Below are 115343 nucleotides of genomic sequence, written 5' to 3'. Positions count from 1 at the left end.
AATAACGAGGAGAGTAAAAGGACATCTCTTTATCACATTATTAGCTTATCACCACGTTCATACAATCAGGTTTAGACTTAAAGAAAATGGGATTCATACAAGTTGGTCCGATTTGAGAAAAGAATTAGACGGCCAAAATCGAACAACAGCAGTAATGAGAAGTAAAAATGGCGAGACAATACATGTTAGAAAAAGCACAAAAGCAGAGTCTCGTCAACTAAAAATTTATGATGCACTGGGTGTACCTCATAGTCCAGGAAAAGTGGTAAAATATGAGGTATAAAAAATAAGTAGTGCCATAAACGCCTTAGCGTATGACTCAACTATTAGAAATTACAGTAAATATTAAATTCAAGCGGAAAAGATGGGTTAGATGGCATGTTTTGACCTCAGAAACACCATTTTAAGATCCTGACTGGAAAATCCAAGGAAAAGTATTGCCCCAAGATATTTTAACCTCGGCTATCTTCTGCGGATTATCATCCTCATTTCCGTAGTTTTCTATGGCTTCTCGTAAAAGAGTTCGATCCAACGGTTGCGATCTTTGGCAAACTTTAAAAGGAAATCTCTCTTATGGCATCGGTGGGTGATATGCCAAATATATCCCGGTATAAAATGTCGATAAGCGCGTGCCATCGCTCATATTCGCTTAAAATAGGTTTTTTACCCCCAAAAGTGATCTCCTAAGACGTTTTCAGAGGTTATTTTTTCACCATTTATCTATTTATGTCAAATGGTTAATTTGGTGCGACCCCAGTACCTTGAGTACCTTGAGTGTTCCGCCCTTTAGGATTTGTCGAATCTGCTCCACTTGTTCCATCGGCAATTTGGAAATGTTGCCGAGGGTGCGCTTTCGGACTTTCTTGCCTTCCCGATAGGACTCACGGAGCAAGATGGCGGGCTTTGATCCACGGTTAGGAACGATCTCGATATGCATGGCTACCCTATACCACGAATACGACTGTCCACGCAAGGCCTAACTTGCACTATATGAATTATTACATGGCTACATTTTTACGCCCCAAATCAATGGGTGGTTGCTCCGCGTCCCCTGTTTTCGGGCTTTCCACTATTTGGGGGTCAGAATTCTGGCCGGAACTTCAGTTTAACCTCTTCATCGTCCAATATCCCCTCGCCATGTGTGGTGTGGATCGTATTCTAATTTTTCTTCGGGTTTCCGCTTGACGCAAGGAGCCAACGTGCGTATCATATAGAATATGACATCATGTTATTAAACGTGACGTCATATTTGTGTATTCTATACTGGACCAAGGAAACGGAGGTCAGGCAATGCAAGACAAGAAGCTCACACGTCGGGAAAGAGAAAAACTCAGGCATCGTCGTCAGATGCTTGTTGCTGCAATCGAGCTTTTCTCGGAGAAAGGATACCACAATGTATCCATGCACGAGATTGCAAAAAGAGCAGAGTTTGCCATCGGAACGCTTTACAAATTTTTTAAGAACAAGGAGGACCTCTACAAGGCCCTCATAATGGAAAAGGCGGCGGAATATCATCGTACCCTGATCAGGGCCCTTTCAAGAGAAGGTGACGTCCTGACTATTCTCAAAAACTACATTTCCGCCAAAGCCGGTGTCTTTGCCGATGACGTTGCCACGTTGCGGCTCTATTTTGCTGAAACACAGGGGGCGAGTTTCAACATCAAGGCTGGTCTCGATCAGGACATCCGCAAGCTTTATGACGAACTGGTAGAGCAACTGGCTTCGACACTGGAAAAAGGTATCCGTAAAAACGTGCTTCGCGATCTGAATCCCTACTATACGGCCGTAGCCCTGGAAGGAATCACCAACGCTTTTCTCTTCTGTTGGCTGGAAGATCCGGAACGGCATTCATACGAGGCGAATGCCCCGGTGATCAGGGATATATTTCTCAAAGGGGTGGTGGCCGAATGAAAAAAGCCTTAAGGACAACAGCTCGCGCCATGGTTATGCTTCTAGCGGGGGGTGGATTGCTGCTGCCAGCGGGTTGTGTGTCTATTAGCGCTGCCGCCGAGCCGTTGCACGGCCATTCCGATGCAATCGTCGAACAATCGCCGGAAATAGAAGGCAGCCGTCCTTCTGCTCCCGTTGAGGTGCTTCGCAAGCTCGAAAAGGATGGCAATATACACCTGTCGTTAAGCGATTGCCTGAAAATAGCGTTGCAACAGAATTACGATATCCGCCTTGCACGGGAAGCCCTGACTCAAGCCGATACAAAGATAACTCAGGCCAGATCGGCTATGCTCCCATTTTTGGGGGCGGATGCTTCCTATACCCGACTGGACGAGGAGTTGAGCTTTGCAATGGGGCCGCAATCGTTGACCTTCATGGATCGTGATCAATACAAGGCGGGGCTCGTCATCCGGCAGCCCATTTTCACGGGAGGGCGATTGAATGCGGCGCGCAAGGCGTCCCAGTATTCACGAGACGCTCAAGCTCAAGAGAACAGGGCCGTTGAAGAAGAAGTCGTTTTCCAGGTTGCACGCGCGTATCGGACCGCACAGTTGACCGAAGCGTTTCAAGGTGTTGCCGTGGAGGCCGTCGATCTTCTTGAGGTGCATGAACATGACGTGGCGATTCTGGTGGAGAAAGGGGCGAATCCGGAAATTGATCTCCTTCGCACCCGCACGGAGCTTGCCAATGCCCGCAAGGAGCTGAATGGCGCTGACAACGCCGTCGACCTGGCATGCTCTGCACTCAAGAATTTGCTGAGCATCCCCCTTGAAGAATCGGTCCTTTTGACGGAAGCCTTGGTGCGGTCGCCCGGGCCGGGGGCGGATCTTTCGTCTCTCACCGAATTGGCCCTTTCGCAACGTCCTGAACTTTCTGCAATGGATTCCAAAATGGCAACTGCGGAACAGGCGCTTAAAGCGGCCAGGGGAGAATACCTGCCTACCATAGCCCTGGAAGGACGTTACGAATATATGGAAGGCGATATTCGGGATCTGGAAGGCGGTGACCACTGGACGGTTGGGATAGGGGCACAGCTTCCCCTCTGGAATTGGGGGAAAACCGCTGCCAAGGTCAGAGAGGCAAGATCACAACTGGCGCAGGTAAGAATCCAGCGAGATAAAACGACGGATCACATTCGTCTTGAAGTGCGCCAAGCCTTCCTGGACCTTGGAAAAGCGGAAAAGAATATCGATGCGGCTGAGAGTGCACTGAAGACAGCCAAGGAGGCTTACCGCCAGGCGAGAGCCAGATACCGGGCAGGAGAAGGCACAAATACCGATGTGCTGGACGTCCGTACGGCCTTAAGTCGGGCTGAAGCGAATCACACGCAGGCTCTTTTTGATTACAACGTTGCCATTGCCGCCCTTCATCGAGCGGTGGGCGTAATGGTGATAGAGCCGCCTGATATCAAGGAAAAGGAGCCTGCCGAATGAAACGAAGAGGAGTCTATATATCCATTGCTATTGCGGCGGCTGCTATTGCGCTCTTGGTTGTCCATGTTTCGAAAAAACAATGGTACAAAGACGTGGACGTGGATACGGTCGACAAAGTGATACCTGTCACAATTGCAGCTGTTGTCTCACACGAATTCGCTGATGAAATCAGCGCCGTCGGCACCCTGAAAGCCCGAGAAATGAGTCCGCTAAGCCCCAAGGTGGCAGGAACAGTGAGCCGGGTTCTGGTTGATATCGGTGGGCGCGTCAATGCCGGCGACGTCATTATAAAACTGGACAGAACAAACTATGATCTAGGCGTCAAGCAGGCCCGGGCGGCGCTTGCCGCTGCGCAAGCAGCGGTCCCGCAGGCTGAAGCCCAGTTTGAACATGCCAGGAAAGAACACCGCCGCGCAATTGAACTGCTGCAAGAAAAGGTGATTCCGCAAAGTCGCTTTGATGCATCAGAGGCGGCCTTTAAAAGCGCCAGGGAAGCGGCGTCCTTTGCCAGAGCACAGAGGGACCAGGCAAGGGCCGCCTTGGAGACAGCGATGGAACATCTCAAGGATGCGGACATTCGGTCGCCTATCGGCGGCACTGTCGTGGAGAGAAATGTGGAAATCGGTCAGGCGGTTGCGCCCGGCAGCCGACTTCTGCGTATCGTGGACCAAACATCCCTGAACCTGGATGTCGATTTGCCGGAAGCAGACATTGGTCGGCTTGCCATTGGAACTGTAGCGCTGATTACGACAGACGCCTTCCCGGAGCATGAGTATTCAGGAAAAGTAACCGTTGTCAATCCGATGGTGGACCGAAAGACGCGTACTTTCCGCATGAGAATCGAGGTGCCGAATCCGTCCGGGAAGCTGGTGGACGGAATGTATGCCAGGGTGAAGCTTTCAGAAGAGAAAAAAAGCTCCCTTGCCGTTCCCCGTGACGCCTTGCAACGACTCCCCGGCAGCGGCACCTATTACGTTTTTGTGGTGGAAGAAAATAAGGCCCATAAGCGAACGGTCAAAATTGGTGCCATGGATGACCAATATGCCGAAGTGATGGACGGCCTGGTGGAGAGCAACAAAGTGGTTACCAGCGGAGCGGGGCGTTTGCAGTCAGGCATGGAGGTAAGCGTGCAAGATATTCCGAACAAGAATGAGAAGGATAACTCTGGGGGTCAAATTCTCAAGTAGATCGATGGTGAACATGTCGGACGATAACTCAGATTTTCCGAAAAATATCGGACTGGCGCTGGGCAGCGGCTCCGCACGGGGATGGTCTCATATTGGTGTAATACGGGCACTGGTTGAGGCAGGAATGGAAATCAGGTACATCGCCGGCACCAGCATTGGTTCGTTGGTAGGGGCCGCATGTGCCCTTGACAAAATGGATGTGCTGGAAGATTTTGCCCGTCAGCTCGACTGGAAACAGATTATTTCCTTCCTGGATGTAACTTTTCCGAGGTCGGGACTCATTGATGGAAAGAAGATCAGCGATTTCTTTCGTTCTCATGTTCGAGAAATGAACATTGAAGAATTACCTCTCCGCTATTGCGCGGTTGCCAGCGATTTGGCCACGGGTCGTGAGGTCGTGTTGAACAAAGGGGACATCATAGAGGCAATCCGCGCGAGCATCTCGGTTCCGGGCATTTTTACGCCGGTCAGGCAAAACGTCGGTTTTCTGGTGGATGGCGGGCTGGTCAACCCCGTGCCGGTGAGCGCTGTCAGGAAAATGGGAGCGGATTACGTCATCGCTGTTGATTTGAACCATGACATTATCGACAAAAGGAGTACCGCCGACATCGCTCCGGTTGATTCATCGGTGGCAGGTATGGTTGTTCAGCCCCAGCCCGCAAAATGGAAAATCGCGCAGGAACTGGGCAACAGATTCAACGAATTCAGTTCGCCCGCGTTATCGCAAGTGCGTCAGTGGCTGCACAAGGATCCTGTGCCGAACATTTTTGATGTGTTGACGACCGCAATCAACATCATGGAGGTACAGATAACTGCAACAAGATTGGCAACCGATCCGCCCGATCTGCTGATTCGGCCGAAGCTGGGGGATGTTCGTTTTCTCGAATTCCATCGGGCCGAGGAGACCATTGCCGAGGGGTACCGGGAAGCCATGAGGCAACTCAAAGAAAAATGGGGGTGTGCCGCCAAAAGAGATTTACCAGGAGATTTTTTACCGGGGAGAACGGAAGATGGGAATTAATATTTGTCAGTTACAAGAAAAACGCCTTGTTGATCGTCTGCGTTCTCTGAAGGTCAAAGGAGAAGTGATCGAGAAAAGAAGAATGAAATCATTCAGTGGACGGCCCGAAAGGAAGATTGTCGTTGTCAAATTCAAGGACAGGATAATTGAAACAAACCTTGATGACGCAGAATTCGAACGGACTGAGATCGGGGAACGGACTTGGTTTTCTCCTCCGGTCCCTGATCGTGATCCGTGCACTTGCCATCTATTCGTCTGGCTGATTTTTGGAATCGCATCTGGGGCACTGGCAATCTGGGCCATCACAAGCCATTTTCCCGGAAAAACCGCCCCTATCCTTTCTCTTGTCGCAGCAGGTTGGATCAGCGTTATTGCCTGGGCCAGGATATGTTCGCACGAGCAAAACAAATGCCTTCGGGACCTTAGGACGGAAGTCGATTTTTTTGAAGCTGACGGTGACGACAAGCAAGGGGAACAGAAATGAAATTACCGGAGATATCCGTCCGCAGGCCGGTCACGACCGTTATGGTTTTCGCTGCCATTACATTGCTGGGTTGCGTGGCTTTTTTCATGCTCAACCTCGACTTGCTACCGGATATTGAACCTCCGGCCGTGAGTGTCATCACACCCTATCCGGGGGCTTCCGCCACGGATGTTGAGTCGGAGGTGACCAAGTACCTGGAAGACCAGCTTTCAACCACACCGAATCTCGACCGGCTGGAGTCAAAGTCAAAAGACAACATCGCCATCGTCAATTGCATATTCAACTGGGGCACCGACCTGGATGTTGCGGTCAACGATATCCGGGAGAAGATCGATCTTGCCAAGCCGGACCTTGCCGATGGAGCGGAAGACCCCTTTATCTTCAAGTTCAGCAGCTCCATGGTGCCGGTGCTCATCATGACGGTGACGGCGGAAGAAAGCAGTCCCGATCTTTACAGAATTGTGGACAAGCAGATCGCCGATCCGTTGAAGCGTGTGCCCGGCGTGGGCGCTGTCGTCTATATCGGCGGCCAGGAAAGACAGATCAATGTGCATTTCGACCGCGAAGCAATAGATGCTTATCACATTTCCGTTCAGCAGAGCAGAAATGTTCTCGCCGCTGAAAACCTGAACCTTCCGGTGGGCACCGTCAAAATCGGGAGGAATGAACTCCAGATCAGAGTAGCGGGGCGCTATCGGGATGCAGCGGAAATCGCCAATACGGTGATCGGAAGCAACGGCGACGCGCTTGTGCGGCTTAGAGATGTGGCCACGGTCACCGATGCCTTTGAGGAGCCGCAGGAGTGGGCGCGTTCCGGCAAGCTTCCTGCGATTGCCTTGATTATTCAGAAGCAGTCCGGGGCCAACACCGTTAACGTGATCAAAGCCATAAAAGACCGCCTCAAGACACTGAAGACCGAAGTGCCGTCGGATATCAAAATCCACGGGATTCTGGATAACTCCGATCACATTTATGCGATGATCAATAGTTTGACCGAAGCCGCCGTCGTCGGAGGTCTTTTGGTCATTGTCGTCTGTTTCCTGTTTCTCCGGCGGTTTCGCACCAGCCTGGTCGTCTCAATGGCAATTCCTTTTTCGATTATCATCGCCTTTATCGGTCTTTTCGTCATGAATTATACCATCAACGTCATTTCCCTGATGAGTCTTGCCATTGCCGTGGGAATGGTGGTGGACGACGCCATCGTCGTACTTGAAAACATCGTACGGCATGTGGACGATGGCAAGTCTCCGCAATTGGCCGCCGTGGAGGGAACATCGGAAGTGGGCATGGCGGTGGCCGCGTCAACGTTGACCATTGTGGCTGTCTTCGCCCCTCTTCTCTTGGTGAAAGGGATCGCCGGTATCATCTTTGGTCAGTTGGCGTTCATAATCTTGATCACGATTCTGGCCTCGCTCTTCATTTCACTGACGTTGACGCCTATGGCTGCTTCCCGTTTGCTCCGTTCACGGGACCAAAAAAAGCTCAATCCGGTATTTGCATGGAGCGAGCGTTTGCTGAATGAAATCGAAGCCGGTTATTCTCACATCCTGGGATGGGGGCTAAGGCGCCGTAACGTTTTTCTTTCATTTATAGTTATTGTATTTATCGGCAGTCTGGCGCTGATTCCTTTGGTCGGTACGGAATTTTTTCCGGAAGTGGATTCCGGGGAAGTGGAGGTAGTCCTGGAGATGGCGCAGGGCACCCGAGTGGAGGTTACGGCCGGAACCACGGAAGAAATGCTCAACGCAGTGAACGCCATTCCGGAAATGGAAGCCTCCTATGCCCTGGCAGGTCAGACCAAAAAAGGTTTTTTAACAGCCCTCGGTTTTGAAGAGGGAACCGGCATCGGTCGCATCGGAGGGCGTCTCATTGATAAAAAAGAACGGAGTCGCCATGCCAAGGAGATCGCTTCGGAGCTTCGTGAGCAAGTCATAAAACTGCCGGGCGTTGAGAAATTTTCCGCCAGTGCTGTAAGCGCCATTCAAAAGGCGTTCCTGGGAGGCGGTCGGCCCATCAGCATTGAAATTCTGGGTCATGATATCGAGATAACAGACAAAGTCGCCGCGGAAATCCAGCGTATCGTGGAAACCACCCCCGGCGCGGTGGATGTCTCCGTCAGCAGAAAGAAACCACGGCCGGAAGTGCGGATTTGTCTTGACCGGGACAAGGCGGCATCCCTGGGATTGAATGTGGCGCTTGTCGCCGACGCATTGAGGACCAACTACTATGGATTCGATGATACGAAGTTCCGGGAGGCGGGTGACGACTTCGACATCGAGTTGCGACTGAAAAAAGACCAGCGGGAAACGATTCGTGAAATCGGGGAAACACCCATCACCACCCTGACCGGTCAGACCATTAAGCTCCGGAACATCGCGTCTGTTCGTGAAACCTTTGGGCCTGTTGAGATCGACCGGAAAAACAGGACCCGCGTCACCAAGGTTCAGGCGGGCGTCCAGGGCAGGGTTCTGGGGGATGTGGTGCAAGATATTAGAGAATCGATGGCTTCACTTGATTTGCCTCCCGGCGTTTCCATTGAATGGGGCGGAGAGGTGGAGGAACAGCGAAAAGCGTTCCGCGACCTGACCCTCCTTTTGATTCTGGGAATAGTCCTTGTCTACATGGTCATGGCAGGGGAGTTCGAGGATTTCGTTGATCCATTCATCATCATGTTTTCGGTTCCTTTCGCCTTCGCCGGAGTGATATGGGCCTTCGTTGCCACGGCCACTCCGCTCAATCTGATGAGCTTCATCGGGGTGATCATGCTCATGGGCATTGTTGTAAAGAACGCCATTGTGCTCGTGGACTATACCAAGCAACTGAGAGCAGGTGGGATGACGCTAAACGAAGCGGTGGTCACGGGAGGAAAAACACGCCTGAGGCCGGTGCTCATGACGAGTTTGACCACCATATTCGGCATGGTCCCGTTGGCCCTTTCCAGAGGGGAAGGCTCTGAAATATGGAATGCACTGGGCATCACGGTCATTGGGGGGCTGTCGATCAGCGGCCTTGTGACATTGATTCTGGTACCGCTGATGTATTCGCTGGTTCACCGAAACAAAGCGGAATGAGTCCCGAAAAGGACGAAGATGCAGTCCAAGAATTGGAGGCTTTTGAAGGAGAGTAAAGAGCAGAATGATGACTGATATTGTAAACATACTTTTTTCTTTTTCCTTTTTTTGCATCCTTGGTTGGGCGCTTGAGGTCTCCTATCGTTCCGTACGTGACAAACGGTTCGTCAACCCCGGCCTCCTGAGGGGACCGTATCTTCCGCTTTACGGTTGGGGTGCTCTTTTACTCATGGTGGCGGTTTCCCTGTTGCAGGTCTCTCATGTGTTGATTAAAGCACTCGCTTATTTTGCCGTCACCACCGGGCTTGAACTCGGCTTCGGGCTTATTGGCGAATGTTTTGCTCAGCCCCGGCTTTGGGACTATTCGGGCCAAAGATTTAATTATAGAGGGCACATCTGTCTAAAATTCTCCCTGTACTGGATACTGCTGGCCTTCGCTTTTGAATATGCCGTTTTGCCCCCCTATCAAAGCATGCTTGTCCTGCTTTCACCGGTCTTCAAGTGGATAGTTGCCGGAGCAACGATCTCAATCATGTCGATTGATTTCCTGGCGGTTGCAGCCGGGCGTTTCCTCCGCCTGACGCCGGAAGAGAAAACTCTGATGGAGACGGAATTCGTCAACACGGCAAGGCCGCTTCTCGATCTGCCGGATGTTGCAAAACTGGCGCAGTATAACCATCACAGGGGGAAAACCCGATTGGATCATGTGGAGGAGGTGGCCTGCCTGAGCTTTCGCTGGGGGAAAAGACTTTCGCTGGACACCCGGGCGATTATCCGGGGGGCGTTGCTGCACGATCTTTTCTATTATGACTGGTTGCATGACGGACCCAGGTTGCACGGTTTCCGGCACCATACTATCGCTCTTGAGAACGCCCGCAGCATCACCCGCCTTACCGAAAAAGAAGCGGATATTATCAAAAAACACATGTGGCCTCTTACTGTTATACCACCGCGCCATATGGAATCGCTGGTGGTTTCTCTGGTAGATACCTTTTGCTCTGCAAGGGACTATCTGAGCATAAAAAAACAAGACAAACCCGCAAAGGCAGCAGCCGTTTGCGTTAGTTCGGAATCAGGAAATAAAAAAAGATGACAAAACAGGCAGACAGTCTCTATTTTGCCGGGATCGATATCGGTTCAACTACAGCCAAGGCGGTCATCCTGGATAAAGAGGGCGGCATGGTATTTTCCCGCTACTGTCGTCATCAGGGAAAAACCGTTGAAACAACACGGCGTATTTTTAATGACGCCCTTGAGAAACTTGGCGACGTGGAGCTTGATTTGGCGGTTACCGGATCGGCGGGGATGGGTGCGGCCGAATTCTTCGGCCTGCCGTTCGTGCAGGAAGTGGTGGCCTCCGCGCACTTTATCGAAAAATTTTTCCCCGAAGCCAGGACGTTTATTGAAATCGGCGGCGAAGACTCCAAAATCATATTTTTCGACGACAATGGTCGTCCCGATATCCGGATGAACGGCAGTTGCGCCGGGGGGACCGGCGCCTTCATTGACCAAATGGCGGTTCTCCTGGATATTGATGTAGCTAAACTGAACGTTCTGGCCGGAAAAGCCACGAATATTTATCCGATTGCGTCCCGGTGCGGCGTTTTCGCCAAAACCGACATTCAGGCCCTGCTGAGCTGCCATGTATCCAGGGAAGATGTGGCGGCTTCCATATTTCATTCGGTCGCCCTTCAGGTGATAACCGCCTTGTCCCGCGGAAGGGATATGGAAAGAAAAATACTGGTCGGGGGCGGGCCGCTGACGTTTTATTCAAACCTGCGGAAAGCCTTTGCGAATCTGCTCAATATTGAGCATCCGGATGACCTGGTCATTCCGGATCATCCGGAACTGCTTCCCGCCATGGGAGCGGCCATGGTGCGCAATGGCAAACCATGTCGGGGCCGGATCGGCAATTTTTTATCCATGTCCGAGAGTGGCGTCAGCCGTGTAACCAACAGCGGCACCAAAAGGCTGCCCCCCCTGTTTGAAAGCAATTGCGAATTTGAAATGTGGCAAAAAAGGCATGAGCGAAATTTGGTTCCTAGGATTGACCTGCCTGCGGCAAAAGGAAAAGATCTTTTTTTAGGTGTGGATTCGGGGTCAACCACCACCAAGATCGTCCTTGTCGATGAGAAAGGCAAACTGGTTCTGGGCTATTACGGCTCCAACAACGGCGATCCCATCCAGGCGGTAAAAAAGGGACTGGCCGAATTCAGGGAAAAGTTTGTTTCCGCCGGATTTCACCCGCGGATCGTCAGAACGGCGGCCACCGGCTATGGTGAAAGTCTCATAAGAACCGCCTTCGGGCTGGACGACGGCCTGGTTGAGACCATGGCGCATTACCGGGCGGCGCGGCGCTTTGAGCCGGATGTATCCTTTATTCTGGATATCGGCGGGCAGGACATGAAGGCGATCTATATTCATGACAACGCCGTGGCTGAAATTCAGATCAATGAGGCCTGCTCATCGGGATGTGGTTCCTTTATTGAGACGTTTGCCCGTTCGCTGGGGTATAGTGTCCAGGAATTCGCAGAGATTGCATGCGATAGCGAATCACCTTTTGATCTGGGAACCCGCTGCACCATCTTCATGAACTCCAAAGTGAAGCAGGCCCTTCGGGAAGGGGCGACGGTCGGCGACATTTCGGCAGGTTTGGCGTATTCGGTTATCAAAAATGCTCTGTACAAAGTGCTGAAGCTGAAGGACGTCGATGTCCTGGGGAACAAAATCGTAGTTCAGGGCGGAACATTTCGAAATCCGGCCGTATTACGCACCTTGGAGGTGCTTCTGAACAAGGAGGTTATAAGACCGGATCTTTCCGAACTGATGGGAGCCTACGGTGCGGCCCTGACAGCCCTTTCAAATCATCGTGCGCATGTTGTGGCACCCGTTGCTCCGCAACAAGAAGCGCTGAAAGGTCCGGATCGGCCGGCACAGGAGACCGGCGACCTGTCTTTTGAGAAATTGGTGATGGAAAGTGGTTTTTCAAAAAAGGAAATCCGCTGCCGGGGATGTGAAAACCAGTGCAGGGTTTTGAAACTGACTTTCAGCAACGGTAACCATTTTTATACAGGGAACCGATGCGAGCGGCACTTCAGCAACAATCCGGATGTGCAATGCAAAGGAAGGAACCTGATTGATGATCAGATAAGGCTCCTGTTTGAGCGAAACACGGAACCCGAAGGCGAACCGATTCTCACCTACGGTATTCCCCGCTGCCTGAACATGTATGAAAACTTTCCCTTTTGGTGTGCCTTTTTGACCACATGCGGCTTCAGGGTGGTTCTCTCGTCCGAGTCCAATTTCCAATTATATGAAAAGGGGTCTTCCACTGTCATGTCGGAAAACATCTGTTTCCCCGCTAAACTTGCCCATGGGCATATTTTCGATCTTGCCGGGAAAAACATCGACAGGCTGTTCTATCCGAGCGTCGTCTATGAGGAAGAAGAATACGCAGATGCTTTAAACAGTTATAATTGCCCGGTGGTTACCGGATATCCCGATTTATTGAAGAGTGCTGTCAATCCAGAGAAAAAATTCCAAATCCCCCTGGACAATCCATCTGTCAGCTTTAAGGATTTCGGTTTACTGAAGGATCAGCTTTATCTGTTTTTCAGGCGGGTTGGAATCAATTACCGGACGATATCAGAAGGTGTTGAAAAGGGCGTCAAGGCGCAATCGAATTACAAAACGGAACTCAGGTCCATGGCGAAAACGCTGCTGGCCGGGTCGGAGGCCGAGGGACGGACAACCGTTGTCCTCTGCGGCCGACCCTACCATGCAGACCCGCTTGTCAACCACGGTGTTCCGGATGTATTGACGGAACTCGGCGTGGACGTCGTCAGTGAAACCGCGCTTCCCCTGAATGCAGATACCGTCTCTCTGGAAGATGTCAATGTCCTGACCCAATGGAGCTATACAAACAGACTGTACACAGCGGCATGGTGGGTAACGAACACGGCGAATACCCAAATGGTTCAGTTGACCTCTTTCGGCTGTGGGCCGGATGCGATTTCGGCTGATGAGGTCAAAGAAATTCTGCGCTATGGCGGGAAGATTCATACCTTGATTAAAATGGATGAAATCGCCAACCTGGGTGCCGTCAGGATCAGACTGCGCTCCATGCTGGAAGCGGTGAAGGAAAAGAACGGCAAAACGAGGGCCGCAGGGGGCGGCACAATGCAAACGGGCCGGGCGGTTGTGGGCAAGGCCGGAAAGAGAACCCTGATCGCCCCCTATTTTTCACCCTTCTATTCACCGCTGGTCCCGTCGGCTTTCAGGCCCTTCGGTCATCGGGTTGAAGTTCTTCCGCCCCAGGACAGGGGGTCGGTTGAATGGGGGCTTAAAACCGTCAACAATGATATGTGCTACCCCGCTGTCCTGGTAGCCGGCGACATTATCAAGGCATTTCAATCAGGCAAGTACGATCCTGAAAAAACCGCAGTCGTCATGACCCAGACCGGCGGTCAATGCCGGGCATCCTCCTACGTGTCGCTTATCAGAAAAGGACTGGCCGCCGCCAGCCTGGATGAGGTTCCGATAATCGCTATATCCAATGAGGAAATTAATGCACAACCGTGGTTTAAAATAGATAAAATGGGGCTGATAAAACGGATGGGCTTGGGAATTATTTTCGCCGATCCCCTGGCCAGGATGTATTTATCAACAATGGTCAGGGAAAAGGTGCCCGGGACATCCAAAAACCTGCATAAAAAATATCTCTTTGAAATGGAGACAGGCATCGAAAATGCAGATTATTATTATCTTCTCAATCTTCTGAAAAAGGCCGTGGCGGACTTCAACCGGGTTGAGATCAACGACAAGACTGTCCCAAGAGTCGGAGTCGTTGGAGAAATCTTCGTTAAATATAACTTCTTCTCCAACGGAAATATCATCGACTGGTTGTCCGGCCAGGGGGTGGAAGTGGTTCTTCCTCCTATACAGAATTTTTTCGCCCAGCGCTTTATCAATGAGACCTACGACCAAAAGGCCTTTTTTAAACGTTCTTTGGCGGATCGTATTAAATACAGACTGCTGGAGATATACTCAAATTACCATGTCGGCCAAATCGAGCGGATTATGCAGGGATTTCGTTTTTACAGAAAGGCTCATGACATAAGAAAACTGGCGGCGATAACCGGCGAGGTAGTCAGTTTGGCCAATCAGTTCGGCGAAGGATGGCTTCTTACGGCTGAAATGATCGCCATGCTCAATGAAGGGATCGGCAACATCGTCTGTCTCCAGCCCTTCGGCTGCATTGCCAACCACATCACCGGGCGGGGCATGGAAAACAAACTCAGGGATATGTTTCCTCATCTGAATCTACTTTCACTGGACATGGATGCAGGGGCAAGCGAGGTCAACGTGATGAACCGCCTCCATTTTATGGTGACAGCCGCACGGGAAGAGGTACCCTGCGAGGTGGGAACACAGCCGGCGCAGAGGACAGCTCGAAGATTTGCCATTCCCGATGCATGGCCGCGCGAACTGGATTCCTTCAACGCCTACACGTCTTTGGAGGTCGAAAAATGGAGGGCCTGGGCGTCCAACCTGGGACTGTGGGATAAGGCGCGGCAGATGAAGCGCTGGATCGGTATGTAACCTGCAGCATTACTGAATTTGACGGTCAGAAGGCAGAGGGCATAACCCTCCGCTCGTCAAACGAGACATGCGGATTCCTCCCTCCTGGCAGGACTCTTCTGTGAACTTCACCTGAAGGGGAAATATCTCAGATGAACGAATGGAGAACGGTTATGAAGAGGGTTGCACGCGGGGAGCCAAACAAAACAAGGGGTTACAGATTTTCGGTCTGCAACCCCTTTTTCATTACCCACCGCTATACCCACCACTGACAAAAGGGTTAAAAGGTTCCGTCACCGGAAACGAAACCAGCAGGTCCAGTGCTTTGGCGCCGGCTTTGGTTCGGGTTTATTTTTTATTTGGTCATTATGACCAGATAAATTCCTGTCTGATTCTTTTTGGCGGACACGCCCCCTTAACTGCTCACCACTCACCCGATCCCCATCCGCCGTACCTTCGTTAACCTTTTTCGACAATGCCCTGGTTACCGCGCGCGTGGGGAATGCGTCTGGTTCGGGTTTATTTTGTCCTGAGGACATTTTAAGACCAACCATATGGCGCCCCTCCCGCGCGCGTGGGGAATGCCAAGCTTTATCAGCATCTGAGGCTTAAAAAGCCGCCCCTCCCGCGCGCGCGTGGGGAATGCTGTTCGTCATAAACACCGAATAGACCGGTATACATGGCATCCGCGCGCGCGTGGGGAATGCCGGGCTTGTCATCAACGAATGATCGGCAAACCCGTTTGTGGATCATATTTGGCGGATTGTGAGCCACAAACAAAACGGCCCGGTCCCAGGGCGTCGCTTTTCGTTCCCGGTAACGAAAAGCGACCAATCAGGCGATGGGCTCAAGTCTTCCGGCTTCCGGCCGATACAACCCCCACTGGGGGACACTGTCCCCCATAGTCCAGACCCGCTTCCGCTGTACTGTTCTGCGCTTCCTATTGGGGCAAAGCCTTTTCCCTTGGTTTTGCCCATTTTTATTTCCAGCTTCCAGAAATAAAATGAATTCCATCCTGTTGTGATTGATAAAATCAACAGTCTGTTTTATGATCGCTTGCTTAATACACGATATGGATACAATAACGTTTCTTTTCAATTTCGTTCCCCAATAATAGCTCCATTTCCATTTTGATTGATAAGTATCAGAACTTGATTTGAATTTAGTTTTACACGAAATTCACTGACGGGAGGTGTGGGATGGCTGCAATCAAATGTGAAAATTGTGGTAAAATGATCAGCGATAAAGGAAAAACATGCCCGTATTGTAATATCCCTTTAGCTCTGCCTAAGAAAAAATCCGTTTTTCCAAAATGGGTTGTAGTCGTAATTTCATTGGTTTTGCTTGCGGCATCCATATCTTTTGTGGCCTACAGTCGCTATCAATATAAACAGAAACGAATCAATGAAAATTTTGATTTTTCGATGCGAATGATCAGCGGTGATCTGTTTCGAATGGCTCAAAAATCGGACCTAATTGTGGTTGAAATCAATAATGCTTGGCGAGAAGCGATTTTCTCGGAAACAAACAAACGGGACTTTAATGAAGCCATCGTTGATGTAAAAGAAAGCCGATCAGAGGATATAAAGGAATTGATTAAACTTTCAGCCAGCATAGAGAAAAGTCTAAAAGAAACTGTTATTCCAGAGGGAAAACAACTGCAATTTGACAAAATTAAGGAATTCTATCTACTCGAGTTTTCGAAAAATAGTGCGGGACATTATTCTCAATATGTGCGATAATATTTCTGGAGGTGTATAACGTGCTGAAATAGAAGGGATAATAAGGATGAAGATTCCGTGCGCTAAGCCGCTCGCATTCCTTGTCACCGGGCTGTCCTTTTTGAAACCAGGGCTAACCAACATTCAATTTGATAACATGATACTGGTCGCAACGGCCTTGGTATTGGGTTCTGGATCAATACCGTTCGGCATACATATTGCCGTAACATCTTGTTATTAAAATAAAAAATAGCGCTGGACAAAAAGATCGCTTTGTGTTTTAATCATGGTGGGTACAATTAATTAACCAGGAGGTCTCCATGAGCGAACACATCGACAAAAATGTTTTTCAAACAATTCTATCACCGGTGCTACCATTGATTGAGGTTACTCAAAATAGTCTCCATAATGATTTGGACACTTACAAGCTTTCATTATCATCGTTCACCACAAATTTGCTTTTTGGAATAATAACCAGAATTAAAAGCGTTGGACAAATCGTCACTGAGATCAAAACATCACCAACTGCTAAGGCATTAGGATTGGTCGTCGCATCGAAGTCTATGTATAATGAAGCGTTTAATCGTTATCCCCCAGAAATATTTAAAGATATATTCCATCAGTTGGTAAAAGAATTGGATTTGCATAAAATTCCGGAAATCAGTCATCTTGGAAAAATGCTAATTGTAGATGGTTCGCTTTTTCCGGCCATTTCCAATATGGCATGGGCTTGTTACAAGAAAACCGCTAATGCGATCAAAATGCATTTATCTTTTGAACTCAACCGAATGATTCCAACCGAATTTATCAGTACGGAAGGTAACTTTTCCGAAAAAGAATTTGTTAAGCAAATTCTTCGCGAAGGCATTACATATGTCTGTGATCGAGGCTATATCGCTTTCAATCTGTTCAAGCAGATATCCGACAGCAATGCATTTTTTATTATTCGCGGAAAGTCGAATATGACGTACACTGTAAAAGAGTGTCTCACTGCCACCGTACCGGATACATTCTTGAAATTTTTCAGTGACATCACAGATTCAAATATAATATTCAATAGCGATGAAAACAAAGCAAGTTATCGTATTGTTAGCTTTACGGCTATGGGCGAAAACTACATTTTGATCACAAACAGAAATGATTTGACAACTTACGAAATTATAATGCTTTACGCTTACAGGTGGCAAGTGGAACTTTTTTTTCGCTTCATAAAAAGAACCTTCAAGGGAATTCACTTAATGAGCCAATCTCCTCATGGCGTACAGATACAATTCTACTTGTATATGATTGCTTATCTATTGTTATTATCATTCAAACAAGATACGGAAATAATAAGCAGAGAAAATGAAAAAGATGAGCATGAATCTGAAGAAAATAATAAGAACGAAACCTTGCTAACTTCATCTTCATGCTCCAATTCAAATGCAAAAAGACCATATGTTTGCGGGTTAGTAACTCTTCTTGGAGAAAAATTAAAACAGTTTTATAAAATTGGTCTTCACTGGTTATTAGCAGTAAAAAATAATTTGTTAGAAATATTTGATGTGAATATCGCCAAAGTTATTGCTCAATACTCTTATCAATGACTGTGCCGAACAGTATTGGTTCTGGATTCAACCTGAGCCGCATTAGTCGAATGTGGTTGGAAGAAAAGGCGGTTAGCACGCTTTCTTATTTTTTATCCGATGCAAAATTTTACATCCCCGAGTTGCAATTGCTTTATGCCAAACGCATCCAGCAAATGTACACCCTTCAACCAGGTTATTTTCTGATCGACGACACAATGAAACACCATACCAAATTCTGCAAATGGATTCACGGTGTGTTTGTTTTATTCGATCATGCCTTTGGAACGAACATGAAGGCAACCTGCCTTGTTTTTGTGTATTACAGTGATGGAAACCTTATCAAATTTCCAATCAATTTCAGAATGTTTCACAAAGAAACGGGGACGATGCCTTGGCAAAGAGGGAAAGCCCATCCATACAAAACCAAGTATGCGCTTGCCGTCGAGATACTGGAGTGGGCATTGGAAGTCGGTTTCCCCCCTTCCATGGTGTTAGCGGATTCCTGGTTTTGCACAGGGCCGTTTATCAAAGAACTTAAACGCCTTGAGCTCAGTTATATTATCGAACTCAAACCCAATTACACGGTCAGGGTCCCATGCCAGCCCCCTAAGCTCACCCCCAAAGGGCGATTGTCAAAAAATCAATATTACACGCGGTCCCTGCCCGAGGTTTATAAATCCATTTCTTACGTTGAAAAATACGGCTTTACAGCAGACCCGGCAACTGGTAAAGCTCAAAAAGTTCTTTATCACACGAAGACTAAGACGCTTCGTTTAAATTCTATAACTGGCAAGCATTGTGTTGTTGAAAGTGTTGATCCCACCACTCAAACCACGAAATATTTACTTACCGATCAACTCACTTGGGAAGCCGGTAAAATTCTCATCACTTACAGCCATAGATGGGTAATTGAAGAGTTTTTCAGGAATGCGAAGCAGCTAACCGATATGGAGGGAGCCACTATCAGGAGTGAGCAAGGCGTATCAATAACGATATGCCTGGTGTCCTGGATTGACTCCCTCCTCCATTTTGAAAACTACAAGCAAAGCACTGCTGGAAAACTGTCAAAGGGATCATTAACGATCCCCTCAATTATACGTCAATCCCAATACGAAAATTTCAAGGCAGTATTTGAGAGACTGAAGGCGGACGAAGATTTTTATCGCAAGTGGTTAGAAGTGGAAGAGAAAAATATCTTCAGGTTCCGCAAACCGAGAAAAGAAGTGGAGTTGCTCGAACGGAACCAGAATCTCAATCCCCAAGAGGCTGCATAGCAATGAAAATGCCATAATCACAATTTGTCAAAGAACTATTTTTCGAAAACTCGAGAAAATAGTTAACCGGCAAAAGTTCAGCCTGCCGGGCAGACAACCAACGTTGCTTGGTGATGGTCTGGCATTTCGGGCAATGCCGGTTGCGGCACGAGTTGTAAAGGATGCGTTCGGCTGCGCATTGATCGCACATTTCAACGTGCCCGCCAAGATAAGCGGTCCGGCAATTTAAAATGTCGTATACGACCCTGTAATGCTCCGGCGGCATATTGTATTTTTTGAGATAGTCACCGATGTGGCAGCGCAAAATATCCGCCACCTCCACCTGTCGGTTTGCCGGTTGAGGATAATTATTGATTGGATTCATCGTCATCCTCCCACGGCGGCGCCTGTTGTTCCGGCTCTTCGATAAAATCCAGAGGGCTCTGGACCTTTGCCAGCCCGTTTCTGGAAACGTGGAGATAGACCATGGTGGTGGACAACGAGCGATGCCCCATGAGAAGCTGTATCTTGCGCACATCATAGCCGGCTTCCAGCAGATGCGTGGCAAAGCAATGGCGAAGGCAATGAATGCCCTTGCCCTTGGTGATGCCGGCATCGCGTTTGGTCCGGCTGTACATTCTCTGAATCGATGTGATGCTCATGGGGGTGTCGCGGCGTTTACCGTAAAACAGCCAATCTGTCGGGCGATAGACCTTCCAATAGGTCCGTAGTTCCTCCAGCAGCTTTTTTGAAAGCAGCGTATCGCGGTCTTTCATGCCTTTGCCTTGATAGACCCGGATCACCATCCGCGCACTGTCGATGCTTTTGACTTTCAGTGCTGCCACTTCACTGACCCGAAGCCCTCCAGAATAAGCCGTCATCAATATCAGCCGATGCTTGAGATCCGCCGGAGTGTCGATGATCATGCGAACCTGCTCTCTGCTTAGAACTTCAGGTAGGATTTTTGGTTTACGACGGCTTGGCATATTCAATGCGATTTCGCTGTTTACCAGTGTATGCTGGTAGAAAAACTTCACCCCGGAAATGATAACATTGCGTGTGCTTGCGCTCTTCCCTTCATCTTTAAGGTGAAGCACGTAGTCTTCGATTTCTGTTTGCGTTAGACGATCCGGTGACTTCCGATGAAATTTTGATAGGCCTTCAACTGCAGACAAATAGGATTGCTGAGTCCTCGGTGAAAAATCCTTAAGTTCCATTGCCCGGATCATCTTTTTACGCAGTTCTGACATGAGTTCCCTCCTTTGATTAATGAGATAAATATGAGATTTTCGGAGTTATACCGATGGAGGGAATTATAATAAAATCGGAGAAAAACCGGAAATAAGGAAAGAATTACAGAAATTCTGGTGGGTTAGCTGCCGCGTAGCGGCTTAGTCCAACGCTCAGCATAACCGGCTGGAAAAAGCTGCACAGCGAAGCGGCGCAGCTTTTTCAAGTCCGAGTTTATGCTGTTGTTGGGGTTATTTCCATTTATGTAAGGGCTTTCTCAACTGATACCACATATGAATAGGGATTTTCTCTTAATGCCTTCCTTTTGTCTTGGTTATACAAAATCCCCATACCTATTAGCGAAATCCCTGCACCTACAAGCAAAGCATTTGGAACTGCTAATCCCGCTCCGACGAGCGCAGAAGATGCACCAGCGGAAATGAATGAAACTTTCATCAAACTTTTTGTCATCCATCCGATACGATTATCAGTAAGTGCATCCTTTAAGTCGCATATTGCTGGTGCCACCTCGTTTGTATACTTATCATGAACATATTGACGCAAAGCGTCAGTAGAAAGATTCTCAGGAACATCGCTGGTGAGTTCTTCAATCTTTTTCCTGAATTTTCCAACTTCGTTTTTGTGGCCATTTTTAAAATTCAAGATTTTATCGGTTGGGGTTTTAGGATCAATTCCAATTTGTTCAATAATCAGATCAACCATCATACCTTCAGCCAACTGCCTTGGGGCATCTCTTCTCCGCCTTCTTGCTCGGAATTCATAATCGTAAACATTGCGATATACACTGGATAGTTCTGAATCCGCTTTAGCTTTAGCACTAAGGCGATGAGATGATGGAGAATCAGTCAATAACCCCAATCCGAAACGCTCAGAAAGCCGAGTAGCCAGTAAGGTCATGTAAAATGATGCAAATTCACTATCAACCTCCATCCAATTTCCACGCCTTCGGCTAAAGCCAATCTCTTCCATCATATATCTAATCTCGTGGTCCATTTTTTCTGGATGAAGATGTGCTATCCTCCTAATGCTATCCGGTAGCTTTTGTGGATGCAAATAGGCGGAACGACGATTTTCAGTAGATAACATTAAATTTGCTGCTTCATCACTCGACAAGTAGCGGATCACATCATCTGACAATGATTCTATTTCTTGCATATCTGAATCAACTCTTAGCGGAATAAGAATGCCGGCATCTTCAAATTCCTTTGCCGCTCTTTCTTCATATGGAGACTCTATAGAGGCTGGAACGATTGTCTGAATTTTTTCCCAAAATAATGCCGATGTCTTAAGCCAACCACTATTCTGAACGTCTATCCAAGGATAATAAAGTGCTTGTGTATGTGACATAATTTTGGCCTCCTCATTAGTACCCCAACGCTTGCTTCACCGGCCGGGCGACAAGCGAGGAAAGCGGTTCAAAAAGCTTTGAAATAAATGCAAGAACAGGCTTTCCAAAAAATGTCTGGACCCGCCCGGTCGAGTGTGTAAGCAGTGGTTAAGTGTGTTCAAATTTGTCCAATTTTTTATGAAAATTCTCCCTATGTTTTTTGCATACTTCCTGCAACCAATCGAACTGATCGATAATATGATCAAATTCAGGATCGAATTCAAATTGAATTTCGCAGTACCTTGCTTTACCTTCGAGATTTGTTAAAGGAGTGTTTTTAACAGCTTCAACTAATTCTTCATACTCCTTTTCAGTTATTTCAAAAGGTGTCCAAATTGCTCCCGGGCTCATACCGCCATCGCCTCCACCTTCAAGAAAAATTGTATTAACAATATGGATTGGAGGGAAGATACCGCAGGCTCCAAAATATGGAATATCATATACAAATGATAACAAATCATTTTCCACACTTTCATCACCTGCATGAAATTCAGTTCGATCGTATTTAATTTTTCTCATATTGCACTTAACGTGGCGGTCAGTAGCAGCCAGGAATTGCACTGACATTCATAGGAACTGCAGAGACGTGAAATAAGAATAAATTCACAGAGTGGCATCGTCCTGGATGTCTACTGCACTGCATGGTTGTGTGCAAATCTTTACGGCTATTGGCTCAGTTTGGAACTGGCAATACGGTTAAGACTCACGCCAGCTTCCGCAGCTTGAATGGCCAATTTTCGATGAACATCAGGTGGGACCCTGACCATAAATTTCCCACTGTAGCGCTTGCTGGCAAAGGGTTCAGGTATTGATTCACCATTTTCGCCCATGTCCAATACGACATCAGCCACCAGTTTGCGGATTCCCTTCAAAGCTTTTTCCGGTGTCTCAGCCAACCAACTGAGGCTCGGAAATTCAGCACACAGGCCTACATATTCATTATCATCATCAGACCAAGTTACCCGGTATGTATATTTGTCATCTTTTTGGCCCATCTCCGACCTCCAGCTTTTCAATAGCCAAAAGCACCTGCCTTACTTGGTATGCCTTGGCTTTTCCTTTATCGTTTTGGATATTTACCCTTGGATCACCTTGCCAAGGTGTTTTATAAATTCGATGGCTGCTTTTCTTCTGACGTGGTTCACCGAAAAAATGGTCGCATATCCTACACAATTCAGAGAATCGCACATCCTTCGGATTTCTTTGCATTTGAATAAGCAGGTCGCCGATTTTAGTCATGGCAACATAGTATCATTATTGGTACTAATGTCAAGGATCGATTTCAAACAACTAGGACAGGGGAGGGTAAAAGCGATATAGGCCACACACAACATAAACTAGACGACCCAATAGTCGTCGTATAATGCGACGTTAATATTTACGAAATCGTAATAGACGACTGATTTGCAGTCTAATAACCCAATTTAACCTGACTAGACGACTAATTCGTCAAATAAAAATTTGGCATTTCGTAAGACAATGGAACAAGATGAACAAACGTTCACCATGGATCTTTTCATAATATGGAGCTTTAGCGGTTGTGCTGATGGAACGATGGTGATTTTGATTATCTTCAATTCCTTATTATGTCAATAAGGTCTTTCAGCATTAACGATTTATGGCGGGACCGTTGGATGGGATATGGCTCACAGAACCGTTATATCTGGATGCCGGATCAAGTCCGGCATGACCAGTCAGGCATTTTTTGGGAAACGTTTCCGATGCGGGACCGTTTTCTAAGATTACATATTCCACCGCGGAGCGCAGGCAAGCTGCTTTTTCCGAATTCATCAAGCTTGGCACTTGCCTATCACCCGCTTTCCACATAAGACAAAAATGACGGAGTGGGAACCTATTCGCGGTTAAATGAAAGGCAATTGGTACTCCCACGCGGAGCATGGGAGCAAGACGAGGCGTTGAAGCAATTATTTTTCGCGGGCATGGCCCGCTCTTACAGCCGCCATCGGATTTGGCGTGTAGGAGCTGGCCACGCCTGCGACCCTGCCAAATGAATGGAGGTGGCCGATGAAACCAGACCCGGCGGTGGTCGAAACCTTTATCCAGAAGGCGGAAGCGGTATCCGCCAAGGTCGTGCGCGTGGCCTCACCGGAGGCCGCATTCGCCTATGCAGTGGATGTGTGCGCGACCAAGGAGGCCTGCCAGCTGCTGGTTTCCGGCTGCGAGGCACCGTTGTCGGCAACGGCCGAGGCGCTTTGCGAGACCAAGCAGGAGAAGATCATGGCCGCGCCCAATCTTCCCGAGACGGAATTCAAGGCCCTGGAAGAATTGTGCCGGGAGAAGTCGATCGGTCTAATCAAAGATGATCTGCGCAGCCATCTGGCCGGCATCGACATCGGCTTTACCCGGGCCGATTACGCCATTGCCGAGACCGGCACCCTGGTGATCAACTCCAAAAGTGAGGCCCTGCGCCTGGCCACCATGGTCAGCGAGATCCACATCGCATTGCTTCCCGTATCCCGCCTGCGGGCAACCGCATTCGACCTGACGGAAGAACTTAAGCAGTGGATGAGCGATCCGGCCGACTACACGGCGATGATCACCGGTGCCAGCCGCACGGCAGACATCGAACGCGTACTGGCCCTGGGGGTTCACGGCCCCCTCGAACTTCACATCCTGCTCTGGGAGGAGTGCTGATGCAAACCGTAACCAGCCTGAAAGCCTACAAAGCCAACGTTGACGAGGCCTTGAGAAACCGGTTTCAGCGCCAGGCCCTGGACAACTTTGCCGTCACCTATCCCACCGGCCGGGCCAATGCCTTTGCCGGCATGAACATCGCTGAACTGGTCGACAAGGTGGCCGATATCAAGGACCGCGCCCTGGGCCGGATGGACGAGCTGTATGCCCAGTTCAAGGCCAATGCCGAAAAAAAAGGCATCCATGTGCACCTGGCGGCAACCGCCCTTGATGCCAACGCCATTATCGCCGACATCGCCAAAACCGGCCGGGCCACCCGAATCGTCAAATCCAAATCCATGACCGCAGAGGAGACGCTGCTCAATCATTACCTGGAGAGCGAAGGGCTCGAGGTGACCGAAACCGACCTGGGCGAGTGGATTATCCAGCTGCGCCACGAGGGGCCCACCCACATGGTGATGCCGGCCATTCACCTGTCGCGTCATCAGGTGGCGGACCTGTTCAGCGAGGTCACCGGGAAGCGGCAGGAGACGGAGATCGAGCGCCTGGTCAAGGTGGCCCGCCGCGAGCTGCGCCAGAAGTATGTGGAGGCGGACATGGGCATCAGCGGCGCCAATTTCGCCCTGGCCGACACGGCCACCATCGGGCTGACCACCAACGAGGGCAATGCCCGGCTGGTGACGACCCTGCCGCGCATCCATGTGGCGCTGGTCGGATTGGACAAACTGCTGCCGTCCCTCGAAGACGCCCTGCACATCAACCGCGTCCTGCCGCGCAACGCCACGGGCCAGCAGATCACTTCCTATGTCACCTGGATTACCGGGCCGACCCCATGCGCGGTCGCCGATTCCGGCCGCAAGGAGATGCACATTGTCTTCCTGGACAACGGCCGCCGGGCGCTGGCCAAAGATCCGGTTTTCTCACAGGTGCTGCGCTGCGTGCGCTGCGGCGCCTGCGCCAATGTGTGCCCGGTCTACCGCATGGTCGGCGGTCACCAGTACGGGCACATCTACATCGGCGCCATCGGCCTGATCATCACCTACTTCTTTCACGGCCGCGACAAGGCCAAAAACCTCGTCCAGAATTGTATCAACTGCGGGGCCTGCAAGGCGGTGTGCGCCGCCGGCATCGACCTGCCGCGACTGATCAAGGAGATCCACGCGCGCATCCAGGATGAAACCGATCACCCGCTCTCCAGCATCCTGCTGGGCAAACTGCTCAGCCACCGCAAACTGTTCCACCAGCTGCTGCGCACGGCCCAAAAGGCCCAGGCACCGGTGGTGGGCGAGAACGGCTACCTGCGCCACCTGCCCCTGATCCTCTCCAAGGAGCACAACTTCAGGGCCCTGCCCCCCATCGCCAAAACACCCTTCCGCGAACGCTGGCCTGAAATCAAACCGTCGGTGGCCAACCCGACCCAGCGGGTGGCCCTTTTCGCCGGCTGCGTCCAGGATTTTGTCTATCCCGAGCAACTGGAGGCCGGCGTGGCCCTGATGGCCCGCTTTGGTGCGGCAGTGGAGTTTCCCATGCAGCAGTCCTGCTGCGGGCTGCCGGCCCTGATGATGGGCGAGAAAGCCGCCGCCCGGGATGTGGCCCGGCGCAATATCCTGGCCATGCGCGGCAGCGAGGTCGACCAAATCGTGACCTTGTGCGCCTCGTGTGCGTCGCACCTGAAGCACAACTATCCCCAGCTGCTCGCCGACGATCCTGCCATGCGGGAAGCAGCAGAGCGGTTCTCCGAAAAGGTCGTGGCCTTCAGCAGCTTCATGAACGACATCCTCGAGATCCCGGCGGATGCGTTCCGATCGTCCGGTACCCAGACCACGTACCACGCCCCCTGCCACCTGTGCCGGGGCATGGGCGTCAAACATGCACCCCATGAGCTGATCCGCAAGGCCGGACTCGCATTCGTTCCCGCCCGGGGAGCATTGGGGACGCTCCTCGGTTTTACGGATTATCAGATAACCTCATCTGAAAGTTTAAACCCTTGCTCTTCGACAATCCGCAGGCCCCTTGCCGCGGACTCGCTAGCCGTTGAGGCAGCGATGTTCAGTCGTTTTGATATCGCCACCGCGCTCATCCCAAGTTCCCGCGTCGCCCAATAGCACAACACGCTGCGCGCCGTTACCGTTTTGCGTTGTTTTCCACCAGTCAACAGCTCCTTTGACGTGAGGCCGAACAAGCCGGTCACCCGCTCTACCAACCATTGAAAATCGTATCCTCGAGCCAGGAGCATATATTTACGGTCCAAATTCTCCTGGGCGGCTTGCAATACGCTATCGACGAAATCTCCCTGGCCTAGGATGCGCTCATCTCCCTTTATCCGGCTTTCGCCTTTACGCATGGTTCTTAATGCGGCCCATCCTCCGGCGCTTCGCACCAATCCGCCTCCTGTTAAATCGGGTCGGCGGCCTTGCGAGATCCCCTTCTTTACGAATTCCAGATAGTGTCTTCTGGCCTGCTCAATCGTTTCGCCAAAAAGATTCAATACGTAATCGATATTATGAAATCCATGGATGACGTTGCCCATTATCACGCTATGACCACAGTAAGGGTAGATATTCAATGCTTTTATTTCATCGACAATGCCGGCCCGCAAAGGATTGAGGTGAATATAGCGCACCAGTTCCAATAGGTAGGGATCTTCCTCGCACAAAATCGACTTGTAGCGATTCTGAAACAAGTGTCCAGATCGCCGATGTCGCCGGTTAAAACTCACCGCGTAACCGGTCAACAGTCTGCGCATCACCGTGGCGATAGGAACGGTTCCAGTCCTCAATAACAGGTGGGTGTGATTTGTCATCAATGCCCACGCATAACATGGTGTTTTGCTATCGGCCAGGATACCTCCAAGCCGATCCAAAAAATCATCCCGGTCAAAATCGTCGAAGAAGATCTTTCTGCGATTGATCCCCCTTAAAATGATGTGCTGCAGCGCTCCGGGGGCGTCTATGCGGGATTTCCGTGGCATAGTAACCGTTTAGCAGGCAGATCTAAAATTGTAAACCGGAAATCCGACGAACGTCCCCGATATCCCCCGGAAATCCGACGAACGTCCCCGATATCCCCCCCGTTGACTCAGCATATCAGCGGCCCGTTGCTCAAATTTGTTCCCACTGCTATCGAGGATAGGGTCATCCGTGGGTCGCCCATTAAAGTGCGGGTCAAGTAAAAAAACACCTTCCCGTACGAAAAAAACAGGCTTTTTTCGCTTGGCCAATAAAATGCTGTTTAAACGACGTTTTCGCTGTTTCCCTTCTTCCGCGCCCGTAGCTTCAATTTGGTCGGTTAGATCGATTGTGGTCGATCCGCACCAGTCACCCATCGGGATCAAGATGGTCTATGCCATCCCTGGCTCAAAGAGCCCCAGAAGACCTTCGGTACCATGCCGATTCCAAATGATGTTTCACAGACCAGTGGCTTGAAGCCAACCCTACCTTGGTTCACGGCATGGGCGGACGAATCGAAAACAAGCAGGATACGGCAGTACCAATCAGACCATATGGATTGTACCAGACCCTATTCGTGGTTTGCTGCCGTAACCAAATCTTACCCAAACAACAACGATGGATCGTAAATTGTTTGATCTCTCATGATAAAATATGATGCTTTACTCAGCTTGTTGGCAAGGGCCTTGATAGCCACCGTGTAGTTTTTCTCAGCCGTTTTGCGTTCGATAAACTTTCGTGCCAGAGGGCAACTTCTCTTGTTGTGATTAGCGGCTTCCACATAAGCCCAGGACAGATAGCGATTGCCGTTCTTACGATTGTTATTGCTTTTCTTTTTGCCGTTTGACGTGCTTTGTGCCTTTACGCAACGGCAATACGATGAGTAGTTCCCGACTTTCTCAAAACGTCTTATATCTCCAACCTCAAGCATGATGGTCATCGCCAAAATCTTTCCAATACCGGGGATGGTGAGCAAACCTCTATAGGCGTTATCCAACTCAACCACGGTCTCCACCTCCGCTTCGATTTCTTTGATTTGTTTTTCCAGAAAACGGATGGTTCCAATCTGGTGCAAGGCCGTGGATACCAGATTAGGGCAGTCAAACATTTCCTCGTAGGATTCGTCATCAAGATGAACTATGACGCTGGCGCTATGCTCTATTCCCCGATTACGAGCAATCATACTTTGTAGGCTAAGAGTTTGAGCTGTCCGTTGTTTTACGAACAATGTCCTTCTCCGAAATAGATCTCTTACTGGCCGTAATGATTTGGGGTAGATGTAGCCTTGTGGGAGGATGCCAAGTCTGAGCAGGTGCGCAAGCCAAAACGCATCATATTTGTCATCCCGGTTTTTCAAACCCTTGTATTGCTGTATGGCTGTTGGGTTGGCCAAGTGGACCTTGTATTCTTGCTCCATCAATCCATCGACCAGCCAATACCAGTTATAAGTTGATTCGACGACAACTCCTTGAAGGCTTTTTTTATACTTTCTGAGCACCTTCAAAATCTCCTTGAGATTGTTGTAATGACGCCGACTGTGTAGCTTTTCGTCATTCTGGTTGATTACCCCGATGAAACTATTACTTGAATGAAGATCTATCCCAGCGTAGGTTTTCATATGGCACCTCCTATTTTTTTGACATGTTACTCTATTATTCCACAGCGATGGTAGCTATGGAAGGGAGGTGTCTTTCTTATTAGCGGTCAGCAGAGAGCCATCATGTATTGAGGTAAAAAGCCTGTAACAGTTCTTCGGTGTTGATTCCCGCAATAAATGGAACGAAATTTTCAGATTAAATTGAAGCGTTTTCCAGATTCTCTGATTGATTGGAAGAGTTATTCTCGCATTTCCCCAGTTGGTGGAAGTCCCGTAAATTGATGACTGAAGGATGCGCTACGCGCGTCGATTAGATTGGGTTTTTTAAGGCATGGGCAGGAAGGCTTGAATAATGAGGGGAACAGCAAGTGTGGTCTGCTGTTCCCCTCACGGCATTATTCAATGCCTCCTGCACCCGGCTATCCCTTGATAGGTTGCTCCCCAGCAGAGCCTATCTCCGTTTCACCGGGCAAACCGTATCCACACGGATTAAAATTTCATCTTCTTTTGCTGGCTTACCACAGACAATTCATCAGTTAAGCGGTTGAGCACATTTAAAATGGCGGCCAATACCAGGGCTTCCAGTTGTTGCCGGATATCTTCGGCGGTCGGATGGGATGGCATATTGACTCCTTTCTTAAAATATTTCGGATGCAGCGAGCCGGACATGTTCCGCGTTAACCGTTTTATCGTGACTCATTGCCGCGGCCACCAAGGCTCCTCGAGCCAGGTGATTGGCTTTTCTGAAGATGCCGCCCGACCCTTGATGGATGGCCGTAATGGCATCGTCTTCGAACAGCATCCGGTCGATCCCGGCAATGGTCAGATGGTGCCTGAGATAGGCTTGCATCTGCTCTTTTTTCGCACCGATAAAATGGCTTTTTGCCACTACTCGCGATGCCAGTGGCAAACACCCCGGATACCGCAGGTTGTCGATTAAATGGGTTTGCCCGGCCAGCACGATGGGAAGATAGGGCTTGGAGTCCATTTCGAACTGACAAAGGGTATGCAACTCCACGAACACTTCAAGCCGAAGCAACGAGGCTTCATCGATGACCAGGACCCCATGTTGTTTTTTGCCGTGGATCAATTCCAGGATTTCACGCTTGATTAGAGGGGCTTGGGGTCGGACCAAGCAGAATAACCTAATATCAAAGACTTATGTTTAGAGGGGCTTGGGGTCGGACCAAGCAGAATAACCTAATATCAAAGACTTATGTCAATAACAGGGTCAATTTCCGAGCTTATGCTAAGGCAAAAATAGTGTAACGGCCTACCCCGCCTATGCGGCAAAAGTGTAACGGTTGGTTCTACTATCCCGCAGCGAGACCCCGCCCCAAAAATCAATAAACCTACCACGCTACCCCGCCGCAATAGCTCCCGCCGGCAATCGTTTTTACCAAAAAGTTTTTGTAGGTTGTAAAGTGGGTATTGTCATGGTCCAAGAAAATGAGGAGAAAGCCCGGAACCATCACTTCCGGGCTTTCAGGGTGAACTCCGTATCAAGGCCGGATGTTCATTAAGTAAATTACTTTAAACTCCGGCCACTTTCAAGGCCGGATGGTAAAGCTGATCCAAATATCCTGTCGTTGGTGCAACACCGTTTTTTGTGTGTGCCGGTGCTGCTTTCGTGGGCATGCTTATTGTTGCGATGCATGCCGCATCGCCGGTCGTCTCCAGTCCCGTCGAAAAGCGCAGCGACGCTACCGTAAAACCGATAAAGGTAAAAAAGCCCACCGTCTTGCCGAAAACCGTCGTCGGCATCGTGAAATCGATCCACGTAGAAAAAACATGGATGATCATACTTCAACAAGCCCTTTTAAACGGGTTATGTTGCCACCACAGATCGAAATTTCGGTACCTTTTCGCCTCGGTTTTCGATGCCGCTGCCATTTTTGCGGTCGGCCGGGTGAAATTGTGAGCCATTTTCCACGCCGTGGTTATGGATGAAATCTTTTTCAGGATTTTTTACGCAGATAAGGAGGCCAATATCATGAGACGACGGTTTACAGGGGGAGAACTGTTTCAACTGCGCAATCGGATCCCGGTTGACTGGCTGATCAAAGAACAGCTTCATATCCCATCTAAAGTGATCGAAGGCATTTTTCGTTTTCTATGCCCGCTATGCAATGAATTTCAAACCGCGACCAACCCCAAGACCAATCTCGCCAGGTGCTTTCTTTGCGAGAAAAACTTCAACCCGATTGATTTGGTCATGACCGTGAAAGGCCTTGGATTCGTTGACAGTGTCAAATATTTGCAAACCCTTGTACCAAACAGACCGGATCCTTTAACGGACCAACGGTTGGAATTGAATCAACTGCTTGGCGATATCGGGAAACGGATGAGCATCGGGTGAACAGATGGCCAACAACCGACTCACCCAATTGGAGGAGATCATCGCTGCCAATCAACACCATTTTCACCAAACCGGTAAGGCATTAAAGCAGATTCGAGACGATCAATTGTTTCGAGATTTGCTGTTCGATTCGTTTGAAGGCTATGTCAAGGACCGGTGGGATATGGCCCGATCCCAGGCATATCGTCTGATTAAGGCCGCCAATGTCATCGACAATTTGTCTCCAATTGGCGACGGCATCCTTCCGGAGAATGAATACCAGGCCAGGATTCTAACGCGTTTTACAAAAGAGGATCAACGCAAGATCTGGCGTGCATTTATCGCATCCGGCATGGCGCTCACGGCTAAGAATATTAGAAAGTACGCCCATCAAACCCTAAAGGCCAAGCATGTCAAAAAAAAGAATGCGTCTGTGGTCGATATCATCAGCGCAGACTATAAAACGGCCGTGATGGCCATGCTGGAACAGATTCGGTCGGCGCAAAACGATGATTGGCAAACGACATCCAGACAAGCGGCCTTATTCTGGCTGAAAGTGATGAAAGAGAAAATCATTCGTCATGAAAGACAAAGACTTTGAACAACTGCCCATGGACGACCGTTTCCTGATCTTGCTGCACAAAAAGATCATGGACAAAACCGGCAGCGCCAAACGCAGGGCCAAAAAATATTACATGGATCAATACCGTAAGACCGGCGTCATTCCCAAACCGCTGCTGCTTGCCGGCCAAGGCATCATGGAAGGCAGAAAGTGCAGCGGCCGGCGCCGGGTCTTGACCGAAAAAATCCAAAACCGCTTCATCGAGATGGTCAAGGCTTCCAGCGATCCATCGGACGATCGTTTTGTATTTATCACCCGCCATGGACGAACCATCAAAAATTACCACGCCTGGCTCGAACAAGAGTTCGAACGTAGCATCTCACTTAGCGCTTTAAGGCGTTTTGCCAGGCAAGCCAACCTCAAGGTCTATTTGGAAAAACCAGACTTCGAGGAAAAGAACGATCCCAGCGTCTGCTTTAAGGACGAACCGGTCTTCGATTTGATTCAAATGGACGGATGCAGGTTTCGCTATTTCAAGATTCGATCGGACGACGGCGTTTGGGCCAAGCCCCAGGTGATCGAGTTTTTTGACACCGGATCGCGCAACATGCTTGTGCTTGACGCCTATTTTTCCGAAAGCAGTCTAAATTCGGTGGACCTGTTCGAGAAATTTTTGGTGAGCACCCCCTTTCCGCAAAAAAAGATACGGCTGAGACCGGACAATGCAAAGGGTTTTGTCAACCTGAAACGCCCCATCAACGAACTGAACATCAAATTTTCATTGCCAGGCGGATTTTATCTGCAACCAAACTTCTCACGCATCCATGCGCCCAAGGACAAAGCACATCTGGAATCATCCCATCGCAGCATCCATCATTTTGAAATGCGGATCATCAAGCACTTTGAAGACCGCATCGTTAAGACAGAACCGGGCTATATCTACAAAAAGGGCAAAAAAGGAAAAATTACCATCACCTATCTCGACATCGATCTTGCAACGCTGCGCCAGAGTGGTTTACTCGAAGCCTATCGCCGGCAGCACAATGAGCAAAAGCACTATTATTCTGTGAACGGTAAAACATCGGCCTGGGTGCCCAAGGAGAAGTTTGACGACGGTCTTGCCCAATACGAGTGGATAACGTTCAGTGCGGATGACGTACGCCATTTCGTCAAATACGGCTATGACAAGATCAACGCCACCGTGGGGGCGAAAGGCATCATTACTTTCAAAAAGCAGACCTACTATGTGGCCGTTGGCGCGCAACACTTCAGCCGCCACAAGAGCACCAAGGTGTATATCTCCGATCTTGGCGACAAGCTGTTTATCTTCGAGCATAAGGAAAACGGTATCCTGCTGGGTGAAGCGCTGCGCCGGGAACCTTACGAAAAGCCGGTCAAAAAGGCAGGCACCGAACCCAACGCGGTTGAATTGATCAGCGCTTTTCTGCAGGAGAAAAAGATGGCGGTGGACAGGCCACGACTGATTGACATCCATCTTCGGGGTTTGACCCTCGATGCCGCCCAAACAATCTATCGGCAACACCGGAAACGATATATCGCTTACGCGATCAAACTACGCCAGCCTGAAACCATCACCGGCAAGGCGCTTTTCAATGCGTTCATTTTGGATTGCGAAAGACAATTGTCAAACAACCCTTTGGCCCCGTATGCCTCATGCAGCGAAAACAAAGTTTTATAAACGATAAGCGCCGGGTCTCCTATCTATCCGCGGTATACAACCGGATCTACCGGGGACAGAGCGTATTGATCGAGGGCGAATATGGTGTCGGAAAAACTCGTTTCCTCGAACTGCTCAAACCCAAAAAACTTCAAGGCGTATGGGTGGAGTCGCTTTTCAATGTGCATGAAATGTTGGCCTCCATCCTTCAAGGGTTGAACTACGAGGCGGTGGCCACTTATCGGCGCACGCCCCATCATTTGAAGCTGATCCGCAATCTGACCGATTATTACATCATCATCGACGAGGCCAATGACATCGAAAAAAGGGTTTGGCCCTACCTGAAACGAATCATGGACGCGCACGTGCCCATCGTTTTGGCCGGACTGCCAAAGGTGAGGACATATTTGACCAGCCAGCATCCGGATATCCTCAGCCGATTGAAAACCTTGATTCTGTATCCCATCGTAGTCGAGGATTTCATCCTGGAATACAAGGATTTTGAATCTGAAGCCATCGAACAGATTTATGTGGCCACCAGGGGCGATATGAGAAAATTCAAGGAAATTTGCACGGATTGCCGCGACAAGGCCAAAGAACTGGGCCATAGCTTCGTCGATTTAAATCTGGCGGTCGACTTTCTCGCCAATCTTCATCCCATGTAGGCTCCAAAAAACAATCTCTTCCCTCACTCTGCGGCGAATCAGCTTTCTCCCAAGACCTGTTAATCTAAATCCCACATCGTAACTTTTTTTAACTCTCGTAAAGTCGATTGTTATTGCATCGTTTCTCTATTAACCGCTAACGCGCAGCGGCATAAGATGCTTCAAGGCCTGAAATACGATGAAAAAGTTACATTATTTTGCAACGTCCTAAAGGCAGCCAATGATCACTAACGCATTAATATATTTGGGATATTTTTTAAACGGGGCCTGAATAAACAGAACGGGAAGCGTTACACTATTTTTGCCTTAGCAAGCTTAAATCGATGTTTTTGGGGTCAAAAAGGACGGTATAGGGGCCAATGTCAGGAAATTTTCTGCGATCGCACCCTGAATTGGTTTCAAATCCACCGAAAATTGCATCGACAGTCAAATCAAAAAGTTGTGATAAACGCTCGCCACTTTTTTTAGTCTGAATGACCGACTGTAAAGATTTGAAAAGTTTATCGTAGGGAAATGATCGCCTTAAAAGCAACAGCTTATCGAAACTATCTTGTAGGATTTCGGCCGGCGAAAATCGACAGATACCAATACCATACCAATGTATCGGCATTATTGCAGATACATTAAAAAAGTTAGGGGCTTGGGGTCGGACCAAGCAGGATAACCTAATATCAAAGACTTATGTCAATAACAGGGTCAATTTCCGAGCTTAAATCGATGTTTTTGGGGTCAAAAAGGACGGTATAGGGGCCAATGTCAGGAAATTTTCTGCGATCGCACCCTGAATTGGTTTCAAATCCACCGAAAATTGCATCGACAGTCAAATCAAAAAGTTGTGATAAACGCTCGCCACTTTTTTTAGTCTGAATGACCGACTGTAAAGATTTGAAAAGTTTATCGTAGGGAAATGATCGCCTTAAAAGCAACAGCTTATCGAAACTATCTTGTAGGATTTCGGCCGGCGAAAATCGACAGATACCAATACCATACCAATGTATCGGCATTATTGCAGATACATTAAAAAAGCATAAACGAACATAATCGGGAATCCCCTAGGTTAGGTTGCCTTCAGCGGCACGACAGCCACACCACGCTTCGATGTCAAGCAACGCCGGCCCGATCTCTACCGAACCGACCCCATCGTATTTTCGTTTCACCCATGTGCCAATATCCCAGCGCAGACGGCCTTGCCACGGCGTGACACCCCGTGCATGTGGGCAGCCGGGCCGTAAGGCGGGGCCGCCATGGTCATGGTGGCGGCCACCGCCGTGTTCCCCGAGGGCCGCATTTCGCCGTGGGGCATCGGCAACGGCCATAATTCCGGCACCGAGAGGCAAATCGTCGTTATCGAATCCGAAAGGGTATCCCGTACCGTTGAGCCGCTTCTGATGTGGCGCTCCCCATCGACTGGCCGGGCGCAGCTCCTCGAAGGGCTCCAAGGTCTGATAGGTATAACGGAATGACCGTTGGTTTGCCGGTACGGCAGACCGCAGGCTGGGCCCTAATCAAATCCTAACCCCCTCCTAATTTAATACAAACCCTTGTTCTTTAAATAGATCCACCATAATCGATTCACCATGGGGATCACCATCATCCATGATTTCCATTTTCATTCGAACCCATCCGGAATCATTTGGTTGGTCGATTGCCGGACAAATACGATCTTACGATCATTAACAGAAAGGGAGTATTAACCATGTATTCCATTGGTGGCGGGCTGGGAATCAGTGCCCGGAAACGGAAAACGGCTCAGGATAAAGGCTGGCAGCCCAATAAAAACAATGAGAGGCAGCAGTTTAAAACCGGCAAGGCATTTGTGAGCTGCGTTTGCCCCAAGTGCGCCAGCCATCACAACGTATTTATGATGTGGACCGGACGGGGCACTCCGCGAAAGTACTGCCCCAACTGCAGACCGCTGGTCGCCGGATACGATGATGCGGCCATTTACGAAGCATGTATCGCCGCCCCTGGCCATTCCAAAAAGAAGGGCCGCCGCCTGGAAAGTGAATAGCCGTTAACCTGAGAAAAGGAGACAGAAGTGAGAAAACGCCCCATCAGCAAATTCATCTTCTTCGCATTGTTGACCGTCTGTCTGCTGACCATTTCCTTTACCGGATCTGCCATTGCCAAAACCGCACGATTCGCGGTCTTTTCCGACCCCCATTTTTACGACACGGATCTGGGCACCGAAGGCGCCGCCTTCGAGGCCTACCTGGCCCAGGACCGCAAGCTGATCCGGGAGAGCGAGGCCCTGGCGCAGGCCGTGGTGGAACAAATCATCGCCGCCAACGCCGAAACCCCTCTTGACTTCGTCATCGTCCCCGGTGACCTGACCAAGGACGGCGCCCTGAGCAGCCACGAGAAGTTCGCCGCCTATCTGGACGAAATCGAAGCGGCCGGCATCCCCGTATTTGTCTGCCCGGGCAACCACGACATCAACAACCCCCATGCCTATTCCTATGACGGCGATACGAAAACCGAGGTGGACAAGGTGTCTCCCGAGGCATTCGCATCCATTTATGCCGCCTTTGGCTATGACGAGGCGGCCGATCACGATGCGGGGTCCCTGAGCTATGCCGTCGAGCCGGTGCCGGGAATCGTTCTGCTCTCTTTGGATTCCTGCAAGTACCAGGACAATGTCGACTCTCCGGAAACCAGCGGCGCCTTTTCCGAGGAGACCCTCGATTGGGCCGTGGCCCAAATCGGGGCCGCCAAGATGGCCGGCAAACAGGTGATCGCCTTCCAGCATCACGGGCTGGTGGAACACTACACCGGTCAGAGCGATGCATTCTCCGAATATGTCATCGACGACTATGAAACCGTTTCCGCAGCCCTGGCCGATGCCGGCCTGAAGCTGGACTTCTCCGGGCATTACCACGCCAACGACATCACCATGACCACCGGCTCCAGCGACGATGCCGTCCTGGTCGATATCGAGACCGGATCCCTGGTGACCGCGCCGTGCCCCTACCGCATCGTCACCCTGCACGGCAGCAATGCCGCCCAGGTGGAGACCCGTTATATCACCGAAATCGACTACGACACCGGCGGGGTAGCCTTTCCCGAGTATGCCCAGGATTTTCTGTACGATGGACTGCTGAGCATCGCCCAATACTCCCTGATCTATGACTACGGACTGGATTCTGAAACGGCCGCTTATCTGGCGCCTTATGTGGCCGACGCCTTCGCCGCCCATTACGCCGGCGACGAACAGCCTGATGACGATACATTGACCCTGATCAATGGTTTTCTGGGCAGTGCGGATACCACCACCCAATATCTGGGACAAATGCTCTACTCGTTGTGGAACGACCTGGCCCCCACGGACAATCGCGCCTTGACCCCCCTCAATCCCAAGATCGCGCTGGGCAAGCTTGGCACCTATGCCAGCGGCGTGTTTGACGAAGGCGCCGCCGAGATCGTGGCCTTCGATCCCAAAACCCAGTGCCTGTTCGTCTCCAATGCCGACGCCAACACCGTGGATGCGCTTTCCATCGCCAGCCCGGCCGCACCGGTCAAGGTCTTCACCATCGACCTGTCGCCCTACGGAGGCGGCGTCAACAGCGTGGCCGTGAATGACGGCATCGTGGCCGTGGCCGTGGAAGCGGAGGTCAAGCAGGACCCCGGCACGGTTGCCTTTTTCGACACCGAGGGCAATTTCCTCAACCAGGTCACGGTCGGCTCCCTGCCCGACATGCTGACCTTCACTCCCGACGGCGGCAAGGTCCTGGTGGCCAACGAGGGCGAGCCCAACGATGACTATTCCGTAGATCCCGAAGGCTCGGTTTCCATCATCGACATCTCTCGCGGCGTTCGTCGGGCCAAGGTCAACACTGCCGGTTTCGAGAAATTCAATGACTGCAAGGACAAGCTGGTGGCCGACGGCGTGCGTATCTTCGGCCCCGGAGCCAGCGTGGCCCAGGACCTGGAGCCGGAGTACATCGCCGTGGCCGAGGATTCCTCCCTGGCCTGGGTGACCCTCCAGGAGAACAATGCCGTGGCCGTTTTGAATCTTAAAAGTAACCGCATCACGGAGGTGCTGCCCCTGGGCGTCAAGGACCACGGCATGACCGGCAACGGCCTCGACGCCTCCAACAAGGACGACGTTATCAACATCGCCAACTACGACAACCTGTTCGGCATGTTTCAGCCGGACGCCATCGCCGCCTACGGCGACAAGGGCGGGCCATATCTGGTGACGGCCAACGAGGGCGATGCCCGCGAGTATGACACCTTTGAGGAAGAAGCGGAAGTGGGCGACCTGGTTTTGAATCCCGAAGCATTTCCCGAGGCCGATTCAATTCAGGATAAAACCAGGCTGGGAAAATTGAAAGTCACCTCGACCCTCGGAGATCTGGACGGCGACGGAACGTATGAAGAACTGTACGCCTACGGCGCCCGTTCGTTCAGCATTTTCAAGCCCACCCAAAAAGGGCTGAAACTGGTCTTCGACAGCGGCGACCAGCTTGAACAGCTCACCGCCGCGGCCCTGCCCTTCGACTTCAACAGCACCAACGACGAAAACGACTCTTTCGACAACCGCAGCGACAACAAGGGCCCGGAACCCGAGGGGTTGACCCTGGGCGAAATCGACGGCCGGACCTACCTGTTCCTCGGTCTGGAGCGCATCGGCGGCATCATGGTTTACGACATCACCGATCCCCGAAGCCCCGAGTTCGTCCAGTACCTCAACAACCGGGATTTCAGCGCCGAGGATATCGAAGCCGCCGGTGACCTGGCCCCCGAGGGACTGACCTTTATTCCGGCCCGCAAAAGCCCCACCGGCGACAACCTGCTGGCCGTGGCCAACGAAGTCAGCGGCACCACGACGGTTTACCGGATCGATATGAAAAAACGCTGGCCCCATTGGGGTGGGCATCATCGCTACTATTTCTGGAAATAACCGTACCCCCCTACGTTCAACCAAAGGCAGGGCCCGGATGGGCCCTGCCTTTCTTATTCCATCGACCGGTCTCCGCCATGGCGCTCACCAACGACAAAACATAAACCTGACACAAATCTAACGTAAATCTCACAATAATCTGGGATATTAAAAATTTTGCTGTCGAAGCGACAGGCGTTTCGATGAACCCGTTTTACCCGGTTGTTCGTTTGCTTCAAGGTCCTTGAATATGGCCCACGGATTCGTGCGGGAAATGCTGGAGGCGGAACCGAATCACTTCCGCCTGACATTGGGGACCTGTCTTCTCGGTGGTCTGCTTCTGGGGGTATCGTATCTGGCCCGGTTGGTGTTCGACCAGGTTGAACTCTCGGCGATGGTATCCCTGGCGGCGGCAATACTTCTCGGCAGCCCGCTGGTCACTAACGCACTGAAGGATCTGTGGCGCAACCGCCTGGAAATGAACGAATTGGCCGCACTGAGCTTTGTCGTTTCCCTGGGAAGCACCCAGTATCAGACCGCCGCGCTCATCGCTTTTTTCCTGGTAAGCGCCCAACTGATCGAATATCGGTCCCAGCTAGGGGCCCGAAAGAATCTCGAGGCCCTGCTGCGGCTGGCCCCACAAAAAGCGTGGGTGAAACGGGAAAAAGGGTTCGAGGAGGTCGAAGCGACAGCCCTTAAAACCGGCGACGTGGTCCGGGTCCGGGCCGGAGACCAAATTCCGGGCGACGGCACGGTCATCGAAGGCATCAGCTCCGTCGACCAGGCCACGATCACCGGCGAATCCCTACCCATCGATAAAAAAACCGGCGACCGGGTTTTCGGAGGAACGATCAACCAAACCGGATTGCTCACCATCCGTATTACCGCGAAAACAAACGATACCACCCTTGCAAAAATCCAGACCCTGATCGCCCAGGCCGAAAACAACCGCACGCCCGCGGCACGGCTGGCCAACCGCTATGTCTCCTGGTACACACCGCTCGTTCTGATGTGCGCCGCCATCGTGCTGTTTTTCACCCACGATCTCAACCGGGCCATCGCCATGCTGATCGTGGCCTGCCCCTGCACGATCATCCTCTCCACGCCGACGGCCTTCGTGGCCGCCTTGAGTGCCGCCGCCCGGCTTGGTGTGATCGTCAAGAAACTTCACTTTCTCGAGGTGGCCAACCGCGTCGACACCCTGATTTTCGACAAGACCGGAACGCTGACCACGGGCCGGCTGAAAGTGGTTGCCGTCAACGTCAACAAAGCGGTGGAGGAAGACGAGCTGGTGGCTCTCGCCGCCGGCCTGGAACAATACTCGTCCCATCCGGTGGCCAAGGCGGTAATGGCCGAAGTCCGAAAGCGGCGGATCGATCCACGGACGGCGGTCGATGTGGAGGAAACCCCCGGTTTCGGCATCCAAGGGAAACTCAACGGCAGTCGCATTGCCATCGGACGCAGGCGCTGGATAGAAAAACAGTGTCCCGACCATACCCTAGAGGCCGTAGGACATGAAGGCACCACCGGTCTGCACGTCGCCCGGGACAACCGCTGGATCGGCAGCCTTCATTTGGCCGATACGGTCCGGCCGGACGCCAGGGCCGTTATCGAAAAGCTGCGCTCCCATGCGGTGCGTCAGGTGGTCATGCTGACCGGTGACCGGCGGTCAGCCGCGGAAAGAATCGCCGCGCAGTTATCCTGCGAGGTGGAAGCGGAGGTCATGCCCGGCCAGAAAATGGCCCGCGTGGAAGAGGCCCGCCAGCAGGGCTGTATGGTGGGCGTGGTGGGCGATGGCGTCAACGACGCACCGGCCTTGGCCGCCGGCGATGTTTCCATTGCCATGGGCGCCGCAGGCAGCGATGTGGCCATTCACTCCGCAGGAATCGTTTTGATGAACGACCAATTGGATCGAATTCCCTTCGTATTCACGTTGTCGCGCCGCGTGGTGGCCACCATTCGCCAGAATCTCGCTTTCAGCACGCTTTTCATCCTGGTGCTGTTCTGGCTCAGCGCCGCCGGATCCATTCCACCGGTACTGGCGGCGGTCCTGCACACCGCAAGCTCCTTGTTTGTCGTTTTCAACTCCGCGCGTTTGTTGCGCGTGGGAGAGGAGCTGTCATGAACGATGCTGGAAAACTGCTCGGTCGCGGCGCCATCCACAGCCTGACGGGATTGGCCGCCAGCCTGATCCTGACCGGCCTGCTGGTCTGGATCTCACGGATGGATCCAGGTACCACCGCCTGGCATGCCCTCTGGCCGTGCCTTACCGGTGTAATCGCCTGGACGTATTTACTGCTCTCCTACTGGCTGCTGGCCCATGAATCCCGCCATTCGGCCGCTCCCGGGGAAAATAGCCCGCTTGCACCGGGCAACGACCGCGCACGCAGGATTCATCGGATTTATTCCCGTTGGGCGGTTCCCGTCATGGAACTGGGCGCGGCGCTGCTGCTCGCCCAAAGCCTTCGCGCAAGCCTGGGTACGTCGCCATCCACGATGGCGACCGCCGATGCCGGCAACCTGCTGCCGGTTGCCGTTTATGCGGTCACGACCCTGCTGTTGATTGTGTTTTCGGTTTATATCACCCCCCTGATGCGGACCAACACCTGGCATTTGCTGAAAACCGGGCGCAATATCGTCAACCTGATGACCGTTTTATTTATCGGACTGCTGGCGGGAGCCTGCAGCGACCATTTCGGATATGGCCGGTTGACGGGTATCGTCCGTTGGGGGACGGTAGCGGTCAATACCCTGTTGGCTGCGGAGATCCTGCTTTCCATGGGGCTGCGCCTCTTCTCGCCGCGAAAAATCCATGCCCTGCCACGCCCGGCCTTCGATTTCTATCTGCTCGAAGGGCTGTCCCGGCCGGACCGGATCGGACAGACCTTCACGTCCATGCTGGAAGGTATCTTCGGCTTCGACATCGCGCGGACATCCTTTGGCAAGGTCGTTCAGTCCCTGGTCTTGCCGACGGTACTGATCACGGTCGGATCGCTTTGGGGCCTGTCGGCCATCGTGATCGTTCAACCCCATGAGCAGGCCGTTGTTCTATACTTGGGACGCCTCGCTCCGCAGCCGCTTGGCCCCGGCCTGCATGTCAAATATCCCTGGCCCCTTTCTTCCGTCCGGCGGTACAACGTCGGCGCCGTCCGCAGCGTCCATGTGGGTTCCCATAAACCGGGCCGCACGGGGGGGAGCGTCTACCGGAAAGGGGTCCCCATTTTATGGACCAACATGCACGGCATCAATATCGACGAACTCCTGATCTGTTCATCTCCCCTGGATAGAAATTGCGGGGCCGTGGATGCGCAGACACGTAAAAAGGACATCCTCAAGGTACCGTCCGTATCCTTGGCCGCCGCCGATGTTCACCTCCAGTATGTGATCGACAATCTGCTCGACTATGTACGCACTTCCGCAGTACCGGAAGTATTGCTACGGAAAATAGCGGAAACCGGTGCGACCCGACTGATCTACCGCTACGACATCGATGCCCTTTTTACCGAGGCGCGCCTGGATTTGGTCGACGATATCCAACATGCCGTCCAAAAGGCCTGCGACCGACGCCAATTGGGCATCAAAATCATTCATGTCGCCATCACTGCCGCCCACCCGCCGGTGGAGGTCGCCGGTGATTTCGAAGCCACGGTGGTCGCCATGCAGGAAAAGGAGACCCGGATCCAGCAGGCGCGTCAAACCGCCATTCGAACCCGGGTGGAGACCACCGGCGCGGTTAAAGCGTTTGACCGGCTGGCGGCCCTGGCCGACCAGGTCGATTTTCAGAAAAAAGCGGCGGTGAAGGACTACGACGCGCTTTTGCAAGACGCCGGGGGAGCCGTGTCGCAACGTCTTACGGAAGCCAGGTCCTATCGTTTCACCCGGGAAAACCGGGAACGGGGGACCACCGAGCGTTTTGCCCAGCAACTGCGCGCCTATGACGCCTCGCCCCGAAATTACCGCTACGACACCTATTTTTCAACGCTGGAGAAGGGCCTGGCGAAAAACAGGAAAGTCTTCCTGCTCGGCAATATTGACAAGACCATTGTTCGCATGGGTGTTGGGCAAGGATGGGTGGAATTGGACCCGATACCGGATGAAACCGGTATCGAGTAACGCCAAGCCTTCGGATGACAAAACCAACGGCGGGAAGAAAACGAGAACACGGAACCTATGAATCGAATCATGAAAATTTCCTTGGGCATGGTTTTGCTGGCGTTTTTTCTCGGTATGCTGTTCACCTACCAGGTGAATTTCGACGAGGTCGTGCTGGTGACCACCTTCGGCCGGGCCACCCAACAGTCGGTGATCAACCAAAACGGAGACCAGGCGGGTCTGCACCTGAAATGGCCTTGGCCCATCCAGACGGTCTACCGCATGGACAGACGCGATTTCGTGCTTGAAGACCGTCTGGAGCAGCAGGAAACCAAGGACCGCCAGGTCGTGATCGCCAAGGCGTTTGCCGTGTGGCGCATCGACGATCCCTTGCAGTTTCACCGCATGTTCCGCTCCAACGCGGAAGCCGAAGACTTTTTGAAAGAACGTCTGCGCGCCACCAAGGCCGAAATCAGCCGCTTCACCTTCGATGAACTGACCAACGCCGATCCCCAGAAACTCCGGCTCGACGAAGTCCAGCAAGCCCTGTTTGCGCGCATGCGATCGGATCTGGCCGAACACACCTGCGGCATCGAGGTGGTCAACATGGACATCAGCCGCATTCTTTTGCCCGAGCGGATCACGCGTTCCGTCTTTTCGCGCATGAAACAGACCCGCCAGCGGTTTGCCCAAAATGCCCGATCCGAGGGCAAGGCCATTGCCCAAAGCATCACCGCCGAAACCAACAGCGACAAACAGCGGATCATCGCATTCACGGACCGGGTCGCCCAGAACATCCGCGCCCAAGGGGATGCGGCAGCGGCACAGTATTATGCCGAGTATAACAAGGATCCGGAATTCGCCTTGTTTCTGCGAAAGCTGGAGGCGCTCGAAAAGAGCCTCAAAACCAATACCACCTTTGTTCTGGACACCGATTCGGAACCCTTTGATCTGCTAAAAAAATAACGGAAAGCGATCCGTGCCCGTGAACGATCCACAACCCAAAGATAGACCGGCGAACTCGTACTTGGACAATGTAACGGCATCCGGTGGCACCGAGGCGGTGAGTAGCCTCGATTCCCTGTCGCGCGCCCTGGGCGTCGGGTTTCGTATTTTACGGGTCCTCATGGTGGTACTGGCAATCATGTTCTGCTTCAGCAATATCTATTGGATTCCGGAAGGGATGGTTGCCGTTCAAACCCGCTTCGGCAGAATTGTCGGCGACAAGGATGCCGCCGTACGCCTGCCCGGCGGCCCTTATCTGGCAATCCCCTATCCGGTGGACAACATCGTCCGCATTCCCACCGGCATCCGGAAAGTGGCCGTCTTCAATGCTTTCTGGTCGGAAACGGATACCTTCGCATCGACCATCGACGACCGGCCCGAAACCGAGTCGCTGCGTCCCGGCGTCCACGGGTCGCTGTTGACGGCGGATAAGAACATCGTTCAGGGAATCTGGATCGTCCACTACAAATTGGACGGCGGCGGTGATGCCCGCTCTCGGGCGGCGGCGGTGGACTTCGTACGCCACGTGGGCTCCATGGAGCGGGCCGGAGAAATCATCCGCCGGGTGGCCCAGTCGGCCATAGTACGGGTGATTGCGCAAACCGAGGTGGCGGATTTCGTTGCCGGAAAAATCGACAACCCGGCCATCAAACATTTGATTACCACCCGGCTCGACCAACTCCATGCGGGGTTGACCGTTACCGGGGTGACGGCCAGCCAATACGCCGTTCCTAAAATCTTGATGGGGGATTTCCAGGCGGTCAATCAGGCCGAAAGCCAAAAGGCCCTGTCCATCGAAAAGGCTTCCCGCCGGCGGGTGTCCACCTTAAGCGAGCTTGCCGGAAGCGGCTGGCAGGACTTGTTGGAGGCGATCGAGGCCCATGAACAGGCCCTTGAGAAAGGCGACCGGGCCGCCGAGAAAGCCGCTTTCGGCGCGGCGAAGGACATTCTGCTGGCAGGCGATGTGGGCGGCACCGTCCGGCAGATGCGGGATGAAGCCAAAAGCGAAAAAACCGCCACCATTCAACGGGCGCGGGCTGCGGCGGCCCGGTTCACAAAATTGCTGCCGGAATATGATCAACATGGTGAAATCCTGAAGGCGCAACTGGTTCAGGATTCGATCCGGAAAATCTGGTCGGACATCACCGTTGACGCATTATACGTTCCGCCGGGACAGAAACTAGTTCTCGACCTGGGGCGCCCGGAACAAATCAAATAAGGCGATTGGCAAAAAAGGTAACGCATAGAATGGAGGAAATGTGAAAATCAAACTAACCGTCGTTGTTGTCATTGTCGCATCGCTGCTTTTTGCCTGCGGATCGAAAAAGGAATCCGAACCGCCCAAAAGCTGCCTGGAAAGCATACCTGAGGCGATCTCGGGGCTGAAGATATCCGGGGCGCGTCCGGAAAAGAATGTCATCGCCAACCTGTGGCCCACCATTTGCCGGGCCAGGGAGCTGTACGCGCAGCGGATGAAGGAGAACCCCAAGCTGGGCAAAGGAATGATCGAATTGAAATTTACCGTGGATTTCAACGGTGAAATCGAGGCCTATTCCATTGCCCGCAGCACGCTCGATGATCCGGTTTTCGACAAAAAGGTATTGCGGGTTTTCGAATTCATGGATTTCGATCCCTACGGCCCACACAATGCCGAGACCCAAATCCTTCTGCCGATCCGTTTCAAGCCGTAACCGGGCAATCCAGGCAGCGATCGAAAAACCGGAAAAAACAAAAAAGGGGGGCGCCCAATACTCAGGGCGTCCCCCTTTTTGTTTAACCAACGCGTGGCCGGCGGTTAAAAAACTACAGGCGGCGCAGCATATTTACTGCTTGCTTGGAAATGTACACCTTACCGGTCATCGGTGCGTATACCGTCAGCCCGGGCATCTGAATGGTCTTGCCGTTGTAGACCATGTAGTCTTTGCTGATGGGCATCTCGGCACCCTTCACGATGAGTACCGGATTTTCCGCATCGGTTTCGTCGAGTTCGTAATCGTCGAACACCGTGGACACTTCCACGTATAGATCTTGCGTTACTTGGTCCAGATCAGCGCCCATGGCATCGGCGGCAATCAAGGCCAGATCGGTGTTGTCGATGGTGCCCACCGGCGCGTCGTCACCGTAGACCCAAACCGGAACGGTTTCGCCGTTGTGGCCGTGGGTGGTCCAGCCGATGACGGTGTAATTCTTGGACAGCACGGCTGCCATGGAGTAGGACAAGCTTTGTCCCATATCATCCTGATAGGCCCGAATTTCATCGACGTCATCCTGGGTAATGGTCAATCCCCAGTTTTCAGATACCGAAGTGATCAGCTCCGCGTCAGTATCTTCAGCCATCATGGCCACCACACCATTGGCGCTCATTTTCATGCCCTTCAGCGGATCGACCAGGTCTTCAATGGTCGTTTCCGTGTAAGCCACGTCGGTGTAGTAATGGCCAATTTTCATACCGCCGGTGTTGTGGTCCGGGTAGGCCAGCACCAGGGTCTGACCGTCTTTTTCAGCAAAATCGCAGGCCACCTTGACCGCATCGTCAAAGGCGATGAAATCGGTAATCATGTAGATGGGGTCATTGTTGTGACCGGCCCAGTCCACCTGGGAACCCTCCACCATCAAGAAGAAGCCGTCTCTATCCTGGGAAAGCAGTTCGATGGCCTTGTCGACCATTTCGGACAGGGCAGGCTCATGTTCGGCAAAGTACTGCCGGTCGATGTCCGGCTGCATGTGGCTGTCGTCAAAAAGGCCCCAGACTTTCCCCGAGGTCAAGGTTTCCAGCCCTTCCTTGCTGTCCACGAACTGGTAACCGCGTTCGGTCAGCACATCCATCAGGTTCTCGCCATCGGTGCGTTTTCCGCCCCAGGAGTCACCGAAACTGGTCGTGTAGGTCTCATCCTCGGGAATCAAGTGACGGGCGCCGCCACCGAAGACCACATCGATATTTTCGTAGACAATATGCTCCATAATCTTGTTGGTCTCACCACGATCATCAATATGGCAGGCAAAAGCAGCCGGCGTGGCATGGGTGACACGGGATGTCGCGGCGATACCGGTGGCCATGCCCTTCATCTTGGCGGCTTCCAGGATGCTGGCCACCGGGGCATAGGGCTCGGCGGTGGGTTCGAAACCGGTGAGCAGGTCATCGGTGCGCGGTCCGATGCCCAGGAAACGGACGGTGGTTTTATGGCTGGTGGCAAACGCCGTGGCCGCCGCCGCCGAACCGGTGATCACCGAATTGGCCATGTGAATTTTCACGGCCGCGTTCTGCATCTTGTCCACTTGCAGATCTTCCCCTTTATACCAGCGCGCCGCGGTCTGGACGGCTTCGTCACATCCATCGGGAATCATGACGATGACGTTCTTGTAGCCCATTTCACGGGCTTTTTTAAGCAAACCGTAGCCGTGGCCATTTGGATTGAGCGCAAAACAGCCCGTTGCGCTGATCGTCGTTACACAGGCGGTCACGACGCCTATTTTCATCATATTTTTGAACAAATTCATCTTTGCCTTCCTCTGCATCATTGAATGTTAACCAGTAGGACTATCAACCCCGAATTGAATTATTAATTATTAAATAGCAAAAAACAGAACTCACCCTCCAAAATGCCTTTCTATCGCATCACCTCCTTTTCTTTTTTCTCCCTCCTGCTGCCTTCAGGCGTGTTTGCGCAGCCATCGTTCAGGAAATAGTAGTCCTGTTAAAAGAGATGATCCGCGCGGTCCTTCGTGGAATTGACCGGGGTGAGCGGGCATGAAGGAAAGCGCGGTTCATCTTGAGGTGGGATGAGTATGTAAACGGTCACAGGCGAAACCCGAAACCGGTGGAGCTTCAGCTCACATGGCCAAACAATACCCTCGAACCATGGCGTCATGATCGCAACGACGCGTTGCCGTTTGATTAGCAAAGGGTCAGATTTCTGTTAGCGCCGGTTTGACAATCCTGGATCAGGTCCGGCCCGATTCACCCTGCGGGCGTGCAGCCATTTCAAGCAGCCGCTTCACACTCTGGGCGGCAAGAAAATCAAGCCCCTTTAACAACCCGATCGATCCGATCAGGACAAGCAGGCCACCGAGGGGATAATGAAAATTGAATTCCGGCATCGCGATTCTCTCTTTTTCAGGTTGGTTTGAAACTATGCCGGCATGGATACAGACGAACCGGGTCACCGTTGTTACACCGGCATGCACATCAGGATATTTGGCAGAAAAATGGCATGCCAATGTTAGGAAACCATTAGCCCGTCATCCCGACCCCGCGTCCATTATACGAAAAATCTTACCTTACATTTTCTATGCACCTGTTATTACTGGGGAAAAAATCTCAAAAATCAATGCACAGGGGTGAGGAATGTTTTTGTGGGATAGCCATAGCGGCGGTATGGATTTGTTTCGTGTCGACGATTTTTTATCTTTCCCTACCGGCCCATTCTGCCACTTTTTCTGATAGCTGCCCGGGATTAATGGGTTTGGTAAGGTAGTCGTTCATGCCGGCCTGCACACATTTCTCACGATATCCTTCCATGGCGTGGGCCGTCAGTGCCACAATGGGTATATTGGGGTTGAGAACATGGGAGTCTTCCGAACGGATAACACCGGTGGCTTCGAACCCATCCATTTCCGGCATTTGGATATCCATCAGCACCAAATCGTAAGGTTTTGTTGCAAGCGCTTTCACGGCCTCAAGCCCATTATTGACGACATCGGCAATATATCCTAATTTCTTCAGTATGTTAAGAACCACCTTTTGATTGATCAGATTGTCCTCGGCCACCAGGATATGGGTTTTGTGTTTAACCGCCTCATTTACCGAGTGCCTGGTAATCAATCGGTTCGGACTTTCCGCACCGCCATCCGCGGGTGTGATGGCGGTGACAATGCTGTCGTAAAGGCAGGACGCTTTAATGGGCTTGGTCAAGTAGGCGGCGAAGCCGATTGTTTTCATACGGTTTGCGTCACCGCGTTGACCGATAGAGGTCAGCATAATCAGCGTTAAATTGCTGAGCTTGGGATCGGCCTTGATCTTTTCTCCCAACGTGGCCCCATCCATGTGGGGCATCTGCATATCGAGAAGAGCGACGGTATAGGGGTCACTATCCATAACCGCCTGATGGAGCGCGTCAAGAGCTTCACGTGCCCCAGGTGCTTCACCAAACCGGCAATTCCAGGAAGCGAGCAATTCTTTCAGGAGCATGCGATTGTTTTCGTTGTCATCTACGATCAGAATCCGCTCTTTGTTGAGATTTTTGGATATCGTCCACTTTGGTTTCGATGCGGAAGGTGGCTGCTTGTTCAAAACGACGGTAAACCAGAAGGTGGACCCCACGCCGAATTCGCTTTCTATGCCGATTTCGCCGCCCATCGCTTCAACAAGCCTTTTGGAAATGGCCAACCCCAGCCCGGTTCCGCCATATTTGCGTGTGGTCGAAGCGTCAACCTGGGAAAAGGAATCGAAGAGGATGCCGATCCTCTCCGCCGGTATACCGATTCCCGTGTCTTTGACGGTAAAGCGGATGCGGGCTTGACGATCGTCTTCGGATTCCAGAGCCGCACGGACAAAAATGTCTCCCTGCTCTGTAAATTTGACGGCATTGTTGACCAGGTTCACAATGATTTGCCGCAGTCTCCCGGGATCCCCCTTCAACAGCGCCGGCACTTCAGGCTCGGCATAAAAAACCAGATCGAGCCCTTTTGCGTGAGCAATGACAGCCAGGGATTCGGCCATGTCCTCCATGGCAAGGCGCAGGTCAAAATCCAGTTCTTCCAAGTCCAACCGCCCGGCCTCAACTTTTGAAAAATCCAGGATATCGTTGATCACCCGCAGAAGGTTATCGCCACTGTCACGGATGACCTCGGCATACTGTCGCTGCTGGTGCGTCAGGTCGGTATCCAGCAAAAGACCGGTCATACCGATAACCCCGTTCATCGGCGTACGGATTTCGTGAGACATGTTGGCCATGAATTCGGATTTGTATTGGCTGGTCTTTTCAAGATCGATGGCCTTTTGTTCGATAACCCGGCGTGCCCGGTCGAGTTCTCTGTTTTTCTCTTCAACCTTGGCCTTCTGCGCTTCGAGCGCCTGGCTTTTGTCCTTCAGGTCTTCATTGGTCCGTTCCAGACGCTTTTGTTGGCTCTGCAAACAGGATTCGGATTCACGAAGACGCCGGGCCTGCTGCTCCAGTTCGGTGTTGGATGCCTGCAATTCGAATTGCTGCTTTTGTAATTCATCAGCCTGGATTTGGGTTTTTTTCAGCAGCCGTTCCATCCGCCACTGTGACCGGGCGGTATGGAAGGCAATGGCAATTTTCTCGGTTGCCGTTTCCACAAACTCGATATCCCGGGCTTTAAAACGGTGGATGGTTCCCAGCTCGATCACGCCTTGAACCTGCCCGTCGTAGATAAAGGGCACGATCAGCATATCGGCGGGGGAGGATTGCCCCAGACCGTATTGGATGGGGAGATGGTTCTCTGGTACATCCATAACGGTTATGCGTTTTTTCTCCTGCGCTGCCTGGCCAACCAACCCCTGGCCGAACTCGATCCTTCCGCCCCGACTGCTGTCAAATGCGCCGGCATATGTTCCCATCACTTCCAGAAATTGACCTTTTTGGACCACATAAAGCACACCGACCTGGGCTTCCATGTACCCGGCCAGAAAAGAGATGACACTCTCGGCCAGCGCCGCCATGTGCGTTTGCCCGTGCAGCAGATTGCTGATCTCGGACTGGCCCGTTTTGAGCCAGTCCTGTTTGTTCTGTTTCTCTGTTGCTTGCCTGAGTTTGCGGGTCATTTCTGAAATGGCGCTGCCCAACATATCCGTGGGCCCCTTCTTCTCAATGGTCTGTTCCAGGTCCCCAACGGCAATCCCTTCACAAATAAGGGCCACTTCCTGGAGGTAGCTTACCAAGCGGTTGAAGGAAACGGCAGCTTCTGCAAATTCGTCATGCCCTTCAATGGATAGTTTGTCCTTGATGTTGCCCTGGCTCATCGCCTCGAAAAGTTTCAGGAACTTGTGGAACTTGCGACGCACATCGGTAACGACCAAAAGGGCGATGAAAATGGTCACCAAACCACCGAAAGCCGCGATGCTGACCGAAGACAACAAGATTCGCTGAACACCGGACAGGATCTGTTTCTCTGGAATTAGCGAGATCAACTTGAGACCGGGAGCATGATCAGTCCCTTGAAACAATGCATGGGGCCCTATCAGATCGGTGAAGGTTGTATAGAAGCTGCTGTTTGCCAAACAAACGGCCCGGCCTCTTCGACCGCAGGAGAATGCAGATAGGCTTCCAGCGCGCTGTGATTGTCGATCTGGCGTCCCACCTGTTGCGGCCTCGAATGGGCCAAGGCCGTCTCCACGGTATTGTCGACAACGATAACCTCGGCTTGTTGTATGCCATTGGCGAGGTATTCATCCATTGTCGCAGCCGTTTTGGCCTGAACCATCGACCAGTTGACGTAGGCCAGAAAAAAACCGTTACTCTTTCCTTCGGAGTCCCGGGTTTTGAAGCGGAACAGATAAGTGTGGGGAAAAGGCAAACTGGATTGAATGAAATCAGGGCGCTTGACATACATGGCGGCACGATCCGGTCCGTTTTCCAAACCGGCAACGAAATCCATGGAGGACCCCTTGAACAATTCTGTTCGAGGCTTTTCCTGGCGATCAACCGCCGACAGAACCTTACCATGCCGATCCACCAGCAACAGCATGTCGAAGCCGCTGTTTCCGCCCATCAAGGTTTTAAAGTAATCCTGAACTTCATTCAGGGTTCTGAACTCAATGGCCAGACCGAAGACATCATCTTGGGTCCAGTTTGAAAATGTCTCTTCTTGTAAGCGGATAAACGCATTAACCTGTCTGGCGCCGTTGTTGTTGATCAGCGCCATGATGCGTTCGCTGTTTTTTATCGTATTGCCGTGCGCCAATTCGTAGGAGAGGTAGGTAATGGTCAGCATCGGCACCAAAGGCAGCAGCAAACCGATGATTAACTTGGACTTAAGGCTCATTGAGGATAGCCGTCTGAACATATTCATGATGATTCCCCTAACGGTGCAGAAATATCGCCTTATTCATCCGGTAGCGGCTCCAAGCGGACGGGTTTGCCTGCTGAACGGCGTACAGCTTCCCATTGATGGTGACTGCGCACCGCCTCCTCTCCTGACAAACTCGCGAGGATTTCGAAATAGTCCAACTTAAACTTGTCACGCAGAACGATAACCTGGGGATTACAACGCACGGCATATACCGTCTGCACGGACTGGTGGTCAAAGGATCGCCAATATTGGCGATCCTTCAACAGCACATAGGCGTGCCCTTCCAGGGCCCTGATCACCGCGGGGGTATCGAAGGTACCGGCTCGTTCAACGGCTTCCTTGTATTGCCATAAAATCGTATAGGCGGAAGCACCGGATGTGCTGGGATATCGGTTGTAGCGATGCGTAAATGCCTCCACAAACCGGCGGCCTTCACGGTAGTCATATTTATAAGGGACTTTCCAGGTCCAGGGCAACGCACCAATCACCCCCTCCATCACCTTGGGACCAGCGCCCTCGGCCATGCCCAATGTCAGGTTCGGGACAACCATCTGGATGTTTTTCTTAAGGCCAAGTGCAGTGGCGATGCGTATGGCAGTGGACATGTCGTTTCCGAAAAGAACCAGGACCAGGACATCGGGTTTGACAATTTTGGCAAAGGCGAGGGCTCTTTTAAAATCCTTTTCCGTAGCGTTTGGGAACGGTGTCAGCACCCCCTTATGCACGCTGCGATCCTCAGTCCGGCTGAAACGCCGTACCGATTGCTCCGTCGTCACCCCCCATGTATAATTCGCAGTCAGGTAAAAATATTTTTTGCCTGCGTATTTTTTGTTTAAAAAGGAGGCGATTGCCTTGGCGCCCATCCAGGAATTGTAGCACTCCCGGAAGACATGCCGTTTGGCCTCTTTCCCCGTGGTTTCGGTAGAGTAAGTCAGGGTCCCGAAAAACAGAATGCCTTTATCCTGGCAAATCTTGCCGGCGGCGATGGCGACGCTGCTGGCCGAGCCGCCAAACACCATCTTTACTTTCTCCACATCGATTAAATGATTGACATTGCGAATGGTCAGATCCACTTGTGACTTTGAATCTCTTACAACGATCTCAACCGGCCGCCCCAAAATACCACCGCACGTATTAATTTCGTTTACTGCCAACTGACTGGCGCGCCACTGGTCCAATCCCTGCTTGGCATAGGGTCCGGTTTTGGAATAGTTCAAACCAATTTTGACGGGATCGTCCTGGGCCAAAACTGTAAGAGTCTGCATCAATAGCAAAACCAGAGCAAATGTCATCGACAAACGGTTATTTTTCATGCCGACCTCTTCGCCGCCGATCCAAAGGGCGAGGCTATTCTTATTAAAAAGTCTATCCGTCTTTTTAAGAAAAACTTGAGTTGGCGGGCATTCTGGGTTGAAGGCCCTCTTCAATCTTTGCAACGCCATGCAAATTAGGTCTTTAAGTCTTTAGAACGGAAACACTGTGACAACCGCGTGTAAAAATGGGGTAAAATTCCTCGAAGGCCCTGATCTCGACCCGATCGGCCGGTTTCCGGACAGGCACTGGCCGGTTCCTTTTTTAGGGGCCCTAACACGATCCTAACAATCGGGCGTTACCAGAGGGACACGGTGGTTTGGTCACTCCGCTCGATTGCCCCTTTCGGGATGCTCTCGCAAGGGCGACCTGAAACTATTCTCAAGCTAAGGGAAAGATAATGATTTCGGAAAATTGTGATATTGACGAGTTTGTCGAAGCGGCCAGAAACAAAGATATTCTTGAAGTCATTGCACTGGCCATCGATGAAGCCACGGCCGCCGAACGAATCTTTTACCATACCCACCGGCACACCGAAAAAGACCGCCTTTGTGGTGAGCAGTATTCACGCCAACTGAAGCAGTTGATCAATTATCTGCGATTTGAAATCAAACCCCGGCGCCCCAAGAGCAGGGCCTATCAGCTGTATATGGCCAACTGGGGCGGGGAGGATTCAGGTCTGCCGTCATCGGTATGCATACCCCTATGATTGTGTTTCGTCCCTTGAAAGGCTCTTGCCCATGATTGCCAGCGAACGATACGCCGCCATCGATATCGGTTCCAATGCCGTGCGCCTGCTGTTGAGCGAGGCCTTCGAGACCGACAGCGGCCCTTATTTTCGCAAGATTTCACTGATCCGCATGCCGGTGCGGCTGGGCAGCGACGCCTTTATCCGCGAAAAAATTTCCAAGGGCAACGCCAAGCGCCTGACCCAGACCATCCAGGGGTTCAAACAACTGGTTAAAGCCTACCGGCCACTTGACTTTCAGGCCTGCGCCACCTCGGCCATGCGCGAGGCCGCCAATGGAAACAAAATCCGCAAGCGGATCCGGGCCAAAACCGGTGTGGACATTCGCATCATCAGCGGCAAAGAGGAAGCCCGGACGATCTTTGCCAACAACCCCTGGGGACACCTGCCCGAAGGCGGGGCCTGGCTGTTTGTGGACGTGGGAGGCGGCAGCACGGAAATTACGATCTTCGCCAACGGAAAGACCGTTTCCCACTCGTTTGGCATCGGTACGATCCGCCTGCTCGAAAATCTGGTAAGTCCATCCCAGTGGAAGGCGATGAAGCGATGGATCCGTGATCATACCCGCGATTTCACCAGTATCGATGCCGTTGGCAGTGGCGGCAATATCAACAAACTCATCAAGCTGGCCAAATGCACCGACGGGCGCTCGATCACCCTGGGAAAGATGAAAAAGGTCCGGGGGTATCTCAAATTCTTTTCCTATGAAGACCGCATCACCAAGCTCGGCCTCAAGCCCGACCGTGCCGATGTCATCATGCCCGCCCTGAAGATCTACATATCGGTCATGAAGTGGGGCGGGATTCATACTCTTTCGGTCCCCCAGGTCGGCCTGGCCGACGGTCTGGTGCGGCTGATGTATCGCAAGCGCAACCAGCCGCCGGGAGGGTAAGACGCTACCAATTTCTTGATCCGCCATGGCCTCGCGTTGTTTCCTTACCGCCGTTGTGGTATCAGCGTCTTTTCAGGACAAGATTCCCCGGCATTCCCAAATTGATTACGTCATCCGGCCTGCCGCCGGCACGGGAGAAAATACCCATGAAAAGACGCTGCTACCAAATTCCGACGGAAGATACCGTTGAGGCCGTCAAAACCGATTTGGGTCAGGCATTTGCTTCATTGGACGAAACCATCGAAACGGCCACTCTCGACGTCTGGGACACGTTTGACTGGCGGTTGTACAACAATGGCTGGTTGCTGCTCAAACAGGCCCGCCAATATACCCTCATTGACATCAATACCGATCTGGCGATCGCCCGTATCCATGTGGAAGGCGACAAGCCCAGGCGGTTTCACTGGGAATTCTCGGCCTCTGAATTGACCGATCGGCTTAAAGGTATCCTGGAGATGCGCGCCCTCCTGCCCGTGTTGGCCATTCAGGCGGAATACCGCCATATCGCCGTGCGCAACAACGATGAGAAAACGGTCGTGCGGCTGAACGTCGAATCCCTGGAGGTAACGGACGCCGCCATCACCCAACGACGCTGCTTCATGGAACCGGTGCGGGGGTATGCCAGGGAGGCGCGGGCCGTCCGATCGATTGCCGGAAAGCTGGCCCTTACCGAAACCGAGGAATCGGCGGTGCCGGCCCTTCTCCTGCAAAGCGGCGCCTCACCTGGCACCTATTCGTCCAAGGTACGGGTCTCCCTCCAACCGGAAATGCCGGCCGCAGAAGCGGTTCGCCGAATTATGGAGAACCTGGTTTCGGTCATGCACGCCAACCTTCCCGGCGTGCGTGACGATATTGACAGTGAGTTTTTGCATGACCTGCGCGTATCGGTACGCCGGGCACGCAGCCTGCTCGGCCAGATCAAGGGCGTCCTCTCTGCCGATACCACGGCTCGCCTGCAAGGGCAGCTGAAGGCCATGGGCACAATCACCGGGCCGGTTCGGGATCTGGATGTCTATCTGCTCAAGGAGGAAACCTACACCAACCAGGTGCCCCCGTTTCTGCAACCGGGCGTGAAGCAACTCTTTCAGACACTCAAGCGCAAACGCCGAACCGCCAGAAACCACATGCTCAAGGCCATGGACACACCCGACTTTGCCGCCGCCATGGCCGGTCTGGATGAATTCGTGGCCACCGACACGCCAGAGGATCCCGATGCCCCGGCAGCCGCCATGCCCATCGGTGAGATCGCCAAGGCGGCCATCTACAAACGATGGCGCCGGGTGGTAAAAAAAGGCAGCCGGATCAAGGCTGACACGCCGGATGAACGGCTCCATGAACTGCGCATCGATTGTAAAAAACTGCGCTACCTGCTGGAGTTCTTCACGTCCCTCTTCCCACCGGATGAGATGAAAAAACTCATCAAGCAGCTCAAACAGCTCCAAGAGAACCTGGGGGATTTCAACGACCTCTCGGTTCAGCAGGATTTTTTGATGCAGCACCTGTCGTCTGTCAGGCCGCGTTCGGCACAGGTGGTGATTCTGTCGGCGGCCACCGGCGGTTTGATCACCCACCTGGCCATGGATCAAAAATCCGTTCGTGACCGCTTCCTGGGGGTGTTTGCCGCATTCAACGCACCGGGAAACCGCAACCGTTTCAAATCGCTTTCCACCGGTTAGGCGGATACCACAGCGCATTCTTTCAGACGGATTCATCGACAGGAGTTGCATTTGAAAACAATCGCCATCTACAGCATCAAAGGCGGCGTCGGGAAAACAGCGACCTGTGTCAACCTGGCCCATCTGGCCGCCAACAGTCGCAAAAAAGTACTGCTCTGCGACCTCGACCCCCAGGGCTCGGCCTCCTTTTACTACCGTATCCAGCCCAAGGCGAAATACAGCAGCTTGAAATTCATCAAAGGCGGCAAACGCATCGACAAGGCGATCCGCGGCACCGACTTCCCGGGACTCGACCTGCTCCCCGCGGACCTCTCCTACCGGAATCTCGACATCCTGCTCAGCGGAACGGCCAAATCACGCACCCGTCTGAGGCGCCTGCTGGGCGATAGCCAAGCCAGTTACGATTGCATCTTTCTCGACTGCCCGCCCAATATCACCCTGGTCAGCGAGAATATCTTCCATGCCGCCGATCTGATCCTCGTGCCGCTGATCCCAACGACCCTTTCTATCCTTACCTATGGCAAGCTGCACGACTTTTTCGTCCAGAACGATCTGAGTCTAAATAAACTGCACCCCTTCCTCTCCATGGTGGAACCCCGCAAACAGATGCACCGCCAGTCGATTCGTGAAATCATGACCGGCACAAACAACCTGCTGCGCACCTACATCCCCTTCAGTGCCGATGTGGAGAAGATGGGCTTCTACCGGGAGCCCTTGACCCATCGCCACCCGGCGGCGGCGGCGTCCATGGCATTTAAAAAATTGTGGAGTGAAATCGAAACCACCATTTTGAAAGCGAGTCCCCATGGGAATTGAAATCGAGCGTAAATTTCTGGTCCGACACCTGCCCGAAAGCCTTGACAACGCGTCCGGCGTATCCATTCGCCAGGGCTACCTGATCATCTCCGCCGATGGCACCGAATTGCGCATCCGCCAGAAAGGAGCCCGGTTTTTCCAGACCATCAAAATGGGAGAGGGTCTGCGCCGGACCGAGATCGAGATCGAGATCTCCCAGGCGCAGTTCGAACAGTTATGGCCCCATACCGAAGGGCGCCGGGTGAGCAAAACCCGCTACCATCTGCCGCAGGGCGAATATACCGCCGAAGTGGACCGCTTTGCCGGAGCGCTCCAAGGCCTGCTCCTGGTCGAGGTTGAATTTCCTTCGGAAGGGGCCAGCCGGGCTTTTTCACCGCCGGAGTGGTTCGGCACCGATGTCACCGAGGATAAGCGGTACAAAAACAAGCACCTTGCCGTGAATGGCATACCCCGGGGCAGCGCCCCATGAACCCGTGTTTCATCCAGGCCGGAGCCATTGCCTGGCGGCCGGTCGGCGACCGTATCGATGTACTGCTGATCACCACCAGCAGCGGCAAAAACCTGACCATTCCCAAAGGGCTGATCGACCCGGGATTCACGGCCGAGCAGACCGTTCACAACGAGGCCTTCGAAGAGGCCGGTATCCGCGGGTCACTGCAGCCGACGCCCGTGGGAATGTATCGTTTCGCCAAGTGGGGCGGTATCTGTGATGTCACCGTGTACCTGATGACGGTAAACGCGATGTTGGATGACTACCCCGAGAAGGCCATGCGCCGGCGGATGTGGGTCGACCACCGCCAGGCCGCAATACAGGTCAAACACGCCGGATTGGGCGCCCTGATTCTGAAGGTGCCGGAAAATGTGGATATGCAGGATGAGAAATGTTCGGATGAGGGATAATCGATCCCACGCATCCGCGTGGGACCGGAACCGTTTTTGAGAATCACGCCGGTTTGGCAAGTTTTTCCGGTTTGCACAGCATGCCCTTCAGTTTGGCTGACCGCAAGCACTTGCCGCACACGAACTTGGATTTGCCCACCAGACCGGAAAACTCCGCCCAGCTCTCTTGGGCATCGCTCTTATCCCACTTGCAAAGTGATTTCTTTTTGAGTTTCTTATCCATCAACCGCCTCCTTGGGTAGATGTAACGCTTTCGACAAGGCTTAACCTAACTATCCCACCGCGTATTCGCAACACGGTCACGATGGTTTTAGGCATCAGCCTTGTTCTTGGGAAAATCGAAAACGCTCCTGACCAGCCGCTTTCGTCGAAGGTCTCGCCAGCGTCGGATGTCGAAGGTCAATCCCACAACGCCCGCTGTGGGCAAGTTGGCAATCGGTGTAGGATAGAAGCGGTTGACCAATTCGGTCAGACCGGGGTTGTGGCCGAAAAGGATCACCCGGCACCAACAATCGTCCAGCTTACGGACCATCTTCTCAATCCGATTCGCCGATGCCAAATAAAGGAGGGAGTCGGCAATGATGATGGATGGCGCCAGATCCAGGGCATGGCAGATGATTTCTGCTGTGTCCATGGCTCGGCGGGCATCACTGCTGAGCAACAGATCCGGGGCCATCCCCTGGCCCCGGAACCGCTCCCCCATATCGGCGGCGGCCCGTTTGCCGCGTTTGTTCAATGGCCGCTGATGGTCTTTCAGCCCGGCATCCTTCCAGCTCGATTTGGCGTGGCGCATGATATGGAGGGTTTTCATGGCATGCCCGAAATGGGATCAGTTCACTTTCTTAGGTTTGTTTTTTCTCTTCTTTTTCATCTGGCCGTTCGTCCCGAGAGCAGAGCCCCGCCCCGACAGGCTGGGATTGGTCATGAAAAACTGGTGGGCGTTGAACGCTTCCGGCTCCGGCGAACAACGCCGGTAACTGCCGTCCGGCTGCAGGGTCCAGCTCTGCTCGTTGTCCCGCAGGTTGGCAACCATGATCTGGTCCAGTACCTGCCGATGGACCGTGGGGTTTTCGATAGGGACCATGGCTTCGATACGACGATCGATATTTCGCGGCATCCAGTCCGCGGAAGAGATGAACACCTTGGCCTTGCTGGAGGGCAACTCGAAGCCGTTGCCGAAACAGGCAATCCGGGAATGTTCGAGGAAGCGGCCGACAATGGATTTAACTTCGATGTTCTCGCTCAAACCGGGAACCCCGGGCCGCAGGTTGCAGATTCCCCGGGCGACGATCTTGATCTTCACCCCGACCCGGGAAGCCGCGTAAAGGGCGTCAATCACTTCGGCATCCACCAATGAGTTGACCTTGATCCAGATTCCCCCCGGACGATCGGCTTTGGCATGTTCGATCTCGTTGTTGATCTGCTCCAGAATAAATGCCCGCAGAGACAAGGGCGAAATCACCACCTTTTTCAGGTTCATGGGCTTGGCGTAGCCGGTCATGTAGTTGAAAACCTGCAGCACGTCGTCGCAGATGACCGGGTCGCAGGTAAAAAAGGAGAGATCGGTGTAGATCTTGGCCGTTACCGGGTGGTAGTTGCCCGTTCCCAGGTGGGCATAGGAACGCAGGCGCCCGCCTTCCCGGCGAACCACCAGGGAGAGCTTGGCGTGGGTCTTGTACTCGATGAAACCGAACACCACCTGGGCGCCGCTGCGCTCCAGCTTGCGGGCGATGCCGATATTGGCCTCTTCATCGAAACGGGCCTTGAGTTCCACCATGGCGGTGACGCTCTTTCCCGCCTCGGCAGCCTCCACCAGGGCCTGAACGATGGGCGAATCCTCGCTGGTGCGGTACAGGGTCTGGCGGATGGCCACCACGTTCTTGTCCTGACTGGCCTGCCGCAGGAACTGCACCACCACGTCAAAGCTTTCGTAAGGATGATGCACCAGAATATCCTTGGCCTGGATCGCCGCCAGGCAATCGCCACCGTAATCCCGGATCCGCCCGGGAAAACGTGCCCGATAGGGATGGAAGAGCAGATCCGGTCGATCATCGATAACCAGTTCGGCAATATCGGAAAGGCCGATCATGCCATGAAAACAAAAGACATCGTGGGTGGAGATATCCAGTTGGGCCTGGATGAAGTAAAGCAGATCGTCGGATATGTTGTCATCCACGGTGAGGCGCACCACACTGCCCCGTCGCCGCCGTTTCAGGGCACTTTCAAAGGTGCGGACCAAGTCTTCGGCCTCTTCGTCGATCTCCATCTCACTGTCCCGGATCACCCGGAAAGTGCCGCTGGAGACCAGGCTGAAGGAAGGGAAAAGCAGATCGAGAAACATCAGCACCACGTTTTCCAGGGCGATGAAGCGGATGGTCTTTCCGGGCAGCCGGATGAACCGATCGAGCTGGGAGGGCAGAATCACCAGGGCAACCATGTTTTCACTATCCGCATCACCGGCCAGCTCGAGCACCAGTCCGAATCCAAGGTTGGGAATAAACGGGAATGGATGGGCCGGGTCCACGGCAATGGGACAAAGAATCGGGAAAATGTTCTGTCGAAACAAAGTGCCCAGCCATTTCCGGTCGGTCTCCGAAAGGCCATCCGGTCCAACCAGATGAATCCCGGCGTCGCGCATATCCTCCAACAGTCGTTCCAGGCAGCGGTGCTGGTCGGCGGCCAGTTCATTGACCTTGGCGGCAATGGCCCGCAGTTGCTGGGCCGGCGTGAGCCGATCCGGGTTGACACCGCGAACCCGTGATGCCACCTGCCCTTTGAGACCGGCCACGCGCACCATGTAGAATTCATCCAGATTGCTGGCGGAAATAGAGAGGAAGCGCAACCGCTCGAGCAGGGGATGGGCCGGGTTCATGGCCTCTTCGTAAACCCGACGGTTGAATTCCAGCCAGGAAAGTTCCCGGTTAAGAAACCGGCCGGGCTTGTCATCGGCCACTTCACTATTGACATCCGGTACCGGCCACGGCTCGGTCAACTCTTCGGCCAGCTCACTCATCGCATCCCTGTTTGTCGCGCGCATCGCCTCCATGGGTCGACCCCCTGCCTGTTTAATGCGTCCATTCGCTCAAACGCCAACACGCACAACTACTCAAGAAATGTTAGAAAATTGTTAGAATGACGACAAATCGAATCGATCGACTTCAAAAAAAAGAGAGGATGTGATAGCTGGCGGCCATGGTAAACATTCAAACAGGAGGCCGTTGGGTTGGGAAAGGGTTGGGGATCATCTTCCTGGTTGCCGGTTTATGGCAGGCGATGGCTACCGCATCCGCAATCGGCCCGGAAGAAGTGCACCACTACCGGGAAATCACCGGGAAATCCGTCAAAACAGTGGAATGGCGCCTGAGCAAAGGCGACCCAATGATCCTCACTTACACCTCGCCCGGCGAACGGTATGTGACCGCCACCGGGCCGGACTACGATACCCGTCGCTGGCGTGTGGCCGCCGACAACGGCCGGACGGCATTGATCGCCGAGCGGGTTGGTGCAGCCATCACCATCCGTGGCCGGTTTAAAGGCGACACGGTGAACAAGGTACTCGCTATCGACGATGCGCCCTGGTATCAGGCCACCTCACTTTCCCTGCGGCAGCTGGTAGCGTCGGAGGCCAAGGAAAAATGCTTCTGGACCATCCGCATCGACACCCTCAGCGCCCATAAAATCAAAGCCATCAAAAAAGGGGTGGAAAACCTCAACAAAAATGCCTGTCAGCAATCGTTGATGCACATCCGCCTGACCCTGACGGGATTTTTGGCGCCCTTCTGGAAAAGCGACTACTGGTTCGCCCTGCCCGGCGGGATCTTCGACCGGTTCAAGGGCCCCAGCGGCCCGCCGGGATCGCCGATGACCACGGTCACCCGCATGGTGGCGTGCAGGGATTCACCGTGATTGCCCATCTGGTGCAGCACAATCAGAATATCCCCCTCGGACCGGGCATCGATGTAGTCCTGAAGGCCCACTTCATACCGACAAATTGAGCAGTTCGATCTGAGCCTTGACCGGGGTCATATCCGAAATGCCGGTGACGTTTTTCTCACCCGACGCGGTGGAGCGGATCAGGCCCGCACCCACCGGATCGGTAACGGCACTGTAAATCACCGGACAATCCTTTGAGCATGGGCGAAGCGGCAAAAAGCGGTGTGGCCACCATTGCCATCATTTAAACCAGCAGAAACACCAAACCTGCGGATATCGTTTTCATCATTTTTTTCCTTTCTTTTCCTCCGGCTTTTATCTATGTTCCTAGGCACAATAAAAAAGCAAGCCCTTTTTCCTTATAACGTCAAAGGGTTGAAACCGGAACTCGGTTTTTCAGCCAACAAGACCAGCCCCATGGACGACACAACCGACGAACTCATCGAAATCTTTGCCCGCACCACCGACCGCAACAAAATGGAAGTGCTGTTCCGGGAAATATTCACGGCCAACGAGATCAATACCCTGAGTCTGCGCTGGCAGTTGCTCAAAGATCTTTACGAAGGCAAAACCCAGCGCAAAATTGCCGCTGAGCACAAAATCAGTCTTTGCAAGATCACCCGTGGGTCAAAGATTCTCAAAACCCGGGGCAGTTACCTGAAAAAAATACTGGATGAGCTGTATCAATCCCGCAAACCGAGTTGAAACGACGCCTCCATCAATGAAAACACAAGCCACCACCGGAATCGACCATCCGCCGCAAAATATATCGAACCTGTTAAAAGCGCTGACACAGCTGGCATACGATCATGGCGCCAGCGCCGCCGCCGTCATCCGGTGTCCGTCGATACCGGTGAAAGACCACCTGGCCGACCTGTGCAAGCCACCGGGATGCCCCAATTATGGCCTGGCCGCCAGCTGTCCCCCCCATGTTGGCGGTCCCCAACGCTTCCGGGAGCAACTGACCCGGTTTGAGCATGCGATTGTTTTCAAAATCGATGTACGGGCAGCGGATCTGATGGGGGCGGCAAGGCCGGACATTTTCAGGACGCTGCATCGGATCGCGGCGACCATCGAACAGGCCGCCGTTGCCCGGGGATGCAAAGATGCCTGCGCGTTCGCCGGCGGGTCCTGCAAAGAACTGTTCTGCACGGACCATCCATCGTGCCGGGTGGTTCAGGAAAATGAACCCTGCCGCTACCCGGCCGAGGCCAGGCCCTCCATGAGCGGATATGGAATCGATGTGTTCGGATTGATGGCTGCCCTGGGATGGCCGCAGCACCGCATCGGGGACAACAACCATTCCGACGATGGCCCCACGGGATCCATTGCCGGAATGGTCCTGATCTGCTGACCACAAATTGGCTCTGCAGCAAAACTGAAGCTAAAAAAAGCTGGTGGAGCCAAAGGTTTATGGGAAGGCCGGGCGGCCTTTGTAGGGACCCAAAACCGGGTTAAAGGGTGTTCCACGTCCTTTAACGCTCCACAAGGGATATGACTCCACCAGCTCTCCTATACAATAGCTAAAGATCTGATAATTGCAATAGAAGAAACACGCCGGGTTTCCGGGTTCCCGATGAATACAAAGGGCCGGCGGTCCGGTCGCATTGCCGGTAATTACCGCCGATTGTTATTTGCGTTCGATCTTGACCACCAGATACCCCGCATTACGCCGCTTGATCAGCAGTTGGATGGATGCCTTGTCTTTGTTCTTTTTCATCAGGTCGATAAAATCGTTGCGGTCTTTGACAACAGCGCGGTTGATCTCTTTGATAATGTCACCCGGCCTGATATCGGCCTCTTGAGCCAGGCTGTCTTCCTTGATATCGGTGACCAGCACGCCGTTCTCTTTACCATCGATACCGAACCGCCGGGCAAGATCAGAATCCAGATCGGTCACGTCGATTCCCATCTCCTCGCTGTCACGGCTCTGGGTTGTCAACCCCTTGTCATCGTCGTCCCGTTTGGCCAGGGTCACGGTCAGGGATTTGGGACGGCCGTCGCGGATCAATTCGATAGCTGTCTTGTGGCCCACCGCCGTATTGGCAATCACCGAGGAAAGTTCCCGGCCGGTGGCAACACGCTTGCCATCCACCGAGAGGATAACGTCATTCACCTGGATGCCGGCCTTGCCGGCCGGATCCCCATCAAAGACCTGGGTCACCAGCACGCCCTCTTTCGCCTTGAGCCCATAGTATTCGGCCAGTTCAGGCGTCAAATCCTGGATCCCCACCCCCAGCCAGCCGCGGGTGACTTCCCCTTTGTCTTTCAGTTGGTCGATAATCCCCCTGGCCAAGTTGATGGGGATGGCAAATCCGATTCCCTGGCCGCTGGCGATGATGGCAGTATTGATGCCCACCACTTCGCCATCCATGTTGAGCAGTGGTCCACCACTATTCCCCGGATTGATGGAAGCGTCGGTCTGGATAAAATCATCGTACGGACCCGATCCGATGATACGGCCTTTGGCGCTGACAATCCCGGCCGTAACGGTCTGCTCCAGACCAAACGGGCTGCCGATGGCGACCACCCAGGTGCCGACTTTCAGGTCGTCCGAATCTCCCAGTTCCAGGGGATCGAGATTTTTAGCGCCTTTGATATGGATCAGGGCCAGGTCTGTTTTCGAGTCCCGCCCGACCAACTCGGCATCGAACTCCTTATCGTCGGCCAGGATGACCTTGATCTGATCCGCATCCTCAATCACATGATTGTTGGTAACGATGTACCCGTCTTTGTCAATAAGAAAACCAGACCCCAGACTGCGCTGTTTGAAATCCCGCTGTTGGCCGTTTCCCTGAAACGGCCCAAAAAACTCATCAAACGGGTTGCGTTTGTTACCAAAGGGACTGCCAAAAAAATGCCGGAAAACCGGGCTACCGCCCTTAATGGTTTTCACGGTCCGGATATTCACCACACCGGGCTTGGCGCTTTCGGCGAGTTGGCTGAAACTTTCTGGCGCCGAAAATGCGTAAACATTCCCGGCAGAGAGCAATGTGTTCCATGAAATCATGGCGAGGGCAACAACCAATGGTAGAACTCTGATTGCAATTGACTTCCTTTTGGATTTGATCATCACCGGCCTCCTTGAACATTAACATATTATATTTTACAAAACGAATGACACAAACCAATTAATTTGTTTCCGTATCATAATCCTGATCAGTTACGATAAGATGACGGAACGATTACCAAACGGTAATATTGAGGGGGGGGCATTCGGCCCATTCAATCGGTTGTGGCGAAAAGGGGTGGATTCCTCGTATCAACCGGAACTCGAGGCATCGAATAATTTACCGGTGGGATCTGACAACATCTGTTCCTTAAGTGCCAGGCCGATCTGTTCCATGCGATACGGTTTCCGGATGTATGGCCCCGCACCAAGCTGCTGGGCCTCCAAAACCCGTTCGGACTCGGAAAAACCGCTGGCAATAATCGCTTTCTGGCCGGGCACGACACGAAGAATCTGACGATAGGTCTCCAACCCATCCATATCCGGGTCCATAATCATATCCAAAATCAGAATATCCACCGGTTGCTTCCGAATATAATCAATCGCGTCCGCGCCACTGGCAACCGTAGCCACCCGGTAATTCAGCCGCTTCAGCATAAACGACGCCAGGTCACGCTGTTCTTTGATATCGTCGACCACAAGCACCATCTCTTTGTTTCCCATGTATTGTTCGATGGGTACGACAGTATCCTCGGTCTCCAGACTCTTTCGGGTAATGGGGAAATAAAGATCGAAAATGGTCCCCTGCCCCTCGATGCTGCGCGCATCGATATAACCGCCATGGTCTTTGACCGTCCCCCAGACCACGGCCATCCCCAAACCGGTACCGCTGCGTCCCATTTTCTTTTTGGTGTAAAAAGGCTCGAAAATCCGTTCCAGGTCCTGGGCTGCAATCCCGATGCCCGTGTCAGCCACCCGCAGTCGCACATATTCGCCCTCGGGAACCGTCTCAAACCCATGCAACGGACGGTCCAGATAACAGTTTTCCGTGCTCAGGGAGACTTCTCCACCATGGGGCATAGCCTCAGCCGCATTGGTTACCAGGTTCATGATGCTTTTACCAAGATGAACAGTCGATCCGACAATGTTGAATACCGCCGTTGGCAATGCTGAGCAGATCACAACCTGGGGATGAACCGATTTGAGGCGGGCCAATTCCGGGCTACCAAGATAATCCCGAACGATCCGGTTCGGCTGAATCACATCGGTAACGGCAACGCCGCGCCGTGCCAAGGTCAACAGGTCCTGTACAATGGCGGCCGCTTTTTCACCGGACTTCTTTATCGTATCAATGATAACATACAGTTCGCTGTCTTTGGGCATATCCATGAGCAAAAGCTCCGGGTAGCCAACCAAGCCCGACAGAATGTTGTTCAAATCATGCGCAACGCCCCCGGCCAGCGTGCCAATGGCCTCCATTTTGCTGGCTCGCTGAAGACGGGCTTCCATCTCTTTCATTGCGGTAATGTCCGTTGAAATCTGGAGCTGGACCAGACGGCCGTCCTCCCAGACGATGGCCCGGGCATAAACGATGTACCAGCGACCGTTAATGGGGTTTTTCTCCTCCCAGGAGTGGTGTTCCGTTGAATTGCCGTCTTCATTCAGCAAAAACTGATTTTTACAACGGCCGCAGGATTGATCCCGTCCTTGGACCACCGCATAACAGGGCTGGCCCACAATATCCTCGCCGAACGTCTGTTTCATGTGCCGGTTGGCCAGCAAGATTCCGCTGGTCTTGATGTCGGTCACAAAGATATTGGCATCAATGCTGTCGATGATCGATTCAAGCTGTTCATGACTGCTGCGAACCCGCTGTTCGGCCTGTTTCCGTTCAAGGATTTCCCGGTTCAGATCCTGATTGATCTGCTGAAGTGCCTCGGTACGCTCCTCAACCCGTTTTTCCAGGTTGCGGTTGATATCCTCGGTTTTTTCCTTCTCCTTGTTCAACAAATAGTTGAGGTAAAAGCTTTTGCGCTGCTGGGTTTCAATGGAATAGCAAATGAGCATCCCCAGACAGTTAATACCAAAAAAATGGGCACCGGATATCAATTGCACCACGGCACTGGCGTCCAGCAACAGAATCAATGCAGCCTGATAGCCGGCGATCACCAGCAGACCTGCAATGGAAGCGGTAATAAACCGGGCATGAATAAAGGTGTATCCAAAAAACACACAGAAAATGGTTCCCACCCCATAAAAAAAGGACTCTGGCGTCGGGGTAATCACCACCATGGCCACATAGGCAAAACCGGTTGCAATAATATAGAGGGCATTGATCGGTTGCCATAAGCGCTGGTAAATCCGGGTGTAGGAAAAAATCAATCCGGCGACAAATACGGGACAGACCAGCAGATACCGGATAAACCACAATTCAAACTTCTGATCCGGAAACACATAGGCGTCAAGAATGCCGAAAATGCTGAAAAAAAGAATTGCGTAAAGTTTACACCGCCTCACATGATCCAGCGAATTGGCGAAATAGGCCGCTCGAAACGGTTTCTCCAGAGGTTGGTGGTCCCCCGTGAACACCAAAGTGACCGGATTCAAACTGACGCGCAGCCGACTGTAAGGGATGGCGACATCAACTTTATTCTGAGTAAAATTCATTGTTCTCCGTTGCAATGTCAAATCGATCTGAAATCGGGCAAATCAGGCACAGGGTCAAGACGTGTATTCAAAAAACGCGAATGGAAATGGCCCCGTCGACCATTGACTGGACAGGACCCAATCCGAGGCAAGCTATAGCATTCAAGATAATGTTTTTGGGCTGCGTTATCGGTCGTCGCGGTATGACCTATACAGCTTCCTCCCTCTGGCCTTGCCAAAAACATTATCTTAAACTCTATATTGGCAGTATTTTCATTCACAGCACCATGGGCCGTGGATGGTTGTCAAGGTTTTTTCCAGCAGGGAAGGCAGAGTGTAAAACAGCTTCCCTTTCCGGGCTCACTGGTAACATCGATCCAGCCGCCATGGGCATGGGCAACTGCTTTGACCAGGCTTAATCCCAATCCGCTGCCGCCAGTTGTCCGGCTCTGATCGCATCTGAAAAAGCGGTTAAAAATGTTGGGCAGATCATCGGCCTCAATACCGACCCCGCTATCTTTTACAAAAATGTATATTTTTTCAACATTTTTTTTGTCTTGAGGCACATAAATCTCGATCGTCCCTGGTGACGGGGTATATTTGATGGCATTGTCCACCAGATTGGCTATGGCTCGCTGCAGCAGGCGCAAATCGCCGGCCACCATTACCGATTCCGGGGCCGAACAAGTCAGGAAGAGGCCCTTGTCTTCAGCCAGGGGTAAAAAAAGCGTTACGGCACCTTGAACGACCTCGCTAATATTTACCGGCGACGGACGCATCTCCATGGCACCGGCGTCGGTTTTGGAAATCATCAGCATGGTATTGATCATATCCAGCAACCGGTCGCATTCCTCGATGGTGTTTGCCGCCAATGACAGATCATCCGTGGCATCGGATGCGCCGGAAAGACTCATTTCAGCCAGCCCCCGAATCCGTGTCACCGGACTTTTCAGATCATGGGCAATATTGTCACCCATCTCACGGATACCAACAACCAGTTTCTCGATACGATCAAGCATCTGATTGAAGGTTACGGCCAGTCGGTCAATCTCCTCATGGCGTGCCATGACCGGTACCCGCTGACCGAGATCGGTTTCGGAAATTTTGCGTGCGGTACGGGTGACGGCCTCCACCCCGGAGATGGCGCGGCGGACCATAAACCAGCCCACAAGCACCGCCGTAAAAATCAATACGGCCATGGTGATTAAAAAAATGCGCTTGAAAATGGCGATAAAGGTCGTATCGCTCTCCATGGAGTAGCCCAGTTGAACCACCACCCCGCGGCCGATGATACCATAGGCAATCCGCACCCGGTCCGGTCGGTTGGGGATATTCAGGGTCTCATAGACGCGCGCGGATTTTCCGTCCACCAGTCGTCGTACGGCCCACCGGTTGATGCCGATGGACTGCCAGTAGGACATATTGGATGAAGAGAAGGCTACGCCACTGGCATAAAGCAGGCGAAAAAAAATCTTTTTTTCACCTGCAGCCTGGGATTCGATCAACGCGGCGGCCTTGACATCCTCAAGGCCCTGAAGGTTATAGATCGCCTCGAACTCGGATATCTTCCCGGATAGTTGGCTGTCCATGCGCTGTCTCAGATGGTAAGAGATGAGCACATAAAAAAAAAGAAAGGCAACCCCGGCCGAAAGAGAAAAAATCAGCCCGTACCAAAGGGTCAGGCGGAAGGATAATGTTCGGGGCAGTCTAATCGTTCTGACGAAGGACATAACCGACTCCGCGAACCGTATGAATCATTTTCTCATCAAAGCCCTTGTCCACCTTGTCGCGAAGCCGACAGATCCGTGCCTCCACCACGTTGGTCTGAGGATCGAAATGATAATCCCAGACATGTTCCATAATCATGGTTTTGGACACCACCCGGCCGGCGTTGCGCATCAGGTACTCCAGCAGGGAATATTCCAGGGGCTGCAAATCGATTTTATTGCCCTCGCGGCGAACTTCACGCGTCAGCATATCCACCGTCAGATCGCCATAGGAGAGACGGGTCGGCTCTTTGGTTCCACTGGCACGCCGGATCAGGGCCTGAACCCGGGCCAGCAGTTCCGAAAAAGCAAAGGGTTTGCTCAGATAGTCATCCCCGCCGATTTGAAGCCCCTTGACCCGGTCATCAATGGCCCCTTTGGCGCTAAGAATGATTACCGGCGTCATCACTTTTTCCCGACGCATGCGTCCAATCAGGGAGAGGCCGTCGAGCTTGGGCAACATGACATCTACCACCGCCGCATCGTACGGCTCGCTCAAGGCCAGGTCCAACCCGGCCATGCCATCATTGGCATGGTCCACGGCGAACCCTTCGGCCTTGAATCCCTTTTGGACAAAAGAAGCAATTTTGTCATCATCTTCAACCAGCAATAAACGCATTGTTTCATCTCCGCTGTCCGCTTTTGGGGAACGGTGTTTTCCCCAAAAAAGAAATAAGAACTACTTTTTAATGGTTTGGAATATAACTGTACCCAAACGTCTTCGCAAGCTGACACATTGGGAAAAATGCATAAATGCAGGATCTTAAATCCATACTGCAATTTGCTTGACAAATCAGAAGCCCACTGAGAAAGTGGCCCCCAACAGATAGAACCCATTGGTAAGGAACGAAAAAAATTATGCCCAACAAAACATTGTCCCTGCAATGGAAGGGGACGTTCATCGAACTCTGCCTGGGGCGCGTCAATCGGCAGCAGCGAGAAGCGCTCGAAAGCCGGGGACTCGACCTGGACAGGGATATCGGGAGTACATGGTACGATAACACGGATCTGTTGGAATCGGTGTTCAACGCTGAGAACTGGTGGTCGATTGACGATCTGGATCATGCCATGGGGCTCGTTTTCCAAGATCGCGCTACGTTGGACAGGCAATTGTCACAAATCACCTACACGATCGATGCCCAGTCCGTCAGCGTGGATCCGGACGCATTACAAATAAGCGTCTATGCACCCGAAACCCTCGACCCGCTGGACGCGCATGAACGAATCGTCTGTCACGGTACCCGTCGCCGGGCGGTACTTCATCTGGAAGTCGAATTCAGCCCTCCATTTGATCCATCACTGATTACGCTTTCTCTTCTACGCTACCCGGACATCGGCTATATTTTAATCGATATCGATTATGACGGTGACGACGAGGCCCGGTTTACCTGGGGAGAAACAGAATATATACAACCCCGTTTTTATAGAAGGGATCATTTTGATGACACTTCAGGATAAACTCAAAGACGATCTGAAAACGGCCATGAAGGCGCGGGATGAGGCAACGAAAGATGCCCTGCGCGTCGTTATGGGAGAAATGGCCCGCCTGGATAAAAAACAGTTTACGGATGAAGAAATTATCAACATCCTGAAAAAACTGATCAAGTCGGAAAAAGAGATGCTGTCCAAAAGCAATCAGGGGGAAACCTCCGACTTTATCCGGGTTCTTGGCACCTACCTGCCCAAAATGGCCACGGAAACGGAGATCCAGCAGTGGATCGCCGAAAATATCAATTTTTCAGATTATAAAAACAAAATGCAGGCCATGGGGACCATCATGGCGCATTTCGGTTCGGCAGCCGATGGCAACACCGTCAAAAAAGTGCTCCAGGCGTTTCCCGCTTGATGGGGCATGGATCAATGGTCCGGCGGGTAAGGATCGGGGATGAAATTAATTGAACGTAATTGCGCCGGGCTTGTGTTCGTCTTCAAGGCCCATCAAGGGTTGCATACCGGGAGTATGTGGCCGTTGATGCAACGCGGAAGACGGGCGCAAGAACAAGCAATTTCGTTTAATTAATAAAATTCTCGATCCTAAGCCTTCCCGCCGGGCTGTTGATGTTTGGGTAAAATCCCGCATTCTGCTGGTCTGAGATCTCCAGATGCCCGGATAACCCATCGGACAAGCCGCCCCATCAAGCTATCCCCCATCCTGAATCAGTGCCCTGGCGATCTTGATATCGTACGCCCGGTTGGGATCGAAACGCCCCCGTTTTTCGTACAGCACCTGGGCCTGCTGGATGGCTGCGTGGGGAACCCAGCCATGATCGTTCCAGATGCTGGGGTCATCGTCATTTTTCATTCGGAATTCAACCTCTCCGGCTTTTTCGCGCACGTACATGCGCACCCGCTTGTTTTCCGGAAAAGGGTAATAATAGATACCGATCCTGTCTTTCATGTCGCTAATCATCCTTCAATGATGCTGTTCTCCCAAGCCGGGGCTGGCGTCGAAAAGATCGTTCGCATTCAACACGGCCGCCGCCTCACCGCCGAGGTGCGTCACCCGGGTCAATGCCTGCGTCAGCTGGTATCCGGTTTCCTGGGGCATACCGATAGAATTACCAACAACTCGCTTTTCTAACGGATATTTCGCCGTTTTCAAAGTTTTTTCTTTTCTAATAGAAGCTTCTGAGATACTTTTCGGGACAGAAATGTGTATCATATCAATATGTATCGTCAGCATCCCATGGGAATTGGACGGATGACCACACACGACCGACCCAAACACCTAACCATGCCCATCGGAATTCATCCATCCGATGATACCCTGCGTTTTGTTTTCGAAGTACCGACCGATCCGTTGGATGCCGCCAAAAACCCCTTGAAGGAGGGATATCTTCAACAGTCAGCCATCATCAAGGCCTTTGACGGGTTCGTGTACGTGGTCGATGAAAATTACCGCATTCAATTCATGAACAGCCGGCTGGCTTTGCGGACAGGCTTTGACGGCACCGGACAGCGCTGCTACAAAGTGATGCACAATCTGGATCATGTTTGCCCCTGGTGCCGAAATGACCGGGTGCTGAAAGGCGAAACCGTTCACTGGGAAGTGCTCAGCCCCAAGGACAAACGCTGGTACCATGTCATCGACACACCGATTTTCCATTCGGACGGTACGATTTCCAAATTTGGCATTATTCTCGATATCCATCAGCGTAAACAATCCGAAACCGAACTCGAGCGGCATCGCCGCAACCTTGAAGAAATGGTCCGGTCGCGCACCCGCGACCTGACCCTGATTAACGAACATCTGATCAATGAAATCGAAGAACGCAAAAATATCGAAAAATCGCTGAGGGAAAGCCAGGAACGGCATCGCATCATTTTTGACGGTTCCCGCGATGCCATTTTCATCAGTGGTTCCGACGGTTCGATCCTGATCTGCAACCGAAGCGCCGCCCAATTGACCGGCTACTCGCTCAACGAGCTAAAAAAGCTTAAAATATTCGATCTTTATGCGACAATGGCACCCGAACGATACAGCAATTTTTTCGAACGGATCCGGGCTGGCCAATCTATCTCCGGTGAAATCAGAATTGCCAGAAAAGATGGCCGGACCATTCATGCGGAATTCAGCAGCCGCAAAATTGTATTTGCCGATAATGCCTGTGCCCACACCATCGCCCGGGATATCACCGCACGCAAAAAGTCCGAAGCGGCGCTACGCCGTAGCGAAGCCAAATACCGCGAACTGGTCCAGAACACCAACAGTATGATCCTGCGTTTCGATCCTTTGGGCCGAATCACATTTTTCAATGAGTATGCGCGTCAGTTTTTCGGTTTTGCCGAACATGAAATTCTGGGCATGAATATTTTGGGCAGCATCATTCCCTGGCGATCGACCACAGGAATCGATTATCGGCTGATGATCGTCGATTTTTTGAAAAACCCGGAACGCTATCCGGCCAACGAGATCGAAAATATTCGTAAAGATGGCTCACGCGCCTGGATCGCCTGGACCAACAAGCCGGTTCGGGACAAACATGGCCGGGTGTTTGAAATCCTTAGTGTGGGCCTGGACGTCACCCAGCGAAAACAGGCCCAGCGTCAGGTTCAGTTTCTCACTCACCAACTGATAAAAGCCCAGGAGAATGAGCGTCTGAGAATATCACGAGACCTGCATGACCACATCGCCCAGGATCTCTCCACCCTGAAAATCGGCCTGGAAACAATGTTCAAAGGCCACTCCGAGGAAACCCGGAAGAAGGTGTCTCTACTCTCCAACATCCTGCATCGCAGCATCGCATCGGTCAGGGATATGGCCTATGACCTGCGTCCTCCCGGTCTGGATCAGTTGGGATTGGTCAAGACACTCTATCGCTATTGTGAGGATTTTTCCAAGGCCAACAGCTTGGAAATCGATTTCGCAGCCGCCGGAATGGAGGAATTGAACCTGGAATACGAAACGGAAATCAATCTTTACCGGCTGATCCAGGAAGCGTTGAACAACATCAAACGCCACGCCGCCGCCGACCGGGCGACAATCCGTCTTGTCGCCTCATCACCGGATATCATGCTTCGTATCAAGGACAACGGCAAGGGGTTTGATGTGGATGCCCGGAAAAAACGGGCCCTCAAGGAAAAACGAATGGGACTGCAGAGCATGGTCGAGCGGGTTCACCTGTTGCAAGGTAAAATCAATATCCAGTCCCGACCGAACAAAGGGACCTACATCTTCATAGAAATCCCCCTGAAGGAGAAAACCAGTGGCTTCGAAGAAAAGTATTCTCATCATTGACGACCACCCGCTGTTTCGTGAGGGATTGAAATCCATCATCGCCGGTGACCGGTATTTTTCTGTTGAAGGCGAGGCAGGGGATGCCCGCAACGGTTTTGTCATGGCAAAAAAAATCAAACCGGATGTCGCCCTGGTGGACGTTTCTCTGCCCGACGAAAGCGGTATGCAACTGACGCGACGAATCCGGGAAGCCCTCCCGGATACCCGGGTGATGATCATCAGCATGCACTCCAAAATCGACTACATCGTTGAAGCCTTCCAGGCCGGCGCTACCGGCTATGTGGTCAAGGAGTCTGCCGCCGGCCGGTTAATCCAGGGTCTGCGTGCCGTCACCGAAGGGGAATACTATCTGGACAGCTCCATTTCGCACGAGGTGGTCGAACGGCTGATGCGGGCCCCGGTGCGTGAGGCCCGCGTCAGCGACAATGACTACGGTCGACTCACCCCCCGGGAGCAGGAGATCATGCGCATGCTGGCTGAAGGACTCTCCAAATCCGCCATCGCCGAGCGCCTTTGCATCAGCATCAAAACCGTTGAGAACCATCGTTCCAACATCATGAAGAAACTCGATCTGCACAGCGCCATGGATCTGGTCCGCTATGCAGCCAAACTGGGGCTGATCGATATCGACCTGTGGAAAGAGTGAATCGTACCGGCCTGCCTTCGAAACCACATTTTGACGCTATTTTTCATTCCCGTTCGGAAGAATTCTCACCACACCCGGGATTTTCTCCCGGGTGTGGTAAAAAAACCCAAAAAAATGAGCCTGAGCACCTATAGACATTCTCGCCCCTACCGATAATATAGACATACAAAACGGCAGCCGATGAGCTAAAAAACAGAATATCGGCCTGCTTTTGCAATCAGACCGATTCTCGACAGATTGAAAACGTTAACGGGTAGCACGTTCTTTTAACCATTACTGATGCCAGGAAAGGAGAACAAGATGATATCTTCTCCGTGTAAAAACTGCGAAAGAAGGAACGACCCGAAAGACGAATGCCTGAAAAGCTGCAAAATTCTTCACGACGTTCAGGAATTCCATCTGATGACTGCCAAAAGCATCTGTTACAGTGCAATTGATTGCACCGAAGAGAGCCGATACCACATCAAATCCCCATCGCCGGCGGCAATGAGTCCATTTTAGATCTTATCCTGCGGTTTAAATGGCTTGATGCTTTTTATGGGCGATCCATTTTCCGGTATTTTGCGGTGGCCAGACCACTTGCGGTGACCGTTCAGTCAGCATTGAAGAATGGGATTTGTTACGGTTGGGAAATGGTTGGTGGCTCTTTTCTGTGGCAATGCTGTGTACCGTCATCTGTGGGCAGCGTTTTGGTCTCAAATCGACCTGACCCCATGACCGGAATCCAGAAAGTCAATAACCATGGAAGAACACCGATCTTTCCGTCCGGAAGGCCAGTCTCCCTGTCCTTCATGCAGCAAGGCTGACAAGAGGCGCGGCAACGACAAACGGCAAAACGTTCCTCCTGCGGAGCCTGTGGACATCGTTGCGCTGGTTCGCAGCCTTCAGCGAACGGCGGGTCTCAACGACTGCTTCAAAAGGGGCAACACGAGCTGCGCAATCCTTGACTGTGCTTGGCGCGCCCATTGCCTGGAAAAACCGGACCCCTGAAGAAAACAGAAACAGGGTCGGGCAATCATCGGCATCGCCTAGGCGATGCGGGATGGCAGGCGTTTCATGATCAACGGCACGACTCAGGCATCGGTTGTCCAGAATTGTTTGAGATGTCGTGTCAGCTGTGCCTGGGTATCGATGGCCGCCGCGGGCCAATGCTCCGGCAAAAGCCGGCGGTAGGCATAGGTACAAAATCGCTGATCCACCAGAAGCAGTGCACCGCGATCCTGATCCGTACGAATGACCCGTCCTCCTGCCTGGAGGACCCGGTTGATTCCCGGATATCGATACGCAAAATCAAACCCCCGTCCCCACCTATCGAAATAATCGCGGATCAGGTCCCGTTCGGGACAAATCGACGGTAAGCCGACCCCCACGACCACGGCGCCGCAAAGGCGCTCGCCAACCAGATCGATCCCTTCTCCGAAAATCCCTCCCATGACGGCAAATCCAACCAGCAGCTGTTGGTTCCGGGCCGAAAATTGATCCAGAAAGCGGGCCCTGTCAGCGTCGTCCATCTGGCGTTCCTGAACCAGGATCACCACATCCTTCACTGATGTTGAAAACCGTTCGACCACCATGGCCATGTACGCGTAGGAAGGAAAAAAGCAGAGGTAGTTTCCGGTTCTGGAATCGGCAAAAGAATGGATCAGGTCCGCCACCCGCTGGGCACTCTCCGCCCGCCGGGCATAGGTCGTATCGATTCCACGGGCGATGAAAACGCTCAGGTTTTTCCGTGGAAAGGGCGAAGGAATCGCCAAACGGGTGGCCGAGGGCGTACATCCCAGGATCTGCTGAAAATAATCGGCCGGGGTCATTGTGGCGGAAAAAAAAACAGCGGCCCGGCAGCGTTTAAACGCCACGGCCAGGTGTCGCGACGGGTCCAGACAAAAAAGCTTTAGCGTCAGCTGAGAGCCGGTTTGCTGGTAGCAGGTCCGATAATTGTCGTCAAACTGATCCCACACCCGCAGGAATCCGTTCACCCTGAAATAACACTCCAGCACTATCTCTCGAAATGGGGCCGCTTGATTTTTTGCCAGCCACTTTTCGGCCGCCCGCAAAAATCCGTGCAACAAAAAATCGAGCCCGTCCGGCAAGCTGGCAGCGGATTGGAATCCGCCAGCCTCCCGGGTCTGTTCCCGGGCCTTAACCATCCAGGTGTTGATTTTCCCGGCAGCCCGGTAAACTGGGGGCAGATGGGATTTGACGGCGCGGCGCAGTTCGAGAAACGCATTTTTATCCAGATGGACCGAGAACATCTCACGGGAACGGTCCACCAGGTTATGCGCCTCATCCACCAGAAAGACATAGGAACCGTTCTCTTCGTCAAAAAATCGCCTCAGGTACACACGGGGATCGAACGCGTAGTTGTAATCGCAGACGATGCAGTCAGCCCAGCGTGACAGTTCCAGGGAAAATTCAAATGGACAGACCCGGTGGGCACGGGCAATGGTTTCAATGGTCTCCCGATCCAGGTTGTCGCAAGCAAAGGCCGCTTCAAGGGACTCTGTCAGACGGTCAAAATGCCCTTTGGCGTATGGACAGAGCTGCGCATCACAGGCCGCCTCGGGATTAAAACAGATATGATCCTTGGCGGTCAGGCAGACCCGTTTCAATCGGAGCCCCACCGTCTGGAGCAGATCAAGGGCCTTTGTGGCCGATGCCTTGCCGGTATTTCGGGCGGTTAAAAAAAAGATCCGGTCCGTATGGCCCTCCCCGATCGTCTTGACTGCCGGGAACAGCGCAGCCAGGGTCTTGCCGATACCGGTGGCCGCTTGAATAAGTGCCTGCCCGCCATCGCGGATGGTCCGGTAAACCGTAATGGCCATGCTGCGCTGGCCGCAGCGGTAGGCAGCAAAAGGAAAATCCAGTCGGCCGATGGTCGCATCACGCAACTGCCGCCAGTCTGACAGGGTCTTGGCCCACTTCAGGTATCTCTGGATGAGATCCTCGAAAAACGTCTCCAGTTCTTCACGACCGCAGGTTTCGGTCTGTTCCAAAATCTCTCCGCTATCCAGTTGGCAATAGGTCAGCTGGACCGTCACCGACGGCAAATCCTTCTCTCTGGCCAAAAGACAGGCGTAGACCTTGGCCTGACCCCAATGGCATGGATCAGGGCATTGTCCAACAACACCAAGCTCCCGGGAGGTGGACTTGATCTCCTCGACAATCGTCGCCTCCGCCGTTTCCAGTACGCCGTCAATGCGCCCGCTCACCACCAAAATCAGTCCCGGTGTCTCCACCTCGGTGGAGACGCTGACCTCGGCCCGGTACCCTTCGGGCCGCTGCCTCTGGATCCGCTGGTGAATGCGAATTCCCTCGAGGGGGCGTCCCGGCGAGGTGAACCGCATATCCAGATCACCCGAACGCAGAACATAGTCCACCAGCGTCCGGACGGCAATTTGATGTCGTTCCTTCACGCAGCGGATCCTTTTGTCGCCGGCGCATGGATCCCCCTTACGGGGAAAATCAAACGGTTTGATAACAAACTTGGAGTCATGAGTTGCCAATCAAAAAAATACGCACTACTGTAGAGACCAAAATCATTTTGGTCAAGCTGACACAACCGTTCGGAAGGCATTCGCGGACACCCATGCGGGCATCTGGATCAATACCGCAGCAACTCGCCGGCGGACGAAAACCCTACACAGGAATAGGAAGAAACGATGCAGACCACCATTTTGGGCAAAACGGACATCCATCTGTCGACCATCATCATGGGCACCTGGCAAACCGGAAAAGCCATGTGGGCGGGAATTAGCGATGCGCAGAGCGAAAAGGCGATCCGGGCCGCCATGGACGCCGGCATCACCACCTTTGATACGGCCGAGGTTTACGGGAACGGCCACTCGGAAAAAGTGCTCGGCAAAGCCATTGGCAGCAACCGGGACAAGGTACACTTGCTGTCAAAAGTGTTTTCCAACCATCTCAAACGTGATCAGGTCATCCAGGCCTGCAACCGTTCTTTGAAAAACCTGGGAACCGACTACTTGGATCTGTACCAAATCCACTGGCCTCCAGGCAGTTTCGGTGCCAAACCCGTGCCCATGGAAGAAACCATGGATGCGCTGAACGAATTGAAGTTAGAGGGGAAAATCCGTGCCATTGGTGTATCGAACTTCTCACTCGATCAGCTCAAGGCCATCAGCCGGATTGGGGCCGTCGAAAGCCTGCAACCCCCCTACTCCCTGTTTTGGCGCCATGTGGAAAATGACACGCTGGCGTGGTGTCAGGCAAACCAGGTAACCGTTATGGCCTACTCCCCCATGGCCCAGGGCCTGCTCACCGGCAAGTTCGGCCCTGAACATCGGTTTGAAAAGGGCGACCATCGCAGCAACAACCGCCTGTTTCAGCCCGATGTCTATCCCAAAGTACAGACAGCGCTGGCCGCCCTGCGTCCGATCGCTGAGAAGAAAGGCATCACCCTGGGCCAGCTGGCCCTGGCCTGGGTTATCGCCAAACCGGGAGTCTGTGCCATCGCCGGTGCACGCAACGCCGAGCAGTCCACATCCAACGCCAAGGCGGCCACCGTCACCCTGAGCGAGTCCGAACTGGCCGAACTGGATCGAATCAGCCGCCCGGTCACGGCTTGCATTGACGACAACCCGGTGCCATGGAAATGGTAACCAAAGAACCGTCAAACGGGAACGTTTCCCGGAAGCGGGCCCTGCTCTGCCCCAACTGCCGCAGGCTGGTGAGTGCCGATGAGCCGCAGTGCCCTTACTGCGGCCTGCCAACCCCGGGTGCCCGTTGGAAGCACGCCATCCTGACCCGGGGACTGAACAGTGAAAAACGACTGATCCAGACCATTATCACCGCCAATGTGCTCATGTACCTGATCAGCCTCATCATGACCCGTGGCGGCCTGCGGTTATCCGCCAACCCGATGTTTTTTCTGTCACCGGACAGCCGGGGACTGTTGCTCCTGGGGGCGACCGGCACCATCCCCATCGATCGCCTGCATCACTGGTGGAGCTTGATCTCCGCCTCCTACCTGCACGGCGGGATTCTTCATATCGTATTCAACATGCTGGCTCTGCGCCAGATTTCACCACTGATCATTCACGAATATGGAACCCATCGCATGTTTGTCATCTACACCCTGAGCGGCGTAGGTGGTTTTCTGCTCTCCTATCTGGCCGGCGTGGGCAGCACCATTGGTGCCTCTGCCGCTGTCTGCGGGCTCATCGGGTCAGCGATCTACTATGGCAAGCGCCGCGGGGGAAACTATGGCCAGGCCATCTACCGTCAGGTGGGCGGGTGGGCTTTGGGAATCGCACTGTTCGGTGTTATCGTTCCCGGGATCAACAACTGGGCCCACGGAGGCGGCATGGCCACCGGCATTCTACTGAGCTTTGCCATGGGATATAACGAACGCCAACCCGTAGCCTTTTCCCATCGTCTACTGGCAGGCGTCTGTATGGCCGCCACAGGGGGAACTTTGCTGTGGGCCATCTTCACGGCCCTTTTTTATCGATTATAGCGGTATTGATTTTTTTATGCGACCATATTAGAGCAGTGACGCACGTAACCCCTTGTTCCATTCAAAGGAGGCCTTTAATGGCAAAAGCGCCGCTGAAGTACCAGTTGATCAATCCGCTCAAAATAAGAACAGACCCATCGGATCTGGATTTTCCGCAAGCGCAGACATTGGCCGAAGAAAAGGCGAAATCGCTTTGTCCAGCGTCCCGATTGGTCTGCTGGTATGATGCCACCACCGGCGAATCCCATCCCAAGCTTGAGTGCAGTGCCACGGGCAAACCGGGCTGGCTCAATTATGCGGAATCCTGTAACTGTGACATGACCGTCGATATCAATGACGAACAGTTCATTTTTATTTACCTGTCTCAACCCTGACCCTACCGGACTCATCTTTTAAGGGAAAATGTTGGCCCGATCGATCCATGGCGGATCGATGGTCCCAGGCTGATTTACAAAGGAGGGATACCATGTCGAAACCCATTATCCTGCTACCGGTTGACGGATCCGAGCACGCCATGCGGGCCGCCGAGTATGCCATTAAAATCGCCCGGCAAATGGATGCCCACCTACGACTGGTTTACTGCCACCGCCCCTTTCCGGTAAGACTGGGAGAGCCCTACTTTCAAAACGCCATCAACCAGATCATGGACCGGGCCAATACCCTGCTGGAGCCTTTCCGGACGATGCTGAAGGAAAAGGGAGCCACCTTTGACGACCTTGTCATCGAAGGCCAGCCAGGAGAAAAAATCTGCGAAATTGCGCGCATTGAGAAGTGCGAAATGGTCATCATGGGCTCACGGGGACGATCAGACCTGAAGGGATTGTTTCTTGGGAGCGTGGCGCACCGTGTCCTTCAGCAGGCCCCTTGCCCCGTGCTGGTGGTTCGCGGATCAACGTTTGACCGATAGAAAGAAGCGATACGCCATGGCCAGAGGGGATCAGCTCAGTCGGCAGTGGAAAATTATTCATCTTTTGAGTAAATCCAACGCAGGAAAAACCGCCGCCCAGTTGGCTGAAAGTCTGGAATGCACCCCGCGGACCGTTTATCGGGATCTGGAGGCGCTGCAGGCCGGGGGGTTTCCCATCACCACCGAAACCCGTGACAACCACAGCTACTGGCAGATGCTGAATCCCGGCCGCCAGGAGCCACCGATGGCATTCAGCATCCCCGAACGCATGGCGCTGTACTTTGGCAAGGAGATGCTCAAGACTTACCGGGGCACCATTTTCTTCGATGCCATCGAGTCGTTGTTATCCAAAATCAACGCAACGCTGCCGTCCGCCTATCGAGACTACCTGGATCGCATCCAACACCGGGTTAATGCCGGGCCGGCACCCAGAAAGGACTACACCCGCTTTGCCGCGATCATTGCCGAACTCAACCGGGCAATCATCGAGGAAAAACAAATCGGTATCGTCTACTTCTCCATGGGAAGGCAAAAACAGAGCCGGCGTACCGTTCACCCCTTTCAACTCCGCCATGTGGAGGATACCCTTTACCTGATTGGCTGGTGCACGCTGAGAAGCGGGATACGGACATTTGCCGTGGACCGCATTCAATCGGTGGACGTCACCGACAAGCCGTTTCAGATGCCGGAAGCATTCGATCTCAAGGCATTTTTGCAGGACAGTTTCGGAATCTACCAGGGACCTCCGGTCACCGTGAAAATCCGTTTTCTTCCATCGGTGGCCGGTTACGTCCGCGAGCGCATCTGGCATCCCAGCCAGCAATTCTCTGAGGAACGTGATGGGGCACTGATTTTTACCGCCACGGTTGCCGGTATCGAAGAGATCAGCCACTGGGTCTTGCGCTGGGGATCCGGCGCCCAGGTGCTGGAACCGCAAGCGCTACGCCGGTTGATCGGTCGCCATGCCGCGAAAATGGCCGATTTTTACCGGAAGGATACAGACGATCAGCGAAACAAGTAATGGCCCAATTTGCCATAGTGATCGGTAGTCTGGAAGGCAATGCCCACCATATTGGCCTGGATCCGCTTGACAATCCCCTCTTCGCGAATCTCGGACCGGTCGCGATCGTCCAGAGTGAACTCAACGGTCAGTGTATCGCCGGTTTTAAATTCCGGTTCGCTGTTCACCGCAAACAGGAGACCGGACTGAGAGATGTCCCGAACTCTGATCAGCCCGCGTTTGTGCACGCCGTCCCCCCTTTTATAGAAGTAACGGCCAAGCAGGTTGACCGACTTGCGAAAATGGGCTCGCCGTTCCACCAGCACGCGATAAACATGACCGCAACTGCACTTGCACTTAAGCCGCACGGCTGACTCGATGCCGCTGAACCGGCTCAGATCCCGGATGACCCCCTTATTGCAGGCCGGGCAGATAAATGTGCCCTCCTGCCGCTCATTGAGAAAAACCCGCGGCTCTTTTTTCGTGTCTGAATGGCCGGCGTTCGGTTCGGCCAGTTGTGATGCGTTGTCGTGAACCATAAAACGATACCTTCCCCTTGTCGTCGATCACCGATCCTTAAAGCAGGTATCGACGCTTTTGGGGAAGACTTTAACCAACCCGATGGAATCGCTCAAGAAAAAGCATCAACGGTGTCTTGATGGTTTTTCAGGGAGCGCGTCACCCGGCGCCATAGCCCGAATCCACAGGCAGGTCTTTCTGGGCGGCGGCCTGGGTGGCCAGCTGATCACAACGCTCGTTGCCGGGGTTGCCCGCGTGCCCTCTGACCCAGACGAAACGGACGTCATGCCGCTTGCAAAGTACCAGCAGCCGTTCCCATAAATCGATGTTCAGTGCCGCATCACCGTTACTTTTGCGCCAGCCATTGCGCTGCCATTTCCGGGCCCACCCCTTGGTGATGCCATCCACCACATAGCGTGAATCGCTGAAAAGGGCCACGGAGGATGGTGCGGACAGCGTTTCCAGGCCCTTGATGCAGGCCAGGAGTTCCATCCGGTTGTTGGTGGTCAGGCTGAACCCGCCGGACAGTTCGCGGTCGCCCCCATCCGATGGAATCACCACCCCGTAGCCCCCCGGGCCGGGATTCCCGAGACTGGAACCGTCGGTGTAAATAATCGTCCGCTTTTCCAGATCAACCGGCGGTTGGGCAACTTTGTTTGCACCATTTCGAGGCGCCTGCTTTCCCCCTACTCGACTTTTTGTTTCAGGATGCTGACGAATAAATTCGCGAGCCTCCTCAATGGTGGCAAATCCTTTGTAACGGGCCCCTTTGACCCCTTCCACTTGGGCAAGGGCACCGGTTTTCCCGAACCACTGGGTGTATATTCCCGGTTGCCGGCCAACGGCAACGGCATAGTATTTTTTTACGGCCATAATTAAAGCGATGGTCCTTCCCGCAAACGCGCATGCCAACGGTTGATATTTTGGACGTCTGTATATGCGCAACCATCGCTTGTTGGCAATCTTTAGTTTTGGGCGGACCAATGGCGACCGGAACCGACGGTTCCGTCAGGGATCAAAATGCGAGTTAGGCCTGGCCAGGTAATAGAAGGGACATTCCTGCCCAAAAACTACGCCGCAATCAGAGAGTGGTCGCTATCGCTGTGGCCAAACCGCACCGGTGCCCCGTCCATGGCCCGGGAATAGAGTTCAATGACATGTTCAATGGTTACATCTGAATTCGCCTGCTCCAGGCTGTCACGCATGATGCGCTGCACCTCACGGGACCGCAGGTCCTTGGGCTGACGATAAAAGGCCATGGCTTGATCGATGGCCCAGAAGAAACCGGTGGCATCGAAATAGCGGAAAAGAAATCCGTTGCCGTGACCGGTCTCCCAGTTCAGATGGGCGGTGCAGTCGTGGATTGCACCGGCATCAAAGGCGATGGGCAGCGCCCCGTAACGCTGGCCGATCCGACAGGGGAGTGCGCAGGGATCCAGGTAAAGGGGCATCAACACGAAATCGGAACCACCATAGGCCAAACGGTATCGCCGGGCATCAAAGTCGCATACCGCCACACGGTCGGCGGCCCCCAGGGACGCGATCCGATTGGCCAGTTCTGACTGCCCATCGCCATCGGCAACAAAAACGATTTGCAGATGGCGATAGCGCTGCAGGATCTCCTCCAGGCAATTGAGCATCAGGCGGCAACCGCGCCGCGAGCTGTCCAGCCGGGTGGGCCAGAAACATATCGGTACTGTGGAATCCATGCAAAGTCCCAGGGTTTCCTGTAGCTGCAGTTTATTGAATAGCTTACCGGAAAAATGAGTTTCCGGGCTGTAGGGCCGCAGCAACGCCCGGTCTGTGGCCGGGTTGAAGGAAGGGTCGGGGGCCGGCAACACCGCACGAACCCTGCCGTCCTGCATCTTTCTTTGCAGTTCTCCCTTGAGTACCGGTGGTGCCAGATCCGACTGGCTTTGGGTCAGGCTGGTCAAATAGGTCGGGCTCAACGCCCCCACCCATTGGGCGGCAAACACGCCGGTGGCAAGCAGGTCCACTGGATTGGAGTGCCGCGTCTCCTCGTAACTGCCGGGCATGCGACCAAAAAAGCAATTCTGCCAGAAAAGCGCCGCATCAATGCCTTGTTCCTCGATGGTATGGAGCAGGAGATGAGGCGCATCAAGCCGGTAAAATGAGAACAGGCAGGGAATGCCGACACATTTGGCCATGGCCGGAATCAGGCCCGTCATCCAGTCATAGCAGTGGATCAGGTCGGGCTGGACCTCCGGGATGATCCGGTTGATCACCTCGCGCTGGAATGCCAGGGAAATTCGAATCGTCTCCCAACTGGTATCCATAAATAGCCTGGAATGGTAATAGAAGGAGCGGTCCTGGGCCAGGTGAATGCGGTTTTCAGGCAGCTTCCGCGGTCGCTGGGGGATATCCAGCGCCGGGGTGGGATGGGTGCTGTTTTTAAACACATTGCGATAGTTGGGCATGGCCAGGTGGACATCGACACCGCGTTCGAAAAGGGCATGGATCTGGGCGGCGCAGATATCCCCCAATCCGCCGGCACGGGCACAGATGGAAAGGGAGTCCGGCCCCATTCCGGAGGGGGCAAAGGTGACCTCCGGGGTGACAATCAGGATCCGGGGCGTTGCATGTGGCGACTTACCATTGATCGACTGTTTTTCTTCCATGACTGTGCCTCCCCTGCGTCATCGTGTGGGTTGGGTTGCCGGACAGCAAATTTCAGTGGCTCATCGCGGATTAGTGTGATTTTTCCCCATGATCAAAGTCATAGATATTTTTACCCATTGATTTTACACAAAAAATTAAAAGCACATATTTAGTTTTCACACTAATCCGCGATGAGCCATTTCAGTCAATATAGCGCAATCCCATACCATAGCACGGCCGCCCATCGTCCATCCGTTCCTGTATCCAGCGAACCTCGGCCAGACAGATCAATCGTGGACGCTCATCCGTTTCCGGGTCCACCGTCATGGTGGGGTAGCGAATCATGCGCACAATGAGAATCGTCCCCGGCGTGAAAGGCCTGTCCGTCTCGATATAGGCACCGTCACTGGAAAAATTACGCATCACCCCTTCTGCCATCCGCCCATCACCACCGCTGGAGTAAGGCCGGCAGCTGACGATGGCATCCGTGGGCTGGCGCAAAGCTGTCCGTGAAATCGTTTTTTGCCGCGCTGTCTCTTCCATTTGCCTGCCAGGTGAGAAATGTTGCATGGCACCGCAGTGGTGTTGATCCAACACGAAGCGCTCCTTTCTGGTTGAAAATTTCAGTGCGTTACTCTTCCTGAAAAGCGTGACTGAATCGGCCGGTCATCTCAATATCAACCTGGCCACTGTTCAACGACGTCATCCGGGGGATAAAGAGATCCAGGCCGAATGGGCTGATTGTTCTCAGCCCGTTCGTATCGATGGCAACTTTTCTGTTTTTTTTGAGCCCCGTGTTTAAAATGTTAATCAGTTCACAGGCGGATGACGCATCAAAATCCCCGTATAACCGCAACGCCAGATTCTTTTTGCCTTTATCTTTGGTGCAAACCCGAAAGTTTTTTGCCATATCTACTTCTCCATTCCCGGGAGAACGGCTTTGCCAAGTCCCCGATTTTTAACTTTCAGCAAGAGCTATACCAAAGCCGGCGATTTGCTATCCCACGACGATTGCGGTCTCTTTGCCATACGGATCAGGCCATTGGGCCCATCATCGGTGTTCATCTTTTTTACAGGTTGAAAAGATACAGAGGCACGCAAAACCGTTTCAGGCACTGTTTTAAGGGATCACACGCTGTCTGCCGACTCGGTCGATCTGCTTTCGCATGGTCTTCAGATCGAAAGGCCTTAGGAGCCAACCGTCAATAATGTCCCCAGGCGCCACCGGCTCAGAAATGGCTCCGGTGTGGCATTGCGTCATAATGATAACAGCGGTACCGGAATACTTGCGTTTTATTCTCAGCGCCAACTGATAGCCGTCGATTGACCGCATTTCATCGTTGGCAATGACCACCCGGTAACTTTGCCGAGTCAGATAGTAGAGTGCGTCCACCGCATCAAAGGCCATGGTTGAATGAAATCCCAATCGGTGTGCCATTTTCGCCACCCGGGCCAATACGGCCGGGTCGTCGTCCACGATAAGGATTCGGCAGTCGTCGGAATCAGTTTGCAGTAGATGGTCGTTATCTGCCAGCCGACATTCAGGAACTGCCCAATAAGCGGTCTCAAATGGTGCGGGCAGCATTACGGAAGGCAGCGCAAGCGGTACCGTCAGGCCCTGAGGATACATACTTAGCCTCCCTTTCCGTTTTCTGGATAGAAACATGACATCGTCAAGGAAGCATTTCACACCTATCCTACACGTCAACCAGAGTGGAAGCTATTGGCAAAACTGCTCAATTAGCGGTTGCGATTTAGGCAATTTTACCCACGGGTCCGATTGCCAAGCGCCTAACGGGTGATATATCCCTGGGAAATGGCATAGCGAACCAAATCGGCGGTGTGTTTCAGGTTGAGCTTGGTTCGGATATTGGCCCGGTGCCGGTGAACCGTCCGGATACTGATAAAAAGCCGTTCGCTGATCTGGCGGTCGGTGTGGCCCTCGGCAATCATCTGCAGCACCTGGCGTTCGCGCGGGGTCAACCGGTCCGCGGCGGGGCTGTGCTGGCCGCGGCAGATAGAGATGATGGCCGAAGGAAACTCGCTGCTCAGTTTCCTGGAAAGATACGTTTCCCCTTTGCGGATACGTTCAATGGCTTCGACCAGTTCCTCACCCGAGTCTTCCTTGAGAAGATATCCACTGGCACCGGCAGCCAGCGCCATGGAGAGGAACGCCTCGTTTTTATGCATGCTCAGTATCAGTACTTTGACGTCTGGATAAAGCGCGCGAATCTCCTGCGCCGCCTCGATGCCGCGAAGACCGGGCATGGAGATGTCCAGAATCACCATATCAGGCCTCTTTTTCTTGAGCAGGCGGAGCAATTCCAGTCCATCTCCGGCCTGGCCGATGACGCACAGGCCCGCCACGGCATTGATCATATACTGGATACCCTCGCGCATCATGACATGGTCATCGGCAATAATAATGGTGTAATCGCTCATTTTTTCCTTATTCATCCGGCAGGGGCAAGGTAATGGTCAGTCGGGTTCCCTTGCCCGGACGGCTGTTAATCGACAACCGGGCCGCAATCATGCGACAGCGCAGGGCCAGCGTGGAGAGCCCCATCCCTTTGGGATCACCGGTCCGCGTGGATTGTTTGGACACATCGAAACCCGTGCCATTATCCCGCAATTCGATGCGCAGGCGTTTTTCGTCACTGCGGACCGTTACCCATATCCGTGTGGCCCGGGCATGTTTATAAACGTTAAGCAGTGCTTCCTGAAAAATTCGAAACAGGCAGATCTGATGTTTCGGGTCCCGGATCCGGTCGAGCAGATCGATATCCGTATCGACCGGAATCGCGGTGTAAGCCGAAAATTCGGTAATCGTTTGCCGGATCGCCACGGTGAGTCCCAGGGCCTCAAGTGTCGCCGGATTCAAGTTATACGCAATCATTCGAATATCATTGATAATTTTTCCAGTATCGGTCATCAGATCATCAACGGCGCCAATCAGGTCGCCCCGATCTGCCGGACAGCGGTCACGAATGAATTTCAGGCGCAATTTCAACACGTTTAAATCCTGGCCGCAACCATCATGCAGTTCCATGGCAATACGCCGCTGCTCATCTTCCTGAACCGACAGCAGGTGACTGGACAGGGCATTGAGGGTATCCACCGATTCACACAGTTTCTGCTCCAGCTGAAACCGCTGCAGCGCCAGCCCCAGGCGCTGGGCCACATTTTCCAGGTTTTCAACTACCCGCAGGGAAAACACGTTTGGCCGGCGGTCGACCACATGGATCACTCCTCTAATGGCCGTATCGATACGAATCGGCACCAAGGCAAGGGATTCATATCCGCTGGCGTTGCAGCGGTTTTTGACGGGCGCGGTCCGCTTGTCCGTTGAAGCGGCCGAAACCGATGGAGCGGCGTTGAAATAAACGGACCCCCTGGTGGTGCAAAACGATCCGTCAGGAACGGATCTGCCCTTGACCACATCCATGCAAAGGCATTGGTCGGGATTGCTATTCATCTGACGCTCTGAAAGAAGGAATGCCTGGGAAAATCCATCGTATGATTGGAAGGGGATATTTCCGAAATCATCACGGATACGAATGCCTACGGCATCGCACTTGAGAAAGGATTTGATGACCTGAACAAAAGCATCCAGCAGCGCCTGCATGGATTTGGCCTGGATGGCCACCTCGAGACAATCCTGCAGGAGGGTAAAGCTGGATGAAAGCTGAACATGTTCGCTGATATCGACAAGGGCGATGCTGTACCGGGATGCATCCGTCCGGCGACTGGAGATCGACTGCATCTGCAGTTGGGCATCGAAAAAAGTACCATCCGTTCTTTTCATCTTCAGTTCAAACTTGGGTGTTTCCAGATTTTTGCGGCACTTCTTTTTTTTGCGGTCGAAACCGGCAAGATCATCCTGATGAATAAAGTCTGTAAAACAGTGGCCGGTCAGCTTGGCTCGGGGCGCATTCAGGCTGATCGCGGCTGAGAGGTTGAGTTCATGGATCATATCCTCACGGTCAACGACGATATAGCCGATCGGGGCAAAATCAAACAGACTGGCATACTTGCGATAAAGATCCTCACAGGTTTGCCGGGTCATCCGGAAACGCTCCCGATTTTCCGGGTCCCGGTCAGCGTCATGACAGTTGTCGACATGGCGAACGGATTCTGGCAGCGAATTGTCGGCAATCGGTGGTTCGGCCATCTGCGTCCCCCCTTTTAATTCTTCGACAAGCAAATTGTGAACCGTTCGACCGGTGGCAGGTTAGATCGAATTGTTCGTCATTTTAAGAAGCGGCGTGAGCAAGCAGATGATCTGGAAAAAATCCGAAATAGGATCAACATCTTGATATTTTTAATCCTATGGGCAACGTTCAGATCTTGTCAACCCGTTTCCGCAACCGTTCGAAAGCCCCAACGAACTTATCCCCAATGATGGGTTGGCCGGCAATGCTGTCAGTCCTTCTTACACGCTGAAAAAATCCTCGACGAAAGCGGAATGGTGCAGATGTGATACCAGCCGGTCATCGGCGCCGGTGGTAATGCGACCCAGGCAGCCGCCCGGCGGCGTCATCCGGCCCAAAAAATCGATCAGAAATGTGACACCTTCCCACCAGGCAAGCTGGTTTTCGATTTGCATAGTTTTTGGTTGTCCATATATAATGAAAAAGGAAGAAAGGTCGGGAAATATGAACGCACACAAAAAGGCTCCCGCATGCAGTGAGTTACCAAAAATTCCCGATGAAATCGGCATCCTGCCCTTGAACCACATGGTCGCCTACCCGTACATGGCCCTGCCGCTGGCCGTGGCCCGGCCAGGGTTGATGCGCCTGATCGAGGATGCGGTCAACGACGGTTGCCTGATCGGCCTGATCACCAGCAAGGAGACTGGCGTTGATGTTTCCATGCCCTGGCAGATTTACGAAGTGGGCACGGTGGCCCGGATTCATCGGGCCGTCAAAACGCCCAGCGGCCACTTTCATGTGATGGTCCAGGGTGTCGAACGGTTTCGGGTCAAAGTATGGCGGCGCACCGAGCCTTATCTGACCGCCCTAATCCAAATCAGCCCCGAAACCCGGGAGGAAGGGGTTGAGCTGGACGCCCTCAAACGGCGACTGCAGATCCTGGCCCAGGAGGTGGTGACCCTGCTGCCCGGCACCCCCGACGACGTCGGCACCCTTCTGGAAAGCATCGACGACCCCCGCTACCTGGCCTATATGGTCGCGGCCAACTCAAGAATAAAAATCCCCACCAGTCAGAAAATTCTGGAAATCGACAACCTCAACGAAAAACTGCGTGCCCTGATCACACTGCTCTCCCGGGAAAAGGAAGTGCTCTCCCTGGGCCGTAAAATCCAGGCCGAAGCCCAGGAAGAGATGGCTAAGAACCAGCGTGACTACTTCCTGCGTCAGCAGCTCAAGGCGATCCAGAAAGAGTTGGGCGAGGAACGCCATACCAATGACGAAATCGCTGAATATGAGGAAAAACTCAAAACGGCGGGTCTGCCGGCCGAAGCCCTGGAAGAAGCCACGCGGGAACTGCAACGCATGGGCACCATGCACCCGTCATCGGCCGAGCATTCGGTGATCAAAACCTACCTGGACTGGATTCTGGCCCTGCCTTGGCAGACCCTCAGCGACGACCGTATGGACATCCCCCACGCCCGGGAAATCCTTGACGAGGACCACTGGGATCTGGAAGATGTCAAGAATCGGCTGATCGAGTACCTGGCCGTTAAAAAACTGGTGCACGAGCGTCAGCCGGCCCTGGATGCGGGTAACTTGCCCGAGGGAATCCCGGCCACCGGCACCCTGCTCTGCTTTGTGGGCCCCCCGGGGGTGGGCAAAACCAGCCTCGGCCAGAGCATTGCCCGGGCCCTGGAACGCCAGTTCACCCGCATGAGCCTGGGCGGCATGCGTGACGAGGCCGAAATCCGGGGCCATCGGCGAACCTACATCGGCGCCATGCCCGGGCGGATCATCCAGGCCATCAAGCGTACCGGCACGCGCAATCCGGTCTTCATGCTCGACGAGATCGACAAAGTGGGCAGTGACTGGCGCGGCGATCCCTCCAGCGCCCTGCTCGAAGTCCTCGACCCGGCCCAGAACCACGCCTTTCGTGATCATTACCTGGACGTGGATTTCGACCTCAGCCAGGTAATGTTCATTACCACGGCCAACCAGCTCGAAACCATCCTGCCCCCCCTGCGCGACCGCATGGAGGTGATTCCCCTGGACGGATATACGGAACAGGAGAAACTCAATATCGCCACCCGCTATCTGGTCCCCCGTCAGATTCGCGCCAACGGGCTGCGCCCGGAGGAGATCCGCTTCACCCCCATGGCGCTGACCACGATCATCCGCGACTACACCCGCGAAGCCGGAGTCCGCAACCTGGAGCGTCAAATCGGCGCCATCTGCCGCAAAACCGCCGTCAGCATCACCACCGGAACCCACCAGACCGCACAAATCACCCCGGAATCGGTTGGAACGCTGCTGAAAAAGCCGCTTTTCGATTCCGAGCGGTCCGAGACCATCGATATGCCGGGCATTGTCACCGGCCTTTCCGTAACTGCCTACGGCGGGGAAATTATCTTCATTGAGGCCACGCGCATGTCCGGCAAGGGGGAATTGACCATTACCGGCCACCTGGGTGACGTGATGATGGAAAGTGCCCGCATCGCCCACAGCTATGTCCGGGCCAAGGCGCCGGCACTGGGCATCGATACCGAGGGCTTCCGGAAAAACGACATCCACCTGCATGTGCCGGCCGGCGCCACCCCCAAGGACGGGCCGTCGGCCGGACTGGCCATGATCCTGGCCATGGCCAGCATCTATACCGGCCAGGCAGTGCCCAGCGACATCGGGTTCACCGGCGAGGTAACCCTGCGGGGACGCGTGCTGCCCGTGGGCGGCATCAAAACCAAGGTGCTGGCGGCCCACCGTGCCGGTCTGAAACAGGTCGTCTTGCCACGCCGCAACGCCAGGGATCTGGATGATCTGCCCGAAGCCGTGCGCCGTGAAATCACCGCCCGATTGGTGGATCGGGTGGAGGAGGCCCTGTCCATCGCCCTGCCGGAGGGTGAAGCGACAGACGACGGCGACGGCCAACCCATTTCCGCCACAAGGTGACAGCATGTCCGTCAACCATCAACCAGCGATCCTCGAAGCCATGCGCCAACCGGAATTCTATCGCCATCCGGTGGCTGCGCTGACCCGTTGCGAAACGCATATCCCCACGGTTTTTCTCACCGGTCAATGGGTCTACAAAGTCAAAAAGCCGGTGGATCTGGGATTTCTCGATTTTTCTACCCTGGAGAAACGCAAGGCCTGCTGCGACCAGGAAATCCTGTTGAATCGTCGCCTCTCCAGCGGTGTTTACCGGGATGTCCGGCCCATCACCCGCCAGGGTGGCCGCTACGCGCTCGGCGGATCGGGTCAGGTCGTGGAATACGCCGTTGCCATGCGCCAACTGAATGAGGCGGATGCCATGCACTGGCAGCTGGCGGAAGGCCGGTTTCGGGAAGCGAAGCTGGAGCCACTGGTTCGGCGTCTGGTTGGGTTTTACGAAAACGCCGCCGTCAGCGTTACCTCAACGCCGGTCGAAGCGTTGGCCTGGAAGGAGAACCTCGATCAGGTGGCGGCCGTCACCGTTCCTGCCCAGCGATCATCGTTCGCGTTCGTGCGCAGTGCCAGCCATTCGTTTTTCAGCCGCCATTCGGGCCTGTTCGAAAAGCGTCGTCTGGCCGGCCGGATCCGGGATTGCCACGGCGACCTGCGTTGCGATCATATCTATTTTACCGACGATGGCATCCAGATTATCGACTGTATCGAATTCAGCTCCCAACTGCGCATTCTGGATGTGATCTGCGACCTGGCGTTTCTGGTCATGGATCTGGCCGCGCATGGTTTTGCCGATCTTTCCAGAACACTGGTACGGCGCTATGTCGAACTCACTGACGATCTGGGTGCACTGCCGTTGCTCGATTTCTACTGTTGCTACCGGGCCATGGTACGCTTCAAGGTCAGCTGCCTGCGCCTCAAAGAGCAGGGGGTGCCCGCTGCCGAGCGGAAAGCCCTGCAGCTGGCCGCAGCCGATTACCTCTCCATGGCCACAGGCTATGCCGCCACGTTTTCCCGTCCCACCCTGTGGCTGGTCTGCGGACTCCCCGCCACCGGCAAGAGCACCGTTGCCGCGGCCCTGGCAGAACTCTGGGATATCCCGGTGATCCGTTCGGATGTGGTCCGCAAAACCATTTTCGCCGACGACCGTACCGCACCGGGCACAGCGCCCTTTGAAAAGGGAATTTACTCCGCCCAGGCCACTGAAATGACCTATCGCGAAGTGCTTGCCCTGGCCGAAGAACTTCTCAAAAAGGGCCTGAGCGTGATTGTCGACGCCACCTTCAGCCGCCGCATGCAGCGCAACTGTGCCTTGCGACTGGCTGAGGCTATCCAGGTGACAGCCGTATTCGTGGAGTGCCGGGCCACCGAATCGATTATTGCCGACCGCCTGCGCAAGCGGGAATCGGAACCGTCGGTCTCGGACGCCCGCCTGATCCATCTGGACGCCTTCCTAAGCCGTTTCGAGCCATTTCAACCGATGGCCAATGCCAAACACATTGTGGTGGACACCGCCGTGTCACCGGCCCTGAGTCTGCGTCAGATCGTGCTGGCCGATGCGCTGTGGGACCACCCCACCCGTCAAGGAGGCCCCCATGTTTAATCGAATTCTTGTCGCCAGCGATCTTGTCGCCACCCCTGACGCACCGGTACTGTCGGCCATTGGCCTGGCCCGGCAACAGGGCAGCCGGATTTTCCTGCTGCATGTCATGGAGTCCGCCTCAACAGAGAACCGTCATCAGGTGCGCCACTTCGCAACCGATGAAACGATTCATGCCAATCCGGCGTACGAGGCCACGGTGGCCCAGGCCCTGGCCCGAACCTACGGCGACCATCTGGCGGGCCTCGACCATGGCATCGAGGTGGCTGCCGGTTTTCCCTGGGAGGCGATCCTGCAGATGGCGGCGGCGGTCGATGCGGACCTGATCGTTTTGGGGCCCCATTCGACCCGCGCCAGGGACAAAGGCGTGGTACGAACCGCCGGCCGGGTCGGCTCCACGGTGGAAAACGTCATTACCCGCGAGACCTGTCCGGTAATGGTGGTCAACCGCCCGGCGCAGCCGGATCAGCTTCGATTCCGGCAGGTGCTCGTCCCCATCGACTTTTCACGGGCCTGTGAATGCGCCGTCTGCTTTGCCGCCCGGCTGGCTGCCCGGCACGTCAGTCGCCTGCAGGTGTTTCATATGCTTCCCGTGCCCCCGTACCCCAAATACAGCCATGAGGATTTCATCGCCGATTCGGAAAAAGCCCGCAAGCGGCTGGAAACGCTCTGTTCGCCCTACCTGGAAGGAATCGAGCACGAATACAGGGTACGGGCCGGTTCCATGCCGCACCTGGAAATTTTGAAATCCGCCACCGAAACCGAAACGGACCTGATCGTTCTGGGGTCCCACACCAAGGAGGCTTCGGGCAAATGGTATCCGGGAAGCGTGGTGGAACGCGTCAGCTACCGCGCGGCCTGTCCGGTGATGGTGATCAATGATCCCGAGGTGCTGATCCGCTGGGAGGGTTCCGTTGCACCGGCCGATGATGCGGCGGATGACCACCTGATCCATGTTCTTACCGGTCGGGTCTCCCGGTAGCCGGGCAACGACGGCAACAACCGTTTACTAGGAACAAACGGATTTTGCCGCCGGCACCAGAGACGAACACACACCGATCAGGTTGAACGGCTTTTGGAAATAGTAGTCGGCCGTGCCCGCTTTGAGGAGATCGGTGGCGGCATCGGCATCGCCGCCGGTCATCACCGCTATTTTAACCATGGGCGACCGTTTCCTTATGCGATGGGACAATTGGGCGCCATCCAGGCCCGGCATGCGAATATCGGTCAACACGAGATCGATGGGTTCCCTGTTGAACACCGCCCAGGCATCGACGCCATTTTCGGCTTTGAAAACCCTGCAACCGTGGATTTCAAAGCCTTCCGAAAGCAGTTCCAGAATGAGTACATCGTCGTCGGCGATCAGCACCGATGGGACCCGGTCGTTACGAATGGGCTGGCTGGCCATCATTGTTCCCCCCTTATCCAATAAAGTCAACCACCGGCTTGCGGCTTCGATTTTGCGGCGGTCGCCCGCCAGAGCCATCAATTTTAATCGGCGCAGATAAAACGGTTCGGGTGCATGCTTCTCAATCCGGCACAATCGATTGATGCCCTATCGATCAGGAAAAACGGAAAAAAATTATTGGAGAATACCGCCGGGAGAGGATGAAAGATGTGACCGAGCTCACATTTTTTCGTTTGAATAAAAAAAATCAAAATCTTGAACATTCAAAACCGAATGCACCACTCGCTCCCATGCTCCGCGTGGGAGCGGCAATGGATTTCCGCTGACCGGGTGTGGGTTCCCACGCCGGAGCGTGGGAACCAGACATCGATACCCATCACTGCGGGCAGGGCACCCCCAGGTCCTGCCAATATGGACTAGTCGGGCACACGAGCAGGCAGAGATCAACGTAAAGGCTAGGCGTAAACCGATACCGGCAGGTATGCTCGTCCGCCGCGGCCTCTGTTGCGGCAAGGTCCGTCTGGTCTGTTGATTCTAGACCGTATGCATCTTCAAGTACCTTAATCAATACCTCCTTGGTAACATAGTTTTCCTCGATGAGTGAGTTGATCAACTCCCCGACATGGGGAACTGTAATTGCACCAGGGCGATCGCATTTGGATTGATTTTTGTTTTTTCGCGGGCATGGCCCGCTCCTACGCGCGCCAATCGTTTGGTTCTACGCCGTTTTCTGCAGGAGCTGGCCATGGTTGCGACCAGATTTTTCTAATCCGGGCTCTAAATGCGATCACCCTGGTATTTGCACACGCGTTGCTTGACGAACCGGATCAAGCCAAGTACCCCCGGCACCCAAGGCCGATGCGGATGGAAAAGGAATACCTGACTTACCAATTGAGTTCGTTCTGGATCTTAAAACGGTGGATCTGGAACAAATGGGTGGAACTGGATCTGCTACGGTGGAAACGGAATGGACGACTCGCTCCCATGCTCCGCGTGGGAGTAGCAATTGGGGCTTGGTTATAGCTTCGTCCACCTGGATTTAGGAACGATTAAAACGGGCTGATCCCATATTACCTCTCGTTCCCACGCTCCGCGTGGGAACGTATACGGCCAAGCATTTCCACGCAGAGCGTGGAAACGAGGGGGTAAGTGGACGAAGTTGGAACCAAGCCCGGCAATGGATTTCCACTGACCGGGTGTGGGTTCCCACGCCGGAGCGTGGGAACCCGGCAAAAATACCCATCACTGCGGGCAGGGCACCCCCAGATCCTGCCAGTCGGGAGGCGGCGGGCATGCCAGCAGGCAGAGATCAACGTAAAGGCTATGCGTAAACCAATATCGGCAGGTATGCTCCTCCGCCGCGGTCTTTGGTACGGCACCCACCCGGTCGGTTGATTGGAATTCCAACCCCTTAAACGCTTCCTGCAATGCCGTCTTGGGGACGTAGTTTTCCTCGACTTCCGCTTTGGGGATGTAGTTCTCCTTGACCTCCGCCTTGGGCAAATAGTTCTCTTCAACCTCCGACTTGAGCACGTATTTCCCGCAACCCATTACGGATGCCAAAAAAAACGCGATACCAATTGCCAGCACTGTTCTCATTGTCGCTCCTCTCTGTGTTGATGAATAGAATCAAGGCCGTCGAGCTCATCTCGCAAGCGGTTGTGGATGCGCAGGCTGTCATGGCCGGGTAATTCTTCATGATGGGCCTAAAACGACACGGTGACCTGGCCGAAGATCAGACGCTCCGGCTGGTACAGGGGCGTCGTGGGTTCCTCGGTTGCGAAATTGACATCCTGGAAGTTGAAGGATTGGTCGAACAGGTTCTTGATCCCGAGCGTCGCCGTACCCCAGCGTTTGGGCAGGCGGTAGCCCAGTAACAGATCCACCACCCAGAAGTCGTCGCCCTGGCTGCGATCCGCGAACGGCGTCACTTCCTGGTCCACAAAACTGGCGGTTGTCTTAACGGAAAAACCGTTGGGGAAAAAGTAGCTCACGGAGAGCGGCAGCCGCCAAGTGGTCAGCTCCTCAGGGTCCAAATCCGGGTTCTCGAATCTTTCGTAGAACCCCTCCAGGCTCAATGCGAGCCGGTCCGTGGGGGTCCAGTACAGGTAGAGGCGGTGCAGGGCTTCCTGCTGATCCAGTGTCGTAGCATCAGTTGTTGTGGTGCTAAGCGCTTGGAAGTCAAGATCCCGCCAGGAAAGCTCCACACCGCCGAAAACCCGGTCGCTGAACCGGGCGTCCAGGCCAACCCCGTAACGCTCGGTTTCGGCACCGGAGGCATCGTCGAAAATCTGGTTGAAGCCCGCCACCTGGGTGGGCTCGAGGGTCTGGTCGATGGCAAAGGGCCGTTTGATGGCCTGGAACCAGGCCGCACGCAGGGTGACGATTCGGTTGGGCGACCAGGCGACACCGGCCTTGGGATGCAACTTGTGCTCGTCCACGCTGTCGCTGTTGTAGTCATCGTAGGAGACTCCCAGGGTCAGGGTGAGGTTTTCCCTGGGTTTGATGTGGGTGTAGACATAGCCGCTGGTGTGGCGGGCGTCCTGGTTTTGTGAAGTTGTACTTTTCGTTACTACCGGTGGCAGCGATAGAAACGGCGACTGCAGGATCGTGGTAATGGTATTGTTGTAATCGACGGTTCTATCCTGGTTCAGGTGGCCGGCACCGACGATCAGGTTGAAGCGGGACGCCTGCCGCAGGTATTGAATTTCGCCGCTGTAGGCTTCGGCGTCGTCGACCAGTTCCTGGTCCGTGAAGATCTGCGCGACCGAGGAAATGGCTTCAGAGCTGTCCGTGACATTCTGACGCCAGTCGCTGTGGATCAGGGAGGCGATGAGGGTATCGTTTCGGCTGAGCTGAACCTTGCCGCCGATGCGAAGGCTCTCCCTTTTCTGATCCCAGCGCTTAGTAGCGTTAAATAGACCCGGATCGAACAGCATTCTCAAATCCCCCCGCTCGGTATCCTCAACCCGATACTCCGCCTGAACGCTGACCTGGGGAGAGAGCACGGCCTGGGCAAAAACATTGTAGACATCCTGGGTCAGGTCGTTGTTTTCCCGCCAGCCGTCGGTTTCATAGTGAAACTGGCCCAGGCTCAGGGAGAGGTTCTGGTAAAGCCCGGAAAGCATCATCTCGTCGCCCAAAGTATCGTTGCCGCCCACAATGCCGGAGGTCTGCAGGTTGACGCCGTCGCTGACGAACAGGGGATTGAACTCGTTGAAGGCGGGGCTGGCCGGGCCGGCCCCTTCCAGCACCAGCAGGTCGGTCGAACCGAGTTGGGGCTGCAGAGGGGTGACATTCAAGGGCTGCAGAAGCTGGGACTGGAGCAGTTCGCTGGCCCGGGCGATCTCGTGGCGGCGCAGGTTGGCGTAGCTGTCGGCCAGAAAGCGGTGGCCGGAGAAGTCGCCCGGGTCGGTGTTGACCGATTTCGCGCCTTGGTTGAGGGCCATCTGTTCGAAGCCCAGATCGTCGTAGATGCGCCCCAGGCTGGCGTTGCGCGCCGCAAGATCCTCGTCCAGCATCAGGCGGGAGCGGTAAACCGCGCGGTTGCCGTTGCGTTCGATGGACGTCTGCAGGTCCCGGAGGGCTTCCACCGGGCGGTTTTCGGTCTGCTTGCGGATGGCGTCGTAAAACCAGGCGGTGGGATCGTTTGGGTCCAGGGCTTTGGCGATCCCGAACTGCTGGCCGTCCATGGGGCCGCGCTTTTCGTCAAAGTAGGCCTTGCCCAGGTAGCTGCGGATCAGGGCACTTCCGGGGTCCAGGCCGGCGGCGATTTCGATCTCGGGCCGGCCTTTTTCCAGGTCGCCGTCACGGATGTCGGCCAATCCCAATCCCAGGCGCGGCAGGGGGGCGGCGGAATCCAGGGCAATGGCCCGCTCGAAGGCCCTGCGGGCCGCTTCGGTCCGGATGCGCATCAGGTGGGCGAAGCCCAGGACGGTATGGGCATGGGCCGTGTCGGGATCGATTTCCACGGCCTTTTGCGCGGCGGCCACCCCCGTTTCCAATTCACCCATCGAGAGGCGCAGTTCGGCCAGGCGGGCCCGGGCCAGGCCACTTTGCGGGGCGCGGGCCACGGCGGCTTCGGCGGCCTGCAGGGCACCGGGCAGATCGAAATCCGCCTGCCGGGCATGGGAGAGGGCGATCCGGGCAACCGGCGATTCGGGCGCCAGCGCCACGGCCTGCCAGGCCAATTCGAGGGCCTCGGCCGTGCGGTTCTGCACCACGGCGACGACGGATTGCAGGGCCACGGCATCGCCGTTTTGCGGATCCAGCTGCCGGGCCCGGCGGATATCGGCCCCGGCTTCGGCCACCCGGCCCACGTGCAGCAGCAGTCCGGCGCGGTAAACGTGGAAACCGGCATCCCAGTCAGCCTCGCCCACCGGTTCCAGGCGTTCGAGGGCCTCCCGGGTCCGGCCCCGGTCGAACAGGGCCTTGGACGCGGCCACCGCCTCCGAACGCCGGGCCAACGCCAAGTCCGGCACGGGCGGATAGTACAGGGCCCACTGCACGCTGTCCCGCGGCTGCACCAGGATCTGCCGTTGGGGGGCGCTGCCGGCCGGCACCCGGATGCCCTGCCCTTTTTCCAGATGCAGGCGGCCATAATCGTTCTCGGCCAAAATACGGCCGTGGAACAGGTCCATGCGGGTCTGGCCGGCATCCACCCGGACAAAGAACTCCGTGCCCTCGACCACCCCGTTGACAAAGGGGGTGATGATCTTCAGGCTGCGCGGCCGGTGGCTAAAAAAATTCGCCGCGCCCCGCAGCAGCTCCAGCACGAAGGTGGCCGGCTTCTCGATTTCGGTAAACACCATGGTGGTTAGCTGGTCCAGGCGCAGCACGGCATCGTTGCTCAAGACGATACCGGCCCGGCTGTTGGCCCCGACCCGGATCTGGTCGCCCACAAAGAACGTGTCGTTCAGGCTGACCGGCCGCCAGTCGGATTCATGCATCCGTTTGGCCAGCACGCCCCCCTGAAGAGAAACCACTTTGCTCACCCAGGCGGCATCGGCAGTCCCGATGGTCGCCTCGGCAGCGAACACGCCGTTGATTCCAATGCCCAGCACGCAACCCAACCAGACCATCCACAATGCCGTTGCTCTCGTAAAAAGTCTCATTTCTGCTCCAGATGCATGGCCCCATCCCATGCCTCGTCCGGTGGCTGCTCCCGATACACCTGGCAGTAGCGGCGATAATACCGCGACGGCCCGTCGCTGGCGTCGATTTGAAGCGCCAGGTCAAAACGTTTCAGCGCCGCATCCCAGCGTCGCTGCCCGAACGCATCCAGACCCGCTTCAAAATGACGATACGTCAGAGCCTGTTGTTCCAGGGAAAAACTGTCCGCATCCAAAAGCTCATACACCTGCACGGGCCGTGACTTGCCTTTGAAGACGAACCACCCCACCAAACGGGACATGCGGTCGGTTTCCGCACCCATGGCTTCACGGGTGGCCAGCAGATGGGTGCCCAAAAACTTGTTCAGCCCCTCCACGCGCGACGCGGTATTGACGATATCGCCCACCGGTCGGTACTCGTAGTGATCCATGGCGCCGATGTTGCCCAGCAGCATCTCGCCGGCATGCATGCCGATACGGGTCGGCATGGCCTTATCGCCCGCCTGCCGGTTGAAGTCGTCCACCGCCGCCGAGACCTCCCGGGCCGCCCGGCAGGCCGCCCGGGAAAGCTCGGGCCGGGGTTCCGGTGCCGACCAGAGGGCCATGACCGAGTCCCCCACGACCTGCAGCACCAACCCGCCGTGAGCCTTGATGGGCTTGAAAATGACCTCGTAATACCGGTTCATCAGTTCGGTCAGGCGGCCGGGGTCCAACCGTTCCGAAAGGGCCGTGTAATTCTGGGCGTCGGTGAACAGGCAGACCCCGTAAAACACCTTTCCACCGAGACTCAGCTCCTTGAGGTTGGCGGAAAGGCGGTCGACAACCTCGTCGGGAAGATAATGGCCGAATGCTTCACGGATGTTTGCGCGATCGATGTTGACCTTGCGGTACTTCCATATGAGGCCGGCAATCAGTGCCGTCGGCGTTTGCACCAGCATGGGCACCACCAGGGGGTACCAGATGCCGCCGGCCCTGAACTGGAAACAGGCCAGACAAAGATAGATTCCGTTGATCAGCAACAGGCCCGCCGCGGAGACAGCGGTGGTAAAATGCAACCCGGTCAGGGCAACCAGCACGCCCCAGCCGACCAGCAACAGCACATTGACAAACGGGGCCAAGGGATAAACCGCCTTGTCCTCAAGCAGATTGGCCAAGGCCGTGGCGGCAATCTCGACCCCGCTGATGTCCTTGCCCGACTTTCCGGAAAAGGCCGTGTAAAAACTGTCATGGGTCTCAATCCAATTGCTTGCCGTTTGGCCGACAAAAACCGCCGCGCCGTTGAGCAGGGCCGCCTCGTCATCGTCGCAACCCGAACCGGCCGGGCTCACCAGGCAATGGTAGGGGATGGTTCTGACGGTTCCGGGCGGACCGTAAAAATTGAGATAGCGGCTGCTCTCGGTTGCATATAACCGGATCATCGCCCGCATCAATTGCATGGCGTCGGCGGACAGGGTTTGCGGTGAATACCGGGCCAGCCGTTCAAGGGCCCGTGACGCCAGGGTGGCATCGTTTGCAAACAGGTTGCGCAGGGGCTGGATCAGGCCAATCATCCGGCGCACGTCAGCGGCGCCCGTTTCAGGGACCAAAAGGGTTTCGGCGGCGACCGCATCCACCTCCCGGAGCAGGTGGATGAAATCGATAAAAACCTCCCCGGCGTAAACGTGCAAGGCCACCACGGGCGTTGTGGGTACGTTTCCGGATCCGGGCCAAAAGCACCAGAACTGATTTAATTTGACGGGTACCTTCGGCAGCGGAAACGGGGCCTGCCCGACGGCTGCATCGGCCAGAATGGGAAGGGTTGACAGCATCCGTTCGATATTCACATGGGCCGCGCGGCCGCCGGCGCTAACGGGAAGCGACAGGGTTTGCCTGTCAATGGCTTGGGTAAGAACGACATTGCCGGCCCTCTCCATGGCCGAGGCCAGGATCCGGTCGCCGGCCTCTTCTTTGGGTTCGTAAAAGAAAAGGTCGAAGGCAATCACCGCCGCCTGCCAGACCGTCAGCCGCTCCAGCAACCGGGCATGCAGCTGCCGCGGCCATTTGCTGGCTCGCAAAGGAAGATCCAGGGCACCGGCCGATTCTTTATCGATGGCCACAATGGCCACATTGGCGCGGCTCTGCTCCGTTCCGCGCAGCTGATAGAGCAGATCCAGGCCGAGACTCTCTTCGGCATCCGAAAATACGGGCACCATGCTGGCAAGCACACCCACGAATCCGACACCCAGGCAAATACAATAAAAAGCTACCGGTTGCCGAAAGGCCATGACGTCCCCAAAATTGTGCAATATAGACCTTACCCGCAGAACCACTCGGCATCATCTCCCGATGCCGGAAGGCCTTCCGGTCCTCTCCCTGGCAGGAAAGGCGCCAAGTCTATTTGGGTATTTTTATGCAAGCCGTAAACATTAAATGAGTATTATGGAACGATTCCGAATCGACCGCCCAGCGGTAATTTATTTCAAAATCCGCGGGATATGTCAAACGGAGTTTGAATTCTCCACAGGGTAACGGCAATTGGAACCTGAGCTAAAAAAGTCGCAGGCATGGCCAGCGCCTACGGAAAGCGGTGTAAAAGCAGACGATGGAGATTCGTAAGAGCGGGCCATGCCCGCGAAAGACAAAAATCAATCCAAATGCAAAAATCCAAATGTCAATTGAAGGATCGGATCGATTATAAATGGATAGAATACCACCAGTTGGCATTTTTCATTGGATATTTGCAATGCCCATAAGATGGCTGTATAATCCTGAACGTTACCGCAGGTAATATCAAAATGATTCCTTCACCCAAGAAAATAAAAAAATGCTTCTCAAAACTTTTCACCTGGAAATTGTCAACAACCACTGCATGCCCGGAGCCATGAGCGTCAACGGCATTGCCCGGCTGGATCAGGATGTGGGCTGTGCCCTGCCGTACTTAAATGCCGTGCTCGGTGCCATCGAATATATAAAAGACCCACCAACCGCCACGTTTCGCACCCAGGGACGCCTGATCTCCGTGCGGTCCGATCAGATCACGGTCAACGCTGTGCAGGATCGCGAGCAGGCCGAAAAAATTATCGATTGGATCCGCCGTGAAATCAACGACGCATGGCAAAACCGCGAAACCATCACCCCGCGCTTTAAAGGTATTGATCGCCCTCAGGTGGTGAAAGTATTAAAGCACCTGCCCCACACCAACTGCGGCGAATGCCGCCAACCGACCTGCATGGTATTTGCCCTCAGGCTAGCCGAAGGCGCCAAGAGTTCGGACGATTGCCCACACCTTAAGGGGGAATCCAAGACTGCTCTGGATGAGTACCTGGGCGGATTTGTTTTTGATGATTAAGATAATTAATCAGATGAAATCATTGCTGCCAATTTTTTTCACACTCAGTTGACCAACTCCACCATTTTACAGTCGCCATTTGACTTTCAACGAAGATTTAAACATTCATCGAGAATTGCTGATTTTCGAAGGTTCAGATTGCGAAGAAAAACAAACTCCTATCATACAGGCCCTATCTTCTCGCTAGTTTACATGAACAGGAATCAATAAGAGGTCTATTTCCGGATGCAGAAAAATCTTAAACATTTAAAGCCGCACCCGATATTACTTTCCCTGTTGATTGCAATGCCTGTCTTTGCCGTATCTCCCGGCAGCGATAACGAGGGAGATGAAACGGGAAAGCTGCCGGACAGGGTCGTGATAAAAACCCCGCTGCAGAGTTTTAACCGATTTTACTATTTCGCCTTAAAAGACGGAAGGATCTATTATAAACCAAATGCTGAAACTACGGGAAAGCAAGGCACCTGGAAGCTTTTTCTCGCTACCGGACTTCCCGGAAACAAGTCAGTTGGGGATTTTCCCGTTCCCTCCTCGGTAAAATCAATATATGCCGATGCGGATGAAATCATTGCCCTTTCAGACGCCGGCCGCTTTTACTGGCTAAGGCTGGGAAAGGGCATCAGCTGGGAAGAAAAAATATGGAACCATCTCTGGGGATGGCCCGAAAAGGAGCCCCTTTTTCTCACCGGGCCCGCCTCCTCCCCGGTGGGATGGGCCATCGGCAGAAGAAATCGGGACGTTCTGTATCATGAAGACATAGACGGTAACCCGCATCATTTCGGGACAATGGGAATTACCACCCTTTACGTGCTGAACTCAAGGGGACGCGAGATCCGCTTCACTGATTCCGGGCTTCCTGCCGACTTCAGCCATACCATCTGTCTTCCCAACAGGGGAAAGTTCGTGGCCGAGAATATCTCCGTGAGCGCTTCAACGATCTTTGTCATTGATGCGGCAGGGGATATGTATACCCGGCTGATAGACTTCGATACTTCTGGAAGCGATCCCATGTTTTTCAAGTATTCCTATAAGAGGGAAAAGAGACATGATAATGGAGAGGACTGGGGATCCAATTTCACAAAGTGGTCACTTCCTGCCGAGGGATGGCGCAAACAGCCAGGCATCGATTTAAAGGGCAGGGCCAGGCTGTCATCAATGATAACCATTCTGCAAAACGGTCACGGCAACGCGGCCAGGGAGTTGAGGATGGCCGGTATAAACGAGGATGGAAATACCGGTTATTATTATAAGAACATATTCGATGACGCCTGGAGCTTTTCCCTTGCTGAATTGACCATCCCGGACAGCTCGTTCCTGAAGGAAGGGAAAAAGATCGATTACAGCAAACTCAAAAATTCTGATTTCCACTATCGAGGGAAAATACGCCGGGCCTCGGTTTATTTGGGCAATGTTTCGGCGGAACTGCTGAATTTCAATCTTACGGAATCCCCTTCCATACTGAGGATAATAGAAAACGGCAGACCATTTGATATCACCTTTTATACGGTGGAGTCATGGACCTATTTGAAACGCATTGACCCCGGACGGGACGGTGTGCCTAAAATTTTTCTCGGGACACTGGAGTTCCCGGTGGAGACTGAAAACAATAGTCATGGATACGGCCCTGTTCTAAGGGAGCTGAAAAAACAGAATTTAAAGACATTCAGGTTCCTGGTTGAGGCAACTACTGATTATGTTTACATAAAGCCGAGGTCTGAAATATATACCGACATAGAAATGATATTTGCCGCCAAGAATCTTCCATTCCGGCACCCCATGGTGGCAAGGACTTATTCGCTTGCCGTCAACGGCTTCAATAAAATCGCGTCATCGGATGATCTCATTATAGAATCGTTAAGCGGCCTCTCTTCAAAGGATATCCCCCTGCTGAAGAAAAAGATCAAAAAAAACAGGGAAGCCATATCCGGGATGAAATCAATCATGAAGAGAATGAAACGTGCTTCCAAGGAGTTGAGTGAATCCAGTCTGAAGTACAAATTCTTCTATACACTGGTGAATGCCACGGGACTGGTCTTTCTTGATAAACCGAAGATATGGACGTCGACACGCCATTTCGGCGCTATTCTGAAAAGTTACAAGGACAGCTATAAGTACCTCTATTTTGTAAAGGAGCAGGATTATGACCAGGCCGTTGCAAAAATTGAAAGCCGTATTGATGCATACAGCCATAAAATCCATGAACTGAATGGCAAATCAAAATCAGAGATATTCTATTCCGAAAAGTTTTTCGATTACTTTGAAAAGCTTGGAATAAAAGACGAATATCTGTCATATCTCTCTTTATCCGGTGTCATCAGTGCACGGTGTGATGTAAGCCCCGTTAAAAAGGGGTATTCCTTCTTTTTTATCAGGCTCGGTAAGAACGGTATCTGCAATCGTCTTACTTTTATTGTGGAACTGCCGGAAATATCAAAAGAAATGCTGCAAAGCAGTACAGAAGGCATTGTTGAGAAAGGCAAATTTGAGGCGTTGCTTACACTTTTCAACATAGATGAAAGTCCTGAATCGCTGGATATATATAAAAAGATATTTTTGACCAATTATCCTGCCGGGGAGAGGTCCGAAAGCTTAAAGGCCCTTCTCAAGATAGAGAAAGGCGAATGGCAGCTCTATGATACCTCCGGCTTTTCGAAAAACCAGGTGTGGCTGAAGGGAAAAAGACAGCTCCCTTTGTAATTCTCTTGAATTCATCCCGTCCGACTGAATTTTGTTTTTATAGAAAATTTGTTTGAAAAATGAAAAAAAGCCGTTATTATTTTAACAGAGACGTTTAACGGAATAGTTAAAAACGGGTTTTGACCATGGGAAAGTAAAATCAGATGGAAAGTAAAACCAGAATATTAAATGCAGCCGTTCATATCTTTGCGAAAAAGGGTTTCCATGGTGCCCGCATGGAGGATATCGGAACAAAGGCCAAGATCAACAAAGCGATGGTCTATTACTATTATTCGAATAAGGAAAACCTTTTTCAAGAAGCGCTAAATATGATTGTCAGGCGAATATACTCTGAAATTATTTCGGGCATACGTGATTCCGATACACAAAAAGAGGACCCGACACAAATCCTTGTGAAGTTTGTCAGGCTCCATTTTTCAGCCTTTTCCAAAAGCAAGGAATGGTCCAAGCTGTTTATGGAGGTGCTGAATAATCACCCGGAATACCTACGAGCGGCGTTCTTGAATGCTTTTGAAACAGAAAAGATTAGCGAGCATGAACTGATTGAGCAGACCTATCAAAAAGGCGTGGCACAGGGAATTTTTCGTAATATCGATTTTAAACAAGTATTTATCAGTATCCTTGGAATGAATGTGGTCTATTTCCTGGCCCACCCTATTGCCGAATTCATTCTTGACCTGAGCATCCAAGATGAAAAAGCCTTTCTTAAAACAAGAGAAGACAGCATCGTCGATCTGTTGTTACACGGAATACTGAAAGAAAACCAATCCACCGATGGTGGATGAAGTCGAAAAACATCATCCAACGGTTTTTTGCAATTTACATAAATACGGACAGTCGGTTATGGGACAAAAAAGCAATAGACTCAAAATGGTCACGACTTTATGAGCTAACCTGTTTATATTTTTTTGCAATGAGTTAACGAATACGTTAAACGAATGAGTTGTCATCTGTCATAATCACGACATCCTGAATGAATGATGGAGGCATGAGAATGTGGAAAGGAAATAATAGGGAACAAAATTATTCTGACCATACTTCCGAGCAATTTCGTCTGGGTTTGGATATTGGGTCCACAACTGCGAAACTGGTGTTGATCGATCCGGGCGGAAACGTCAGATATTCCGATTATCGTCGCCACAAGGCAGATATCCTGGGAACCCTACAAAATATGTTGACGCACCTGAGGAAAAACCGGGGCAATATATCGATTTCGCCGATATTTACCGGTTCCGCCGGAATGGGCCTGGCTGAACGTACGGATTTGCCATTCGTGCAGGAGATGGTGGCGGTGGCGGAGGCCGCTTTGATGCAGCACCCACAATGCAAGATGGTTATCGATATCGGCGGTGAAGACAGTAAAATGATCTTTTTCAACCGGAATTGCCGTCCGGATATGCGTATGAATGGCAATTGTGCCGGAGGAACAGGCGCATTTATCGATCAGATGGCAAGCCTGATGAATGTGGCCACAACTGAGCTGGATGAATTGGCGCTAAAGGGAAAACGTTGTCATACCATCGCGTCTCGCTGTGGGGTTTTTGCTAAAACAGATATTCAAAACCTGATCAACACCGGGGTTCCCAAAACCGAAATAGCCGCTTCCGTGTTTCAGGCGGTGGCCATTCAAGCGGTGAATTCGCTTGCCAGAGGTCATGAAATCAGGTCCCCGGCGATTTTGGTGGGTGGGCCGTTGTCTTATTATTGTTCGCTGAGAAAATTTTTTTTAAGAATTCTGTCGTTAAAGGAGAAGGAGGCGATTCTGCCGGATATGTCCAAGGTATATCCGGCCTATGGGGCGGCCTTGACCCTTAACGCGAATGCCTCCAATACAAGCACTCTTGCTGAATTTGCACGCGGGCTGCAGCAAAAGGGAGGCAATCTCGCCATACCAACCCAATATGAGATGATCTTCAAAGATGAGCGAGAACGATCCCGGTGGGATCAAGAAAAAGCTCAATACGCAATACCCCAGGCCCCATTGTCAAGCGTGGACGGAAAAAATGTTTTCGTGGACATTGATGCCGGCTCCACGACCACCAAAATTGTGGTCATCGATAACAAGGACCAGATCCTGTTTCGTCATTATGATAACAACCACGGCAATCCCATCAAAAGTGTCAGAAAAGCGTTAATCGCACTCAAGCAAACACTTGACGCACAAGGAATCCAAGTAAACCCAAAGCAATGTGTTGTCACCGGCTACGGTGAAGAACTGATCCGTGCGGCATTTAACATTGATAACGGCATGGTCGAAACATTGGCCCATTTTTATGCTGCCAAGAAATTTGATCCCCATGTGTCTTTCATTCTGGATATCGGTGGGCAGGATATGAAGGCCATCTTCGTTGAAGATGGAATAATCAAGAAAATCGAAGTCAACGAAGCCTGTTCATCCGGTTGTGGTTCTTTTATAGAGACATTTGCCGATTCTCTGGGATACACTGCGGCCGAATTCGGTGAACTGGCCTGCTCCGCCAAACATCCCGTGGATTTAGGCAGCCGCTGTACGGTTTTCATGAACTCCAGTGTTAAACAGGCATTGCGCCAAGGCAACGATGTGGCTGATGTGGCAGCAGGATTGTCTTACTCGGTTATCCAGAACTGCCTGCACAAAGTATTGAGAATTTCCGATACGGATGAACTGGGCGATCGTGTTGTCGTACAGGGCGGCACATTTAAAAACCCGGCGGTCTTAAGGGCCATTGAGAAATTATTGGGAAGAAAAGTGATTCGGCCAACCATTGCCGAATACATGGGCGCCTATGGGGCGGCCATTACTGCCCGGCAGTGTTCAGGAGAAGAAGATGGCAATGCCGGGAGTAAACCGACGCTGTTTCAAAACCTGGATTCAAGCTGCAAGGCAGTAGAAAAACAACTCGTCTGCAAGGGGTGCACAAATAACTGCAGGGTGCAGATGCTGCGGTTCCCCAATGGACGCAGCTATTATACCGGGAATCGTTGCGAACGCCATTTTACCAATGGCGATAAGGTGATTAAACCCGGCGATAATCTTTTCAAAGTAAAGCATGCATTGTTGGAGCGTTTGCCCGATGCATCGGCTGACAGGGGCACATTGTCCATAGGTATTCCGATGGTTTTGAATTTTTTTGAGAACTACCCGTTTTGGGCCACCTTTTTTGCTGAAATCGGTTTCAGGGTCATCCGCTCTTCGCCCAATGACGGTCTTCGTCCAAAAAGTGCCACGACAATCATGTCCGACAATATTTGTTATCCGGCAAAGCAGGTTCATGCGCACATATTTGACCTCATAGAGAAAAAAGTGGATCGCATCTTTTTTCCGCGTGTCGTCTTCGAGACCGGCCAGTTCAAAGATGAAGCCAATCATTTCAATTGCCCCATCGTGACGGGTTATCCGGACGTCATAGACAGTGCCATCAACCCGGAGCGATATGGTGTGGCGCTTGATAGCCCTGCCATCAACTTTAACGAAACAAAACTGTTAAAAAAGGCTTGCTGGCAGTATGTTAGTGGTTTCCATGTCACTGAATTAAAATTTCAACAGGCCTTTTCCAGGGCGTTGCAGGCGATGAATGATTTTAAAAAGACGCTTCAGGAAGCAGGCCGAAAAACCATTGAAAAAGCAAGGGCCCATAAAGAATTGATGGTGGTCCTTGCCGGACGTCCCTATCATGTCGATCCGGCAATTAATCATGACATCCCCGATTTGATCAGCCGAATGGGGATTCATGTGTTGACAGAAGATGCTCTGCCACTTGACAATATTGTTCTACCCGATTCACTGGAAGTCGCCGATCAATGGGAATATTCCAACCGGCTTTACCGCGCCGCCCATTGGACCGGCAAAGAGCCCCATGCGGAATTTCTACAACTCAACTCATTCGGATGCGGGCCGGATGCCATTGTGATCGATGAAGTGAAAGCCATTCTCAAGACATATGGAAAAACGCCCACTATTTTGAAAATTGACGAAGTCACCAGCATTGGTTCGGCGAAGTTGCGCATTCGATCCTTGGTGGAATCACGCTCGGAAGCCTTAAAACCAACGGTCCCGGCCTGTCGCCACAAGTTGCCGGCGTTCAATAAAAAAGACAGGCATCGCAAGGTGTTAGTGCCAAACTTTTCTCCGTTTTATTCGATTTTTATACAATCCGCTTTTTCGCTAATGGGATATCCGCTGGAGGTTCTTCCACCGTCAGATACAAACTCGGTAAAACTGGGGCTAAAGTACGTCAATAACGACGCGTGTTATCCGGCCATAGTGACGATCGGCGATATTATCAAAGCGTTGAAAAGCGGAAACTATCGTTTAAATGAAACGGCGGTGGCACTTACCGAAACAGGTGGACAATGCCGAGCGACAAACTACGTGTCACTCTTGAAAAAGGCCCTTTTGCTGGCGGGATACGATAACATTCCGGTTGTGGCCGCATCCTTCAGCACAAAGAGTGCAAACATCCAGCCCGGCTTTTCCGTTAACAGGCCTAGAGTGATCAGCTTGATATTCTCAATCCTCCTGGTGGTCGATCAGCTCATCCGAATGTATCATGCCACGGCTGTCAGGGAGATCACAAGGGGGGATTCCCTGGCGGTGCTGAAAAAGCATTTTGACCAGGCCCGCAATCATATCGGCCGATGGACCCTTAAAGACGGTGATGATATTTTGAAAAAGGCGATTGGTGATTTCAACAGGATTAAAACGTATGCCGGCAGCTATCCCAAAGTGGGTCTGGTCGGTGAAATATATGTAAAATACAATCCGTTTAGCAATGGAAATATTGTTGAGCGATTGACGCGTGAAGGCATCCAGGTCATCGTTCCGCCACTGATTACTTTTTTTCTTCAGACGTTTGTCAATATCCCGTTTAATCAGGTCCATCACATTCAGTCATCTCTCAGTTTGGACAGATGGAGTTTGGCTTTCGTGCAAAGGCGGGTTGATGCTAAAATTCGGTACGTCAACAACCTGATGTCGTCTTTCAGGTTTGCCTTGGAACCGATTCAACCCATCGTTGAACTCTCAAAAAAAGCAGAAAAAATCGTTAGCCTTTCCAACCAGGCCGGAGAGGGGTGGTTGCTGCCCGGTGAGATCGTTACCATGGCGGAATCCGGAATCCGGAATATTATCAGCCTTCAGCCGTTTGGATGCATTGCCAACCATATTGTGGCCAAGGGTATTTCCAAAAAAGTAGCAGATCTCTTTCCGGATTTAAATTTTCTCACCTTGGACATGGATGCAGGCAACAGTGATGTTAATATACAGAACCGATTAGCCTTTTTTATCCATGCCACAAAGGATGGTGCCGCCGATTCTCTTGCTGTAGTGAATGGTTAAGGCTGGCGGAAAGGTGGCAAAAAAATATTGGCTGTCAAGGAAACAACGATCGGATGGCAAAAAGCTGCCTGATGGATGAAACAGAGCTCTCATTATATTTGAAAATTTCCGTTGCATTTTTCGCTGCCGGCATGCATGTCCTCCTTGGTTTTGGTTTTAAAAGGGTTGAAGGATATTGGCCATGGGGACTATAAGAGCATCAGCCTCATCAGTCATCCTCATGAGCGCGAAGGTTGTCAACGCCATTTTGAAAACGCTTACTTGTTATGAAAAGAGATCGGTTATGTCTGTTTGTGTTGAGAAAAACGTTCTTGAAGAACTGTTGCAATTGTTGAAACTGGAGAAAATCGAAGAAAATATTTTCCGGGGGCAGAGCCAGGACCTGGGCTATAGAGCCGTGTTTGGTGGCCAGATTTTGGGTCAAGCGCTGTCGGCCGCTTCCCAGACCGTTCCCGCCGACCGTCATACCCATAGCCTGCATGCCTATTTTATGCGTCCCGGGGATGCAACCAAGCCAATCGTCTATACGGTGGACTGTATTCGGGACGGTAAAAGCTTCACCACTCGCCGGGTGGTGGCCGTTCAGAAAGGCCATGCCATTTTTTTCATGTCCGCATCGTATCAGATCGTTGAACCCGGGTTCGGCCACCAGAAAAAAATGCCCGATGTGCAGGGGCCGACGGGGCTGGAACCGGATATCGAGATGGCCCGGCGGCTGGGCGACCATTTGCCCCCGGGCATCCGTGAGAAAGTTCTCTGTGACAAACCCATTGAGCTCCGGCCCATTGATCCGATCGACCCATCGCGTCCGGAAAAAAAGGCGCCAAGTTGCGCGTTCTGGTTCCGGGCCATCGGTCCCATGCCCGACGATCCGGCCGTGCACCAGTACATGCTGGCCTACGCCTCGGATTTCGGCATGGTCCCCACCTCCCTGCGTCCCCATGGCCACACCGTCTGGAATCCCGAGATTCAGACGGCCAGCCTGGATCACGCCATGTGGTTTCACCGGGATTTCCGTATGGACAACTGGATGCTTTTCGAAATGAACAGCCCCAGTGCGTCTGGGGCCAGGGGCCTGACCGTTGGCCGTTTTTTTACCAGGGAGGGTGTTCTGGTGGCCTCCGTGGCCCAGGAGGGGCTGATTCGCTACCACAAGGACGATGCTTAAGTGGACCAATCCCATCAATTTGCAGTCGCTATTTGACTTTCAACGAAAGTCCAATCATTCATCGAGAATTGCTGTTTTTCAAAGGTTCAGCTTGCGAAGAAGAACAAAAATATGTATAGTGGTTGTTATTCAAGATTTACTTTCACTGCTTACTTCTATATTTTAAAAAAAAGGAGGTTTTACATGGCTATGCCTGCTAATGAGAAAAACAGTGAATGGGTTACAAAGGATTTAGATTACTGCAATGAGAAAGGAGATAAATTCTTTAATCTATATCTGAGGGATGGAACGAACTTCGTTTCCTGTAGCGAATCAGTGGTGGATCGATTAAGCAGATCCATCAGGTATTTTAAAATAGAAAGTAAAGGTCAGCTCTTGAATTCAAAGCGATCATTAGTCAGTATATTCAGAAACGCAGGTAACTTCAAATTGTAGCGGGCGTTTCGCACTATAGTGTTTACCAACTGACAAAAGGGTCAAGTCTGCACTTGACCCTTTAGCTTCTTTTAGAGCCTGTTTGAGAAGTCTGGATCAGGCTCGATAACAAGGCGGAAAATGGCTCAAAAGCGGAGCACATATGTAATATGTGAGCATTTTGAGACACTTTCCAACACCGTTAGCGGGCCTTAGACGGATTTACCAAACGGGCTCTATACCGCCAGCGACTATTCGATCCGCTGCACGGATATCACCGAACCGGCCAAAAGCGTTTCCTCTCCTTCGGGAACGCGGGCCACGGCTGTCGTTTCGGCAATGCCAGCCAGGCGGATGCGTTTTTTCATGGGATGAAAGAGCGGCAAATCGTCTCCCGCTTCAAGTTTCCCGTAATAAAAATCCGACCAGTCTTTTTTGCCGTCCTTGATATCCTGGGCCAGCCGGGCAGTGATGGTGGGCAGCCCCGGGTCGGCATGGCCGCAAAGGGCCTGAAGTCCCGGCAGGGCAATCTGGAGAAAGCCCATCAGGTTGGATGGCGGCCCGCCGGCAAGGACGAATACGGGTTTGTTGCCCAGCATGCCGAAACCCACGGCTTTTCCGGGGCCCATGCGGATCCGGTGAAACAGTTTTCTCCAGCCCAGCTCATCAAAGGCCTGGGCAACGAAATCACGGTCGCTCATCCATGCGCCGCCGGAAGTAATCAGGGCGTCGGTTTCTTCCGAAAGCGCTTTCAGGGTATCGTACAGGGCGTCGTAATCGTCTTTGACCGTAGTCATGCGCGAGGGCATTGCGTATTTTTTGCACCACCCCGCAAGGGTGACAATATTGCTGGCATACAACTGACCGTCTTTCAGAGGGGTACCTGGCTTGACGATTTCATCGCCGGTTCCCACAATGCCCACCGTGGGTGTTTTCCTCACCGGAACCGTGCTGTATCCGCCCGCGGCCAGCAGGCCGGCGACGAGCGGGCTGATCAGTTGCCCTGCCCCCACAATGCGGTGTTCCATGGAGATATCGCTGCCGCGAAGCAGCACGTTCTTGCCGGGCCGGATCGGTGAGCCGAAAAGGATGGTGTTTCCCTTCCGGACAACGTATTCCTCGGCCACCACCGCATCGACGCCGGCGGGAATCCGGGCACCGGTCAAAACCCGGACGGTGGTTCCGGGGCAAAGCGGAATGTCGCTTTTGTCACCGGCGGCCAGGGTACCCGAAACCGGCAGCTGGACGGGATCGCTTTCCGTGGCCCCGGCAATGTCCCCGGAAGCCACAGCAAAGCCATCCTTGCGGGA

General features: G+C 53.1%; 95 protein-coding genes and 1 pseudogene (2 of these 96 cut by a window edge). 53 read left to right on the top strand and 43 right to left on the bottom strand.

Translation table 11 applies throughout. The features are described from left to right. The 12 genes from GN112_RS34720 to GN112_RS31280 all read left to right on the top strand — a co-directional run. A protein-coding gene (locus tag GN112_RS34720) for an IS1634 family transposase (RefSeq protein WP_155313741.1) crosses the window boundary here: on the top strand, positions 1-283 show its end. The gene continues 1058 nt to the left of window position 1, outside the view; the window shows 283 of its 1341 coding nt (coding positions 1059-1341); its start codon lies off the left edge, out of view; it ends in the stop codon at positions 281-283. A gap of 1007 nt (positions 284-1290) precedes the next feature. Then, entirely contained in the window at positions 1291-1911 is a 621-nt protein-coding gene (locus tag GN112_RS31330) for a TetR/AcrR family transcriptional regulator (protein WP_155313740.1), read from the top strand. Next, on the top strand, positions 1908-3383 hold the full coding sequence (locus GN112_RS31325) for a TolC family protein (RefSeq protein ID WP_155313739.1): 1476 nt from the start codon (positions 1908-1910) through the stop codon (positions 3381-3383). The genes GN112_RS31330 and GN112_RS31325 overlap by 4 nt, the downstream gene beginning before the upstream one ends. Continuing rightward, the gene (locus tag GN112_RS31320; RefSeq protein ID WP_155313738.1) at positions 3380-4570 is read left to right on the top strand and encodes an efflux RND transporter periplasmic adaptor subunit; all 1191 of its coding nucleotides are present in this window, start codon (positions 3380-3382) and stop codon (positions 4568-4570) included. The genes GN112_RS31325 and GN112_RS31320 overlap by 4 nt, the downstream gene beginning before the upstream one ends. 13 nt (positions 4571-4583) lie before the next feature. Beyond that, complete coding sequence (locus GN112_RS31315; RefSeq protein ID WP_155313737.1) at positions 4584-5591, top strand: patatin-like phospholipase family protein; 1008 nt, start codon at positions 4584-4586, stop codon at positions 5589-5591. Continuing rightward, positions 5581-6075 carry a hypothetical protein gene (locus tag GN112_RS31310; protein ID WP_155313736.1) on the top strand — a complete coding sequence of 165 codons (495 nt, stop codon included), beginning with the start codon at positions 5581-5583 and terminating at the stop codon, positions 6073-6075. The genes GN112_RS31315 and GN112_RS31310 overlap by 11 nt, the downstream gene beginning before the upstream one ends. Further along, positions 6072-9146, top strand: a complete 3075-nt coding sequence (locus tag GN112_RS31305) for an efflux RND transporter permease subunit (protein ID WP_155313735.1) — start codon at positions 6072-6074, stop codon at positions 9144-9146. The genes GN112_RS31310 and GN112_RS31305 overlap by 4 nt, the downstream gene beginning before the upstream one ends. Before the next feature lie 64 nt (positions 9147-9210). Beyond that, on the top strand, positions 9211-10239 hold the full coding sequence (locus GN112_RS31300; protein WP_155313734.1) for a putative ABC transporter permease: 1029 nt from the start codon (positions 9211-9213) through the stop codon (positions 10237-10239). Continuing rightward, positions 10236-14747, top strand: a complete 4512-nt coding sequence (locus GN112_RS31295; RefSeq protein WP_155313733.1) for an acyl-CoA dehydratase activase — start codon at positions 10236-10238, stop codon at positions 14745-14747. Before GN112_RS31300 ends, GN112_RS31295 begins: the two co-directional genes overlap by 4 nt. A gap of 1178 nt (positions 14748-15925) precedes the next feature. Beyond that, on the top strand, positions 15926-16468 hold the full coding sequence (locus tag GN112_RS31290) for a zinc ribbon domain-containing protein (protein WP_155313732.1): 543 nt from the start codon (positions 15926-15928) through the stop codon (positions 16466-16468). A 299-nt stretch (positions 16469-16767) separates the two neighbouring features. Next, a complete protein-coding gene (locus GN112_RS31285) occupies positions 16768-18033 on the top strand; it encodes an IS4 family transposase (RefSeq protein ID WP_155309288.1) in 1266 nt (421 codons plus the stop codon). A gap of 50 nt (positions 18034-18083) precedes the next feature. Further along, on the top strand, positions 18084-19289 hold the full coding sequence (locus GN112_RS31280; RefSeq protein ID WP_162459205.1) for a transposase: 1206 nt from the start codon (positions 18084-18086) through the stop codon (positions 19287-19289). On the opposite strand, the gene GN112_RS34995 is transcribed toward GN112_RS31280, so the two are convergent. The 6 genes from GN112_RS34995 to GN112_RS31250 all read right to left on the bottom strand — a co-directional run bounded on the left by GN112_RS34995 (position 19267) and on the right by GN112_RS31250 (position 23145). Further along, positions 19267-19653 carry a transposase zinc-binding domain-containing protein gene (locus GN112_RS34995; RefSeq protein WP_162459204.1) on the bottom strand — a complete coding sequence of 129 codons (387 nt, stop codon included), beginning with the start codon at positions 19651-19653 and terminating at the stop codon, positions 19267-19269. The genes GN112_RS31280 and GN112_RS34995 overlap by 23 nt on opposite strands. After that, complete coding sequence (locus GN112_RS31270) at positions 19637-20518, bottom strand: tyrosine-type recombinase/integrase (RefSeq protein ID WP_155313729.1); 882 nt, start codon at positions 20516-20518, stop codon at positions 19637-19639. Before GN112_RS31270 ends, GN112_RS34995 begins: the two co-directional genes overlap by 17 nt. A gap of 241 nt (positions 20519-20759) precedes the next feature. After that, positions 20760-21866 (bottom strand): DUF6236 family protein, encoded by a 1107-nt coding sequence (locus tag GN112_RS31265; RefSeq protein WP_155313728.1) that lies wholly within the window; start codon positions 21864-21866, stop codon positions 20760-20762. 148 nt (positions 21867-22014) lie between these two features. Beyond that, on the bottom strand, positions 22015-22425 hold the full coding sequence (locus GN112_RS31260) for a hypothetical protein (RefSeq protein ID WP_155313727.1): 411 nt from the start codon (positions 22423-22425) through the stop codon (positions 22015-22017). Positions 22426-22571: 146 nt separating this feature from the next. Further along, positions 22572-22901 carry a type II toxin-antitoxin system HicB family antitoxin gene (locus GN112_RS31255; RefSeq protein ID WP_155313726.1) on the bottom strand — a complete coding sequence of 110 codons (330 nt, stop codon included), beginning with the start codon at positions 22899-22901 and terminating at the stop codon, positions 22572-22574. After that, entirely contained in the window at positions 22885-23145 is a 261-nt protein-coding gene (locus tag GN112_RS31250; RefSeq protein ID WP_155313725.1) for a toxin HicA, read from the bottom strand. The genes GN112_RS31255 and GN112_RS31250 overlap by 17 nt, the downstream gene beginning before the upstream one ends. A 786-nt stretch (positions 23146-23931) precedes the next feature. Here GN112_RS31250 and GN112_RS31245 point away from each other — a divergent pair. Continuing rightward, positions 23932-24561, top strand: coding sequence for a LutC/YkgG family protein (locus tag GN112_RS31245; protein ID WP_155313724.1), 630 nt, complete (start codon positions 23932-23934; stop codon positions 24559-24561). After that, a pseudogene (ldhH, locus tag GN112_RS31240) lies at positions 24561-26471 on the top strand (L-lactate dehydrogenase (quinone) large subunit LdhH); the annotation flags it as partial. The gene GN112_RS31245 and the pseudogene ldhH, both read left to right, overlap by 1 nt. 47 nt (positions 26472-26518) lie before the next feature. Here ldhH and GN112_RS35075 read toward each other — a convergent pair. The 5 genes from GN112_RS35075 to GN112_RS31220 form a co-directional block, all read right to left on the bottom strand. Further along, a complete protein-coding gene (locus GN112_RS35075) occupies positions 26519-27532 on the bottom strand; it encodes a transposase (protein WP_155313723.1) in 1014 nt (337 codons plus the stop codon). 578 nt (positions 27533-28110) lie between these two features. Then, a complete protein-coding gene (locus tag GN112_RS31230; RefSeq protein ID WP_155313722.1) occupies positions 28111-29127 on the bottom strand; it encodes an IS110 family RNA-guided transposase in 1017 nt (338 codons plus the stop codon). Between the two features lie 468 nt (positions 29128-29595). After that, positions 29596-29730 carry a hypothetical protein gene (locus tag GN112_RS34990; protein ID WP_269434960.1) on the bottom strand — a complete coding sequence of 45 codons (135 nt, stop codon included), beginning with the start codon at positions 29728-29730 and terminating at the stop codon, positions 29596-29598. Positions 29731-29743: 13 nt separating this feature from the next. After that, a complete protein-coding gene (locus GN112_RS31225; RefSeq protein WP_155313721.1) occupies positions 29744-30241 on the bottom strand; it encodes an ExeA family protein in 498 nt (165 codons plus the stop codon). 398 nt (positions 30242-30639) lie between these two features. Next, positions 30640-30870, bottom strand: a complete 231-nt coding sequence (locus tag GN112_RS31220; protein WP_155309029.1) for a hypothetical protein — start codon at positions 30868-30870, stop codon at positions 30640-30642. Between the two features lie 229 nt (positions 30871-31099). Between GN112_RS31220 and GN112_RS31215 the strand changes: the two genes are divergently transcribed. Genes GN112_RS31215 through GN112_RS31200 form a run of 4 tightly spaced genes read left to right on the top strand, consistent with a single transcriptional unit; the run spans position 31100 to position 34349 of the window. Then, positions 31100-31465 (top strand): hypothetical protein, encoded by a 366-nt coding sequence (locus tag GN112_RS31215; RefSeq protein WP_197743251.1) that lies wholly within the window; start codon positions 31100-31102, stop codon positions 31463-31465. A 4-nt stretch (positions 31466-31469) separates the two neighbouring features. Continuing rightward, complete coding sequence (locus GN112_RS31210) at positions 31470-32045, top strand: plasmid partition family protein (RefSeq protein ID WP_155309688.1); 576 nt, start codon at positions 31470-31472, stop codon at positions 32043-32045. Next, entirely contained in the window at positions 32026-33705 is a 1680-nt protein-coding gene (locus GN112_RS31205) for an integrase (RefSeq protein ID WP_155309035.1), read from the top strand. The genes GN112_RS31210 and GN112_RS31205 overlap by 20 nt, the downstream gene beginning before the upstream one ends. Beyond that, complete coding sequence (locus GN112_RS31200) at positions 33681-34349, top strand: AAA family ATPase (RefSeq protein ID WP_155309036.1); 669 nt, start codon at positions 33681-33683, stop codon at positions 34347-34349. The genes GN112_RS31205 and GN112_RS31200 overlap by 25 nt, the downstream gene beginning before the upstream one ends. 295 nt (positions 34350-34644) lie before the next feature. On the opposite strand, the gene GN112_RS31195 is transcribed toward GN112_RS31200, so the two are convergent. After that, positions 34645-35004, bottom strand: a complete 360-nt coding sequence (locus GN112_RS31195; protein ID WP_155313720.1) for a hypothetical protein — start codon at positions 35002-35004, stop codon at positions 34645-34647. Positions 35005-35401: 397 nt separating this feature from the next. Then, positions 35402-35842 (bottom strand): HD domain-containing phosphohydrolase, encoded by a 441-nt coding sequence (locus GN112_RS31190; RefSeq protein ID WP_155313719.1) that lies wholly within the window; start codon positions 35840-35842, stop codon positions 35402-35404. A gap of 203 nt (positions 35843-36045) precedes the next feature. Between GN112_RS31190 and GN112_RS31185 the strand changes: the two genes are divergently transcribed. From GN112_RS31185 to GN112_RS31155, 7 genes are all read left to right on the top strand, one after another. After that, on the top strand, positions 36046-36360 hold the full coding sequence (locus GN112_RS31185; protein WP_155313718.1) for a hypothetical protein: 315 nt from the start codon (positions 36046-36048) through the stop codon (positions 36358-36360). A 27-nt stretch (positions 36361-36387) separates the two neighbouring features. After that, the gene (locus tag GN112_RS31180) at positions 36388-39252 is read left to right on the top strand and encodes a choice-of-anchor I family protein (RefSeq protein WP_155313717.1); all 2865 of its coding nucleotides are present in this window, start codon (positions 36388-36390) and stop codon (positions 39250-39252) included. A 229-nt stretch (positions 39253-39481) separates the two neighbouring features. Continuing rightward, entirely contained in the window at positions 39482-41356 is a 1875-nt protein-coding gene (locus GN112_RS31175) for a heavy metal translocating P-type ATPase (protein WP_155313716.1), read from the top strand. After that, positions 41353-43344: an SPFH domain-containing protein gene (locus GN112_RS31170; RefSeq protein WP_155313715.1), complete on the top strand. Its 1992-nt coding sequence runs from the start codon at positions 41353-41355 to the stop codon at positions 43342-43344. The genes GN112_RS31175 and GN112_RS31170 overlap by 4 nt, the downstream gene beginning before the upstream one ends. A gap of 69 nt (positions 43345-43413) precedes the next feature. Beyond that, positions 43414-44289 carry an SPFH domain-containing protein gene (locus GN112_RS31165; protein ID WP_162459202.1) on the top strand — a complete coding sequence of 292 codons (876 nt, stop codon included), beginning with the start codon at positions 43414-43416 and terminating at the stop codon, positions 44287-44289. Between the two features lie 19 nt (positions 44290-44308). Continuing rightward, on the top strand, positions 44309-45547 hold the full coding sequence (locus tag GN112_RS31160) for an SPFH domain-containing protein (RefSeq protein WP_155313713.1): 1239 nt from the start codon (positions 44309-44311) through the stop codon (positions 45545-45547). Between the two features lie 40 nt (positions 45548-45587). Continuing rightward, on the top strand, positions 45588-46019 hold the full coding sequence (locus GN112_RS31155; protein WP_155313712.1) for an energy transducer TonB family protein: 432 nt from the start codon (positions 45588-45590) through the stop codon (positions 46017-46019). A gap of 112 nt (positions 46020-46131) precedes the next feature. Here the strand turns inward: GN112_RS31155 and GN112_RS31150 are convergent, their stop codons facing one another. From GN112_RS31150 to GN112_RS31130, 5 genes are all read right to left on the bottom strand, one after another. Further along, positions 46132-47826, bottom strand: coding sequence for an alkaline phosphatase (locus GN112_RS31150; protein ID WP_162459201.1), 1695 nt, complete (start codon positions 47824-47826; stop codon positions 46132-46134). A gap of 444 nt (positions 47827-48270) precedes the next feature. Next, positions 48271-48546, bottom strand: a complete 276-nt coding sequence (locus GN112_RS31145; RefSeq protein ID WP_155313710.1) for a hypothetical protein — start codon at positions 48544-48546, stop codon at positions 48271-48273. A 184-nt stretch (positions 48547-48730) separates the two neighbouring features. Then, on the bottom strand, positions 48731-51388 hold the full coding sequence (locus tag GN112_RS31140) for a response regulator (protein ID WP_155313709.1): 2658 nt from the start codon (positions 51386-51388) through the stop codon (positions 48731-48733). Between the two features lie 140 nt (positions 51389-51528). Beyond that, a complete protein-coding gene (locus GN112_RS31135; RefSeq protein WP_155313708.1) occupies positions 51529-52212 on the bottom strand; it encodes a hypothetical protein in 684 nt (227 codons plus the stop codon). Positions 52213-52391: 179 nt separating this feature from the next. Beyond that, positions 52392-53672, bottom strand: coding sequence for a substrate-binding protein (locus GN112_RS31130; protein WP_155313707.1), 1281 nt, complete (start codon positions 53670-53672; stop codon positions 52392-52394). A gap of 398 nt (positions 53673-54070) precedes the next feature. Here GN112_RS31130 and GN112_RS31125 point away from each other — a divergent pair, with 398 nt between their 5' ends. The 6 genes from GN112_RS31125 (at position 54071) to GN112_RS31100 (ending at position 58702) form a co-directional block, all read left to right on the top strand. Continuing rightward, positions 54071-54379, top strand: coding sequence for a hypothetical protein (locus GN112_RS31125; protein ID WP_155313706.1), 309 nt, complete (start codon positions 54071-54073; stop codon positions 54377-54379). Between the two features lie 31 nt (positions 54380-54410). Then, positions 54411-55310 carry a Ppx/GppA phosphatase family protein gene (locus GN112_RS31120; protein ID WP_155313705.1) on the top strand — a complete coding sequence of 300 codons (900 nt, stop codon included), beginning with the start codon at positions 54411-54413 and terminating at the stop codon, positions 55308-55310. Between the two features lie 146 nt (positions 55311-55456). Then, complete coding sequence (locus tag GN112_RS31115) at positions 55457-56986, top strand: CHAD domain-containing protein (protein WP_155313704.1); 1530 nt, start codon at positions 55457-55459, stop codon at positions 56984-56986. A gap of 51 nt (positions 56987-57037) precedes the next feature. Next, on the top strand, positions 57038-57802 hold the full coding sequence (locus GN112_RS31110; protein ID WP_155313703.1) for a ParA family protein: 765 nt from the start codon (positions 57038-57040) through the stop codon (positions 57800-57802). Further along, the gene (locus GN112_RS31105) at positions 57792-58271 is read left to right on the top strand and encodes a CYTH domain-containing protein (RefSeq protein WP_155313702.1); all 480 of its coding nucleotides are present in this window, start codon (positions 57792-57794) and stop codon (positions 58269-58271) included. The genes GN112_RS31110 and GN112_RS31105 overlap by 11 nt, the downstream gene beginning before the upstream one ends. Further along, positions 58268-58702: an NUDIX hydrolase gene (locus tag GN112_RS31100; protein ID WP_155313701.1), complete on the top strand. Its 435-nt coding sequence runs from the start codon at positions 58268-58270 to the stop codon at positions 58700-58702. Before GN112_RS31105 ends, GN112_RS31100 begins: the two co-directional genes overlap by 4 nt. Positions 58703-58745: 43 nt before the next feature. Here GN112_RS31100 and GN112_RS31095 read toward each other — a convergent pair whose 3' ends face one another. The 3 genes from GN112_RS31095 to GN112_RS31085 all read right to left on the bottom strand — a co-directional run bounded on the left by GN112_RS31095 (position 58746) and on the right by GN112_RS31085 (position 61748). Continuing rightward, on the bottom strand, positions 58746-58925 hold the full coding sequence (locus GN112_RS31095) for a hypothetical protein (protein ID WP_155313700.1): 180 nt from the start codon (positions 58923-58925) through the stop codon (positions 58746-58748). Between the two features lie 87 nt (positions 58926-59012). Continuing rightward, positions 59013-59513, bottom strand: coding sequence for a SixA phosphatase family protein (locus GN112_RS31090; RefSeq protein WP_155313699.1), 501 nt, complete (start codon positions 59511-59513; stop codon positions 59013-59015). An 18-nt stretch (positions 59514-59531) separates the two neighbouring features. Then, the gene (locus GN112_RS31085; RefSeq protein WP_231717185.1) at positions 59532-61748 is read right to left on the bottom strand and encodes an RNA degradosome polyphosphate kinase; all 2217 of its coding nucleotides are present in this window, start codon (positions 61746-61748) and stop codon (positions 59532-59534) included. A gap of 146 nt (positions 61749-61894) precedes the next feature. Here GN112_RS31085 and GN112_RS31080 point away from each other — a divergent pair, with 146 nt between their 5' ends. Beyond that, a complete protein-coding gene (locus GN112_RS31080; RefSeq protein ID WP_155313698.1) occupies positions 61895-62608 on the top strand; it encodes a hypothetical protein in 714 nt (237 codons plus the stop codon). Positions 62609-62680: 72 nt separating this feature from the next. Here the strand turns inward: GN112_RS31080 and GN112_RS31075 are convergent, their stop codons facing one another. Continuing rightward, on the bottom strand, positions 62681-62851 hold the full coding sequence (locus tag GN112_RS31075) for an ABC transporter substrate binding protein (protein WP_155313697.1): 171 nt from the start codon (positions 62849-62851) through the stop codon (positions 62681-62683). 201 nt (positions 62852-63052) lie between these two features. Here GN112_RS31075 and GN112_RS31070 point away from each other — a divergent pair, with 201 nt between their 5' ends. Beyond that, positions 63053-63340: a Trp family transcriptional regulator gene (locus GN112_RS31070; RefSeq protein WP_155313696.1), complete on the top strand. Its 288-nt coding sequence runs from the start codon at positions 63053-63055 to the stop codon at positions 63338-63340. A 16-nt stretch (positions 63341-63356) separates the two neighbouring features. Further along, positions 63357-63989, top strand: a complete 633-nt coding sequence (locus GN112_RS31065) for a DUF2284 domain-containing protein (RefSeq protein WP_162459200.1) — start codon at positions 63357-63359, stop codon at positions 63987-63989. Between the two features lie 276 nt (positions 63990-64265). Here the strand turns inward: GN112_RS31065 and GN112_RS31060 are convergent, their stop codons facing one another. The 4 genes from GN112_RS31060 to GN112_RS31045 all read right to left on the bottom strand — a co-directional run bounded on the left by GN112_RS31060 (position 64266) and on the right by GN112_RS31045 (position 70616). Beyond that, a complete protein-coding gene (locus tag GN112_RS31060) occupies positions 64266-65708 on the bottom strand; it encodes a DegQ family serine endoprotease (RefSeq protein WP_173180048.1) in 1443 nt (480 codons plus the stop codon). A gap of 189 nt (positions 65709-65897) precedes the next feature. Then, the gene (locus GN112_RS31055) at positions 65898-68252 is read right to left on the bottom strand and encodes an ATP-binding protein (protein WP_155313694.1); all 2355 of its coding nucleotides are present in this window, start codon (positions 68250-68252) and stop codon (positions 65898-65900) included. Positions 68253-68536: 284 nt separating this feature from the next. Continuing rightward, positions 68537-69961, bottom strand: coding sequence for a sensor histidine kinase (locus GN112_RS31050; RefSeq protein WP_155313693.1), 1425 nt, complete (start codon positions 69959-69961; stop codon positions 68537-68539). Continuing rightward, positions 69939-70616, bottom strand: coding sequence for a winged helix-turn-helix domain-containing protein (locus GN112_RS31045; protein WP_155313692.1), 678 nt, complete (start codon positions 70614-70616; stop codon positions 69939-69941). Before GN112_RS31045 ends, GN112_RS31050 begins: the two co-directional genes overlap by 23 nt. 239 nt (positions 70617-70855) lie before the next feature. Between GN112_RS31045 and GN112_RS31040 the strand changes: the two genes are divergently transcribed. After that, positions 70856-71455, top strand: coding sequence for a hypothetical protein (locus GN112_RS31040; protein ID WP_155313691.1), 600 nt, complete (start codon positions 70856-70858; stop codon positions 71453-71455). Then, complete coding sequence (locus GN112_RS31035; protein ID WP_162459199.1) at positions 71439-71843, top strand: GatB/YqeY domain-containing protein; 405 nt, start codon at positions 71439-71441, stop codon at positions 71841-71843. The genes GN112_RS31040 and GN112_RS31035 overlap by 17 nt, the downstream gene beginning before the upstream one ends. Before the next feature lie 294 nt (positions 71844-72137). Here the strand turns inward: GN112_RS31035 and GN112_RS31030 are convergent, their stop codons facing one another. Together GN112_RS31030 and GN112_RS31025 are read right to left on the bottom strand one after the other, a co-directional pair. Continuing rightward, on the bottom strand, positions 72138-72395 hold the full coding sequence (locus GN112_RS31030) for a hypothetical protein (protein ID WP_155313689.1): 258 nt from the start codon (positions 72393-72395) through the stop codon (positions 72138-72140). A 15-nt stretch (positions 72396-72410) separates the two neighbouring features. Beyond that, positions 72411-72659 (bottom strand): hypothetical protein, encoded by a 249-nt coding sequence (locus GN112_RS31025; RefSeq protein WP_155313688.1) that lies wholly within the window; start codon positions 72657-72659, stop codon positions 72411-72413. 39 nt (positions 72660-72698) lie between these two features. On the opposite strand from GN112_RS31025, the gene GN112_RS31020 reads away from it, so the two are divergent. After that, positions 72699-74735 (top strand): sensor histidine kinase, encoded by a 2037-nt coding sequence (locus GN112_RS31020; RefSeq protein WP_162459198.1) that lies wholly within the window; start codon positions 72699-72701, stop codon positions 74733-74735. Continuing rightward, the gene (locus GN112_RS31015) at positions 74704-75381 is read left to right on the top strand and encodes a response regulator (RefSeq protein WP_155313686.1); all 678 of its coding nucleotides are present in this window, start codon (positions 74704-74706) and stop codon (positions 75379-75381) included. The genes GN112_RS31020 and GN112_RS31015 overlap by 32 nt, the downstream gene beginning before the upstream one ends. Before the next feature lie 1073 nt (positions 75382-76454). Here GN112_RS31015 and GN112_RS31010 read toward each other — a convergent pair. Then, positions 76455-78794 (bottom strand): ATP-dependent DNA helicase, encoded by a 2340-nt coding sequence (locus tag GN112_RS31010; protein ID WP_155313685.1) that lies wholly within the window; start codon positions 78792-78794, stop codon positions 76455-76457. Between the two features lie 246 nt (positions 78795-79040). Between GN112_RS31010 and GN112_RS31005 the strand changes: the two genes are divergently transcribed. The 5 genes from GN112_RS31005 to GN112_RS30985 all read left to right on the top strand — a co-directional run bounded on the left by GN112_RS31005 (position 79041) and on the right by GN112_RS30985 (position 82785). Then, entirely contained in the window at positions 79041-80000 is a 960-nt protein-coding gene (locus GN112_RS31005; protein WP_155313684.1) for an aldo/keto reductase, read from the top strand. Continuing rightward, positions 79994-80857, top strand: a complete 864-nt coding sequence (locus tag GN112_RS31000; protein ID WP_155313683.1) for a rhomboid family intramembrane serine protease — start codon at positions 79994-79996, stop codon at positions 80855-80857. Before GN112_RS31005 ends, GN112_RS31000 begins: the two co-directional genes overlap by 7 nt. Before the next feature lie 77 nt (positions 80858-80934). Next, a complete protein-coding gene (locus tag GN112_RS30995) occupies positions 80935-81231 on the top strand; it encodes an AF1514 family protein (RefSeq protein ID WP_155313682.1) in 297 nt (98 codons plus the stop codon). Between the two features lie 92 nt (positions 81232-81323). Continuing rightward, positions 81324-81764 carry a universal stress protein gene (locus GN112_RS30990; protein ID WP_155313681.1) on the top strand — a complete coding sequence of 147 codons (441 nt, stop codon included), beginning with the start codon at positions 81324-81326 and terminating at the stop codon, positions 81762-81764. Next, positions 81754-82785, top strand: coding sequence for a helix-turn-helix transcriptional regulator (locus tag GN112_RS30985; protein ID WP_155313680.1), 1032 nt, complete (start codon positions 81754-81756; stop codon positions 82783-82785). The genes GN112_RS30990 and GN112_RS30985 overlap by 11 nt, the downstream gene beginning before the upstream one ends. On the opposite strand, the gene GN112_RS30980 is transcribed toward GN112_RS30985, so the two are convergent. From GN112_RS30980 to GN112_RS30940, 9 genes are all read right to left on the bottom strand, one after another. After that, positions 82770-83303 carry a PilZ domain-containing protein gene (locus tag GN112_RS30980; protein ID WP_155313679.1) on the bottom strand — a complete coding sequence of 178 codons (534 nt, stop codon included), beginning with the start codon at positions 83301-83303 and terminating at the stop codon, positions 82770-82772. The two genes, GN112_RS30985 and GN112_RS30980, sit on opposite strands and share 16 nt — an antisense overlap. Positions 83304-83442: 139 nt before the next feature. Continuing rightward, positions 83443-84156: a ribonuclease HI gene (gene rnhA, locus GN112_RS30975; RefSeq protein WP_155313678.1), complete on the bottom strand. Its 714-nt coding sequence runs from the start codon at positions 84154-84156 to the stop codon at positions 83443-83445. Between the two features lie 197 nt (positions 84157-84353). Further along, the gene (locus GN112_RS30970) at positions 84354-85922 is read right to left on the bottom strand and encodes a glycogen synthase (RefSeq protein WP_155313677.1); all 1569 of its coding nucleotides are present in this window, start codon (positions 85920-85922) and stop codon (positions 84354-84356) included. A 181-nt stretch (positions 85923-86103) separates the two neighbouring features. Next, on the bottom strand, positions 86104-86499 hold the full coding sequence (locus GN112_RS30965; protein ID WP_155313676.1) for a PilZ domain-containing protein: 396 nt from the start codon (positions 86497-86499) through the stop codon (positions 86104-86106). A 34-nt stretch (positions 86500-86533) separates the two neighbouring features. Next, positions 86534-86812, bottom strand: a complete 279-nt coding sequence (locus GN112_RS30960) for a hypothetical protein (protein ID WP_155313675.1) — start codon at positions 86810-86812, stop codon at positions 86534-86536. Positions 86813-87022: 210 nt separating this feature from the next. Continuing rightward, complete coding sequence (locus tag GN112_RS30955) at positions 87023-87532, bottom strand: response regulator (RefSeq protein ID WP_162459197.1); 510 nt, start codon at positions 87530-87532, stop codon at positions 87023-87025. A gap of 161 nt (positions 87533-87693) precedes the next feature. Then, positions 87694-88344 (bottom strand): response regulator, encoded by a 651-nt coding sequence (locus tag GN112_RS30950; RefSeq protein ID WP_155313673.1) that lies wholly within the window; start codon positions 88342-88344, stop codon positions 87694-87696. Between the two features lie 7 nt (positions 88345-88351). Then, positions 88352-90073, bottom strand: coding sequence for an ATP-binding protein (locus tag GN112_RS30945; RefSeq protein ID WP_155313672.1), 1722 nt, complete (start codon positions 90071-90073; stop codon positions 88352-88354). Positions 90074-90334: 261 nt separating this feature from the next. Then, the gene (locus GN112_RS30940) at positions 90335-90508 is read right to left on the bottom strand and encodes a hypothetical protein (RefSeq protein ID WP_155313671.1); all 174 of its coding nucleotides are present in this window, start codon (positions 90506-90508) and stop codon (positions 90335-90337) included. A 49-nt stretch (positions 90509-90557) separates the two neighbouring features. Here GN112_RS30940 and lon point away from each other — a divergent pair, with 49 nt between their 5' ends. Genes lon through GN112_RS30925 form a run of 3 tightly spaced genes read left to right on the top strand, consistent with a single transcriptional unit; the run spans position 90558 to position 95572 of the window. Continuing rightward, positions 90558-92999, top strand: a complete 2442-nt coding sequence (gene lon / locus GN112_RS30935) for an endopeptidase La (protein ID WP_155313670.1) — start codon at positions 90558-90560, stop codon at positions 92997-92999. A 4-nt stretch (positions 93000-93003) separates the two neighbouring features. Beyond that, positions 93004-94593 (top strand): bifunctional aminoglycoside phosphotransferase/ATP-binding protein, encoded by a 1590-nt coding sequence (locus GN112_RS30930; protein ID WP_162459196.1) that lies wholly within the window; start codon positions 93004-93006, stop codon positions 94591-94593. After that, on the top strand, positions 94586-95572 hold the full coding sequence (locus tag GN112_RS30925; RefSeq protein ID WP_162459195.1) for a universal stress protein: 987 nt from the start codon (positions 94586-94588) through the stop codon (positions 95570-95572). Before GN112_RS30930 ends, GN112_RS30925 begins: the two co-directional genes overlap by 8 nt. Positions 95573-95599: 27 nt before the next feature. Here GN112_RS30925 and GN112_RS30920 read toward each other — a convergent pair whose 3' ends face one another. Beyond that, the gene (locus GN112_RS30920; protein WP_162459194.1) at positions 95600-96001 is read right to left on the bottom strand and encodes a response regulator; all 402 of its coding nucleotides are present in this window, start codon (positions 95999-96001) and stop codon (positions 95600-95602) included. A gap of 197 nt (positions 96002-96198) precedes the next feature. Between GN112_RS30920 and GN112_RS34985 the strand changes: the two genes are divergently transcribed. After that, positions 96199-96324: a hypothetical protein gene (locus GN112_RS34985; RefSeq protein ID WP_269434959.1), complete on the top strand. Its 126-nt coding sequence runs from the start codon at positions 96199-96201 to the stop codon at positions 96322-96324. Between the two features lie 916 nt (positions 96325-97240). Here the strand turns inward: GN112_RS34985 and GN112_RS30915 are convergent. The 3 genes from GN112_RS30915 to GN112_RS30905 all read right to left on the bottom strand — a co-directional run bounded on the left by GN112_RS30915 (position 97241) and on the right by GN112_RS30905 (position 103373). Continuing rightward, complete coding sequence (locus tag GN112_RS30915; protein ID WP_155313666.1) at positions 97241-97597, bottom strand: hypothetical protein; 357 nt, start codon at positions 97595-97597, stop codon at positions 97241-97243. 107 nt (positions 97598-97704) lie between these two features. Beyond that, the gene (locus tag GN112_RS30910; protein WP_162459193.1) at positions 97705-101112 is read right to left on the bottom strand and encodes a TonB-dependent receptor domain-containing protein; all 3408 of its coding nucleotides are present in this window, start codon (positions 101110-101112) and stop codon (positions 97705-97707) included. Continuing rightward, positions 101109-103373: a CHASE2 domain-containing protein gene (locus tag GN112_RS30905; RefSeq protein WP_155313664.1), complete on the bottom strand. Its 2265-nt coding sequence runs from the start codon at positions 103371-103373 to the stop codon at positions 101109-101111. Before GN112_RS30905 ends, GN112_RS30910 begins: the two co-directional genes overlap by 4 nt. A gap of 539 nt (positions 103374-103912) precedes the next feature. Between GN112_RS30905 and GN112_RS30900 the strand changes: the two genes are divergently transcribed. The 6 genes from GN112_RS30900 (at position 103913) to tesB (ending at position 113619) form a co-directional block, all read left to right on the top strand. Then, complete coding sequence (locus tag GN112_RS30900) at positions 103913-104437, top strand: (Fe-S)-binding protein (RefSeq protein ID WP_155313663.1); 525 nt, start codon at positions 103913-103915, stop codon at positions 104435-104437. Between the two features lie 225 nt (positions 104438-104662). Then, positions 104663-107134, top strand: a complete 2472-nt coding sequence (locus tag GN112_RS30895) for a hypothetical protein (protein ID WP_155313662.1) — start codon at positions 104663-104665, stop codon at positions 107132-107134. A gap of 143 nt (positions 107135-107277) precedes the next feature. Further along, positions 107278-107919: a TetR/AcrR family transcriptional regulator gene (locus GN112_RS30890; protein ID WP_155313661.1), complete on the top strand. Its 642-nt coding sequence runs from the start codon at positions 107278-107280 to the stop codon at positions 107917-107919. A gap of 209 nt (positions 107920-108128) precedes the next feature. Continuing rightward, positions 108129-112451: an acyl-CoA dehydratase activase gene (locus tag GN112_RS30885; protein WP_162459192.1), complete on the top strand. Its 4323-nt coding sequence runs from the start codon at positions 108129-108131 to the stop codon at positions 112449-112451. A gap of 53 nt (positions 112452-112504) precedes the next feature. Continuing rightward, positions 112505-112645, top strand: a complete 141-nt coding sequence (locus tag GN112_RS30880; protein ID WP_155313659.1) for a hypothetical protein — start codon at positions 112505-112507, stop codon at positions 112643-112645. A gap of 89 nt (positions 112646-112734) precedes the next feature. Next, complete coding sequence (tesB, locus tag GN112_RS30875) at positions 112735-113619, top strand: acyl-CoA thioesterase II (protein WP_155313658.1); 885 nt, start codon at positions 112735-112737, stop codon at positions 113617-113619. Positions 113620-114284: 665 nt separating this feature from the next. Here tesB and GN112_RS30870 read toward each other — a convergent pair. Continuing rightward, positions 114285-115343 carry the 3' portion of a molybdopterin molybdotransferase MoeA gene (locus GN112_RS30870; RefSeq protein WP_155313657.1) on the bottom strand. 237 nt of this gene lie beyond the right edge of the window, so 1059 of the gene's 1296 nt are visible here — the last part of the coding sequence; its start codon lies beyond the right edge, outside the window; it ends in the stop codon at positions 114285-114287.

The organism is Desulfosarcina ovata subsp. ovata (assembly GCF_009689005.1).
GTDB lineage: Bacteria > Desulfobacterota > Desulfobacteria > Desulfobacterales > Desulfosarcinaceae > Desulfosarcina > Desulfosarcina ovata.
The sequence above is the reverse complement of the archived record's forward strand: the minus strand, read 5'-3'. Positions and strand labels throughout refer to the sequence as shown.

Coding starts and splice junctions, on each gene's coding strand:
- GN112_RS31330 (WP_155313740.1), top strand. CDS start 1,291: ATGCAAGACAAGAAGCTCACACGTCGGGAAAGAGAAAAACTCAGGCAT.
- GN112_RS31325 (WP_155313739.1), top strand. CDS start 1,908: ATGAAAAAAGCCTTAAGGACAACAGCTCGCGCCATGGTTATGCTTCTA.
- GN112_RS31320 (WP_155313738.1), top strand. CDS start 3,380: ATGAAACGAAGAGGAGTCTATATATCCATTGCTATTGCGGCGGCTGCT.
- GN112_RS31315 (WP_155313737.1), top strand. CDS start 4,584: ATGTCGGACGATAACTCAGATTTTCCGAAAAATATCGGACTGGCGCTG.
- GN112_RS31310 (WP_155313736.1), top strand. CDS start 5,581: ATGGGAATTAATATTTGTCAGTTACAAGAAAAACGCCTTGTTGATCGT.
- GN112_RS31305 (WP_155313735.1), top strand. CDS start 6,072: ATGAAATTACCGGAGATATCCGTCCGCAGGCCGGTCACGACCGTTATG.
- GN112_RS31300 (WP_155313734.1), top strand. CDS start 9,211: ATGATGACTGATATTGTAAACATACTTTTTTCTTTTTCCTTTTTTTGC.
- GN112_RS31295 (WP_155313733.1), top strand. CDS start 10,236: ATGACAAAACAGGCAGACAGTCTCTATTTTGCCGGGATCGATATCGGT.
- GN112_RS31290 (WP_155313732.1), top strand. CDS start 15,926: ATGGCTGCAATCAAATGTGAAAATTGTGGTAAAATGATCAGCGATAAA.
- GN112_RS31285 (WP_155309288.1), top strand. CDS start 16,768: ATGAGCGAACACATCGACAAAAATGTTTTTCAAACAATTCTATCACCG.
- GN112_RS31280 (WP_162459205.1), top strand. CDS start 18,084: ATGTGGTTGGAAGAAAAGGCGGTTAGCACGCTTTCTTATTTTTTATCC.
- GN112_RS34995 (WP_162459204.1), bottom strand. CDS start 19,653: ATGAATCCAATCAATAATTATCCTCAACCGGCAAACCGACAGGTGGAG.
- GN112_RS31270 (WP_155313729.1), bottom strand. CDS start 20,518: ATGTCAGAACTGCGTAAAAAGATGATCCGGGCAATGGAACTTAAGGAT.
- GN112_RS31265 (WP_155313728.1), bottom strand. CDS start 21,866: ATGTCACATACACAAGCACTTTATTATCCTTGGATAGACGTTCAGAAT.
- GN112_RS31260 (WP_155313727.1), bottom strand. CDS start 22,425: ATGAGAAAAATTAAATACGATCGAACTGAATTTCATGCAGGTGATGAA.
- GN112_RS31255 (WP_155313726.1), bottom strand. CDS start 22,901: ATGGGCCAAAAAGATGACAAATATACATACCGGGTAACTTGGTCTGAT.
- GN112_RS31250 (WP_155313725.1), bottom strand. CDS start 23,145: ATGACTAAAATCGGCGACCTGCTTATTCAAATGCAAAGAAATCCGAAG.
- GN112_RS31245 (WP_155313724.1), top strand. CDS start 23,932: ATGAAACCAGACCCGGCGGTGGTCGAAACCTTTATCCAGAAGGCGGAA.
- GN112_RS35075 (WP_155313723.1), bottom strand. CDS start 27,532: ATGCCACGGAAATCCCGCATAGACGCCCCCGGAGCGCTGCAGCACATC.
- GN112_RS31230 (WP_155313722.1), bottom strand. CDS start 29,127: ATGAAAACCTACGCTGGGATAGATCTTCATTCAAGTAATAGTTTCATC.
- GN112_RS34990 (WP_269434960.1), bottom strand. CDS start 29,730: ATGCCATCCCATCCGACCGCCGAAGATATCCGGCAACAACTGGAAGCC.
- GN112_RS31220 (WP_155309029.1), bottom strand. CDS start 30,870: ATGCCGACGACGGTTTTCGGCAAGACGGTGGGCTTTTTTACCTTTATC.
- GN112_RS31215 (WP_197743251.1), top strand. CDS start 31,100: ATGAGACGACGGTTTACAGGGGGAGAACTGTTTCAACTGCGCAATCGG.
- GN112_RS31210 (WP_155309688.1), top strand. CDS start 31,470: ATGGCCAACAACCGACTCACCCAATTGGAGGAGATCATCGCTGCCAAT.
- GN112_RS31205 (WP_155309035.1), top strand. CDS start 32,026: ATGAAAGACAAAGACTTTGAACAACTGCCCATGGACGACCGTTTCCTG.
- GN112_RS31200 (WP_155309036.1), top strand. CDS start 33,681: ATGCAGCGAAAACAAAGTTTTATAAACGATAAGCGCCGGGTCTCCTAT.
- GN112_RS31185 (WP_155313718.1), top strand. CDS start 36,046: ATGTATTCCATTGGTGGCGGGCTGGGAATCAGTGCCCGGAAACGGAAA.
- GN112_RS31175 (WP_155313716.1), top strand. CDS start 39,482: ATGGCCCACGGATTCGTGCGGGAAATGCTGGAGGCGGAACCGAATCAC.
- GN112_RS31170 (WP_155313715.1), top strand. CDS start 41,353: ATGAACGATGCTGGAAAACTGCTCGGTCGCGGCGCCATCCACAGCCTG.
- GN112_RS31165 (WP_162459202.1), top strand. CDS start 43,414: ATGAAAATTTCCTTGGGCATGGTTTTGCTGGCGTTTTTTCTCGGTATG.
- GN112_RS31150 (WP_162459201.1), bottom strand. CDS start 47,826: ATGAATTTGTTCAAAAATATGATGAAAATAGGCGTCGTGACCGCCTGT.
- GN112_RS31135 (WP_155313708.1), bottom strand. CDS start 52,212: ATGGCGCTGATCAACAACAACGGCGCCAGACAGGTTAATGCGTTTATC.
- GN112_RS31130 (WP_155313707.1), bottom strand. CDS start 53,672: ATGAAAAATAACCGTTTGTCGATGACATTTGCTCTGGTTTTGCTATTG.
- GN112_RS31125 (WP_155313706.1), top strand. CDS start 54,071: ATGATTTCGGAAAATTGTGATATTGACGAGTTTGTCGAAGCGGCCAGA.
- GN112_RS31120 (WP_155313705.1), top strand. CDS start 54,411: ATGATTGCCAGCGAACGATACGCCGCCATCGATATCGGTTCCAATGCC.
- GN112_RS31115 (WP_155313704.1), top strand. CDS start 55,457: ATGAAAAGACGCTGCTACCAAATTCCGACGGAAGATACCGTTGAGGCC.
- GN112_RS31105 (WP_155313702.1), top strand. CDS start 57,792: ATGGGAATTGAAATCGAGCGTAAATTTCTGGTCCGACACCTGCCCGAA.
- GN112_RS31100 (WP_155313701.1), top strand. CDS start 58,268: ATGAACCCGTGTTTCATCCAGGCCGGAGCCATTGCCTGGCGGCCGGTC.
- GN112_RS31095 (WP_155313700.1), bottom strand. CDS start 58,925: ATGGATAAGAAACTCAAAAAGAAATCACTTTGCAAGTGGGATAAGAGC.
- GN112_RS31090 (WP_155313699.1), bottom strand. CDS start 59,513: ATGAAAACCCTCCATATCATGCGCCACGCCAAATCGAGCTGGAAGGAT.
- GN112_RS31085 (WP_231717185.1), bottom strand. CDS start 61,748: ATGGAGGCGATGCGCGCGACAAACAGGGATGCGATGAGTGAGCTGGCC.
- GN112_RS31080 (WP_155313698.1), top strand. CDS start 61,895: ATGGTAAACATTCAAACAGGAGGCCGTTGGGTTGGGAAAGGGTTGGGG.
- GN112_RS31070 (WP_155313696.1), top strand. CDS start 63,053: ATGGACGACACAACCGACGAACTCATCGAAATCTTTGCCCGCACCACC.
- GN112_RS31065 (WP_162459200.1), top strand. CDS start 63,357: ATGAAAACACAAGCCACCACCGGAATCGACCATCCGCCGCAAAATATA.
- GN112_RS31060 (WP_173180048.1), bottom strand. CDS start 65,708: ATGATCAAATCCAAAAGGAAGTCAATTGCAATCAGAGTTCTACCATTG.
- GN112_RS31055 (WP_155313694.1), bottom strand. CDS start 68,252: ATGAATTTTACTCAGAATAAAGTTGATGTCGCCATCCCTTACAGTCGG.
- GN112_RS31050 (WP_155313693.1), bottom strand. CDS start 69,961: ATGTCCTTCGTCAGAACGATTAGACTGCCCCGAACATTATCCTTCCGC.
- GN112_RS31045 (WP_155313692.1), bottom strand. CDS start 70,616: ATGCGTTTATTGCTGGTTGAAGATGATGACAAAATTGCTTCTTTTGTC.
- GN112_RS31040 (WP_155313691.1), top strand. CDS start 70,856: ATGCCCAACAAAACATTGTCCCTGCAATGGAAGGGGACGTTCATCGAA.
- GN112_RS31035 (WP_162459199.1), top strand. CDS start 71,439: ATGACACTTCAGGATAAACTCAAAGACGATCTGAAAACGGCCATGAAG.
- GN112_RS31030 (WP_155313689.1), bottom strand. CDS start 72,395: ATGAAAGACAGGATCGGTATCTATTATTACCCTTTTCCGGAAAACAAG.
- GN112_RS31025 (WP_155313688.1), bottom strand. CDS start 72,659: ATGATACACATTTCTGTCCCGAAAAGTATCTCAGAAGCTTCTATTAGA.
- GN112_RS31020 (WP_162459198.1), top strand. CDS start 72,699: ATGACCACACACGACCGACCCAAACACCTAACCATGCCCATCGGAATT.
- GN112_RS31005 (WP_155313684.1), top strand. CDS start 79,041: ATGCAGACCACCATTTTGGGCAAAACGGACATCCATCTGTCGACCATC.
- GN112_RS31000 (WP_155313683.1), top strand. CDS start 79,994: ATGGTAACCAAAGAACCGTCAAACGGGAACGTTTCCCGGAAGCGGGCC.
- GN112_RS30995 (WP_155313682.1), top strand. CDS start 80,935: ATGGCAAAAGCGCCGCTGAAGTACCAGTTGATCAATCCGCTCAAAATA.
- GN112_RS30990 (WP_155313681.1), top strand. CDS start 81,324: ATGTCGAAACCCATTATCCTGCTACCGGTTGACGGATCCGAGCACGCC.
- GN112_RS30980 (WP_155313679.1), bottom strand. CDS start 83,303: ATGGTTCACGACAACGCATCACAACTGGCCGAACCGAACGCCGGCCAT.
- rnhA (WP_155313678.1), bottom strand. CDS start 84,156: ATGGCCGTAAAAAAATACTATGCCGTTGCCGTTGGCCGGCAACCGGGA.
- GN112_RS30970 (WP_155313677.1), bottom strand. CDS start 85,922: ATGGAAGAAAAACAGTCGATCAATGGTAAGTCGCCACATGCAACGCCC.
- GN112_RS30960 (WP_155313675.1), bottom strand. CDS start 86,812: ATGGCAAAAAACTTTCGGGTTTGCACCAAAGATAAAGGCAAAAAGAAT.
- GN112_RS30955 (WP_162459197.1), bottom strand. CDS start 87,532: ATGTATCCTCAGGGCCTGACGGTACCGCTTGCGCTGCCTTCCGTAATG.
- GN112_RS30950 (WP_155313673.1), bottom strand. CDS start 88,344: ATGAGCGATTACACCATTATTATTGCCGATGACCATGTCATGATGCGC.
- GN112_RS30945 (WP_155313672.1), bottom strand. CDS start 90,073: ATGGCCGAACCACCGATTGCCGACAATTCGCTGCCAGAATCCGTTCGC.
- GN112_RS30940 (WP_155313671.1), bottom strand. CDS start 90,508: ATGCAAATCGAAAACCAGCTTGCCTGGTGGGAAGGTGTCACATTTCTG.
- lon (WP_155313670.1), top strand. CDS start 90,558: ATGAACGCACACAAAAAGGCTCCCGCATGCAGTGAGTTACCAAAAATT.
- GN112_RS30930 (WP_162459196.1), top strand. CDS start 93,004: ATGTCCGTCAACCATCAACCAGCGATCCTCGAAGCCATGCGCCAACCG.
- GN112_RS30925 (WP_162459195.1), top strand. CDS start 94,586: ATGTTTAATCGAATTCTTGTCGCCAGCGATCTTGTCGCCACCCCTGAC.
- GN112_RS30920 (WP_162459194.1), bottom strand. CDS start 96,001: ATGATGGCCAGCCAGCCCATTCGTAACGACCGGGTCCCATCGGTGCTG.
- GN112_RS34985 (WP_269434959.1), top strand. CDS start 96,199: ATGAAAGATGTGACCGAGCTCACATTTTTTCGTTTGAATAAAAAAAAT.
- GN112_RS30915 (WP_155313666.1), bottom strand. CDS start 97,597: ATGAGAACAGTGCTGGCAATTGGTATCGCGTTTTTTTTGGCATCCGTA.
- GN112_RS30910 (WP_162459193.1), bottom strand. CDS start 101,112: ATGAGACTTTTTACGAGAGCAACGGCATTGTGGATGGTCTGGTTGGGT.
- GN112_RS30905 (WP_155313664.1), bottom strand. CDS start 103,373: ATGGCCTTTCGGCAACCGGTAGCTTTTTATTGTATTTGCCTGGGTGTC.
- GN112_RS30900 (WP_155313663.1), top strand. CDS start 103,913: ATGCTTCTCAAAACTTTTCACCTGGAAATTGTCAACAACCACTGCATG.
- GN112_RS30895 (WP_155313662.1), top strand. CDS start 104,663: ATGCAGAAAAATCTTAAACATTTAAAGCCGCACCCGATATTACTTTCC.
- GN112_RS30890 (WP_155313661.1), top strand. CDS start 107,278: ATGGAAAGTAAAACCAGAATATTAAATGCAGCCGTTCATATCTTTGCG.
- GN112_RS30885 (WP_162459192.1), top strand. CDS start 108,129: ATGTGGAAAGGAAATAATAGGGAACAAAATTATTCTGACCATACTTCC.
- GN112_RS30880 (WP_155313659.1), top strand. CDS start 112,505: ATGGCAAAAAGCTGCCTGATGGATGAAACAGAGCTCTCATTATATTTG.
- tesB (WP_155313658.1), top strand. CDS start 112,735: ATGTCTGTTTGTGTTGAGAAAAACGTTCTTGAAGAACTGTTGCAATTG.